The 101,197-nt window shown below is 71.8% G+C and carries 82 protein-coding genes and 2 pseudogenes (1 of these 84 cut by a window edge); 47 read left to right on the top strand and 37 right to left on the bottom strand.

Features of this window, described 5'->3' with window-relative positions; all coding sequences use genetic code 11:
• From ABT057_RS10690 to ABT057_RS10665, 6 genes are all read right to left on the bottom strand, one after another.
• A partial coding sequence (locus ABT057_RS10690; protein ID WP_352342150.1) for a glycoside hydrolase family 2 TIM barrel-domain containing protein occupies positions 1 to 2,086 on the bottom strand: 2,086 nt, incomplete at its 3' end.
• Between the two features lie 44 nt (positions 2,087 to 2,130).
• Positions 2,131 to 3,003, bottom strand: a complete 873-nt coding sequence (locus ABT057_RS10685; protein ID WP_352342148.1) for a carbohydrate ABC transporter permease — start codon at positions 3,001 to 3,003, stop codon at positions 2,131 to 2,133.
• A complete protein-coding gene (locus tag ABT057_RS10680; protein WP_352342147.1) occupies positions 3,000 to 3,965 on the bottom strand; it encodes a carbohydrate ABC transporter permease in 966 nt (321 codons plus the stop codon). Before ABT057_RS10680 ends, ABT057_RS10685 begins: the two co-directional genes overlap by 4 nt.
• Before the next feature lie 20 nt (positions 3,966 to 3,985).
• Entirely contained in the window at positions 3,986 to 5,248 is a 1,263-nt protein-coding gene (locus ABT057_RS10675; RefSeq protein ID WP_352342145.1) for an ABC transporter substrate-binding protein, read from the bottom strand.
• A gap of 543 nt (positions 5,249 to 5,791) precedes the next feature.
• Positions 5,792 to 7,039 (bottom strand): ROK family protein, encoded by a 1,248-nt coding sequence (locus ABT057_RS10670; protein WP_352342143.1) that lies wholly within the window; start codon positions 7,037 to 7,039, stop codon positions 5,792 to 5,794.
• Positions 7,040 to 7,179: 140 nt separating this feature from the next.
• Positions 7,180 to 8,496 carry an FAD-binding protein gene (locus tag ABT057_RS10665; protein WP_352342142.1) on the bottom strand — a complete coding sequence of 439 codons (1,317 nt, stop codon included), beginning with the start codon at positions 8,494 to 8,496 and terminating at the stop codon, positions 7,180 to 7,182.
• Positions 8,497 to 8,648: 152 nt separating this feature from the next.
• On the opposite strand from ABT057_RS10665, the gene ABT057_RS10660 reads away from it, so the two are divergent.
• From ABT057_RS10660 to ABT057_RS10630, 7 genes are all read left to right on the top strand, one after another.
• Positions 8,649 to 9,968 (top strand): radical SAM protein, encoded by a 1,320-nt coding sequence (locus tag ABT057_RS10660; RefSeq protein ID WP_352342140.1) that lies wholly within the window; start codon positions 8,649 to 8,651, stop codon positions 9,966 to 9,968.
• A 277-nt stretch (positions 9,969 to 10,245) separates the two neighbouring features.
• The gene (locus tag ABT057_RS10655) at positions 10,246 to 11,736 is read left to right on the top strand and encodes a cellulose binding domain-containing protein (protein WP_352342139.1); all 1,491 of its coding nucleotides are present in this window, start codon (positions 10,246 to 10,248) and stop codon (positions 11,734 to 11,736) included.
• Positions 11,737 to 11,793: 57 nt separating this feature from the next.
• A complete protein-coding gene (locus ABT057_RS10650) occupies positions 11,794 to 12,168 on the top strand; it encodes a hypothetical protein (protein ID WP_352342137.1) in 375 nt (124 codons plus the stop codon).
• Positions 12,169 to 12,419: 251 nt separating this feature from the next.
• Positions 12,420 to 13,544, top strand: coding sequence for a ribosome small subunit-dependent GTPase A (gene rsgA, locus ABT057_RS10645; RefSeq protein WP_352342135.1), 1,125 nt, complete (start codon positions 12,420 to 12,422; stop codon positions 13,542 to 13,544).
• Between the two features lie 58 nt (positions 13,545 to 13,602).
• Positions 13,603 to 15,015 carry a bifunctional transcriptional activator/DNA repair enzyme AdaA gene (locus tag ABT057_RS10640; protein WP_352342134.1) on the top strand — a complete coding sequence of 471 codons (1,413 nt, stop codon included), beginning with the start codon at positions 13,603 to 13,605 and terminating at the stop codon, positions 15,013 to 15,015.
• On the top strand, positions 15,002 to 15,484 hold the full coding sequence (locus ABT057_RS10635; RefSeq protein ID WP_352342133.1) for a methylated-DNA--[protein]-cysteine S-methyltransferase: 483 nt from the start codon (positions 15,002 to 15,004) through the stop codon (positions 15,482 to 15,484). Before ABT057_RS10640 ends, ABT057_RS10635 begins: the two co-directional genes overlap by 14 nt.
• Before the next feature lie 216 nt (positions 15,485 to 15,700).
• Complete coding sequence (locus ABT057_RS10630; RefSeq protein ID WP_352342131.1) at positions 15,701 to 16,432, top strand: class I SAM-dependent methyltransferase; 732 nt, start codon at positions 15,701 to 15,703, stop codon at positions 16,430 to 16,432.
• Between the two features lie 15 nt (positions 16,433 to 16,447).
• Here the strand turns inward: ABT057_RS10630 and ABT057_RS10625 are convergent, their stop codons facing one another.
• Positions 16,448 to 16,930, bottom strand: coding sequence for a DUF456 domain-containing protein (locus ABT057_RS10625; RefSeq protein ID WP_352342130.1), 483 nt, complete (start codon positions 16,928 to 16,930; stop codon positions 16,448 to 16,450).
• Between the two features lie 197 nt (positions 16,931 to 17,127).
• Here ABT057_RS10625 and ABT057_RS10620 point away from each other — a divergent pair, with 197 nt between their 5' ends.
• From ABT057_RS10620 to ABT057_RS10610, 3 genes are all read left to right on the top strand, one after another.
• Positions 17,128 to 18,807, top strand: coding sequence for a protein phosphatase 2C domain-containing protein (locus ABT057_RS10620; protein ID WP_352342128.1), 1,680 nt, complete (start codon positions 17,128 to 17,130; stop codon positions 18,805 to 18,807).
• A 200-nt stretch (positions 18,808 to 19,007) separates the two neighbouring features.
• Positions 19,008 to 19,733 (top strand): dienelactone hydrolase family protein, encoded by a 726-nt coding sequence (locus tag ABT057_RS10615; protein ID WP_352342126.1) that lies wholly within the window; start codon positions 19,008 to 19,010, stop codon positions 19,731 to 19,733.
• 431 nt (positions 19,734 to 20,164) lie between these two features.
• Positions 20,165 to 20,644: an ATP-binding protein gene (locus ABT057_RS10610; protein WP_352342124.1), complete on the top strand. Its 480-nt coding sequence runs from the start codon at positions 20,165 to 20,167 to the stop codon at positions 20,642 to 20,644.
• 119 nt (positions 20,645 to 20,763) lie between these two features.
• Here ABT057_RS10610 and ABT057_RS10605 read toward each other — a convergent pair whose 3' ends face one another.
• Positions 20,764 to 21,834 carry a DUF2637 domain-containing protein gene (locus ABT057_RS10605; protein ID WP_352342123.1) on the bottom strand — a complete coding sequence of 357 codons (1,071 nt, stop codon included), beginning with the start codon at positions 21,832 to 21,834 and terminating at the stop codon, positions 20,764 to 20,766.
• A 323-nt stretch (positions 21,835 to 22,157) separates the two neighbouring features.
• Entirely contained in the window at positions 22,158 to 23,006 is an 849-nt protein-coding gene (locus tag ABT057_RS10600) for a (2Fe-2S)-binding protein (protein ID WP_352342122.1), read from the bottom strand.
• Between the two features lie 171 nt (positions 23,007 to 23,177).
• Between ABT057_RS10600 and ABT057_RS10595 the strand changes: the two genes are divergently transcribed.
• Positions 23,178 to 23,999, top strand: a complete 822-nt coding sequence (locus tag ABT057_RS10595) for a GntR family transcriptional regulator (RefSeq protein WP_352342121.1) — start codon at positions 23,178 to 23,180, stop codon at positions 23,997 to 23,999.
• Positions 24,000 to 24,030: 31 nt separating this feature from the next.
• On the opposite strand, the gene ABT057_RS10590 is transcribed toward ABT057_RS10595, so the two are convergent.
• Together ABT057_RS10590 and ABT057_RS10585 are read right to left on the bottom strand one after the other, a co-directional pair.
• A complete protein-coding gene (locus ABT057_RS10590; protein WP_352342119.1) occupies positions 24,031 to 24,813 on the bottom strand; it encodes a hypothetical protein in 783 nt (260 codons plus the stop codon).
• Positions 24,814 to 24,964: 151 nt separating this feature from the next.
• Positions 24,965 to 26,644, bottom strand: a complete 1,680-nt coding sequence (locus tag ABT057_RS10585; protein WP_352342118.1) for a PucR family transcriptional regulator — start codon at positions 26,642 to 26,644, stop codon at positions 24,965 to 24,967.
• Between the two features lie 296 nt (positions 26,645 to 26,940).
• On the opposite strand from ABT057_RS10585, the gene ABT057_RS10580 reads away from it, so the two are divergent.
• The 4 genes from ABT057_RS10580 to ABT057_RS10565 all read left to right on the top strand — a co-directional run bounded on the left by ABT057_RS10580 (position 26,941) and on the right by ABT057_RS10565 (position 32,071).
• Positions 26,941 to 27,831, top strand: coding sequence for an FAD binding domain-containing protein (locus ABT057_RS10580; protein ID WP_352342117.1), 891 nt, complete (start codon positions 26,941 to 26,943; stop codon positions 27,829 to 27,831).
• Positions 27,831 to 28,337, top strand: a complete 507-nt coding sequence (locus ABT057_RS10575) for a (2Fe-2S)-binding protein (protein ID WP_352342116.1) — start codon at positions 27,831 to 27,833, stop codon at positions 28,335 to 28,337. The genes ABT057_RS10580 and ABT057_RS10575 overlap by 1 nt, the downstream gene beginning before the upstream one ends.
• 5 nt (positions 28,338 to 28,342) lie before the next feature.
• Positions 28,343 to 30,730 carry a xanthine dehydrogenase family protein molybdopterin-binding subunit gene (locus ABT057_RS10570; protein WP_352342115.1) on the top strand — a complete coding sequence of 796 codons (2,388 nt, stop codon included), beginning with the start codon at positions 28,343 to 28,345 and terminating at the stop codon, positions 30,728 to 30,730.
• A gap of 177 nt (positions 30,731 to 30,907) precedes the next feature.
• Positions 30,908 to 32,071 carry an XdhC family protein gene (locus ABT057_RS10565; protein WP_352342114.1) on the top strand — a complete coding sequence of 388 codons (1,164 nt, stop codon included), beginning with the start codon at positions 30,908 to 30,910 and terminating at the stop codon, positions 32,069 to 32,071.
• Positions 32,072 to 32,184: 113 nt separating this feature from the next.
• On the opposite strand, the gene ABT057_RS10560 is transcribed toward ABT057_RS10565, so the two are convergent.
• Complete coding sequence (locus ABT057_RS10560) at positions 32,185 to 32,625, bottom strand: SRPBCC family protein (RefSeq protein ID WP_352342113.1); 441 nt, start codon at positions 32,623 to 32,625, stop codon at positions 32,185 to 32,187.
• 153 nt (positions 32,626 to 32,778) lie between these two features.
• Between ABT057_RS10560 and ABT057_RS10555 the strand changes: the two genes are divergently transcribed.
• A complete protein-coding gene (locus tag ABT057_RS10555) occupies positions 32,779 to 33,999 on the top strand; it encodes a cytochrome P450 (RefSeq protein WP_352342111.1) in 1,221 nt (406 codons plus the stop codon).
• Positions 34,000 to 34,023: 24 nt separating this feature from the next.
• Here the strand turns inward: ABT057_RS10555 and ABT057_RS10550 are convergent, their stop codons facing one another.
• From ABT057_RS10550 to ABT057_RS10540, 3 genes are all read right to left on the bottom strand, one after another.
• Positions 34,024 to 34,791 (bottom strand): polysaccharide deacetylase family protein, encoded by a 768-nt coding sequence (locus ABT057_RS10550; protein WP_352342169.1) that lies wholly within the window; start codon positions 34,789 to 34,791, stop codon positions 34,024 to 34,026.
• Between the two features lie 84 nt (positions 34,792 to 34,875).
• On the bottom strand, positions 34,876 to 36,324 hold the full coding sequence (locus ABT057_RS10545) for a family 43 glycosylhydrolase (protein WP_352342110.1): 1,449 nt from the start codon (positions 36,322 to 36,324) through the stop codon (positions 34,876 to 34,878).
• Between the two features lie 40 nt (positions 36,325 to 36,364).
• Positions 36,365 to 37,855 carry a family 43 glycosylhydrolase gene (locus ABT057_RS10540; RefSeq protein ID WP_352342108.1) on the bottom strand — a complete coding sequence of 497 codons (1,491 nt, stop codon included), beginning with the start codon at positions 37,853 to 37,855 and terminating at the stop codon, positions 36,365 to 36,367.
• 260 nt (positions 37,856 to 38,115) lie between these two features.
• On the opposite strand from ABT057_RS10540, the gene ABT057_RS10535 reads away from it, so the two are divergent.
• From ABT057_RS10535 to ABT057_RS10525, 3 genes are read left to right on the top strand one after another with little or no spacing between them, the layout of a single operon-like run.
• Positions 38,116 to 38,238, top strand: a complete 123-nt coding sequence (locus tag ABT057_RS10535) for a hypothetical protein (protein WP_352342107.1) — start codon at positions 38,116 to 38,118, stop codon at positions 38,236 to 38,238.
• Positions 38,239 to 38,262: 24 nt separating this feature from the next.
• Positions 38,263 to 38,505: a DUF5995 family protein gene (locus ABT057_RS10530; RefSeq protein ID WP_352342106.1), complete on the top strand. Its 243-nt coding sequence runs from the start codon at positions 38,263 to 38,265 to the stop codon at positions 38,503 to 38,505.
• Positions 38,400 to 38,639, top strand: coding sequence for a hypothetical protein (locus ABT057_RS10525; RefSeq protein WP_352342172.1), 240 nt, complete (start codon positions 38,400 to 38,402; stop codon positions 38,637 to 38,639). The genes ABT057_RS10530 and ABT057_RS10525 overlap by 106 nt, the downstream gene beginning before the upstream one ends.
• Before the next feature lie 44 nt (positions 38,640 to 38,683).
• On the opposite strand, the gene ABT057_RS10520 is transcribed toward ABT057_RS10525, so the two are convergent.
• Positions 38,684 to 39,553 carry an HTD2 family dehydratase gene (locus ABT057_RS10520; protein WP_352342105.1) on the bottom strand — a complete coding sequence of 290 codons (870 nt, stop codon included), beginning with the start codon at positions 39,551 to 39,553 and terminating at the stop codon, positions 38,684 to 38,686.
• A 91-nt stretch (positions 39,554 to 39,644) separates the two neighbouring features.
• Positions 39,645 to 40,052, bottom strand: a complete 408-nt coding sequence (locus ABT057_RS10515; RefSeq protein WP_352342104.1) for a winged helix-turn-helix transcriptional regulator — start codon at positions 40,050 to 40,052, stop codon at positions 39,645 to 39,647.
• Positions 40,053 to 40,288: 236 nt separating this feature from the next.
• On the opposite strand from ABT057_RS10515, the gene ABT057_RS10510 reads away from it, so the two are divergent.
• The 4 genes from ABT057_RS10510 to ABT057_RS10495 all read left to right on the top strand — a co-directional run bounded on the left by ABT057_RS10510 (position 40,289) and on the right by ABT057_RS10495 (position 44,415).
• A complete protein-coding gene (locus tag ABT057_RS10510; RefSeq protein ID WP_352342168.1) occupies positions 40,289 to 42,361 on the top strand; it encodes a xanthine dehydrogenase family protein molybdopterin-binding subunit in 2,073 nt (690 codons plus the stop codon).
• Positions 42,362 to 42,387: 26 nt separating this feature from the next.
• Entirely contained in the window at positions 42,388 to 42,846 is a 459-nt protein-coding gene (locus ABT057_RS10505; RefSeq protein ID WP_352342102.1) for a (2Fe-2S)-binding protein, read from the top strand.
• Between the two features lie 158 nt (positions 42,847 to 43,004).
• Positions 43,005 to 43,592 carry a hypothetical protein gene (locus ABT057_RS10500; protein ID WP_352342101.1) on the top strand — a complete coding sequence of 196 codons (588 nt, stop codon included), beginning with the start codon at positions 43,005 to 43,007 and terminating at the stop codon, positions 43,590 to 43,592.
• Positions 43,593 to 43,632: 40 nt separating this feature from the next.
• Entirely contained in the window at positions 43,633 to 44,415 is a 783-nt protein-coding gene (locus ABT057_RS10495) for a YcnI family protein (RefSeq protein ID WP_352342099.1), read from the top strand.
• Between the two features lie 107 nt (positions 44,416 to 44,522).
• Here the strand turns inward: ABT057_RS10495 and ABT057_RS10490 are convergent, their stop codons facing one another.
• On the bottom strand, positions 44,523 to 45,620 hold the full coding sequence (locus tag ABT057_RS10490) for a YihY/virulence factor BrkB family protein (protein WP_352342098.1): 1,098 nt from the start codon (positions 45,618 to 45,620) through the stop codon (positions 44,523 to 44,525).
• A gap of 43 nt (positions 45,621 to 45,663) precedes the next feature.
• Positions 45,664 to 46,548 carry an NAD(P)-dependent oxidoreductase gene (locus tag ABT057_RS10485; RefSeq protein ID WP_352342097.1) on the bottom strand — a complete coding sequence of 295 codons (885 nt, stop codon included), beginning with the start codon at positions 46,546 to 46,548 and terminating at the stop codon, positions 45,664 to 45,666.
• A gap of 119 nt (positions 46,549 to 46,667) precedes the next feature.
• Between ABT057_RS10485 and ABT057_RS10480 the strand changes: the two genes are divergently transcribed.
• A complete protein-coding gene (locus ABT057_RS10480; protein WP_352342096.1) occupies positions 46,668 to 47,258 on the top strand; it encodes a TetR/AcrR family transcriptional regulator in 591 nt (196 codons plus the stop codon).
• An 81-nt stretch (positions 47,259 to 47,339) separates the two neighbouring features.
• Here ABT057_RS10480 and ABT057_RS10475 read toward each other — a convergent pair whose 3' ends face one another.
• From ABT057_RS10475 to ABT057_RS10450, 6 genes are all read right to left on the bottom strand, one after another.
• Positions 47,340 to 47,795: a tellurite resistance TerB family protein gene (locus tag ABT057_RS10475; protein WP_352342094.1), complete on the bottom strand. Its 456-nt coding sequence runs from the start codon at positions 47,793 to 47,795 to the stop codon at positions 47,340 to 47,342.
• Between the two features lie 241 nt (positions 47,796 to 48,036).
• Positions 48,037 to 48,534, bottom strand: coding sequence for a hypothetical protein (locus ABT057_RS10470; RefSeq protein WP_352342093.1), 498 nt, complete (start codon positions 48,532 to 48,534; stop codon positions 48,037 to 48,039).
• A gap of 59 nt (positions 48,535 to 48,593) precedes the next feature.
• Positions 48,594 to 49,436, bottom strand: coding sequence for an SCO2400 family protein (locus ABT057_RS49155; protein WP_502973845.1), 843 nt, complete (start codon positions 49,434 to 49,436; stop codon positions 48,594 to 48,596).
• 153 nt (positions 49,437 to 49,589) lie between these two features.
• Entirely contained in the window at positions 49,590 to 50,219 is a 630-nt protein-coding gene (locus ABT057_RS10460; RefSeq protein ID WP_352342090.1) for a 3-oxoacid CoA-transferase subunit B, read from the bottom strand.
• Positions 50,219 to 50,914 carry a 3-oxoacid CoA-transferase subunit A gene (locus ABT057_RS10455; RefSeq protein ID WP_352342088.1) on the bottom strand — a complete coding sequence of 232 codons (696 nt, stop codon included), beginning with the start codon at positions 50,912 to 50,914 and terminating at the stop codon, positions 50,219 to 50,221. Before ABT057_RS10455 ends, ABT057_RS10460 begins: the two co-directional genes overlap by 1 nt.
• Entirely contained in the window at positions 50,911 to 52,134 is a 1,224-nt protein-coding gene (locus tag ABT057_RS10450) for a thiolase family protein (protein WP_352342087.1), read from the bottom strand. The genes ABT057_RS10455 and ABT057_RS10450 overlap by 4 nt, the downstream gene beginning before the upstream one ends.
• Positions 52,135 to 52,212: 78 nt before the next feature.
• Here ABT057_RS10450 and ABT057_RS10445 point away from each other — a divergent pair, with 78 nt between their 5' ends.
• The 11 genes from ABT057_RS10445 to ABT057_RS10395 all read left to right on the top strand — a co-directional run bounded on the left by ABT057_RS10445 (position 52,213) and on the right by ABT057_RS10395 (position 65,005).
• Entirely contained in the window at positions 52,213 to 53,094 is an 882-nt protein-coding gene (locus tag ABT057_RS10445; RefSeq protein ID WP_352342086.1) for a LysR substrate-binding domain-containing protein, read from the top strand.
• Positions 53,095 to 53,181: 87 nt separating this feature from the next.
• Complete coding sequence (locus tag ABT057_RS10440; RefSeq protein ID WP_352342085.1) at positions 53,182 to 54,126, top strand: helix-turn-helix domain-containing protein; 945 nt, start codon at positions 53,182 to 53,184, stop codon at positions 54,124 to 54,126.
• A 151-nt stretch (positions 54,127 to 54,277) separates the two neighbouring features.
• Positions 54,278 to 56,068, top strand: coding sequence for an FAD-dependent oxidoreductase (locus ABT057_RS10435; protein WP_352342084.1), 1,791 nt, complete (start codon positions 54,278 to 54,280; stop codon positions 56,066 to 56,068).
• 2 nt (positions 56,069 to 56,070) lie between these two features.
• Entirely contained in the window at positions 56,071 to 57,126 is a 1,056-nt protein-coding gene (locus tag ABT057_RS10430) for a maleylacetate reductase (RefSeq protein WP_352342083.1), read from the top strand.
• On the top strand, positions 57,123 to 58,028 hold the full coding sequence (locus ABT057_RS10425; protein WP_352342082.1) for a hydroxyquinol 1,2-dioxygenase: 906 nt from the start codon (positions 57,123 to 57,125) through the stop codon (positions 58,026 to 58,028). The genes ABT057_RS10430 and ABT057_RS10425 overlap by 4 nt, the downstream gene beginning before the upstream one ends.
• A gap of 203 nt (positions 58,029 to 58,231) precedes the next feature.
• Complete coding sequence (locus ABT057_RS10420; protein ID WP_352342080.1) at positions 58,232 to 59,398, top strand: MFS transporter; 1,167 nt, start codon at positions 58,232 to 58,234, stop codon at positions 59,396 to 59,398.
• A 310-nt stretch (positions 59,399 to 59,708) separates the two neighbouring features.
• Positions 59,709 to 59,798 (top strand): K(+)-transporting ATPase subunit F, encoded by a 90-nt coding sequence (kdpF, locus tag ABT057_RS10415; RefSeq protein WP_009326374.1) that lies wholly within the window; start codon positions 59,709 to 59,711, stop codon positions 59,796 to 59,798.
• Positions 59,799 to 59,805: 7 nt separating this feature from the next.
• A complete protein-coding gene (gene kdpA / locus ABT057_RS10410) occupies positions 59,806 to 61,470 on the top strand; it encodes a potassium-transporting ATPase subunit KdpA (RefSeq protein WP_352342079.1) in 1,665 nt (554 codons plus the stop codon).
• Between the two features lie 29 nt (positions 61,471 to 61,499).
• A complete protein-coding gene (gene kdpB / locus ABT057_RS10405; RefSeq protein WP_502973850.1) occupies positions 61,500 to 63,593 on the top strand; it encodes a potassium-transporting ATPase subunit KdpB in 2,094 nt (697 codons plus the stop codon).
• 5 nt (positions 63,594 to 63,598) lie between these two features.
• Positions 63,599 to 64,231 (top strand): potassium-transporting ATPase subunit C, encoded by a 633-nt coding sequence (locus tag ABT057_RS10400; protein WP_352342076.1) that lies wholly within the window; start codon positions 63,599 to 63,601, stop codon positions 64,229 to 64,231.
• Between the two features lie 90 nt (positions 64,232 to 64,321).
• Positions 64,322 to 65,005, top strand: coding sequence for a response regulator (locus ABT057_RS10395; RefSeq protein WP_352342075.1), 684 nt, complete (start codon positions 64,322 to 64,324; stop codon positions 65,003 to 65,005).
• A gap of 73 nt (positions 65,006 to 65,078) precedes the next feature.
• Here the strand turns inward: ABT057_RS10395 and ABT057_RS10390 are convergent.
• The 5 genes and pseudogenes from ABT057_RS10390 to ABT057_RS10365 form a co-directional block, all read right to left on the bottom strand.
• A pseudogene (locus tag ABT057_RS10390) lies at positions 65,079 to 65,264 on the bottom strand (CorA family divalent cation transporter); the annotation flags it as partial.
• A 177-nt stretch (positions 65,265 to 65,441) separates the two neighbouring features.
• Positions 65,442 to 68,597 (bottom strand): ATP-binding protein, encoded by a 3,156-nt coding sequence (locus ABT057_RS10385; protein ID WP_352342074.1) that lies wholly within the window; start codon positions 68,595 to 68,597, stop codon positions 65,442 to 65,444.
• 818 nt (positions 68,598 to 69,415) lie between these two features.
• Entirely contained in the window at positions 69,416 to 69,907 is a 492-nt protein-coding gene (locus ABT057_RS10375) for a DUF4188 domain-containing protein (protein ID WP_352342073.1), read from the bottom strand.
• A gap of 34 nt (positions 69,908 to 69,941) precedes the next feature.
• Positions 69,942 to 70,151 carry a 2TM domain-containing protein gene (locus ABT057_RS10370; protein WP_352342072.1) on the bottom strand — a complete coding sequence of 70 codons (210 nt, stop codon included), beginning with the start codon at positions 70,149 to 70,151 and terminating at the stop codon, positions 69,942 to 69,944.
• 50 nt (positions 70,152 to 70,201) lie between these two features.
• Entirely contained in the window at positions 70,202 to 70,924 is a 723-nt protein-coding gene (locus ABT057_RS10365) for an alpha/beta fold hydrolase (RefSeq protein WP_352342071.1), read from the bottom strand.
• A 387-nt stretch (positions 70,925 to 71,311) separates the two neighbouring features.
• Between ABT057_RS10365 and ABT057_RS10360 the strand changes: the two genes are divergently transcribed.
• Both ABT057_RS10360 and ABT057_RS10355 read left to right on the top strand, forming a co-directional pair.
• Positions 71,312 to 73,888: an FAD-dependent oxidoreductase gene (locus tag ABT057_RS10360; RefSeq protein WP_352342069.1), complete on the top strand. Its 2,577-nt coding sequence runs from the start codon at positions 71,312 to 71,314 to the stop codon at positions 73,886 to 73,888.
• Between the two features lie 462 nt (positions 73,889 to 74,350).
• On the top strand, positions 74,351 to 77,533 hold the full coding sequence (locus ABT057_RS10355) for an ATP-binding protein (RefSeq protein WP_352342067.1): 3,183 nt from the start codon (positions 74,351 to 74,353) through the stop codon (positions 77,531 to 77,533).
• A 139-nt stretch (positions 77,534 to 77,672) separates the two neighbouring features.
• Here ABT057_RS10355 and ABT057_RS10350 read toward each other — a convergent pair whose 3' ends face one another.
• Together ABT057_RS10350 and ABT057_RS10345 are read right to left on the bottom strand one after the other, a co-directional pair.
• Complete coding sequence (locus tag ABT057_RS10350) at positions 77,673 to 78,257, bottom strand: carboxymuconolactone decarboxylase family protein (protein ID WP_352342066.1); 585 nt, start codon at positions 78,255 to 78,257, stop codon at positions 77,673 to 77,675.
• 13 nt (positions 78,258 to 78,270) lie between these two features.
• Positions 78,271 to 78,702, bottom strand: a complete 432-nt coding sequence (locus ABT057_RS10345) for a cupin domain-containing protein (protein WP_352342065.1) — start codon at positions 78,700 to 78,702, stop codon at positions 78,271 to 78,273.
• Between the two features lie 649 nt (positions 78,703 to 79,351).
• Here ABT057_RS10345 and ABT057_RS10340 point away from each other — a divergent pair.
• Genes ABT057_RS10340 through ABT057_RS10330 form a run of 3 tightly spaced genes read left to right on the top strand, consistent with a single transcriptional unit; the run spans position 79,352 to position 85,157 of the window.
• Positions 79,352 to 82,555, top strand: a complete 3,204-nt coding sequence (locus ABT057_RS10340; RefSeq protein ID WP_352342064.1) for an ATP-binding protein — start codon at positions 79,352 to 79,354, stop codon at positions 82,553 to 82,555.
• Positions 82,552 to 83,748 (top strand): aminotransferase-like domain-containing protein, encoded by a 1,197-nt coding sequence (locus tag ABT057_RS10335; RefSeq protein WP_352342063.1) that lies wholly within the window; start codon positions 82,552 to 82,554, stop codon positions 83,746 to 83,748. Before ABT057_RS10340 ends, ABT057_RS10335 begins: the two co-directional genes overlap by 4 nt.
• Positions 83,749 to 83,801: 53 nt before the next feature.
• Positions 83,802 to 85,157 (top strand): MFS transporter, encoded by a 1,356-nt coding sequence (locus ABT057_RS10330; RefSeq protein ID WP_352342062.1) that lies wholly within the window; start codon positions 83,802 to 83,804, stop codon positions 85,155 to 85,157.
• 308 nt (positions 85,158 to 85,465) lie between these two features.
• Here ABT057_RS10330 and ABT057_RS10325 read toward each other — a convergent pair whose 3' ends face one another.
• Positions 85,466 to 85,843, bottom strand: a complete 378-nt coding sequence (locus tag ABT057_RS10325; RefSeq protein ID WP_352342061.1) for a transposase — start codon at positions 85,841 to 85,843, stop codon at positions 85,466 to 85,468.
• A gap of 2 nt (positions 85,844 to 85,845) precedes the next feature.
• On the opposite strand from ABT057_RS10325, the gene ABT057_RS10320 reads away from it, so the two are divergent.
• From ABT057_RS10320 to ABT057_RS10305, 4 genes are all read left to right on the top strand, one after another.
• Complete coding sequence (locus ABT057_RS10320; RefSeq protein ID WP_352342060.1) at positions 85,846 to 86,649, top strand: alpha/beta fold hydrolase; 804 nt, start codon at positions 85,846 to 85,848, stop codon at positions 86,647 to 86,649.
• 53 nt (positions 86,650 to 86,702) lie between these two features.
• Positions 86,703 to 88,886, top strand: coding sequence for an MMPL family transporter (locus ABT057_RS10315; RefSeq protein ID WP_352342059.1), 2,184 nt, complete (start codon positions 86,703 to 86,705; stop codon positions 88,884 to 88,886).
• A gap of 38 nt (positions 88,887 to 88,924) precedes the next feature.
• Entirely contained in the window at positions 88,925 to 90,166 is a 1,242-nt protein-coding gene (locus ABT057_RS10310; RefSeq protein WP_352342057.1) for an MFS transporter, read from the top strand.
• Positions 90,167 to 90,230: 64 nt separating this feature from the next.
• Positions 90,231 to 91,853, top strand: a complete 1,623-nt coding sequence (locus tag ABT057_RS10305; protein WP_352342056.1) for an FAD-dependent oxidoreductase — start codon at positions 90,231 to 90,233, stop codon at positions 91,851 to 91,853.
• Between the two features lie 318 nt (positions 91,854 to 92,171).
• Here the strand turns inward: ABT057_RS10305 and ABT057_RS10300 are convergent, their stop codons facing one another.
• Positions 92,172 to 93,311, bottom strand: coding sequence for a magnesium and cobalt transport protein CorA (locus tag ABT057_RS10300; protein WP_352342055.1), 1,140 nt, complete (start codon positions 93,309 to 93,311; stop codon positions 92,172 to 92,174).
• A 117-nt stretch (positions 93,312 to 93,428) separates the two neighbouring features.
• Between ABT057_RS10300 and ABT057_RS10295 the strand changes: the two genes are divergently transcribed.
• On the top strand, positions 93,429 to 94,541 hold the full coding sequence (locus ABT057_RS10295) for a winged helix DNA-binding domain-containing protein (RefSeq protein ID WP_352342054.1): 1,113 nt from the start codon (positions 93,429 to 93,431) through the stop codon (positions 94,539 to 94,541).
• Positions 94,542 to 94,654: 113 nt separating this feature from the next.
• Here the strand turns inward: ABT057_RS10295 and ABT057_RS10290 are convergent, their stop codons facing one another.
• From ABT057_RS10290 to ABT057_RS10280, 3 genes and pseudogenes are all read right to left on the bottom strand, one after another.
• Positions 94,655 to 95,446 (bottom strand): S1 family peptidase, encoded by a 792-nt coding sequence (locus ABT057_RS10290; RefSeq protein ID WP_352342053.1) that lies wholly within the window; start codon positions 95,444 to 95,446, stop codon positions 94,655 to 94,657.
• A gap of 235 nt (positions 95,447 to 95,681) precedes the next feature.
• Positions 95,682 to 98,498 carry an ATP-binding protein gene (locus ABT057_RS10285; RefSeq protein ID WP_352342052.1) on the bottom strand — a complete coding sequence of 939 codons (2,817 nt, stop codon included), beginning with the start codon at positions 98,496 to 98,498 and terminating at the stop codon, positions 95,682 to 95,684.
• Positions 98,499 to 98,872: 374 nt separating this feature from the next.
• Positions 98,873 to 99,096, bottom strand: a pseudogene (locus tag ABT057_RS10280) (helix-turn-helix transcriptional regulator); the annotation flags it as partial.
• 253 nt (positions 99,097 to 99,349) lie between these two features.
• Between ABT057_RS10280 and ABT057_RS10275 the strand changes: the two are divergent.
• Entirely contained in the window at positions 99,350 to 101,026 is a 1,677-nt protein-coding gene (locus ABT057_RS10275; protein WP_352342050.1) for an AMP-binding protein, read from the top strand.
• Positions 101,023 to 101,197 carry the 5' portion of an AMP-binding protein gene (locus ABT057_RS10270; RefSeq protein WP_352342048.1) on the top strand. 1,409 nt of this gene lie beyond the right edge of the window, so only the first 175 of its 1,584 coding nucleotides appear in the window; it begins with the start codon at positions 101,023 to 101,025; its stop codon lies beyond the right edge, outside the window. The genes ABT057_RS10275 and ABT057_RS10270 overlap by 4 nt, the downstream gene beginning before the upstream one ends.

Here is a 101,197-nt window from a genome sequence, read left to right as displayed (position 1 = left end):
CGTCGGACTCGGGTCGGGCGGCGGCGGCCCGGCCCGGCCGGGGCCGCGGCGCGACCGGCACCTGCCCCCAGGCCACCACATGACCGGCGGGCGCCCACAGGGTGTCCTCGGCGAGCACGGCCCGCACCGTCCAGCCCGTCTCCACGCCGGCCGGCAGGTCCGCCGGGGGCGGCGGCAGCTTCACCTCCGCCGACCCGCCCGCCCCGAGCGCGGGCACCGCGAGGCCTCCCGAGGCGACCGTCTCGCCGTCGGCCTCGAACGTCCAGGCGAACGCCAGTGCAGACAGGTCCGCGAAGTCCTGCTTGTTGGTGACGCGGACGGTGCCGCCGCCGGAGCCCTCGATGCCGACCGGCTCGATCACCTTCTTGAACTCGACCAGGCCGGGGGAGGGGGTGCGGTCGGGGAGAACCAGGCCGTCGCAGACGAAGTTCCCGTCGTGCAGTTCCTCGCCGAAGTCCCCGCCGTAGGCGTAGCCGAGCTCCGGGTGGCGGACGCCGTGGTCGATCCACTCCCAGACGAAGCCGCCCTGCACCCTGTCGTGCGCTTCGAAGATCCGCTGGTAGTCGGCGAGTCCGCCGGGCCCGTTGCCCATGGCGTGTGCGTACTCGCAGAGGATGAAGGGGAGTTCGCGACGGCGCAGGGTGCCGCCGTCCAGCCGGCGGCCGATCCGGTCGACCTCCGCGTGGTCGGCGTACATCCGTGAATAGAGGTCCGTGTCACGGCAGTTCCAGTCGCCCTCGTAGTGCACGAGGCGGGAGGAGTCGCGGGCGTGGATCCACTCCGCCATCGCGGTCAGGCCGCGTCCGGTACCGGCCTCGTTGCCGAGGGACCAGATCACCACCGAGGGGTGGTTCTTGTCCCGCTCGACCATGCGGGCGGCCCGGTCGAGCAGGGCCGGGGTCCAGCGGTCGTCGTCGACGGGGTTGTCCCGCCAGTCCTGCTCGACGAAGCCGTGGGTCTCCAGGTCGCATTCGTCGATCACCCACAGGCCGTACTCGTCGCACAGGTCGAGGAAGGCCGGGTGCGGCGGGTAGTGCGAGGTGCGGACGGCGTTGACGTTGTGCCGCTTCATCAGCAGCACGTCCTCGCGCATCGTCTCCAGGTCCAGGGCGCGGCCCCGCTCCGGATGCCACTCGTGCCGGTTGACGCCCTTGAAGAGCACCGGTCGGCCGTTCACCTTGATCAGCCCGTCGGCCAGCTCCACCGTGCGGAAGCCGATGCGCAACGGCACCCGCTCACCCTCGGTCGTGAGGACACCGTCGTACAGCTCCGGGGTCTCCGCGGTCCACGGCCGGACGGGGACCGTGACGGTCTCCCCGGTCGCGACATCGATGTCGAGCGCGGGCACGGACACCCGCCCGTCGACGTCGGAGTCGACGCGCAGGGTGCCCTCGCCCGTGACATGGTCGTAGGAGGCGTGCACGAAGAAGTCGCCCACGGCGTTCGCCGGCCGGTGCAGCAGGGTCACGTCACGGAAGATGCCCGGCAGCCACCACTGGTCCTGGTCCTCCAGGTAGGAGCCCGCCGACCACTGGTGGACACGGACCGCCAGTACATTGCCCACGGTCTTCAGCAGATCGCCGACCGCGAACTCGTGCGCCAGCCGCGAGCCCTTGAACTCGCCGAGCTCCGTGCCGTTCAGCCACACCCGGGCGCAGGACTCGACACCGTCGAAGCGCAGTACGGCGCCGCCCTCCGACCGGCCGGGCCAGTCCGCGGGCAGGTCGAAGACCCGCAGATGGTCACCGGTCGGGTTCTCGGTCGGGACGCGGGGCGGGTCGACCGGGAAGGGGTAGAGGTGGTTGGTGTAGACCGGCGAGCCGAAGGCGCCGTCGCCCTGCAGGACCCAGTGGCCGGGGACGGTGACCTCGGCCCAGTCACCGGCGTCGTACGCCTCCGCGGCGAACGAGTCGTCCTCGGCGTCCGCGGTCGGTGACAGACGCAGCCGCCACATGCCGTTCAGCGAAAGCGACTTCGCGTCCGAGGACGGGTACCAGGCGCGGGGCGCAAGCGCCCCGACGCCCGGTGAGACGTCCTCGACGTAGCCGATGTCCGTGGAGGTGGTACCGGTGGTGCGGAAGGACATCTGTCTCCAGGTGGTGAGAGGAAGTGGGCAGGAAGAGGAAGAGGTCAGCCCTTGATTCCGGTCTGGGCGATCCCCTGCACCAGCCAGCGCTGGAGGAAGAGGAACACGAACAGCAGGGGCAGGATGGAGATGGCGGTCGCCATGAAGATCTGGTGGAACACGACGGTCTGCGCGGTGGTGTAGTTGGAGAGCGCCACCTGTACGGTCCACGCGTTCGGGTCCTGTCCGATGACCAGTGGCCACAGGAAGGAGTTCCAGCCGTTGATGAAGGTGATGGTCGCGATCGCCGCGAAGAAGTTCAGCGAGTTGGGCACCACGACGCGCCAGTACGCGCCCCAGTAGCCGAGCCCGTCCACGCGTGCCGCCTCCTCCAGCTCCTTGGGGAACCCCAGGAAGTACTGCCGGAAGAGGAAGCAGGTGAAACCACTGAACAGGCCCGGAATGATGAGACCTCGGTAACTGTCCACCCAGCCGAGCGACGAGACCAGCACGAAGCTGGGCACGAAGGTGACGGCGGTCGGGACCATCAGGGTCCCCAGGACGGCATAGAAGATCTTGTTCGCGTGCCGGTACGGGATGCGGGCCAGGGCGTACCCCGCGAGGGAGCACACCAGCAGGACGCCGGTGGTGTGCAGGACGGCGACGACCGCGGAGTTCCACATCGACCGCGCGAACGGCACCGACGTGTCGTTCCAGACGTCGCCGACGTTGCCCCATTCCAGGTGCGTCGGGAAGAACTTCCAGTGCTCCCCGGTGATGTCGGCGTCGGTGGAGAGGGCGTTGCGGACCAGCAGGTAGAACGGGATCAGGAAGAGGAGGGCGGCGACACCGGTGGCGAGGTAGAGGCCGGTGCTGCTCATCACGCCGCGGCCGCGGCGGGACCTGGTCTCGGGTATCTCGGGCGTTGTGGTGGTCACTTGGACTCCTCCCCCCTTCCGAAGCCCATGATCTTGCCCTGGAACAGGGTGACGACACAGATGAGGACGGTCAGGATGACGGCGCCCGCGCTGCCGGCGCCGTAGTCCTGGTTCTCACCCAGGGCGGTGTAGTAGAGCTCGACGAGGGGCGGGCGGCCCCAGGTCGTCTTGGACAGCAGGTTGTAGAACTCGTCGAACGCCTGGTAGGCGGCGATGAGCAGCAGCAGGATCACCGCGGTCGAGGTGGCCCGCAGCTGGGGCAGCGTGATGTACCGGAAGGTCTGCCAGCCCGGCTTGGCGCCGTCGATGGCGGCGGCCTCGTACAGCTCCCCGGGGATGTTCTGCAGCGCCGCCAGGAAGAGGATCATGTAGAAGCCGGACTGCAGCCACAGCCGTGCGGTGACGATGACCAGCCAGTACCAGGGCGGGTCCGGGGTGATCAGCCAGGCGATGTTGTCGATCCCGAACCAGGCGAGGACCGTGTTCGCGAGGCCGAAGCGGACCCCGTTGAAGATGGACATCTTCCAGATCAGCGCGGCAGCGACGTAGGAGCAGGCGGTCGGCAGGAAGAAGACCGAGCGGAAGAACGCCCGCATGAACCGCAGCCGGTTCACCAGCAGGGCGAGGCCCAGCGACACCGCCCAGGTGGTGGGGACGATGAAGGCGGCGAACACGGTGAAGGTGCCGAGTGAACCGACGAAGTCGTCGTTCGTCAGCATGTACGAGTAGTTGTCGAAGCCGATGAACTTGTCCGGCGTGACGGTGAAGCGGGCGTCGAAGAAGCTGAGCCAGATGCTCCAGCCGATGGGCACGTAGATGAAGATCAGCAGTCCGACGAGGAACGGTCCGCAGAAGAGCCAGAAGTTGAAGGTGCTGCTGCCCCGCAGCCCCCGCCGCGACTTGGCCGGGGAGGCCTTCGCCGGGGCGGGGCTCGCGAGGTCGAGCTTGGTGGTCGTCGACATGTCGTGGTCCGCCCGCCGGCCTATCCGAAGAGCTTCTTGAGCTCACGGTTCACGGCCGTGTCCGCCTTGTCGAGGGAGGCCTCCGGGTCACCGCCCTTGCGGACGCTGTTGGCGAAGACGTCCTCCAGCGCGGTGATCATGGCCTGGGTCCAGCCGATGTTGTCGAAGTGCCCGAACTCGTTGAAGAGCTTGACACCTTCGGCGGGCAGACCCGACTTCAGCTTGGTGGCGGACTGGGCGATGGAGGTGCGGGGCGGGATGTGGAAGCCGTAGGAGGTGGCCCAGTCCTCCTGGTACTTCTTCTGCTCGATCCACAGCCACTTGACGTACTCCTTGGCCGCGTCGACGTTCTTGCCCTTGGCGTTGACGAACATCGACCAACCGCCGTTGTAGACGGACTGCTTGCCGGAGCCGGTCGTCTTCGGGAAGGGGAAGATCCCGATGTCGTCGCCGAGCGTCTTCTGGAACTGGGGCATCGCCCACATCCCGCAGAACTGGATCGCGCACAGGCCCTGGTTGAGCGCGGAGGGGTCCCAGTAGTCGGTCGGGGCGCCGAGGAGAAGGTCGCCGCTGGTGAACAGCTTGCGCATCTTCTTGATTCCGTCGACGACGCCGTCCGTGTGGTAGGCGATCTGGTTCTTGTCGTCGAGGGTGTCCGCGCCGGCCGACCAGATCATCGGGTTGATGACCGCGTGCAGGTCGTTGCCGAGGTACAGGCCCTTGACCTTGCCGGTGGTGAGCTTGGCGGCGGCCTCGATCAGCTCGTCGAGGGTCTCCGGAACCTTCACTCCGGCCTTCTCCAGCAGCGACGGCCGGTAGAAGAAGAACTGCGGGTCGTCGATCATGCGGACGCCGTAGATCTTCCCGTCGACCGTGTGCGAGGCGATGTCGGCCGGGTTGAAGTCGTCCTTGACCGGGTCGATGATGTCGGTCAGGTCCGCCACCTGCCCGCTCTTGACCATCTGGATCTGCGGGTGGAACTCGAACAGGTCGGGCGCGTTGTCGGTGAGCAGTGTCGCGAACAGCTTGTTCTCGAAGTCGGCGGCGGTGATCCACTGCGTGGTCACGTTCGCGTCGTCGTACGCCTTCGCATAGCGCTTGATGGCCTGCTCGGTTCCTTCCTCGCCGTAGGCGTGGAAGTACTGGGCGAGGTGCGTGCCGGAACCGCCGCTTCCTCTGCCGTTGTTGCCGCCGCAGGCGGCGAGTGTGCCGGCCGCCGCCATGCCCGCGGCGGCCCGGAAGAGAGAGCGGCGGGAGAAGTTGCTGTTGCTCATTGCCGACATGGATGACGTCCTTGTCTCGAAGTGCGGCTACGGCTCGGTGGATCGGCGTCAGGTGGCTCGATTCCTGTCGCGGAGCGGGACGTTAACCTTCGGCTAAGGCTTCGGCAAGGGGTTGGACGAAGCCTGTTCGAAGCGTTGTGATCCGTTCGGGATGGCGAACGGAAGCGGTTGCGGGGGCGGGTGTAGAGCGGCTGTGGCTGGGTAACGCGGGCGCACAGAAGGCGAGTTGCGCGGGGGCCCGCGGGGGAGCCGGGAGACGTCGGCGGAGTGCGCCCGGGATGGCCGCGGGCAGGGTGAAGAGGGCCGCCGGGTCAGGATCCGGCGGCCCTCGCTCAGGGGGCGGTCACCCGCCCGTACCGAACGGCCTCGCTGACGAACCGTCCGCCGGCTCACCGGCGAACGGCGGCCGGCGCCCCCGTAAGGGCGCGGGGCGCCGTAACGGCACCCCCGTGAGGGTGATGGCGGCCGCCGAGGGGGCGGGCCGGTCGGTGCGCGTCACCAGTGCGTCCCTTCCATCGCCGTGAGGCGATGCGGTTCGCCGGTTCACGACTGCGGTGCGGTACGGCTCCTCGCTGCGATCGTGCGTTTGGTGCTCCGCTGCCCGACGGACTGCAGCGCCCCTTCCAGCGCGAACGTCGCCGCACCCAGACACGCCGGGTCGGTGGGGATCGGGGAGAGGACGATCCGGTTGGCGGCCAGCGGCCGTTTCAGCGCGTGCCGGGCGATGGCCACCCGCACCTCCTCGAGAAGGGGTTCGCCGAGCCGGGCGGCGACCCAGCTGCTCAGGACGACCACCTCCGGGTTGAGCACGTTGACCAGGTTGGCGATGCCGGCGCCGAGGTAACGGGCGGTGTCCTGCAGTACCTTGACCGCCACCGGGTCCTTCGCGGCGATCGCGGCCGCCAGCGCGTCGATGGTCGAGGTCTGGTCCTCGGCGTGCAACAGAGGACTTTCCGCGCTGAGTTCACGCAGGTTCTGCATGATGCCGGGCGCGCCGACATAGGCTTCCACGCAGCCGTGGTTGCCGCAGCGGCACAGCCGCCCGTCGAGCACGAGCGTCGTGTGCCCCCACTCGCCGGCGCTGTTGCTGACCCCCCGGTGCAGTCCGCCGCCGAGGACGAGTCCGGCGCCGACGCCCGTCCCGAGGTTGACCACGACCGCGTCCCCGTGCCCGCGCGCCGCCCCGAACCACAGCTCGGCGACCGCGCCGGCCCGCAGCGGATTGTCCAAGTACAGGGGATACGCGATGTGTTCGGAGAGCAGGTCGAGCAACGGCACGTCGTGCCAGTCCCAGTTGGGCGCGTACTCGGAGATGCCCGTGTCCCGGTCCACCTGCCCCGGCACGCTCACCCCGACGCCGAGGACCCGGGCGCCCTCCACCCCGGCCTGCGCGACCGCGGAGCCGACGGCCGCGGTGACATGGCCCACCACCTGCTCCGGGCGGTTCTCGCCGGGACGCATGTCCTCCTCGGCGCGGGCCAGCACGTTCAGCGCCAGGTCGAACAGCTCGACATGGACGTACGTCTCCGCGATGTCGACGCCGATCAACGCGCCCCCCGACGCGTTGACGGCCACGAGGCCCCGGGGGCGGCCGCCCGCCGAGTCCTCGAACCCGACCTCCGTGATCATGCGGAGGTCGAGCAGCTCGCCGACGAGGGTGGCGACGGTCGCGAGGGAGAGTCCGGTGGCGGCCGCCAGCTCCTGCCGGGAGGTGGGCGAGGCAGCGATGATCTGGCGCAGCACCTCGTAACGGTTCGCGGTGCGGATGTCACGTGATGTGCCGCGCTTCATCGGACTCCCTTCGCCACCCGGCACCGGTGACGGCGACGGCACCGGCGCGGCGACAGGCTATGGCGTGGCACGACGTTCGACAAGGGGTTAGGAAAGGGGCTTTATTAAGTCGGGTGACACTCCGGCCGGGCGTGGCCCGTTCAGGTGCCCAGGACGTCCCGGACGAAGGCGTTGGAGAACTTCCCGGCGGGGTCCAGCTCCCGTGCCAGCTCCGCGAAGTCGTCCATGCGGGGATACCGGCCACGGATCACGCCGGCCGGCGTCTCGAACACCTTCCCCCAGTGCGGCCGCGGCGAGAACGGCTCCAGTGCGGCCTCCACCGCCCGCACCACCGGCAGCACGGCCTCGGTGTCCGCGATCCAGGTGAAATGCACCGCCACCGTGTCCCGGCCGTGGGCCGGGCTCAGCCACTGCTCGTCGGCGGCGACGGTCCGCACCTCGCAGGTCTGCAGGACACGGGCGACCGTCTCCCGGATCCCGTCGATCGCATACAGCATGTCGACTGCCGTCGACCGAGGCAGCAGGTACTCGCTCTGCAGCTCCTCCCCGCTGCTCGGCGTGAACTCCGCGCGGAAGTGCGGCAGCCGCTCGTGCCACGGTCCCGGCACCCCGAACTGCTCGGTGCAGTTGACGGCCGGCATCCCCGGGACCGGATGCAGCGCCTCGGTGGCGGGCGCCGCCCACGGGAAGCCGGCGAGCGGCTGGTCGGTGCGCCGCTTCAGCCATACCTGCCGGAATCCGGGCGCACCCCAGTCCGTGAACAGGCTCACGCTGTACGCGGCCCCCGCCACCGATTCGAAGTCCAGCCCCTCCAGGGGGAGTTCGGTGAACAGGTGCTGTTCGACCTCGTAGCCAGGCTCCAGGTCCAGGGTGAGCGAGGTGACCACGCCGAGCGCGCCCAGCGAGGTCACGGCCCCGCCGAACCGGGGATCGTCCCGCCCGATGACGACGGTCGAACCGTCCGCGGTGACGAGTTCGACCTCGCGCACGGCCGAGGCGAGCGAGCCGTTGCCCACCCCCGACCCGTGGGTGCCGGTGGCCACCGAGCCGGCCACGGAGATGTGCGGCAGGGACGCCATGTTCGGCAGCGCGAGCCCGTGCGCGTGCACCCGCCGGGCCAGCTCCGCGTACCGGACCCCGCCGCCGACCCGCACGGTCCGGGCCGCCGAGTCCACCTCCACCTCGGCGGGCAGCGCGTCCAGCGACAGCAGCACGCCGTCCGCGCCCGGCTCGGCGATCCGGTTGAAGGAGTGCCCGCTGCCCAGCACCCGTACCCGCCCGGCGCCCGCGACCAGCGCGCGCAGCGCGTCCGGCGAGGCCGGGCGGCGCCGCTCGCCGGCGGCGAAGACGATGTTGCCCGCCCAATTGCGCCACGCCCCGCCCGCCGCCCCGGCCGCCACATCCCCGCCTGCCGCATACCCGCCCGGCTCCACCCCGTCCGTCACTGCCTCGCCCATACGCCCGCCACCCCATCCCGAAGAGATCGAGAACCCGGAATTCCCTGGTCGAACCTACCCTGCCCGCAACACGAGGCCCCCCGCCCCCACCCCCGTGCCCGCGGGGGCATACCGTGAGGAGTCGTACGTCTGAGCCGGGAGGAGAGATCGGGATGGGCAGCCGTACCGCGCTGGTCGAGGATCTGATGGAGCGGTTTCCGCATGTTCCGCGGGAGGCCGTCTTCAAGGAGGACCTGCTGCGCGGGGGAGTGGCCTTCGACCCCTCCGCCCTCAGCGACAACGAGTCGGGCGAGGTCAAGCCGAAGTCGTACTTCATCTTCTCCTTCGACCACGGCACCCTGCCCGAGCTCGGCGAGGCCGCGCTGCGCCGCCCACCGGAGGAGATCATCCTCACCGGCGGGCCCTACGGCCTGCGGCGCACGGTCGTGTCCGTGCGGGTGAATCCCGCCTCGCCCTACCGGGTGGCGGCCGACGACGAGGGGCTCCTCGGGCTCTACCTCGACGGCACGCGCATCGCGGACGTCGGCGTGCCGCCGATGCCCGAGTACTACCGGCACACGCTGTCCAACGGGAAGTCCGTGATGGAGGTGGCCCCGACCATCCAGTGGGGCTACCTGATCTACCTGACCGTCTTCCGGGTCTGCCAGTACTTCGGCGCCAAGGAGGAGTGCCAGTACTGCGACATCAACCACAACTGGCGTCAGCACAAGGCCGCCGGTCGACCGTACACAGGAGTCAAGGACGTCGAGGAGGTCCTCGAAGCCCTGGAGATCATCGACCGGTACGACACCGCGAAGGTGTCCACCGCCTACACCCTGACCGGCGGAGCGATCACCAAGACCGTCGCCGGGCGCGACGAGGCCGACTTCTACGGCCATTACGCCAAGGCGATCGAGGAGCGCTTCCCGGGCCGCTGGATCGGCAAGGTCGTGGCCCAGGCGCTGCCGCGCGACGACGTGCAGCGGTTCAAGGACTACGGCGTGCAGATCTACCACCCCAACTACGAGGTGTGGGACCGGCGGCTGTTCGAGCTGTACTGCCCGGGCAAGGAGCGCTACGTCGGCCGCGACGAGTGGCACAGGCGGATCCTGGACTCCGCCGAGGTCTTCGGCGCGCGCAACGTCATCCCCAACTTCGTGGCGGGAGTGGAGATGGCCGAGCCGTTCGGCTTCACCACCGTCGACGAGGCGATCGCCTCGACCACCGAGGGACTGCGCTTCTTCATGTCCCAGGGCATCACGCCCCGCTTCACCACCTGGTGCCCGGAGCCCACCACCCCGCTCGGCAAGGCCAACCCGCAGGGCGCGCCGCTGGAGTACCACATCCGTCTGCTCGAGGCCTACCGGGCCACGATGGACGAGTTCGGCCTCTCCTCGCCCCCCGGCTACGGCCCGCCCGGTCCCGGCCGTGCGGTGTTCTCCGTGAGTTCGTTCATGGACAGTCTTCCGGCACAGGAGACGGCGGCCGTATAGTCCCCGCACGGTGCCCGCGTCGGCGACCGGCTCGGAAGGGTTCCCGGAAGGTTTTTCTCACTCTCCGGGCCGGAGTTGAGTGAAAACGCGCTCCGCGTCCGTACCACAGGGCACAGGAGTGGGTGCGGCAATCTGTCCGGACGTCCTTACATGACATCTGAACAGGGCGCTTGTCAGTTGTGTGAGAAACGTGAAATCCTCGGTGCCTGCCGCGAGGTTCCCCCCAACTCCTTTGCCCTCATGGTGAGTTGACCTCGCATTTGGATGCAGGAGACCCATGCCCGACCTGCCGACACCGAAGGACGCCGCGGAGGCCGCACTGTTCTCCGAGTGCTGGGACGCCGTCCTTTCGTACGCGGATCTGTGCACCTCCGGCTCGACCGCGGCCAACCAGCTGGCCCGCGAGGCGTTCGCGCTCGGCATATACGAGGCCCGCGCCGCCGAGGACGGTACCGCTCGCGGCGCGGGCCGCCGCTCGTCGCGGCTGCCCCGGATCCCCCTGCTGCTGACCGCGGTACGCAACACGGCGGCCGCCTGGGAGGCCGAGGGACAGGGCCACAAACTCGACCCCGACCTGCGCCTGTGGCTCAACTCGGACAAGGCCTGGCGCTACACCGGCCCGCCGCTGAGCCGCCCCATCGCCCTGCGCGGCCTGCGCGACATGGGCGAGGCGGACGCCACCCTGCTGTGGCTCGCGGAGGTGGAGGCACTGCCGCTGCGCTCCGTCGTGCGCCGCCAGGGACTGGACCCGGACACCTCAGTCGAGGAACTCAACCAGGTCCGCGGCCTGTTCCGGGACCGGTGCCACCGCAACCACCTCGACACGCCGATGAGCGCCGAGTGCCGCTCCTACGTCCGGCTGCTCGACGCCGTCACCCGCTCACCCGGCGCCGAGACCCCCGACGACCTCTCCCGGCACCTGGCCACCTGCGTGGAGTGCGCCGAGGCCGCGGCCTGTCTCAGGCTGCACGGCGGCGGACTGCCGGCCGCCCTCGCGGGCGGGGTCGTCGGCTGGGGCGGGCTCGCCTACCTGGAGCGCCGCCGCCGGGCCGCCGAGGTCCGCCTCGGCGCCGGGCGTCCGGACGCGCCGGACCCGGAGCGCGAGGCGGAACGGGCCGCAGCGAGCAGCGCCCGGCTGCGGCGCGGCGGGCTGCTCCTCGCCGCCGTGCTGGTCTCCGGGGCGGCGCTAGCCGCGTCGCTGATGCCGTTCGGCGACGGTGACATGGACACCGGCGCGCAGGGCGGCCCCACGGACAGCAGCCCGGTCGCGGGCCCCGGCTCGTTCCCGGCGTCCGGTACGCCCTCGGCCTCCGCCCGGCCGTCCGCCGGCTCCCCGGCACCGTCGGACAGCGGTACGACGGGCACCGGCGGCTCCACCGGCGACGAGAAGTCCGACCCCGAACCGCAGGGCACCTCCTCGTCCACCGCCGCCGCGGGCGAGCCGGGCGGCGGGGCCGCCTGCACGGTCGCGTACGACCTCGTCAACCAGTGGCCCGACGGCTTCCAGGCCACCGTGACGGTCACCAGCGCCACCGCCCTGGACTCCTGGCGGGTCGCCTGGTCCTTCCAGGACGGGCAGCACGTCGACCAGATGTGGGACGCGAGCGTCGCCCAGCAGGGCACCCGGGTCACCGCGACCGCCGCCGACTACAACCGCTCCGTCGCCGCGAACGGCACCCTCACCTTCGGCTTCCTCGCCTCGTGGGACGACAAGAACCCGGCACCCGCCGGATTCACCCTCAACGGGCGGACGTGCGAGGGCCCCTGACAGCCCGACAGCCCTGACACCCCGCGCCGCGGGGCTCGTCAGGGCCGGCGTGCCGTCGTGCGCCTCGACCCGCCGACGGATGTTCGCAAGCCCCGATCCGGTGTCCTCGCCCGCCCCGACGCCGGCCGCGTCGGCGAGCGCGGCACCCACGGCGACCTCTCCCGCGCCGCGATCCGGGTCGAGAGCACGCCCACCCGTTTCGGCCGCGTCAGCCTCGACGTGCGGGCGCGGGAGAACGCTCTGGACATCCGGGTCCTGAGGGAGGGGCGGGGCACCGGGGACCTCGTGCCGGCGCGGCTGCGGCTGCCCGGACGCTTCGCGCACTCCCGTGACATACGGGTCGACGGAGCGCCGGCCACGGCCGGGGAGCACGCCGAGGTCCACCTCGATCTTCCGGACGGCACGCCGCTGCTGGTGGCCGTGCAGGGCTGACGGAGAACGGGAAGACCGGGGTCGCCGTAATTCGATGGCGCCGCGGGCCGGGGTACCTCTAGGGTCCATTCCGTCGACCTGGATCCGGGTCCCGATGAGGAGGTGTGACCGATGACTGTCGCCGAGACCGGTGCTGCTCGCCGCAGCCAGACGATCGTCCACTCCACCTCCGTGGCCACCGGCTGACACCTCGACACCTTTCCGCGCGCCCGCGAGCGCGCCGCCGGGGCCACCCCTGTGAAGGGTTCCCCTTGTCTTTCTCCTCCTCTCCTCTTCCCGCCCGTCCGTTCGCCGACTACGGCTGGGACGACGGCTGGGAAGCCGAGTTCGCACCCCACGCCGAGCGGGGGCTGCTGCCCGGCCGCGTCGTCCGGGTCGACCGCGGCCTGTGCGATGTCGTCACCCCGGCGGGCACCGTGCGCGCCGACACCGAGTTCGTCGTCCCCCGCGACCCGATGAAGGTCGTCTGCACCGGGGACTTCGTCGCCCTCGACCCCGACGGCGCCGACCCGCGGTACGTGCGGACCCTGCTGCCGCGCCGTACCGCCTTCGTCCGCTCCACCTCCTCCAAGCGGTCCGAGGGGCAGATCCTCGCCGCCAACGTCGACCACGCCGTGGTCGCGGTCTCGCTGGCCGTCGAACTCGACCTCGGCCGCGTCGAACGCTTCCTCGCCCTGGCCTGGGAGTCCGGCGCCCAGCCCGTGGTCGTGCTCACCAAGGCCGACCTCGTGCCCGACCCGGTGACGCTCGCGCACCTCGTCGAGGACGTGGAGACGACCGCGCCCGGCGTCCCGGTCCGCACCGTCTGCGCCCGCGACGGCGTGGGCGTCGAGGAGCTCGCCGGGCTCCTCGGGCGGGGCACGTCCGTGCTGCTCGGCGCGTCCGGCGCGGGCAAGTCCACACTCGCCAACGCGCTGGTCGGCGCGGACGTGATGGACGTCCGGGCCACCCGCGACATGGACGGCAAGGGGCGGCACACGACCACCACCCGCAACCTGCTGCCGAGGCCCGGCGGGGGCGTCCTCATCGACACCCCCGGGCTGCGCGGGGTCGGCCTGTGGGACGCGGGCGGCGGCGTCGGACAGGTCTTCTCCGAGATCGAGGAGATCGCCCGGGACTGCCGGTTCCACGACTGCGCGCACGAGTCCGAACCGGGGTGCGCGGTGCTCGCCGCCGTCGACGACGGGGACCTGCCCGTGCGCCGGCTGGAGAGCTACCGCAAGCTCGTCCGGGAGAACCAGTGGATCGTCGCCAAGTCCGACGCCCGGGCCCGGGCCGACATCCGCCGGGACTGGAAACGCAAGGGGGCCGAGGGCCGGGCGGCCCACGAGGCCAAGCGGGGCCGGGGGCCGTGGCGGCCCGCGCCTCCCCGGTAGCAGCGCCATGTCCGATTTCCGCTAGCAGGACCCCCGTCGCGGGCGAACACTGGAACCCATGACGGACCAGGAAACCCGCTACGACACGGCGTACGACACGCGCTACGAGGCGGTGCGCAGCCGGGACGCCCGTTTCGACGGCGCGTTCTTCTTCGCCGTCGAGACGACCGGCATCTACTGCCGGCCCAGCTGCCCCGCCGTCACACCGAAACGGCACAACGTGCGGTTCTTCCCGACGGCCGCCGCCGCGCAGGGCTCCGGGTTCCGGGCCTGCCGGCGGTGCCGCCCGGACGCCGTGCCCGGCTCCGCCGACTGGAACGCCCGCGCCGACGTCGTGGGCCGCGCCATGCGGCTGATCGGCGACGGGGTCGTCGACCGGGAGGGCGTCGCAGGCCTCGCCGAACGGCTCGGCTACAGCGCCCGCCAGGTGCAGCGCCAGCTGACCGCGGAGCTCGGCGCGGGGCCGGTCGCCCTCGCCCGCGCGCAGCGCGCCCACACCGCCCGGGTCCTCCTCCTGACCACCGGCCTGCCGGTCACCGACATCGCGTTCGCGGCCGGCTTCGCCAGCGTGCGCCAGTTCAACGACACGATCCGCGCCGTGTACGCGGCCACCCCGACCGGGCTGCGGGCGGCCGCCGCGCGCACCTCCCGCCGCGTCGGCACCCCGGTCGCCGGGATCCCGCTGCGACTCGCCCACCGCGGCCCCTACCACGCGGCCTACGTCTTCGACCTGCTGGAACGCGAGGCCGTGGCCGGGGTGGAGGAGGTGAGCGGCCCGGCGGGCGCACGGACGTACCGCCGTACGCTCCGCCTCCCCCACGGCACCGGGATCGTCGCCGTCGGCGAACGGCCCGGCGACCTGGGCCGCGCCCGCGCCCTCCACCCCGGCGGCTGGCTCGACGCCCGGCTGCGCCTGACCGACCCGCGCGACCTCACCACCGCGGTGCAGCGGCTGCGCAGACTGTTCGACCTCGACTCCGACCCGTACGCCGTGGACGAGCGGCTCGGCGCCGACCCGAGGCTCGCCCCGCTGGTGGCCGCCCGGCCCGGACTGCGCGCGCCGGGCGCCGCCGACCCCGAGGAGTACGCCGTACGGGCCCTGGTCGGCCGGGCGGAGGCCGCACGTCTGGTGCAGGCCCACGGCAAGGCCCTGGACGCGCCCTCCGGCACCCTCACCCACCTCTTCCCGGAACCGGCCGCCCTGGCGGAGGCCGTCGGCCCGCTCGCCGTCGCCCTCGCGGACGGCACCGTACGGCTCGACCCGGGCGCCGACCGCGAGGAGGCGCGGGCCGCCCTGCTCGCCGTCCCCGGTCTGTCCGCCCGCACGGTCGCCGCGATCCGGGCGCGCGCCCTCGGCGACCCCGACGTCGCGCTCCCCGGCACCCCTTCCGTCCCCGAGACCTGGCGTCCCTGGCGGACGTACGCCCATCACCACCTGTGCGCAGCGGAGGAAACCCATGTACTGGACTAGCGTCGACAGCCCGCTCGGCCCCCTGTTCCTGACCGCCGACCCCGACGGCGCGCTGACCTCCCTCACCGTGCCCGGGCAGAAGGGCGGGCACATCGTCCAGGACGGCCGCCGGCCCGATCCGGGGCCCTTCCGGGAGACCGAGGAGCAGCTCGCCGCGTACTTCGCCGCCGAACTGAAGGAGTTCCGCCTTCCGCTGCGTGCCGAGGGCACGGAGTTCCGGGAGCGGGTCTGGGCGGCCCTCGACACCGTCCCCTACGGCTCGACCACGACGTACGGCGAGATCGCCGCCCGCGTCGGGGCCTCCCGCGCGGCCGTACGGGCCGTCGGCGGGGCGATCGGCGCCAACCCGCTGCTGATCGTGCGCCCCTGCCACCGTGTGATCGGCGCCGACGGCACCCTGACGGGGTACGCGGGCGGCCTGGACCGCAAGATCCGCCTCCTGGAACTGGAGGGGGTGGCGCGATGGTGAGAAAAGTGCCGTCGGCGCCGCGGGAGACGCCCTCCTGACGGCCGTACGGGGGGCCTTCGGGACCGGTGGGGGACAGGGCCGGAGAAGACCGGCAGGGCCCCCTCCCGGCGTCCGTCAGACGGTCGCCGGTGACCTCCCCGCACCTGCCCTGAACTGGCCTTTCGAGCCGTCCGCCCCTAGGTTCTCCCCATCGCCGGAGGGAGCAGGGGGAAAGCGATGGATCGTCACATACGCACGGTGGACGACGTGTTGACACTGCTGGACGGGCTGTTCGCGCCGGACGCCGACCGGTGGACCGCCGGCGGGGCCGCCTGGTGGGACGGCTTCTACGCGGACCGCTCGAGACCGGTGCCGTTCTTCGTGGCCAAGCCGGACGAGAACCTGGTGTCGTATCTCGACCGCGGCCTGATCGCGCCGGGCCGTGCGCTCGACCTGGGCTGCGGACCGGGCCGCAACGCCCTCCACCTCGCCTCCCGGGGGTTCGAGGTGGACGCCGTCGACCTCTCCCCGACGGCCGTCGCCTGGGCCGAGGACCGGGCCCGCGAGGCGGGTGCGGAGATCCGCTTCCACTGCGGCGACGCCTTCGCCCCCACTGCCGCGGCACCGGGCGGCCCGTACGACCTGATCTACGACTCCGGCTGCTTCCACCACCTGCCCCCGCACCGCCGCATCAGCCACCTCGCCCTGCTCGACCGGGCCCTGGCTCCCGGCGGGCACTTCGCCCTCACCTGCTTCGCGTCCGGGCGGACGGGTTCCGACCTCCCCGACGAGGCCTTCTACCGCCACTCGCGCCTCCAGGGCGGCCTCGCCTACACCCCCGAGTCCCTGCGCCGGATCTTCTCCGGCCTGACCGAGATCGAACTGCGCGCCATGCGCGAGCAGGGCCCCGAGTCCCCGCACTTCGGCGAGTCCTTCCTCTGGACGGCCCTGTTCCGCCGCGCCGCCTAGCACGGGGGTCCGCGGTCAGCCCCACAGGACGGCGCCCAGCCACGCTCCCGTGATCAGCAGGCAGGTGAACAGCTCCGCCAGGACGCTCGAGCCGCCCGAGCGCATGGCCGTGCGCAGGGCCGCGCGGGCCTCGCCGTGGCGGCCCAGCCGCAGCCGCTCGGAGAGGTAGACGCCGGCCATGAAGCCGGGGATCGCGCCGAGCACGGGCAGCAGGAAGAAGCCGATCAGCGCGCCGCTCCCCGCGTACACCGCCATGCGGGGGGTCGCGCCGCTCTCGCGCAGCCGACGGGGCGGCAGGGCCCAGCGCACCACCTGGCTCAGGAACAGCGCGAGCGTGGCACCCACCAGCACCCACCAGGCGACCGGCTGCGGATCCTTCAGCGCCCACCACAGGACCGCGGCCCACACCAGCCACGAGCCCGGCACCCCGGGCACCAGCACTCCGCACAGGCCGAGCAGGATCACCAGTCCGACCAGCAGGAGTTCCCACGCTCCCATCTGCCCAGCCTGCCCGAGTCAGGAGGAAAGCGCAGGTCAGCGCGGGCGAGGGACGAGTCGCGGGGTAAACCCGCCGCGGCACGCCATCGTGATCGCCCCGGCGATCGTCGCCGTATGGTTGTCGTATATGAGTTCGGCGATGGCGCATTTCCGGATGCGCCGTTTTCATCCGGCCCGTGCGGTGGACAATTAGGGGCATGAGCCAGCAGGGGGGAACGCCCACCGGTCCCGAGGACGACTGGTGGGGGCAGTTGTACGACGACTCCACCACCGACACGGGCCCCGCACCCACCGCGGACTCCCTCGACGACCGCTTCGCCTCGGCGTCCGGCGCGGTGCGCTCCGCGGGGGCCGGAGCGGGGGACACCGTGCCCGCGCCGCGGGCGGAACGAGCCGCCGTGCAGGAGGAACCGGCCGACTGGTGGATACGGGAGGACCCGCCGGCCCCCCGCCCCGGCTCAGGCCCGGCCCCCGCACCGTCCCCGGCACCGGAACTCTCACCGCCCCCCGACCGTCCGGCCGTCCCTGACCGTCCGGCCGTCCCCGACCGTCCGGCCGTCCCCGACCGTCCGCCCGCGCCCGTCCACCCGCCTGTTCCCGGCCGCCCGCCGGTCCCCAGCCACCCGCCGGTCCCCGCGCGGCCGCCGGGCGCCGACCCGGGAACGCCGGCCGTCCCGCGCTCCCCGGCGCCTCCCCGCGCGCCCTGGGAACCCCCGCCCGCCACACCGTCCGCGCCCACCACCTTTCCGCCGGGCCCCCTCCCGCCGGGCTTCGCGCACCAGGCCACCCCTCCCGGCCCCGCCCCGAAACCCAGGAGGCCGGCCGCCTCCCCGGCGCCGGGCCGCCCCGCTGCCGCCGGCCCGGCCGCTCCCACCCCCACCGCCCTCGACCTTCCCGCCCTGCGCGACGCAACCTCCCGGGACTACGTCGGGTCGCGGCCGCCCACCTACGACGCCGAGCCCACCGCGCTCCCCGCCGCCGATCCGGACGGGCTGGACGATCTGGTGGCCGACACGGTGCTGGACGGGGCCCGCTACGGGGCCTGTGCGCTGCGGGCCGTGTCCGTGCGGGGGGACTCCGCGCGGTACCGGGGCGAACCACGCCGCGACTCCCTGCTCACCGCCCGCTTCGGCACCGGCGAACAGGCGCTCGTGCTGGTGGCCATGGCGACCGGCGCGCGCGCCACGCCGGGTGCGCACCGGGCCGCCGCCGAGGCGTGCCGGTGGATCGGCCGGGCCGTGGGCCGCAGTCACGTCCGGCTCGCCGAGGACATGAAGGCCGGCCGGCGCGGCGATCTGAAGTCCGGTCTGCACCGCCTCACCGACCGCACCCTCGGCCGTCTGCGGGCCGGCGCCGCCGAACAGGGCCTGGACCCCGACGAGTACACGGCCACCCTGCGCTGCCTCCTGCTGCCCGCCGACCCCGACTGCCGTACCCGCGTGTTCTTCGGCGTCGGCCCCGGCGGGCTGTTCCGGCTGCGGGGCGGGGAGTGGCAGGACATCGAGCCGCGGGCGGCGGATGTCACCGGGGAGCCGGTGGTCGGCTTCGGGTCGCTGCCCGCCGAGACCCCCGAGGGGGACCGGCTCACCATGGACTTCGGCATCCCCACCCCGCCGAGCCCCTACGACCCGCCCCCCGAGCCGCCCCGCGAGCCCTTCCGCTTCCGGGCCTCCGTGGCCCGCCCGGGTGACACCCTCCTGATGTGCACGGGCGGCTTCGCCGACCCCCTGCGCGGCGAACCGGAACTCGCCGCCCACCTCACCACCCGCTGGTCGGACCCCGCCCCGCCCGGTCTCGCCGCGTTCCTCGCCGACACCCAGGTGAGGGTCAAGGGCTACAGCGACGACCGTACGGCGGCGGCCGTCTGGGAGGCGTGAGCGGCGACACCACGAGGCCTGCGCGAAAAACCGTTGGCGGACCACGGCGAACCACTGCTAGCTTCCGGCAGGCCGTGCGAGAGAACGAGGAGGTGGTACCCGTGAACGCAGTATCGACATGGGTGCTCCCCTCCGGGGTCACGGTCGGGCGATAGGTCGTCCGGGAGCGCCGTTCACGAGCCCTCCCGAAAGGCACGACCATGCGATTCACTTCCGAGCAGCGCCTCGACGACGGCGTCCTCGAACGCGAATTCACCCTCGGCGAGATCCCCGGCACCCTGTGGACACCTGAATCCGCCGCACCGGCCCCGCTGGTCCTGATGGCCCACAACAACGGCCTGCCCAAGGCGGAACCCCGGCTGGTGGCCCGGGCCCGGTACACCGCGGCGCGCGGCTACGCGGTGGCCTCCATCGACGCCCCCGGGTGCGGTGACCGGCCCCGTTCCGCCGCCGACGAGCAGGCCCGAGCCGACCTCCGGCGGGCCATGCAGGCGGGTGAGCCGGTCGACGAGATCTTCGAGTCCCTCGTCGGCCCGCTGGTAGAGAACGCGGTCCCGGAATGGCGGACCACTCTGGACGCCCTCCTCTCACTGCCCGGGATCGGCGGCCCGGTCGGGTACTCCGGGGGGTGGACCGCTCTCGGCATCCGGCTGGCGGTGGTCGAGCCGCGCATCGTGGCCGCCGGCTTCTTCGCCGGGGGGTACGTGCCCCGTGCCCAGCGCGAGGAGGCCCGGCAGGTCACCATTCCGCTGCTGTTCCTGCTGCAGTGGGACGACGAGGGGAACCCCCGGCAACGGGCCCTGGACCTGTTCGACGCCTTCGGCAGCAAGGAGAAGACACTGCACGCCAATCCGGGCGGGCACACCGGCACCCCGTGGTTCGAGCTGGAGGACGGGTGCCGCTTCCTGGACCGGCACCTGAAGTGAGACCGGGCCGGTTCCCGATCGGTGACACGGGGGCCGAAGGGAGCTGAGAGACCGTCAGGGCGGTGCATTCCGGCCAACTTCGCCGGTTGTTGCGGTTGCGCGGGCGCACGCCCCTCCCGTGGGCCTCACGCCGCCGTACCGCACCGTTCTCGGCCGCGAACGGGGCCCGTCACCGGTGGCCCGGGCGCCTCGTACGGCCCGGTGCCACCCGTGGTGGGCACCGGGCGGCGGACGCGGCGCCGCCCGGGCGGGCCGCCGGGCGCCGCCCGGGCGGGATGCGCCCCCGGGAGCGCCCCGCACGTCCCGTCGAACATGGCCGAACACCCGGGCGTCGGCGATTCGACATGACTGGCGCGGTGCCCACCGGGCAAGGATCCCCGTGAACGTGTTCGAGCAGGAGGGGAACCGACATCGGCACGCGGGCGGGGGTCATGAAGAGGCAGGCACGAGGCGGCGGTCCGACGGCGATCGCGAGCACCTCGGTTGCACAGCGGCACACGGACACCGCGGAAGGGGACGACACCGTCGACGCCCAGCTCAGCCGCAGACTAGGGAGGGCGGACCTGCGGGCGGTGCCCGAGGCACGCCGGGCGCTGCGCGAACTGCTGCGGGGCTGGGGCAGGCCCGGCCGCTCGGAGACGGCGGAACTGCTCACCAGCGAACTCGTCACCAACGCGCTCGTGCACACCGACGACGACGCGGTCCTGACGGCGACGGTGTCGTCGTCCGGACTCAGGGTGGAGGTGCGGGACTCGGTGCCCCGCCGTCCGCGGCCGTGTGCGCCGGCCGCCGACGACAGCACGAACGGCCGGGGCCTGGTCCTGGTGCAGTCCCTGGCGGACGCGTGGGGGGTGCGGGTGCTGGGCGCCGGGAAGGTCGTCTGGTTCGAACTGGACGCCGAAGCCGCCTGACCGGGGCGCCGGCGACACGGGAAACAGCAAACGGGAAGGGGGCGCGACCCGTCGAGGTCGCGCCCCCTTCCCGTGATGTTCCTCGGTGTTCCCGTGGTGCTGCGGCTGCTGACCGGCCGTCAGCCGAACTGCTGCTCCAGGTCCTTGAGCTTGCGCTCCAGGGAGTCCAGGCGCGGCAGGGCCATGGTGTCGTCCTCGGCGGTGAGGTCGACCGTCATCGACGCGTCGGAACCCTGGCGCACGGGCTGCAGGGAGGGCCGCTGGCGCACGGGGAGCTGTTCCGCCGCGCTGGCTATGGCAGGCTCCGCGGAGACCGCGGCACCGGCGGGCTCCAGCGCCGCCGTCTGGCCCGGCTCCAGCTGACGCCCGCCGCCACCGCCGCCACCGCGGCCCGGCCAGCGGCCGTGGCCCCGGCTGATCGCCTTCAGCTGGGCCCGCTCCAGACGCTGCTCCTCGCGGCGGCGCAGCTTGGCCTCTTCCTTGCGGACCTTGTCGTCGCGGACCTCCTCGACGGCCTCGTCCAGGCTGCGCACGTTCTCCAGCAGCATCAGCGACCAGGCCTTGTAGGTCTCACGCGGAGCCCGCATCCAGCGCACCACGCGGATCTGCGGCAGCGGACGGGGCACCAGGCCCTGCTCGCGCAGCGCGGCGCGGCGGGTCTGCTTCAGGGCCCGGTCGAACAGCACCGCCGCGGAGAGCGACATGCCGGAGAAGAACTGCGGGGCGCCGTCGTGGCCGAGGCCCCTGGGCGCGTGCACCCAGTTGAACCAGGCGGCGGCGCCGGCGAACGTCCACACGAGTATCCGGGAGCCGAGCGCCGCGTCACCGTGGCTGGCCTCGCGCACGGCGAGGACGGAGCAGAACATCGCCGCGCCGTCCAGACCGAACGGCACCAGGTACTCCCAGCCGCCGGTCAGGCCGAGGTTCTGTTCGCCGAAGCCGACCAGGCCGTGGAAGGAGAGCGCGGCGGCGACGGCCGCGCAGCAGAACAGCAGAACATAGGAGGCGGTGCCGTATATGGCCTCCTTGCGCCTGCGGCGCTCCTCGCTGCGCTCCCACGAGTCGTCGCCGCTCGTGTCCTTCCCCGAGGGGCGCTTGCCGCGCGCCAGCACCGCAACCGCCGCCAGCATGCCCAGGAGGAGTACGCCGCCCGGAAGCAGCCAGTTCAGCGATATGTCGGTCAATCTCATCTGGGGTCCCTTGCATTGGGATAGGGCGTAACGCCCGCCATAGTGGCCCAATCCCATCGTCCCTCAGGGGGTTTCGGGGCAAGAGGCCGCCAAGGAAGTGCAAGGGAATGCCCAGGGCGACGTTCTGCTCGAACTGCCGCTTGAGGGGCGGGAGTTGAGTTCGAATAAGACTACCCGTACGGGTGGTTCCACGGAAAGTTCCCGCGACGAGTGAGGAATTTGTGAAGTAACCGTAACCATGGGCGAGCGTAACGGCGGTCTCGTGCGGGTGATCCTACGGGACGCCCGTCGACCCCCGGTCACCGGGGGTGCCTGAGGGGGCCTCAACCGGCCGCGGCCGCCGTGAGCTTGCCGATCCGGTCGGCGTCGCAGGTGCGCGGGCAGGTGGCGCAGGTGTCCTCGGGGCGCACGGTGTAGAACATGCAGCAGCTCGCCCGGTCCCGGGTGGGCAGCGACTCGCCGCCGGGGCCGGTCAGTTCGCGGAAGGCGGCCGAGCCGACGTACGGCTTCGTCGCGCCGGGCAGCAGCAACTCCAGCTCGTGCCGCGCGCGCTCCTGCTCGCCGTCGCCGAACAGGTGGGCGACGTACCAGAGTCCCTCCACGATCTCGTCCGTCACCATGCCCCACAGTGCCCGTCCGCGGCGCCGCGCCCGCGGTCCGAAGCCGGCGAGCACCGGCTCGTGGTGCTCGGCCACCGCCGCCCGCACCTCGGCGCGCAGCGCCTCCTCGTCCGGCACCACCCGCGCTCCGGGCAGCTCCGCCGCGGGGTCCCCCGGCAGACACGCGAACGAGACCGGGGGCCGTACGGCCATCCGCATGCGGCCACCCGTGCGGTCGTACGAGACATGGGTCACGGGGTAGCGCGGCACCCTGCGGTGCAGGAACCAGGGCACGGTGATCAGCAGGCAGGCCGGCCAGGCGTACCGGTGCAGTCCGAAGCTCGCCGTGACGTCCGGGCGCGCCCGCTGCCCGTAGTCCTGGACGACCTGGGCATCGTCCCAGGCCAGGAAGGTGTCCAGGGCGGCTCCGCCGGCCGCGAGCCCGGCCGCCGTGACCCAGCCGCCGCCGGCGGGCGGCGGACTGCCGGGCGCCAGCTCTGTGACGGTCAGGTCCGGGAACACCTCGGTGAGGCGGGCGTAGGCGGCCGCTGTGACCGACGGGGCAGAGGGCATACCGGGACCACCGTTCCGGGAGTGAGAAAAGGGGCGTGATCAAAGGTAAGCCTAACCTTACTGATTATGGCCGGGATTTGAACTGACGGCCAGTACGCCTAAGGTGCTTGACGGGCGAGTAACAACCCGCCGTAATCTCCCCAAGTACCGACACGTCCGCCAGGAGGACCCGTGAAGCAGGGCACGCAGGGCTCCGCCGGGACCGGGACTCCGCTGGAGGACCCCGCCCGGGCGCGGGTGCCGGCCCAGCAGCGGGCGCCCGCCGCCGAGCCCGCCGCCGCCCCGGACCGGGTGCGGTGCGGGCCGCAGGGTGCGGCGCGCGGGGAACACACGCACAGCGAGACCCCGATCCCGCACCCTCGTCCCGTCGTTCAGCGGGCCTCCGTGCGCGGTCAGATCCTCGACGCGCTGCGCACCGCGCTGGTCTCCGGCGAACTGCGGCCGGGCGAGGTCTACTCGGCGCCGGTCCTCGGAGACCGGTTCGGGGTGTCGGCGACACCGGTGCGCGAGGCGATGCAGCAGCTCGCCCTGGAGGGCGCCGTCGAGGTCGTGCCCAACCGGGGCTTCCGGGTCGTCGTGCGGGGCGCGCGCGAACTCGCCGAACTCTCCGAGGTGCGCGCGCTGATCGAGGTCCCGGTCATGATGCGGCTCGCCCGCACGGTCCCGGCCGACCGCTGGGCGGACCTGTGGCCGCTCGCGGAGGCGACGGTCCGGGCCGCCGACGCCGGCTGCCGGGCGACGTACGCCGAGGCCGACCGCGTCTTCCACCGCGCCGTACTGGCGCTCTCCGGCAACGACCAGCTGCTCGGCATAGCCGAGGACCTGCACCGGCGCGCCCAGTGGCCGCTGGTCGGCGGCCCCGCCTCCGCCCGGGGACGCGCCGACCTCGTCGCCGACGCGAGGCAGCACATGGCCCTGCTGGAAGCCCTGACCACGGGCGAGCCGGACGTCGTACAGGCCCTGGTGCGCGAGCACCTCACCCGCACCGGCTGACCCGCCCGGCCGCCCGGCCGCCCGGCCGGTGCTACGCCGTCGCGGCCGGCGGGGCCGGCGGGGCCAACTGGCGGGCCAGCCAGGTCGGTACGCCGCCGAGGAGCCGGAACAGCCGCCGGGCCTCCTCCCGCAGCCTGGAGGCCTCCGGATCGACCTCGGCGTCCGCCAGCGAGGCCAGCGCCGGGGCCGTCCCCACCAGGTAGCCCAACTCCTCCCGGATCCGCAGGGATTCGGCGAAGCCGTGCCGCGCCTCCGCCATCTCCCCGTCGCGCAGCGCCAGTCCGGCGAGATGCCGCCAGGTGAACGACAGCAGCAACGCGTCCGAGTGGTCCGCCGCGGCCGTGTGGGCGCGCCGGTACGCGGCCCGCGCGGCCTGCGGGGAGCGGGCGATGTTCTCCGCGAGCAGCCCGCGGCGGAAGTCCAGCAGCGCCCGCCCCGCCGCGTCCGGCGGAATCAGCGCCGCCGCCCGGCCGAGCGCGGCCCGCGCCTCGTCGACCCGGTCGCGCACCGCGTGCACGGTCGCCGCGTACGCGAGATATCCCCGTTCACAGGCGGCCGCGCCCCGTTCCTCGTCGCTGTGGGCCAGCGCCTCCGCCGTGCGCAGCGCGTCCTCGGCGTCCTGCCAGCCCTGCTCCGTGTACAGACACCGCTCCACGAGCAGCGCGGCCCGCTGGATCGTGCCCGCCGCGGTGTCCGCCGGCAGCAGGGCCGCGGCGTCGACCCAGCAGGCCCGCGAGCGCAGCCGCCACACCGCGGTCTGGAGGGGATCGTCGTCCGCGGTCGTTCCGGTACCAGACATGGCGGTGTACGCCACGTTGCCCTCCCCGAGCGCGCCATCGAGCTTTGAGTGAGTCGTGGCCGCATCTCAGCATGAATCGCGGCGCCGGGCCAAGGGGGCGGGTGAAGGATTTCACAAAGTCGTGGGACTGTCCGCTCCCGGAGGTTTCGCCGGACGGCGTCCCGGGTCAGCTCATGCGCAGTGCCAGGAAGAAATCCAGCTTGTCCTCGAGGCGCGACAGATCACGGCTCGTCAACTGCTCGATCCGGCCGACGCGGTAGCGCAGCGTGTTGACGTGCAGATGCAGCCGGGAGGCGCAGCGCGTCCACGAGCCGTCGCAGTCGAGGAACGCCTCCAGGGTGGGGATCAGCTCCGCGCGGTGCCGGCGGTCGTAGTCCCGCAGCGGGTCGAGGAGCCGGGCCGTGAACGCCCGGCGCACGTCGTCCGGCACGAACGGCAGCAGCAGCACGTGCGAGGCCAGCTCCTGGTGGCCCGCCGCGCACACCCGCCCCGGTCGCGCCGCGGCCACCCGCCGTGCGTGCCGCGCCTCCTCCAGTGCCCCGCGCAGCCCCTCGGCCGAGTGCACCGGCGCGCTCACCCCCAGAGTGAGCCGCCCGTCGCCGTCGAGACCGGCCGAGAGCGGCTCCCGTACGGCCGCGAGGAGCGCGTCGGCGACCAGGCCCGCCTCGGACCCGTCGTGCTCGCTGGACACCGCCGGCAGCGGGACCAGCGCGACGGCCTCGTCGTCGCTGTGGGCGACGGCTATCCGGTCGGCGGCCTCGGGGCCGGGCGCCGACGGATCGGCCAGGATCTCCTCCAGCAGCGCCTGGGCGGCCGGGCCGGACGACACCTCGCCGTCCGCCCACTCGACGCGCGCCACCACCACCTGCCAGTGCGGGGCCGCGCCGAGGCCGGGCAGCAGCACCGGCGCGGCCACCCGCAGCCGCGCCGCGATCTCCGCCGGGGCCGCGCCCGTCTGCACGAGCTCCAGCACCTCCTGCGCGAGCCGTCTGCGCACCGTGCGCGCCGCGTTCCGCCGGTCCCGCTCTACCGCGATCAGCTGGGTGACGCCCTGGAGCAGATCCAGCCGCTCGTCCGCCCAGTCCCCGGCGTCCGCCTCCACCACCAGCAGCCATTCCGACAGCACGCCCGCCCGCGCGTCCCCGGCCCCCTCCGGCGGGCGCCCGCCGCCGCGGACCGGGAACAGCGAGTACGTGGGGCCGAGCCCGCCCACCGCCACCCGGTACGGCCCCCGGCGGCCGCCGCGGACGGCCGCCAGGTGCTCCCCGGCGAGCCGCGCGCACACCTCGGCCGAGGGCGCCGGACCCGCCGCCTTCGGCCCGGCGACGAGCCGCCCGGTGGGGGAGAGGACCCAGGCCCGCAGGTCCAGGTCGGAGCCGAGCAGGTCCAGGACCACGTCCGGGCCGCCGCCCGCCGGGCCCGAGGTCATCATCCGCCGGTGCCGGTCGACCACGGCCGCCAGGTCCCCGGCCCGCTCGCCGCTGACCTGCCGCACGACGTGCTCGGTGATCGTCGCGAACGCCACCGACTCGTGCACCGCGAACAGCGGCAGCCGGTGCCGGGCACAGGCCACCACCAGATCCTCCGGGACGTCCCCCAGCTCCGCCTCGCCGGCCGCCAGCGCGGCCACCCCCGCCTGCACCAGGATCCGTACGAACGGCTCGGAGTCGGCGGCGCCGCGGCGCCACGCCAGGCCCGTCAGCACCAGCTCACCGCCGGAGAGGTAGCGGCTGGGGTCGCGCAGGTCGGTGGTCATCACCCCGCGCACCGGGCGGTCGAGCTCGTCCTCGCCGCCGAGCAGCCGCAGCCCCAGCGCATCGGTGTCCAGCAGTGCGCGCAGCCGCATTCTCGTCGCCGCCGTTCTTTGTCTCGAAAACTACGATGGATCCTGGCGGGCCGGTGGCGCGCGGGTCCGCTGGTGTTTCCAGGGGGAAACGCAGAGGTTACCGATGGCCTCCGTTCATACGAATCTACAAGATGCCCATGCTGGCCAGCCAACTCCTTCATGGTTTCGGTGACTGACACGCTCGGAGTACAGCGCGGTGTACTGGACCGGTTCAGCGTGAACAGCACATGAACGAGCCGGTCCCGCCGCACCGATCTGGCTCATTCCGGACCCGAGACGAACGAAGAGAGCCGGTCATGGACTTCCTTCGCCCCGCCAGCTGGGAGGAGGCGCTCGCCGCGAAGGCCGAGCATCCCACCGCTGTGCCGATCGCGGGTGGCACCGACGTCATGGTGGAGATCAACTTCGACCACCGGCGGCCCGAGTACCTCCTCGACCTGAACCGCGTCCGAGACCTCCACGAGTGGGAGGTCGGCGAGGAGAGCGTGCGGCTGGGCGCCTCCGTGCCCTACACGAAGATCATGGAGAACCTGCGGACCGAGCTCCCCGGTCTCGCCCTCGCCTCGCACACCGTGGCCTCCCCGCAGATCCGCAACCGCGGCGGCGTCGGCGGCAACCTCGGCACCGCCTCCCCGGCCGGCGACGCCCACCCCGCCCTCCTCGCGGCCGGCGCCGAGGTCGAGGCAGAGTCGGTGCGCGGCAGCCGCCGTATCCCCATCGACGAGTTCTACACCGGCGTGAAGCGCAACGCGCTCGCCCCCGACGAGCTGATCCGCGCCGTCCACATCGAGAAGGCCGACGGCCCCCAGCAGTTCTCCAAGGTCGGCACCCGCAACGCCATGGTCATCGCCGTCTGCGCCTTCGGTCTGGCCCTGCACCCGGAGACCCGCACCGTCCGCACCGGCATCGGATCCGCCGCCCCGACCCCGGTCCGGGCGAGGACCGCCGAGGAGTTCCTGAACGCGGCGCTCGACGAGGGCGGGTTCTGGGACAACGGGAAGATCGTCACCCCGTCGGTCGCCAAGCAGTTCGCCGACCTGTGCGCCGCGGCCTGCAACCCGATCGACGACGTCCGCGGCACCGCGAGCTACCGCCGCCACGCGGTCGGCGTCATGGCCCGCCGCACGCTGACCTGGACCTGGGAGTCGTACCGCGGTGCCCGCCGCCACACCGAGGGAGCTGCGTGATGCGCGTCAACTTCACCGTCAACGGACGTCCGCAGGAAGCCGACGACGTCTGGGAGGGCGAGTCCCTGCTGTACGTGCTGCGCGAGCGGCTCGGGCTGCCCGGTTCGAAGAACGCCTGCGAGCAGGGCGAGTGCGGCTCGTGCACGGTCCGCCTGGACGGCGTGCCGGTGTGCTCGTGCCTGGTCGCGGCCGGCCAGGCGGAGGGCCGGGAGGTCGTCACCGTCGAGGGGCTCGCGGAGTACGCGCGGCAGCGGTCCGGCCAGGACGCCGCCGCCCCGGAGCTCTCCCCGGTCCAGCAGGCGTTCGTCGACGCCGGCGCCGTGCAGTGCGGTTTCTGCACGCCCGGCCTGCTGGTCGCCGCCGACGAGATGCTGGAGCGCAACCCGAACCCGACGGACGAGGACATCCGCGAGGCCCTCTCGGGCAACCTGTGCCGCTGCACCGGCTACGAGAAGATCATGGACGCGGTCCGCCTCGCGGCCGCCCGGCAGGGAGAGGCGGTCTGACCTCGATGCCCCCCACCAGCGGCGCCCCCACCAAGATCACCCAAGGCTCGCCGGCCAAGGGCGGGGTCGGCGAGTCGACCCTCCGGCCGGACGGCACCCTCAAGGTCACCGGCGAGTTCGCGTACTCGTCCGACCTGTGGCACGAGGACATGCTGTGGGGCCAGATCCTGCGCTCCACGGTCGCCCACGCCGAGATCGTCTCCATCGACACGGGCGAGGCCCTCGCGACCCCCGGCGTGTACGCCGTCATGACGTACGACGACCTCCCGACCGATGTGAGGAACTACGGCCTGGAGATCCAGGACACCCCCGTCCTCGCCCACGGCAAGGTCCGCCACCACGGCGAGCCGGTCGCGATCGTCGCCGCCGACCACCCGGAGACCGCCCGCCGCGCCGCCGCGAAGATCAGGGTCGAGTACCGCGAGCTGCCGGTCGTCACCGACGAGGCCTCCGCCACCGCCCCGGACGCGGTCCTCGTCCACGAGCACCGCAACGACCACCACGCCGGCCACGTCCCGCACCCGAACATCGTCCACCGCCAGCCGATCGTCCGGGGCGACGCCGCCGCGGCCGCCGGGCGGGCCGACGTGATCGTCAGGGGCGAGTACACCTTCGGCATGCAGGACCAGGCCTTCCTGGGCCCCGAGTCCGGTCTCGCCGTGCCGGAGGAGGACGGCGGCGTCCATCTCTACGTCGCCACGCAGTGGCTGCACGCGGACCTCCGCCAGATCGCGCCCGTCCTGGGCCTGCCCGAGGACAAGGTCCGGATGACCCTGGCGGGCGTCGGCGGAGCCTTCGGCGGCCGCGAGGACCTGTCGATGCAGATTCACGCGTGCCTGCTCGCGCTGCGCACCGGAAAGCCCGTCAAGATCGTCTTCAACCGCTTCGAGTCCTTCTTCGGACACGTCCACCGCCATCCCGCCAAGCTGTCCTACGAGCACGGCGCGACCCGCGACGGCAGGCTGACCCACGTCAGGTGCCGGATCGTCCTGGACGGCGGCGCGTACGCCTCCTCCTCCCCGGCCGTCGTCGGCAACGCCTCCTCGCTCGGCGTCGGCCCGTACGCCGTCGACGACGTCGACATCGAGGCCGTCGCCCTCTACACCAACAACCCGCCCTGCGGCGCGATGCGCGGCTTCGGCGCGGTCCAGGCGTGCTTCGCCTACGAGGCGCAGATGGACAAGGTGGCGAACGAACTCGGCCTGGACCCGGTGGAGTTCCGGCAGCTCAACGCCATGGAACAGGGCACGGTCATGCCGACCGGCCAGCCGGTGGACTCGCCCGCCCCGGTCGCCGAACTCCTGCGCCGCGTCAAGGCGTTGCCGCTGCCGCCGGAGCGACAGTGGGAGAGCAGCGAGGGCGCCGACGTACGGCAGCTGCCCGGCGGTCTGTCCAACACCACCCACGGCGAGGGCGTCGTCCGCGGCGTCGGCTACGCCGTCGGCATCAAGAACGTCGGCTTCTCGGAGGGCTTCGACGACTACTCCACCGCCCGCGTCCGCATGGAGGTCGTCGGCGGCGAGCCGGTCGCCACCGTGCACACGGCGATGGCGGAGGTCGGCCAGGGCGGGGTCACCGTCCACGCGCAGATCGCCCGCACCGAGCTGGGCGTCGGCCAGGTCACCATCCACCCGGCCGACACCGGGGTGGGATCGGCAGGGTCGACCTCGGCCTCGCGGCAGACGTACGTCACCGGCGGCGCCGTGAAGAACGCCTGCGAGCTGGTCCGCGAGAGGGTTCTGGAGATCGGCCGCCGCAGGTTCGGCACCTACCACCCCGCCTGGGCCACCGCCGAACTCCTCCTGGAGGGCGGCAAGGTCGTCACCGACGCCGGCGAGGTGCTCGCCGACCTGACGGACGTGCTCGGCGAGGAGGCCGTGGAGGTCGAGGCGGAGTGGCGGCACCGGCCGACCGAGCCCTTCGACCTGCGCACCGGGCAGGGCAACGGCCATGTGCAGTACAGCTTCGCCGCGCACCGGGCGGTCGTCGAGGTCGACACCGAGCTCGGCCTGGTCAAGGTGATCGAGCTGGCCTGCGCCCAGGACGTCGGCAAGGCGCTCAACCCGCTGTCCGTGCTCGGCCAGATCCACGGCGGCACCACCCAGGGCCTGGGAGTGGCGGTGATGGAGGAGATCATCGTCGACCCGAAGACCGCGAAGGTGAAGAACCCCTCCTTCACGGACTACCTCATCCCCACCATCCTCGACACACCGACCATGCCCGTCGACGTGCTCGAACTCGCCGACGAACACGCGCCGTACGGGCTGCGCGGCGTCGGCGAGGCACCCACCCTGTCCTCGACCCCGGCCGTCCTCGCGGCGATCCGCGCCGCGACGGGCCTGGAGCTGAACAGGACGCCGGTCCGTCCCGAACACCTCACCGGCACGGCGTAGCACCTCCGCACACGCGCCGTGGCACCCACCGTCGAGGCGGCTCGGGGCAGGGCGCGGGAAATCGGCGCCTTCATGTGGGCACTGGCAGGCATCTTCCCGGTCCGTTTCTCCCTCCATCCCATAGAGAGCTGGCTGGGCGTGCACCGAACCGCCCCCGACCGTCGAGGAGACCGAGACATGCTGGACATCGCCGAGGAACTCAGCCGGTGGGTCGAGCAGGGCCGTGACTTCGCCGTCGCCACCGTGGTGGCCGTCGGCGGCAGCGCGCCCCGCCGGCCGGGCGCCGCCCTCGCGGTGGACACCGACGGCACGGCCGTCGGCTCGGTCTCCGGCGGCTGCGTGGAGGGCGCGGTCTACGACCTGTGCCAACAGGTCCTGCGAGACGGCGAGCCGGTCCTCGAACGCTTCGGCTACAGCGACGACGACGCCTTCGCCGTCGGCCTCACCTGCGGTGGCGTCATCGACATCCTGGTCACACCGGTACGCACCGGGGACCCGGTCCGCCCGGTGGCCGCGGCCGCGGTGAAGGCCGCCGCGAGCGGCGCGGCCTCGGCGCTGGCCCGGATCGTGACCGGCCCGGCGGACCTCGTCGGCCACGCCCTCCTGGTCCGCCCCGACGGCTCCCACGACGGCTCCCACGACGGTGGCCTCGGCGCGCATCCCGAACTGGACCGCACCGTCGCCGCCGAGGCCGCCGCCCTCCTCGACGCGGGCCGCACCGGCACCCTGGAGATCGGTGAGCGGGGTGCACGCTGCGGAGCCCCGCTGACGGTCCTCGTCGAGTCCGCGGTCCCGCCGCCCCGGATGATCGTGTTCGGCGCGATCGACTTCGCGTCCGCGCTGGTCCGCGTCGGCAAGTTCCTGGGCCACCACGTGACGGTGTGCGACGCGCGTCCCGTCTTCGCGACCAGGGCCCGCTTCCCGGAGGCCGACGAGATCGTCGTCGAGTGGCCGCACAGGTACCTGGAGCGCGCCCAGGTGGACGCCAGGACCGTCCTGTGCGTCCTCACCCACGACGCCAAGTTCGACGTGCCGCTGCTTCAGCTGGCGCTGCGCCTGCCGGTGGCGTACGTCGGCGCGATGGGCTCCCGCCGCACCCACCTGGACCGCAACGCCCGCCTGCGCGAAGTGGGCGTCACCGAAATGGAGTTGGCCCGGCTGCGCTCACCCATCGGCCTGGACCTGGGTGCCCGTACCCCGGAGGAGACGGCGCTGTCGATCGCCGCGGAGATCGTCGCGAACCGCCGCGGCGGCACCGGCGTCCCCCTGACGGGCGCCCACACCCCCATCCACCACGACGTGACCTCGGTGCCCGCGGGGCGGATCGGGTCGGTGGCCTGAGAGCCCGGGGCACCTCTCCGGCCGCGGCGCCGGTGCCTCGGTCTCGCCCGTATTCGTCATGCTCGCATCCTGTCGGACGGCGGTCGTGGCCGCGGTGTACGGGCGGGACCTTGTCACGGGCTGCGCAGCAGCCGGTCGACGGCGCGGCCGAACACCGAGCGGGCCGTGGCGCCCAGCGGGGGGTCGAAGAGGGAGGGCAGCAGACGCACGCGCAGCTCCTCGCGCCACAGCACGCGCGTCCGGCCGCCCGGCCCGGGCCGCACCTCGATCTCCGCCCAGCCCCGGACGATCCGGCCGCGTTTCTCCAGACGGCACATTCCCGGCTCGTCGTCGGCCGGAGGGTGCCACAGGGCGACCTCCATCCGGTCGTCGAAGGCGAACGGGCCGACGCCCGAGCGCGCCACGAACACCGTGCCCTCACGGGTCGGCGGGGGAGTGATCACGGTGACGCGGGTCAACGGGACCACGTCACCGTGCCGTTGCCACTCGGTGAGCCGGCGCCACGTCTCCTCGGGCGGGAGCGGGGCCGTGCGTTCGAGCCTGAAGATGACCACGGGACGATCGTAGGGAGTCCGGGCGGCCCGGACGCCGGTTCCTCGGCGGGTCACACACTCGGCCCAGTGCCGTACGCCCCCTGTCGGACCGTGTGCCCGGTAGGGCACCATGAGGCCGACCCCGCGCACCCCCATCGGCCGGGAGGACCTCACGTGGACCTCGCAGGACTCGGCAGCCTGGACGACCTGCAGCGCGACCCGTATCCGAGTTACGTGCGGGCGCACCGCGCCGAGGGCCTGCTCCGGGTACCCGAACTGGACGCCTGGCTCGTCGCCCGCGACGCCGATGTACGCGAAGTGCTGCGCAGGCCGGAGGACTTCTCGTCGGCGGGTGCGCTGCGGCCCGACGTGCTGCCGTCGCCCGCCGCCCTCGCGACGCTCGGCAAGGGCTTCGGCGGACGGCCCGTGGTCGTCGGCACCGACGGCGATACGCACCAGCGGCTGCGCGCCCCGCTCGTGCGCGGCCTCTCACCCGCCCGTGTCGCCGCCGTCCTGCCGTACGCCGCCGAGCGCGCCGCCGCCCTGGTCGAGGAGTTCGCCGGGGACGGCCGGGTGGAGCTGATGGCGGCCTACGCGCGACGGCTGCCCGGCGAGGTCATCGGCCGGATCGTCGGCATCGACCCCGACGACGTGCCGGTCGTGGTGCACGGCGGGCACCGCGCGGAGGAACTCCTGTTCCGGCCCTTGGCGGAGGAGGAGCAGATCGCCGCCGCCGAGGACGCCGTCGCCGCGCAGCACGTCCTCGACCGGTACGCCCGGGAGCGGGCGGCGGAGCCCCGGGCGGACCTCTGCTCGGAGATCGTCGCGTCGGTGGCCGAGGTCCCCGGCGAACTCAGCCTGGAGCAGCGGCACGAGGCCGTCTCACATCTGCAGAACCTGCTGATCGCGGGGCACTTGACCACCACCGCCCTGATCGGAACCACCGTGCTGCATCTGCTGCGGCATCCCCGCCAGTGGGAACTGCTGTGCGCGGAACCCGAGTCGAGGATCCCGGCGGCGATCGAGGAGGCCGCACGGTACGACACCGCGCTGCAGGGCTTCCGCCGGGTCACCACCCGCCCGCTCACCCTCGCCGGTACCGAACTCCCGGCCGGGGCCTCGCTGTTCGTCGCCTTCGGCGGGGCGAACCGGGACGGCGTACGGCATCCGCGGCCGGACGAGTTCGACATCACCCGCCCGCCCGGCCGGCACCTCGCGTTCGGCCATGGCCCGCACGCCTGCCCGGGCGCCCAGCTGGCCCGCGAGCAACTCCGCCTGACGCTCATCGAGTTGACGAGACGCCTGCCGGGCCTGCGGCCGGCCGCGGACCGGCCCGTCGTCATGCGCCCGACGATGATCCACCGCTCGCCGCAGGAGCTGCACCTGACCTGGTGACCGGGGCGCCTGTCGAAACACGCCCTAGCGGTAGACCTTCCCCGGCTCGGCCTTCCCCGGTGCCAGCAGCTGTGGCACGGTCACGAACACGTAGCCCCGCTCCTTCAGCGCGTCGATGATCCCGGGCACGGCCGGCACGGTGCCGTCGTAGATGTCGTGCAGCAGGATGATGCCGTCCCGGCCGGCCTGGGCCAGGACGCGCTTCCGGATCAGGGCGGAGTCGTTCGTCGTGTAGTCCTTGGCGGTCACCGTCCACAGCACCTCCGCGAGGCCCAGCTCACGGCATATCCCGTGCACGGTGTCGTCGGTACGGCCCTGCGGCGGGCGCATCAGGGTGGGTCTGCGGCCGGTGAGGCGCTCTATCTCGTCGTCGGGGCGCTGCAGTTCCTCGCGTATCTCGTCCGGCTCGATCTGCGTGAGGATCTTGTGGTCCCAGGTGTGGCTGGCCACCTCGTGGCCTTCGTCGGCCATGCGTCTGACGAGGTCCGGGTACTTCTCGATGTGCCGTTTCCCCAGCAGGAAGAAGGTCGCCGGGACCTGTTTCTCCTTGAGGATGTCCAGCAGCCGGGCGGAGTTCTCGCTCGGCCCGGCGTCGAAGGTGAGCGCGATGCACTTCACCTCTCGGCAGTCGGCGGTACCGAAGCGGGCGGCCTGGGTGGTCGCCGCGGGGTGGGCGCGCGCGGCGCTCGGGGCGGTGGTCTCGAGGCCGCCGCAACCAGTCAGGGTCATCGCCAGTGAGGCGGCCGCCGCGGTCGTCGCGACGGGACGCAACCAGGCCCCCGTGTTCTTCATCTTCCTGGTCGGAGAAGGCATGGCGAGACTATACATAGGGCGTATACATACCATGTATAGTCTCCGTGCCGTGTCCTCGGGCCCTCACTGGGCGTAGAAAGTGGCGTCCCCCTTGTCGGTCGCAGTGCTCGGAGTCTGCACGTAGAGCAGGTAGTTGTAGTGCCGGACGTAGCGGCCGGGGTAGTTGTACGACTCGTACGAGATCCCCGCCGAGTCGGCGAGTCCCGCGCGCTGGTAGAAGCTGGCGTCCGAGGCGAAGGCCGACGTGCCGTCGTTCTTCTCCAGCCACACCTCGAAGTTCTTGTGCCGCAGGTAGTAGCCGGGGAAGTTGGCCGACTCCAGGGACACCGTGCCGCTGCCCGTCAGCCCGGTGACCGCCCGGAACTGCGAGTCGGCCAGCGGGCTGACGTTCGCCTCGATGCGGCCGCGGTAGTCCCAGTGCCGGACGAATCGGTCCGGGTAGTTGTACGAGGAGAACCGCTGCGGGGTGACCCCGTCGGCCACCGGGATGCCGAAGTCGGGCGTGCCGTCGGCCTTCCAGTACACCTTCTGCACCCGGGTGCGGCGGTTGGGGTCGTTCAGCGGGTCGCCGGTGATGTCCTTGTAGCTGCGGTCGTGGTAGACGAGGATGTCCGACTTGCCGTCCTCGGAGACCGTGAACGAGTTGTGGCCCGGCCCGTACTGCGAGGTCGCGTCATTCGACTTGAAGACGGGCTGCGTCCCCTTCGTCCAGGACGCAGGGTCCGTCAGGTCGGCCGTCGCGGACGCGGTCAGCATGCCCAGGCAGTAGTTGGCGTCGGTGGCGCTCGCCGAGTACGTCATGAAGACCTTGCCGCCGTGCTGGATCAGCGCGGGCCCCTCGTTGACCTTGTACCCGACGGTCTCCCACGAGAGCGTCGGCTGCGAGATCTCCGCCGGGGTCCCGGAGATCGTCCAGGGGTTGGTCATCTTCGCGATGAACAGGCTGGTGTTGTTGTCCTCGGACGGGTTGCGCTGCGCCCAGGCGAGATAGCGGACCCCGTTCACCACGAAGGTGGTGGAGTCCAGCGAGAAGCTCTCCCACGTGGTCTTGATCTGGCCCTTCTCGGTCCAGGTCGCGGTCAGCGGGTTCGCCCCGGTGCCCTCCAGGACGTACATCCGGATCGCCCACACGTCGGACGTCGAACCGGCCGCGAAGTACACGTACCACTTGCCGTCGATGAAGTGGATCTCCGGGGCCCAGATGTGCGCGCCCATGATCCCGCTGGTGTGCTTGGTCCAGATGGTGACCTCCGGGGCCGTCGAGAGGCCCTGGATGGTCGTCGCCCGGCGCAGCACGATCCGGTCGTACTCGGGGACGGTGGCGGTGAAGTAGTAGTAGCCGTCGGTGTGTTTGAAGATGTGCGGGTCCGCGCGCTGCGCGGCGATCGGGTTGGTGTAGGTCACGGCGGGGGACTCCGGCACGGCGGCCTGGGCGGGGGCGGCCGTGCCGGTGAGGACGGCCGCGAGGGCGACGAGGACGGCCAGCAGCAGCCGTACGGCGTTGCGTCTCAAGGGGGTTCTCCAAAAGGGGGGATTTGTACGGGAGTCGAGGTCAGGTGGTCGGCACGAGGCGCCACTGCTGGCAGTTGTTGTTCAGCCAGGTCCACTGCCGTACGTCGGTGCCGTTCGCCGTACCGCAGTCGGCGACGTCGGCGACCTTGCCGCTGTTCTCGTTCACGATCCGGACGTAGTCGCCGGTGGCGGTGAAGACGAGCCGGAAGCGCTGGCACTTGTTGTTCAGCCACGACCACTGCCTCAGGTCGGCGCCGTCCGCGGCGGAGCAGTCGGCGGTGTCCAGCACCCCGCCGGAGGCCACGTTCACCAGCCGGCTGGTGTCGTCACCGAGATCCTCCACCTTCCACTTCTGGTTGGCGCCGCCGTTGCAGGTCCACTGGAGGATGTTCGTGCCGTTGGCGCCGGAACCGCCGTCCAGGTCCAGGCACTTGCCGCTGTTGCGGTTGACGAGGGTGTACGCGGCCGGAGTGGCCGCCGTCTCGCCGGACGGGCCGGGCAGCGTCGTGCCGAGCGCGACCGGGGTCCCGAAGTTCGGGGTGCCGTCGGCGTTCCAGGTGAACTTCTGCGCCCGCGTCGTACGGCCGTTGCCGCAGCCCCCGCTCGAGGAGGAGTTGGCGTGGTAGACGATCCAGTTCTCCGTGCCGTCCGGTGAGGTGAAGAAGCCGTTGTGGCCGGGGCCGTAGACGCCGTTCGCGTCGCTGCGCTGGAAGACGGGCGTCTGTTTCTTCGTCCAGGAGGACGGGCTGAGAGGGTCGGAGCCGGTCAGTTCGAGCAGACCGAGTTTGTAGTCGGCGGTCTGGCAGTAGCTCGCGGAGAAGGTGAGGAACGTACGGCCGTCGTGGTACAGCGGCTCGGGGCCCTCGTTGACCGGCGCACCCGAGGTCTCCCAGCTCAGGGTGGGGCTGGAGATGACCGTGAAGGTGCTGCTGGACAGGGTGTAGGGGTTGCTCATCGGCGCGATGACCAGGCTCTGCCTGCTGCCGTTCACGGAGCCGCTGCCGACGAGATACAGCTTGCCGTTCGCCTGCAGCACGCTCGCGTCGATCAGCCAGCCGCCCGGATCGAGGTTGGAGCCGGTGAGCGAGCCCTTGTAGGTGTACGGGCCCAGCGGGTCGGTGCCGGCGCTCTCCAGGACATGGGTGCGCTGGGAGTCGCAGCAGGCGGCACCGCTCGGGGCGGCCGAGTAGTACAGGTACCAGTGCCCGTCGAACCGGTGGATCTCCGGCGCCCAGATGTTGTTGTTGCGGGTCGAGGTGGTGTCCGACCACACCTGCACGCTGGGTGCGGTGGCGAGGCCCGCCAGGGTCGGCGCCTTGCGCATGGCGAGCACACCGGTGAACGTCGTGGTGATCAGGTAGTAGTTGCCGTCGTAGTACTCCAGCCAGGGGTCGGCGCCCTTGGCCGACTTCAGCGGGTTGGTGTACGGGCGACCGTCCGCCGCGGACACCGGCTGCGTCGCCGCGACCAGGGCCAGGAGCAGCGTGAACACGCAGACGAGCAGGGATCTGCTGCGGTACATCCGAGGCATACAGGACCGTCCCTTGTCCGTAATTTCGAACGTAGTTCGTAACTTCGGCCAGAACATAGGGGGTGCGCATGTCCCCGTCAATGGTTACGGCGTTCGCGTCCGCGATTGCGCGGGCGGCGGCCCGGCTTGCCGTTCGCCCCCCGGGGCGGTACAGGCAGTCCTCTTTCCCGGTGTGCCGTGGTAGGACGGGGCTGTCATCGGCACTGCGGACGGCAGCCGGAGTGCGGGCCTGACGCGGGGGATACGAGGGGGAGTTGGGCATGGCGGCAGAGAACGCCGAGAACGCAGAGAACGCCGAGAACGCAGAGAACATCGACGATGTCGTGGACGGGCTTGCCGGGATCGTGCGGGAGGCCGGCCGCGCCGGTGACCGGGTCGGGTAGTACTTCGCGGCGCTGTACCGCCAGGTGACCGTCGAGGTCCGCACCGCCATTCACGGGGGGCTGTTCGACGACGGCGCCCGGATGGACCGATTCGACACGTTGTTCGGCAACCGCTACTTCGACGCGTACGACGCCTGGCGCCGTGACCGGAGCGGGCCGCGTTGGAGGCGTGGTACAACGCCGTCCTGCTCGCCGGCCAGAACGAGGAGGAGCGCGCGGCCACCATCGAGCGGCTCGACGTCCGGGCCGCCGTGCTCGCCCGGTTGATAGCGCGGCCGGGCGTCGTCGTCCGGCCTGCCCTGAAGCTGATCCGCAGCACCGAGAGCGATGACGTGCCGGCCGTCATCACGCATCTGGACAAGGCCATGGAGCGACCCTCCGCCCGGCAGGGCACGGGGTGAGGCGCAGCGTCCCGGAGGCTTCCCCGGCGTCGGCGTGACACGTCCTAGGCGAAGGCGACCTCCGCCGTGGCGTGCCGTTCCTCGCGGTGGCTTGCGATGTGCAGGGCGGCGCCGTCCGCCGCGGGGGTGCCGCAGGCCGCGAGGCGCTCGCCGGCGAACAGCGGCCGCCGCAGCCGGTAGGAGAGCGAGCGCACCTGCCGCCGCGGGGCGCCCCGGCGGGGGAGTTCGAGCATCAGCAGAGCCAGCAGGGGGCCGTGGACCACCAGGCCGGGGTAGCCCTCCTCGTCCCGGCAGTACGGGGCGTCGTAGTGGATGCGGTGGGCGTTCGCGGTCAGGGCGCTGAAGCGGAAGAGCAGCGGCGGGTCCGGGCGCAGCTCCAGCCGCCACGGGGCCTCGGTCCGGGGGGCGGCGGACTCGTCGAGTGCGCGGGGGTGCGAGCCGGCCGCGCGTCCCGACCGGTAGACGATGTCCTGCTCCTCGACCAGCCGGAGGCGGCCGTCCTGCCGGAACTCCCGGCGCTCGGTGACGAACAGCAGCTCCCCGGTGCGGCCCTGTTTCGCGGTGACCGAGGCGAGGCTGCTGACGCGGTGCGCGGGTTCGCCGAGGCGGAGCGGTTCGCGGATCTCGCAGCGGCCGCCGGCCCACATGCGCTGCCGGTGGGGGAGGGGCGGCAGGAAGTGGCCGTCCCGGGGGTGGCCGTCGGCGCCCAGGGCGTGCCGCGGGGGCCAGGCGAGGAAGTGCAGCCAGTGCCACAGCGGGGGGACCGGGTCCCCGGCCCCGGCGGCGGTGCCGGGCAGGTCCAGCGCCGCCGAGAGCGCCGCCGCCGGACCGGGGTGGAGGGGGTCCTCGTCGGTGAGCGGGCCGGGTGACCACGACTCGACGTAGGAGGCGAGCGGGGGCGGGGTGGCGGGCATCGCGGCTCCTTGTGCCTGGCTCCTGCCGTTCATCGTGGCCATCGACGCGCCGGGTCGGACAGGAGAAAGCCGTGACCCGCATGCGGGGCCGTCATGGCGCGGCGGTGTCCGGAGCGGAGGCGTCCGGGGGCGCGGTCGCGCGCTGGTGGGCGACGATGCCCGGGAGTTGCTCGTAGATCGCGTCGATCAGGTCGCAGATGCGCTCGGCGATGGGCCGGCCGAGAGCGGTCAGTTCGTAGTCCACCCGGCGGGCGACCGTCGGATGCGGGGTGCGGGCCACCAGGCCGTCGTCCTCCAGCCGCTGGAGGGTCTGCCACAGCATCCGGTCGGAGACCCCGGCCACCTGGCGGCGGACCTCGGCGAACCGCAGCGGGCCGTCGGTGAGCGCGGCGAGGGTCAGGCCGCCCCAGCGGCCCGTGGCGTGCTCCAGCACCTCGCGTGAGACGCACGTCGGGTCGTACACGCTCATCCCGGCCACGTGCTCGGTCCCTCGGCTCATGCCGCCATGGTAGAGGGGGCCGGCAAGGTGGACCGGCGGCGCGATCGCCCGCGTCCTCCGCCCGCCGGCTGTCCGGCCTCCCGACCGGTCTACCGCCCGGTGGTCGTCCGGCGGCCGTGCGGCTGCCGGCGCGGCCCAGGCAACCTCGCGGGGCGGCGGGCCCTCCTACGGGACGAGAACCCCACGGATCCGAAGAGGAGCGCCCGTTGGCCCGTCAGCTGTCCCGCCGAAGATTCATGGTCTACTCGCTCGCGGCGTCCACCCTGACCGTCGCGGCCCCCCTCGCCTGCGACTCCTCGCCCGCGCAGGGCGCCGAGCCCGCCCGCCGCGGCTCCGACGTCCTGGTGACCGGCACCGACGAGGAGATGCTGGTCCTCGAGGTCACCGAGGCCAACAAGGTCGTCGTCCGGCTGCCGCGGGTCGAGGTCGGCCAGGGCGTCACCACCGCGGTCGCCATGATGATCGCCGAGGAGCTGGACGCCCGCCTCGCCGACGTCGACATCCCCCTGGCCGACGCCCGCACCCGCGGCAACCAGTACACCGGTGGCTCCAGTTCGGTCCGCTCGCTGTACGGCCCGGCCCGCCTGCTGGCCGCCACCGCGCGCGCCAGACTGGTGACCGCCGCGGCCCGCCGCTGGCACCTGCCCGCCCGCTCCCTGCACACCAGGGACACGAAGGTGTTCGCGCCGGACGGACGCTCGGCCACCTTCGGGTCGCTGACCGCGAGCGCCGCGACGATCCGCCGGCCCGCCGTGTCGGCCAAGCCCAAGCCGCCCGCCCGGCACCGGGTGATCGGGCGCCCCACCTCCCGCATCGACGCCCTGGACATCGTCACGGGCAGAGCGCGGTACGCCGGGGACCTCACGGAGGCCGGGGCGAAGCCGACCGTGGTGGCCCGGCCTCCGACGCTCGGCGGCAAGGCGGTGTCCGTCGACGACAGCGCCGCGCGGGCGCTGCCGGGCGTGCACGCCGTCGTGCGGATCGCCGGCGGGGTCGCCGTCGTCGCGGACACCTTCCACCACGGCTTCCGGGCCCGGGACGCCCTGAAGATCACCTGGTCGCCGGGCCCCCTCGTCGCGCTGTCCGACGTGGCGATCCGCCGCCGGCTGCGGGCCGCCGTACCCCCTCTCGGTACCCCGCCGAGCGGATCGGCGCAGGTGACGGGCGAGTTCGAGTTCGCCTTCGTCAGCCACGCCCCTATGGAGGTGCTGACCGCGGTCGCCGACGTCCGGTCGACGCGGGCCGAGATCTGGTTCTCCTCCCAGACCCCCATGGACGCCCGCGACGCCATCGCCTCGGCGGTCGGGCTGCCCGCGTCCAAGGTGAAGGTCCATGTCATGCGGGGCGGCGGCTCCTTCGGCCGGCGACTCGACTCCGACGCCGCCCTCGAGGCCGCCCTCATCTCGAAGGCGGCAAAGCTGCCGGTCAAACTGATGTGGAGCCGCGCCGACGACATCCGGCACGGCCGGATGCGCCCCGCCACCCACCACCGCGTCCGCGCCAGCCACGCAGGCGGCCGCGTGGTGGCCTTCACCCACTCCATGGCCTCGGTCAGCGAGGCGTACGAAGACGCGGGAGCCGTACGCCGGGCGTCCTTCGCCGCTGCCGCCGGACCACTGCCCAGCGACAGCGGCCTGTACAACTTCGGCCGGATCTCCGGGGATTCGGGCTCCGTCGAACTGGCGATACCGCTCGGCGCCTGGCGGTCGGTGGACTCCGGGACGATGCGCACCGCAGAGGAGATCCTCGTCGACGAGGTGGCGAGGGCCCTCGGCCGGGACCCGGTCGCGTTCCGCCGCACGACACTGCGCGACAAGGCCGTCAAAGCCGTCCTCGACAAGGCCGCGGCCGCCGGGCACTGGGGCCGCGTCCTGCCCGCCGGCCACGCACAGGGCGTCGCCGTCCACGAGGAGTACGGCTCCCGCGTGGCCTGCCTCGCCGAGATCGACGCCACCGACCCGAAGAACCCCCGGGTGACCAAGGTGGTGATGGCCGCCGACGTCGGCACTGCCGTCAACCCGCGCGGCCTCGAGGCCCAGCTCATGGGCACCGCGATCGACGGCATCTCCACCGTCCTGACCGCCGGCCTGCACATCGACAAGGGCGCCGTCCGCGAGAGCAGTTACGCCGACTTCCACTACGCCCGTCAGCGAAACGCCCCCCTCCGGTTCGAGGCGCACATCATGCCCTCGCGCGCCGAGCCGGGCGGCGCGGGCGAACTCGGGGTGCCGGCCGCGGCGGGCGCCGTCGCCAACGCGTACGCCCGGGCCACGGGTACGGCGCCCCGCCGCTTCCCCCTGAACTTCTGATCCCGCCCGCGTCCTGGAAGGTACCGATGCCGTCCTACTCCTTCGTCCTCAACGGGAAACCGGTCACCGTGGAGGCGCCCGCCGACATGCCGCTGCTGTGGGTGCTGCGCGACCTGCTGCACGTCACCGGCCCCAAGTACGGCTGCGGGGTGGGCGTCTGCCGCGCCTGCACCAGCCATCTCGACGGCGGGGAGATCCAGCCCTGTGTCGTGCCGGTCGAGGACTGCGCGGGCCGGGAGGTCACCACCATCGAGGGCCTGGCCGACGGCGACCGGCTGCATCCCGTGCAGCGGGCCTGGCTCGACTGCGACGTGGCGCAGTGCGGGTTCTGCCAGCCGGGCCAGATCATGGCCGCGGCAGCCCTGCTGAAGCGGACCGCCCGGCCCACCGACGCCGACATCGACCGCATCGAGAACGTGTGCCGCTGCGGGACGTACTCCCGTATCCGCGAGGCGATCGAAAAGGCGTCGGCGGACAACGGCTGACGGCCGCGGCGAAGAAACTCCGCCGCGGCCGGGAACTGAACACCGCCCGCGTCCGACTCGTAAGGAGGAGGCAGAACCAGCCGGGAGGGACGCGGGCCATGGCGCTCATGCGGGGGCAGCGGGGGAGATCCGCGCGCCGCGTGGCAGCATCGGGCGGCGTGAGTGTGTCCCTGGCCGTGCGGAGCCTGCGCGCGGCGGTGTTCGCCGTGCTGTGCGTCCTGCTCGCCGCCGGTGGACACGTGCTGGCCACGGGCATGGCGCCGCCGGTGTGGGTGCAGGTCGCGGGGGGCCTGCCGGTCTTCCTGGCGGGCTGTCTGCTCGGCGGGCGGGAACGGTCGCTGGCCGGAATAGGGGTCGGCACGTTCGCCGCCCAGGGCTGTCTGCACTTCGTGTTCGCCGCGGCCCGGCCGCACTCCGCGACGGTCATGGACGGCATGGGGATGGCCCCTTCCTCCGTCCACGCGCTGACCCCGCACGCCACGGCCGCCCATGTCGCGGCGGCCCTGGCGCTGACCTGGTGGCTGCGGCGCGGCGAGGCCGCGCTGTGGTCGCTGTCGCGGTGGGCGGTCATGTTCGTACCGGGGCTCGCCGCCTGGTGGCAGGTGACGCGGGGCGCACGCGGCCTGCCGGTCGCGCCGCGGCCCGTACGCCGGTCCGCCGGTTCGGGACGGCCGCCGTGGCAGCTGCGACTGCGGTACGCCGTACACCGGCGGGGACCGCCCACGGGGATGTCGTACGCGAACTGACCCCCGACATCCCTTCCTCGGTACGGAGAGCACCTCACCCATGTCCACGACTCGCACCACCAGCATGCGCCGGGCCGGCGCCGTCCTCGCCCTCGCCGCCGCCGGAGTCCTCGCCGCGGCCGGCGCCGCTTCCGCGCATGTCACCGTGCACCCCGACAGCTACGCCAAGGGCGCCACGGACGGCCTGCTGTCCTTCCGCGTCCCCAACGAGGAGGACACGGCCGACACCACCAAGGTCCAGGTGTTCCTGCCGACCGATCATCCCCTCCTCGGCGTGCTGGTCTCACCCCGCGACGGCTGGACCGCGAAGGTGACGACCACCAAGCTCAAGACGCCCGTCAAGACCGACGACGGCACCATCACCGAGGCGGTCTCCGAGATCACCTGGACCGGCGGGAAGATCGGCGCCGGCCAGTACGAGGACTTCGACGTCGCCTTCGGTCAGCTGCCCGAGGACACCGACCAGCTGACCTTCAAGACGCTGCAGACGTATTCCGACGGCAAGACCGTCCGCTGGATCGAGGAGGCCGCCGCCGGCGACGACGAGCCGGAGGACCCGGCGCCCGTCGTCAAGCTGACTGCCAAGGGCGCCGCGGACTCCGCGGACTCCGGAGACTCCGAGGACTCCGAGGACTCCGACACCACGGCCGCCACCGCCAAGAGCGGCGACGACCCGGCCGAGGCCGCGACGGCGGCCGCGGACGACAGCGACTCGACCGCCCGCGGGCTCGGCATCGCCGGGCTGATCGTGGGCGTGCTCGGCCTGGCCGCGGCGGCGTTCGCCGTCGTCCGCACCCGCGCCACCGCTTCCGGGGCCGAGTAGCCGCGCGGAGACCGGCCGGGACGGCACCCGACCCCGGACAGGGGCTGTCCCGGCCGGTCTTCGCGACGCCGCCCTGGCGCGGGCGCCGGGAGGGCGGGCGGTGATCCTCAGGCGCCGAGGCGGCGGTGGTCCTCCTCGTCCCAGGCCCGGGTGTCGCGCGGCTGGACGTACGGCTCCTCGTCGGCCGGGTGGCCGCCGGCGACGGCGCGCTGGCGGGCCAGCTCGGCGTCGAACTCCAGGCCGAGCAGGATCGCCAGGTTGGTGATCCACAGCCACACCAGGAAGATGATCACGCCGGCGAGGGCGCCGTAGGTCTTGTTGTACGAGCCGAAGTTCGCCACGTACAGCGCGAACCCGGCCGAGGCGGCCATCCAGATCAGCAGAGCCAGGAAGCTGCCGAGGGTGGTCCAGCGGAAGCCGCGGACCTTCGCGTTCGGCGCCGCCCAGTACAGCAGGGCGATCATGATCGTCACCAGGACCACCAACACCGGCCACTTCGCGATCGACCACGCCGTCAGCCCCGCGTCGCCGACCCCGAGCGCCGTGCCCGCCTGCCGGGCGAGGCCGCCGGTGAACACCACGATCAGCGCGCTGATCACGGCCATCACCATCAGCGCCACGGTGACGCCGAGCCGTACCGGCAGCACCTTCCACACCGGACGGCCCTCGGGGACGTCGTAGACCGCGTTGGCGCTGCGGATGAACGCGGCGACATAACCGGAGGCCGACCACACCGCGAGCACCAGACCCACGACCGCCATGACGGAGCCGACCCCGCCCCTGCCCTGCATCTCCCGCACCGTGTTGCGCAGGATGTCCTGTGCGGGCCCCGGGGCGAGTTTCCGGATGTTGTCCAGCACCGTCTGCGTCGCCGACCGGCCGACGACCCCCAGCAGCGACACCAGCGCGAGCAGCGCGGGGAACACGGCCAGGATCGAGTAGTAGGTCAGAGCCGCGGCCCGGTCGGCCAGCTCGTCCTTCTTGAACTCCTTCACGGTGCCTTTCAGCACCGCCCCCCAGGAGCGCCTGGGCAGGTCCGCCGGGCTGTCCGGCGCCTGCCGCTCCACCCGCGGGTCCGGCCCGGCGTCCGGAGCCCGCCCGGCCCCCGTCCCGCGGTCGTCCGAGCTGTGCTCGCCGTCCGAGGTGTGTTCGCCGTCCGAGCCGTCCGAGCCGTGCCGTCCATGCCGCTTCACTGTCCGCACCATTCCGCACGTGTATCCGCCCCGGCGCCGCCCAAGCACGCCTCGCCTACACCTCCCCACCACCATCGGTCCGGGTCTCGAACGCGTGCAGCACGGCCACCATGTCCTCGCCGCCGTGGCCCTGCTCGACGGTTTCGCCGTAGAGGGCGTGACAGACGTCCAGGAGCGGCGAGGCCAGGCCGGCCTCGCGGGCGGCCTGTGCGATCAGCCGGTTGTTCTTGAGGACGTCCGCGGCCGCCGCCTGGACGGTGAAGTCGCGGGCCGGCAGCTTGGATCCCTTCACCCGGGAGACGGCGCTGGCCATCGGGCCGGCGTCCAGGACGTCCCGGAGCAGGCGCTGGTCGAGTCCGTGCCGGCCGGCGAAGTGGAACGCCTCGGTCAGGCCGGTGACCATCGTGATCAGGAACAGGTTCACCGAGAACTTCATCAGCAGCGCGCCCGGGACCGAGCCGCACGCGAACGTCTCGCGGCAGACCGGGGCGAGCAGGGGCCGTACGGCCGCCACGGCGTCGTCGTCGCCCGCCAGCATCCCCACCAGTTCGCCCTGCTCGGCCGGTACGCGGGATCCGGAGACGGGGGCCTCGACGTAACTCCCGCCCGCGGCCCGGATGTCGTCGTGCAGGCCGGCCGAGTACCCGGGCGAGGTCGTGCCCATGTGGACGACGGTGTGCCCGGTGACGCGCGCGGCGAAGTCCGGGGTGCCGCGCCCCAGCACCGCGTCGACGGCGGCCTCGTCCGCCAGCATGAGGATCACGGTCCCGGCCCTCTCGAAGACCTCGGCGGCACGTGCCGCCACTGCGGCTCCGGCGTCGCGCAGGGGTGCGCACCGGGCGGGGGTGCGGTTCCACACGACGAGAGGCGTCCCGGCGCGGGCGAGGTTGAGGGCCATGGGCTGCCCCATGATCCCCAGGCCGACGAAACCGACGTACACGATGCACCACCGCCCGGGCCGACTATGACAGCGGTCATAGTAGCCGAGCTCTATGACGGCGGTCATAGGATGGGCGGGGCGGAGGGGGCGCCAGAGGATCGACGATGGGGAGACCGGGGATGTCGGAACGCGGGCCGCGCGAGCGGATGGTCTTCAGCGCGGCGCAGCTCATCCGGCGCGACGGCGTCGCCTCCACCGGGATGCGCGAGGTCGCCGCCCACGCAGGCGCACCGCGCGGGTCGCTCCAGCACTACTTCCCCGGCGGCAAGGAACAGCTGGTCAACGAGGCGGTGGGCTGGGCGGGCCGGTACGCGGGCCGCCGGGTCACCCGTTTCCTCGCCGCGCTGGACGAGCCGACGCCGGGCGGGCTGTTCGCCCAGATGGTGCGTCAGTGGACGGACGAGTACGAGACGGCCGGCTTCGCGGGCGGCTGCCCGGTGGCGGCCGCCACGGTGGACTGCGCGGAGTCCGCCGAGTCCACGCGCCGGGCCGCGGCCGCCGCGTTCGCCACCTGGACCGGGCCGGTGGCGCGAGCCCTCGCGGACATGGGCGTGCCCGGGGAACGGGCCGACCCGCTGGCCACGCTCATGATCAGCACCCTGGAGGGGGCGCTCCTCGTCGCGCGGGCCGAACGGGACGTCCGTGCCCTGACGACCGCGGCCCGGGAACTCGGCCCCCTCCTCGACGCCGCGGTGAGCCGGGACGGCTGAGCGGTCGCGGCGCCCCTGCCGCCGGCGCCCGTCCCGGTGCTTCCCCCGTGACCGTCCGGTGTCGCCGTCGTCGGCCGTCGCTCAGAGGTCGAACTCGTGCGGCGGCAGGTCGAGGGTGAAGCACGCCTCCCGTACGACGGCCTGCTCGGTCTTGTCGAAGTCCCCGTCGGCGCCGCCGATGACGATGCCGATCTGGATGACGGCACGGGCCTCGGCGGGCTTCTTCTTCGCCTTGGCCACCTCCTGCAGCACGCTCACCTTGCCGAAGGCGAAGTCGGCGGTCAGCTTGTCGAGGTTGGCGTCGAAGCGCCGCTGGAGATCCGTGGCGTCGAAGTTCTGCAGCACCTCGTTGGTGGAGATCAGCTGTGCCACGCGCTGCCGCTCGGAGGGGTCGACGGTGCCGTCGGCGGCGGCGACCAGGGCGCACATCGCCATGCTCGCGTCGCGGAAGGCGCCGCTCTTGAGGTCGTTCTTCTTCGCCACGAGCTGGGTCTGCATCTGCGACGCGGACTCCTTGAAGCGGTCCCACAGGGCCATGAGCACTCCATACGGTCGAGTCGACGGCGGGGTCCGCCCCGTCGGCGGCCCGATGCACCATCGCGATCTACAACGCCGTAGAAACTAGCGGCCCTGCGGATAAGTTCCACCGATTTCCCGGAGGTTCGGCCGGCCGGCGCGACCGCCTCGTCCGCGTCCGGTTCCCGGCCGCGGACGTCGCCCCGGCTCCGCGCGGTGGGCCCGGCCGTGAGGGACCGCGGCCCACCGCGCGTACGGGGTGTCAGATCCGGCCGCCGGTGAGCCGGGTGATCGGGCCGTGGGTGTGGCGGCCGGAGCGGCGGCCGACCGCGTACGACGCGGCCGTCAGCGCGGTCACCCCGGCGCCCACACCGGCGGCGATCAGCTTCCGGTGGGCGATCACCGTCCAAGCGGTCTTCGCCGTGGCTGCCACCTGCCCGGTGGCCACCCTGGCCTTGGCCGCGACCTGGCCGGTCGTCGCGACGAGTGCCTGGCGGCCCGCCTCGACGCCGCGGGCCGCGCCGTGCGCGGCCTCGTCGACCGTGTCGGCGGAACGCGCGGCCGCGGACCTGGCCGCCGACGTGGCGTCATCCGTCTTGTCCGCGGCACCCTTTGCGGCCCGTGCGGCGGGGGCGGTCGCCTTGTCCGCCGTGCGCCGGGCCTTGGACGCGGCCGCAGCCTTGGCGGCGTGCCCTTCGTTCGTGTCCGTGTTCGGTTCAGTCATGGACTTCGCGTTGCCCCTCGCTCGGGCCGCAAACATGTTCGGTCACACGACGTGTACGCCCATGCCGGAAGAACTCGTGGGCCGCCCGACCGGTTTCACGGCACGCTGATGCACACCAGCCCGAGCAGGCAGGACGACGAGGACGACGACGAAGACGAGGACGACGATGGAGACGACGACTCGGACGACGAGGTGTCCGCGCTCGAGGTGCCGGTGCCGGTGCCGGTGCCGGCGGTGGCCGAGGGCGTGGGCGAGGCCGTCGTCTGCGTGGCGGTGTCCGTGGCGTCGGACACCGTGGAGGCGGCCCGCGACCCGGCGGCCGATGTCGCCTTCGTCAGCGGAGTCCTGACGCCGGCCCGCTGGACCGCCCGGGTCGTCGGCGTGGCCCGGGGTGCGGTGGCGGCCTGCTCGCGCGGTGCGTTCGTCGTGCCGGAGCGGGCGGCGGACGACGTGTTCCGGGACCGGTGCGTCCCGGGCGTCGTCGACGAGGCCGGAGTGGGCTCGGTGGCCTGCTCCTCCGCGAGACCCATGACCTCTCTGTCGGGCGCGGACGCCGCCTGCGTCCGGTCCGTGGACTGCCGGTCCATCGAGGAGACCGTCAGACCGCCGCCGACCAGGGCGACCGCGGTGGCCACCAGAGCCCTGCGCTGGGTCTTCCTCCAGCGTTCCCGCTGGTGACGACGTGCCGCCCGGCCCGTCGACGAGGGGGAGGGGGAGGAGGAGTGCGGGCCGGTGTACGGCTGCTCCTGCGGTGTCTCGCTCCGTTCCCCGGCACCGGGATCCGCGTCGTGCCACCCGCGGGACGGGGCTTGCCGCGCGGCTGCGCCCGTCGCCGGCGTCCCGTCGGCGCGGGGAGCGATGTCCGGGGCGTAGGCGCCGCAACCGGGGCACACCAGGGCGCCGTTGAGATGCCGACGGCATGTGGAGCAGTAGTCCATCTGCGGTCTTCCTGTGTTCATTTCGCACGGGGGAGCGAGCCGCGAGCAACGGTAGCGAGGCTTCCGAAGGGGCGTGTGCAGCCTGTGTGACACTCCTGCGCAGATGTGCCCGGGGTGTGACCACGGGACACGGCGCGCCCCCGCGCCGTCACGTCACGTCACACGCTCGAGCCCGAGGCGGGCCGACAGGTCCTCGGCGGTGGAGCCGTACGTCTCCAGGATCCGCACCTCGCCGCCCGCGAGGTCGAAGACCCCGTGGTCGGTGTAGACCCGGCTCACACAGGCCCGCCCGGTGAGCGGGTAGGTGCAGGCCGGCACCAGCTTGGGGGCGCCGCTCTTGGTGAAGAGCGTCATCATCACGTAGACGTCCTTGGCGCCGATGGCCAGGTCCATCGCACCGCCGACGGCCGGGATGTCGTCGGGGCGGCCGGTGTGCCAGTTGGCCAGGTCCCCGTTGAAGGCGACCTGGTAGGCGCCGAGCACACAGACGTCGAGATGGCCGCCGCGCATCATCGCGAAGGAGTCGGCGTGATGGAAGTACGACGCGCCCGGCAGCTCGGTCACCGGCACCTTGCCGGCGTTCGTCAGGTCCGGATCGATCTCGTCGCCGACGGCGGCCCGGCCCATGTTGAGCATGCCGTTCTCGGTGTGGAGGACGATGCCGGAGCCCTCGGGCAGGTGGTCGGCGACCTTGGTCGGGTGGCCGATGCCCAGGTTGACGTAGGAACCGGCCGGGATGTCGCGGGCGACGACGGCGGCGAGCTCGTCGGGGGTGAGTGCCATCAGCGGGCTCCTCGGGAGGTGTACCGGCGGGGCTGGGCCGCCACGATCCGGTCGACGTAGATGCCCGGTGTCACGACGGCCTCGGGGTCGAGGGAGCCGACGGGCACGACCTCGGCGACCTGGACGATCGTCAGGGCGGCCGCGGTGGCCATGACGGGGCCGAAGTTGCGGGCGGTCCTGCGGTAGACGAGGTTGCCCATCTCGTCGGCACGGTGGGCGCCGATGAGGGCGACGTCACCCTTGATCGGGTGTTCCAGCACGTGGTCGCGCCCGTCGATGGTGCGGACCTCCTTGCCCTCGGCCAGCGGCGTGCCCACCGCGGTCGGGCAGTAGAACGCTCCGATGCCCGCACCGGCCGCGCGCAGCCGCTCGGCCAGGTTGCCCTGCGGAACGACTTCCAGCTCGACCTTGCCGGCCCGGTACAGCTCGTCGAAGACGTAGGAGTCGCTCTGCCGGGGGAAGGAGCAGACCACCTTCCGCACCCGCCCGGCCTTGAGCAGCGCCGCGAGCCCGACCTCCCCGTTGCCGGCGTTGTTGCTGACGACCGTCAGATCCTTCGCGCCCTGCCGGATGAGCCCGCCGACGAGGTCGAAGGGCATACCGGCCAGACCGAAGCCGCCCACCAGGACGGTGCTGCCGTCCTCGATCCCGGCCACCGCCGCGTCGACGGTCTCCAGCACCTCGGCCCGGCTCATCGACCGGCCTCCGTGTTCTTGAGATTCCCGAGGTTCTGGAGGTTCTGGAGGTTCTCGAGCACGACGGCGAGCGCCTGCCCGACGCCGATGCAGATCGCCGCCACGCCGTACCGTTCGCCGCGTTCGGCCAGCACCTTCGCGAGCGTCCCGAGGATGCGGGCGCCGGAAGCGCCGAGCGGGTGGCCGATCGCGATGGCGCCGCCCTTGACGTTCACGATGTCCGGATCGACGCCCCAGGCGTCCACGCAGGCGAGGGACTGCACCGCGAACGCCTCGTTGAGCTCCACCGCGCCCACCTGGTCCCAGCCGATGCCGGCCCGGGCGAGCGCACGCTCGGCGGCCTCGACCGGCGCGAAGCCGAACGCCTGCGGCTCGAGCGCGCAGGCGCCCCGGCCGGCGATCCTGGCGACCGGCGCCAGGCCGATGACGTCCGCCGCCGCCTCGGAGCCCAGCAGCACGGCGGACGCGCCGTCGTTGAGGGGCGACGCGTTGCCCGCGGTGATCGTGCCGCCCTCGCGGAACGACGGCTTCAGCGCGGCCAGCTTCTCCACCGTGGAGTCGGCCCGGACGCCCTCGTCACGGACGAGTCCGGCACCGTCGACGGGCACGACCAGGTCGTCGTAGAACCCCTCGTCCCAGGCCGCGGCGGCCAGCCGGTGGGAGCGGACCGCGAACTCGTCCTGCCGCTCCCGCGGGATGCCGAACCGCTCCTGCAGCTGCTCGTTGCACTCGCCGAGCGAGACCGTCCACTCGGCCGGCATCCGGGGGTTCACCAGCCGCCACCCCAGCGTGGTGGAGACCGCGGTGACATGGCCGGCGGGGAACGCGCGGTCCGGCTTGGGCAGCACCCACGGCGCCCGCGTCATCGACTCCACCCCACCGACGAGTACGACGTCGGCTTCTCCCACGTCGATGGCCCGCGATCCGATGATGGCGGCGTCCAGCGACGAGCCGCACAGCCGGTTGACCGTCGTGGCGGGCACGGAGACCGGGACCCCGGCCAGCAGGGCGGCCATCCGGCCGACGTTCCGGTTGTCCTCGCCCGCCTGGTTTGCGTTGCCCCACACGATCTCCCCGATCGCGGCGGGGTCGAGACCCGGCGCCTTCGCGAGCACGCCGCTGATCGCGGACGCCGCGAGATCGTCGGGGCGGACACCCGCGAGGGAGCCGTTGAAACGCCCGAACGGCGTGCGGGCGGCGGTATAGACGAAAGCTGTCATGCCGACCACGCTAAGCGGCGGGCTTGATACGGTGAAGGACCAATATCCGACCAAATTGAGATGCGGAAAGTCTCAACCGTGAACCTGCGTCACCTCAGGTACTTCGTCGCCGTCGCCGAGGAGCGCCACTTCGGCCGCGCCGCCGACCGGCTCCACATGGCGCAGTCACCGCTCTCCCAGGCGATCCGTCAGCTCGAGGCCGATCTCGGGGCCGAGCTGCTGCACCGCACCACGCGGCGGGTAGACCTCACCGACGCCGGCCGCGCCTACCTCGCCCGGGCACGCGCGATCCTCGCCGACGTGGACGACGCCGCCCACGAGGCCCGTCGGGTCGCGGCCGGAGCGGTCGGCCACCTCGCGATCGGCTGTGTCGGCTCGGCGACCTACAGCCTGCTCCCGGCGCTGTCCCGGCACCTCGCGGCCGAACTGCCCGGCGTGGACTTCGCCTTCCGCGGCGAGCTGCTCGTGCCCGACCAGGTCGAGGCCCTGCGGACGGGCGAGATCGACATCGCCCTGCTGAGACCGCCGGTCGCCGACCCGTCCCTCACGGTCACCCCGCTGCGGCGCGACCGGCTGGTGGTCGCACTGCCCGCCGACCACCCGCTCGCCCGGCGGAAACAGGTCCGGGTGGCGGACCTGGGAAGCAGCGATCTCATCGTCCACTCCGCCGACCGGCGCTCGGTGATGTACGGCGTGGTGCTCGGGCTGCTCCGGGACGCCGGCATCGATCCGCACATCCGGCACGAGGTCGGCGAGACCTCCACCCTGGTCACCCTGGTGGCCGGCGGGCTCGGCCTCGCGGTCGTGCCCGAGCCGGTGACCGCGCTCGCCCTCGCGGGCGTCGCCTACCGGCCGCTGGTCCGCCCGGCCGCCACCGTCGACCTCGCCGTCGCGTACCGGTCCGGCCGGACCGAGCCGCACCTGAGCCGGACGATCGACGTCGTCCGCCGGATGTTCTAGAGCGGCACGGTCACCGCACGCACGGTTGTCCATCGGCCGCCCCCGGGGGGTTTCACTCCTCGACCCCGCGGTCCTACCCTCACCACCATGCACCCAGCTCGGACAGCCGCCGCGTTCTCGACGGCACAGGTGCCGTCGGCGGAACGACTGCGGGCCTGGGAGGCGCACAACGCCGCCGCCCTGATCGCTCTGCGGTGCCGCACGCCGAGGGGCGAGGAGTTCCGGGCGCGAGAGGACAACCTTCCCCTCGGGCGGGTTCACCTGGCTCGCGTGCGCACCACGGCCCATGTGGTCGAGCGCCCCGCCGAGCTCATCGAACGGCAGCCCACGGGTTCCGTCGCCCTCTACGTCTCCCTCCGCGGGGACGCCCTGTTCCAGCAGGCGGGCAGGCGGCAGACCATCCGTCCCGGCGACCTTCTGGTCTGTGACGCGGACGGGCACTTCGTCCGTGGCTTCGGCCACGGACTGGACGAACTGGCCGTGCGGGTCGAGCGCCGCGCGCTGGCGGGCGTGGTCCGCGGCCCCACTCCTGAGGAACCGCTCATCGTCCGGAAGAGCGAGCGGAACCCTTACGGTCGCGCGCTCGCCCGCCTCGTCGGACGTGCCGTCGGTGTCGAGGACGCGGCGCGGCCCGACGAGCGGACGATCGTGGACCTCGTGTCCGTGCTCGTGAGCGACGGCGCCACCCGGCCGCACATCGTCCACCGCGCGCTCGCCTGCGCCCGCATCGAGGACAGACTGCGCGATCCGCGCCTGTCGGCGCCCGAGGTGGCCGACGCGGTCGGCATCAGTGTCCGCCAGCTCACCCGTGTCTTCGCGGAGACGGGAACGACGTTTCCGCGCTACGTGCTCGGACGGCGGCTCGAGCTCGCCTACGGCCTGCTGACCGGACCGGGCGCCGCGGTGACGAGTACGGCGGCGGTGGCGACCAGCTGCGGATTCAGTTCGGCCCCGCACTTCTCGCAGACCTTCCACGCCCGGTTCGGCATCACCGCCGGCGAGTTGCGCCGTACGGCCGCGAAACGCGACTGAACGGACGCCGAGCGCAACCGGACCGGCCGTGTCATACGGATTTCGGCCGTCCTCCCCACCATCGGGCGTGGTGGGCACCGGGCCGGGGGCACGCTGCCTTCAGAACACCGCGAGAGACCGCGAGACACCGCGAGAAGAAGGTGAGCCCCCCGTGCCCGACTTCAACGACGGTCGGCGAGAGACCGAACTGCCGGCATCGTCGCAGGTGGAGACCGATGTACTGATCGTAGGCTCCGGTCCGGCCGGCGCCTCGGCGGCGCTGTTCCTGTCGACCCTGGGGATCGACAACATCGTGATCACCAAGTACCGGTGGACCGCGAACACCCCACGGGCGCACATCACCAACCAGCGGGCGATGGAGATCTTCCGCGACATGGGGATCGAGGACCAGGTGCTGGCCGACGCCACCGGGCACGACCTCGTCGGTGACACCGTCTTCTGCACCTCCATCGCGGGCGAGGAGATCGGCCGCATCCACACCTGGGGCACCAGACCCGACCGGGAGGCGGACTACCAGCTGGCGTCCCCCTGCCTCACCGTCGACATCCCGCAGACCTACCTCGAACCGATCCTCGTCCGGAACGCCACCGAACGCGGGACCCACACCCGCTTCTCCACCGAGTACCTCGCGCACACCCAGGACGACACGGGCGTCACGGTCCGGGTGCGCGACCGGCTCACCGGCCAGGAGTACGACATCCGGGCGAAGTACCTGATCGGCGCGGACGGCGCCCGGTCGCGGGTCGCCGAGGACATCGGCCTGCCCTACGAGGGCGCGATGGACATCGCCGGTTCGATGAACATCACGTTCAAGGCCGACATCGAGTCCTACGTCGGACACCGGCCCTCCGTCCTGTACTGGGTGATCCAGCCGGGCGCCGACGTCGGCGGCATCGGCGCCGGCCTGGTCCGGATGGTCCGCCCCTGGAACGAGTGGCTCATCGTGTGGGGCTACGACATCGGCTCCGAGCCCCCGGTGGTCGACGAGGCCGAGGCCGTCCGCATCGTGCGGCAGCTGCTGGGGATACCGGATCTCGAGGTGGAGATCACCGGCACCAGCCTCTGGGGCAACAACGAGATGTACGCCACCCACCTGCAGAAGGGCCGTGTGTTCTGCGCGGGCGACGCGATCCACCGCCACCCGCCGAGCAACGGCCTGGGGTCGAACACGAGCGTCCAGGACTCCTACAACCTGGCATGGAAGATCGCGGCCGTGCTGCGCGGGCAGGCCGGCCCGTCGTTGCTGGAGACGTACTCGGCGGAGCGGGCGCCCGTGGCCGAGCGGATCGTCAAGCGGGCCAACAGGTCCAGCCGCGAGTTCGCCGACATCTTCCGGGCCCTCGGCCTTCTCGACGCGAAGGACGAGGCCGAGATGCAGGCCCGGATCGAGGAGCGGAAGGCGAACACCCCCGAGGGCGCGGCCAAGCGGGCCGCCCTCGTGACGGCGATGGAGACCAAGAACTACGAGTTCAACGCCCACGGCGTCGAGCTCGGCCAGTTCTACGAGTCCAGCGCCGTCGTCTCCGACGGCACCCGTCCCGCGCCGAGCAGGGACGAGGACCTCTACCACGTCATGTCGACCAGCCCGGGGGCGCATGTTCCGCACGCCTGGGTGGGCGACAGCGCCACCAAGCTCGCCATGATGGACCTGACGCCGTACACCCGCTGGACCCTGATCACGGGCGTCGCCGGTGAGGACTGGGCCGGCGCGTCCGAGAAGGTCGCGCAGGACCTCGGGATCCCGCTCGAAACCGTGGTGATCGGCCCGGGCCGTGAGGTGACGGACCTCTACCACGACTGGGCCAGGCTCCGGGAGGTCGAGGAGTCCGGAGCGATCCTGGTGCGGCCCGACAAACACGTCGCCTGGCGCTCCACGACCCTCGCCGGCGATCCCGAAGCGGCGCTTCGCGGCGCCCTCGCCCAGATCCTCGGAAAGGTGTGACCATGCGGTTCGTCCACGAGACGCTGCCACAACGGGTCGTCTTCGCCCCCGGTGGGGCGCCGGCCGCGGTGGCGGCCGAAGTGGCGGGGCTGAAGGCGACGAGGGTGATGCTCATCGCCGGGCCCGGGGAGGCGGCCCTCGCCGGTCGTGTCGGCGCCGACCTGCCGGTCGCGGTGCGCCACGGCGAGGTCGTCATGCACGTTCCGGCCGATGTCGCCGACCGCGCCCGGAAGGCCGCGACGGAGGGTGCCGTGGACGCGCTGGTGTGTGTCGGCGGCGGCTCCACGACCGGCCTGGCCAAGGCGGTGGCGCTGACGACCGGCCTGCCGATCGTGGCGGTCCCCACCACGTACGCCGGTTCGGAGGCGACGAACGTCTGGGGTCTCACCGAGGGCGAGGTGAAGACCACCGGCGTCGACCCGCGTGTCCTGCCGCGCTCCGTCGTCTACGACGCCACGCTGATGCTGGGCCTGCCGGTGGAGATGTCGGTGGCCAGCGGTCTCAACGCCCTGGCCCACTGCGTCGACGCCATGTGGGGTCCCCGCGCCGACCCGATCGACCGCGCCCTGGCGCAGGAGGGCGTCCGGGGCCTGGCCCTCGGCCTGCCCGCCGTGGCCGCCGACCCGACCGGGCTGGAAGGACGCGAACAGACGCTCTACGGCGCTTACCTGGCCGCCGTCGCCTTCGCCTCGGCCGGCTCGGGGATGCACCACAAGATCTGTCACGTGCTGGGCGGGATGTTCAACCTGCCGCACGCCCAGACCCATGCGGTGGTGCTGCCGCACGTGCTCGCCTTCAACGCCCCGGCCGCGCCCGAGGCCGAGCGGCGCATCGCCGAGGGCTTCGGGAGCCGGACCGCGGTGGAGGGGCTCGCGGCGTTGCGCGAGGCGCTCGCCGCTCCGCGCGCGCTGCGCGACTACGGCATGCCCGAGGACGGCATCCTCCGGGCGGTGGCGCCCGTCCTCGACGCCGTCCCGGCAGACAACCCCACTCCCGTGACCGAGGAGAACCTCACCGCGCTGCTGCGTGCAGCCTGGGAAGGAAGTGACCCCGCATGACCCTCCCGTCCACCCACGGTGTCTCCCCGGAGCAGACGGCCCGCGAGGAAGAACTGATCGCGCGGGTACGGCGTTCCTTCGACTCCTGCCGGGACCCCCGCCTGAAGGAGCTGATGCAGGCGGTCGTCAAGCACCTCCACGGGTTCCTGCGCGAGGTCCGCCTCACCGAGGAGGAGTGGAGCAAGGGCATCGAGTTCCTCACCGCCGTCGGACACCTCACCGACGACAAGCGTCAGGAGTTCATCCTGCTCTCCGACACCCTCGGGGCCTCGATGCAGACCATCGCGATCAACAACGAGGCCTGCGGCGATGCCACCGAGGCCACGGTCTTCGGCCCGTTCTTCGTCGAGGGATCTCCGAGGATCGAGCCGGGCGGCGACATGTCCTTCGGGGCCGCCGGCGAGCCGTGCTGGGTCGAGGGGACCGTCCAGGACGCCGACGGCACCCCGATCCCCGGGGCGAAGATCGAGGTCTGGGAGGCGGACGAGGACGGCTTCTACGACGTGCAGTACGACGACGACCGGGTGGCGGCGCGGGCGCACCTGTTCACGGACGCCGACGGGAGCTACCGCTTCTGGGGCGTCACGCCGACGCCTTACCCGATTCCGTACGACGGCCCGGTGGGGAAGATGCTGGAAGCGACCGGCCGCTCGCCGATGCGGGCCTCGCACCTCCACTTCCTGGTCGAGGCGCCGGGGTGCCGGACCCTGGTGACGCACATCTTCGTCAGGGGCGACGAGCTGCTCGACTCCGACACCGTCTTCGGCGTCAAGGAGTCCCTGGTCAAGACCTTCGAGCAGCGGCCGGCCGGCACGCCGACACCGGACGGGCGCGTCATCGACGGCACCTGGAGGCGGGTCCGCTTCGACATCGTCCTGGCCCCCGCCGAGGGCCGGGGGTAGCGCGAGGAGCGCGACACAGCCGACGCAGGGACCGGTCACGGGCGGAAGAACGGGCGTTCCGCACGGGGACGGAACATCGGCTCGTGGACGCGACGGTCTTCCCCCGGGGCCACCTCGACCGTCAACATCGTGGGGAGCTTCGTGCTCGACGTTCCCGTGCGAGACGCTGCGGACGGCCGAGGACGCCGGAGGAGGTGGCCGGGATGCGGCCGTGGCGGTTCGTGGTGTGGTTCGGCACGGTCAGCCTGCTCGCGGACTTCGTGTACGAGGGCGCCCGCTCGATCACCGGCCCGCTGCTGGCCTCCCTGGGCGCGTCGGCGCTGGTGGTGGGTGTGGTGACGGGCGCCGGCGAGGCGGCGGCACTGGGGCTGCGACTGGTGTCCGGCCCGCTCGCGGACCGCACCCGGCGCTTCTGGGGCCTGGCGACGGCCGGATACGCCCTGACGGTGATCTCCGTGCCCCTGCTGGGCGTCGTGGGAGTCCTGTGGGCGGCCTGCGCGCTCGTGATCGCCGAACGGGTGGGCAAGGCGGTGCGCTCGCCGGCGAAGGACACCCTGTTGTCCCATGCCACCGCGGCGACCGGACGGGGGCGCGGCTTCGCCGTGCACGAGGCGATGGACCAGGTCGGCGCGCTTGTCGGGCCGCTGGTCGTGGCCGGCATGCTCGTGCTCACCGGCGGCGACTACGGCCCCGCACTCGCCGTGCTCGCCGTCCCCGGTGTCGCGGTGCTGGGCCTGCTGGTGTGGCTGCGGGCGCGGGTGCCCGACCCGGAGGTGTACGAGCGTGAGGCGGTGGCCGCCGCCGGGGGCGAGCCGGTGCGGGACGGCCGTCTGCCGGCCGCGTTCTGGACGTACGCGGCGTTCACCGCCGTCACCACGACCGGGTTCGCCACCTTCGGGGTGCTGTCGTACCACCTCGTCGAGCGGCATCTGGTGGCAGCGGCCTGGGTGCCGGTGCTCTACGCCGCGGCCATGGCGGTCGACGCCCTCGCCGCGCTGGCGACCGGCTGGCTGTACGACCGCCACGGAACCCGTGTACTGATCGCGCTGCCCGTGCTCACGGCGGCCGTCGCCGTGCTGGCGTTCACCGACACGGTCACGATCGCGGTGGCCGGGTCCCTGGTGTGGGGCGCGGCCATGGGCATCCAGGAGTCCACCCTGCGCGCCACGGTCGCCGACCTGGTGCCCGGTGGACGGCGGGCGACCGCCTACGGCCTGTTCGCCGGGGTCGTCGGTGTGGGGAGCCTGGCCGGTGGCGCGCTGACCGGCGGACTGTACGGCTACTCGATCCCCGTGCTGATCACGGTGGTCGTCGCCGTCCAGGTCCTCGCCGTGGTGCTGCTGGCCGCCACGCGGGCCGCGCGGCGCTGAGCCCGCGAACGTCGCGGGCCGGAAGCCGCCACCCACCGGTCGCGTGTACGCGGCGGTCGCGCAGGGATCCGTTGCCGGCGACTGCGCTCGCCGTAAGAGTCCCGTCAAGGGTGTGGGGCCTGCCGTATGGGAGTCGTCAACGGGCGGCCGATCCAGGCCGGGTGCGGGTTTCCTCTGACTGTCCGCTTCTCTTCCGATCCTTCCTCTTCTTCCAGTCCTAGGAGTTCGCGATGGCCGATCTGGCCTTCGTCGTCATCACGATCGCGGTGTTCGCGCTGGTGGCCTTCGCCGCCAAGGGGGTGACGAAGCTGTGACCGCCGAGAACGTCGTCGGCCTGGTCGTGGCCGTCGCCCTGCTGGGCTATCTCGTCCTCGCCCTGATCTTCCCGGAGAGGTTCTGAGACCGGCATGGGTCCCGTACTCGCCGGTGTGCTCCAGCTGCTCGCGCTCATGGCGGCGCTGGCGCTCGCCTACGTCCCCCTCGGCACCTACATGGCCGGGGTCTACTCCTCCGACCGGCACTGGCGTGTGGAGAGGTGGATCTACCGCGGCATCGGTGCCGACCCCGACACCGAGATGCGCTGGCCGGCGTATCTGCGCGGTGTGCTCGCCTTCTCGGCCGTGTCGGTCCTCTTCCTCTATCTGCTTCAGCGGCTGCAGGGCGTCCTGCCCGGCTCGCTCGGCTTCAGGGCCATCGACCCGGACCAGGCGTTCAACACGGCCGTGTCCTTCGTCACGAACACCAACTGGCAGTCGTACTACGGCGAGCAGGCCATGGGCCACGTCGTGCAGACCGCCGGTCTCGCCGTGCAGAACTTCGTCTCCGCGGCCGTCGGCATCGCGGTGGCGGTGGCGCTGGTACGGGGCTTCGCCCGGTCCCGGACCGGTGAACTCGGCAACTTCTGGGCGGACATGGTCCGCGGGGTGACCCGCATCCTGCTGCCGGGCGCCTTCCTCGCCGCGATCGTCCTGGTCGCCTGCGGCGCGATCCAGAACTTCTCAGGCATCCACGAGGTCGGGCAGTTCATGGGCGGCTCGCAGCAGTGGAACGGCGGCGCGGTCGCCTCGCAGGAGGCCATCAAGGAGCTGGGCACCAACGGCGGCGGCTACTTCAACGCCAACTCCGCCCACCCGTTCGAGAACCCGACGCCTTTCACCAACCTCTTCGAGATCTTCCTGCTGCTGGTCATCCCGTTCGCGCTGACCCGGACGTTCGGTGTGATGGTCGGGAGCGTGAAGCAGGGCTACGCCCTTCTCGCGACGATGGCCTCCATCTGGGTCGGGTTCACCGCGTTGATGATGTGGACCGAGTTCGCCCACCACGGGCCGGCGCTCCAGCTCGCGGGTGGTGCGATGGAGGGCAAGGAGGTCCGTTTCGGCGTCGGCTCGTCGTCGATCTTCGCGGTGTCCACCACACTCACCTCGACCGGCGCGGTCGATTCCTTCCACTCCTCCTTCACCGGTCTCGGCGGCGGGATCGCCATGCTCGGCATGATGCTGGGCGAGATCGCGCCCGGCGGCACCGGATCCGGCCTCTACGGCATGCTGATCATGGCGGTCATCGCGGTGTTCATCGCCGGCCTGATGGTGGGCCGTACGCCGGAGTACCTGGGCAAGAAGATCGGCACCCGTGAGATCAAGCTCGCCGCCTGCTACATCCTGATCACCCCGGCGCTGGTCCTGGTCTTCACCGCCGCCGCGATGGCCCTGCCCACGCCGGGCCACTCGATGACGAATTCCGGCGCGCACGGCTTCTCCGAGATCCTGTACGCCTATACGTCCGCGTCGAACAACAACGGCTCGGCGTTCGCGGGTCTGAACGCGGACACCCAGTGGTTCAACAGCACGCTGGGGCTGGCCATGGTGCTGGGCCGTTTCCTGCCGATGGTGTTCGTGCTGGCGCTGGCCGGCTCGCTCGCCGAGCAGAAGCCGGTACCGGCGACCGCGGGCACCCTGCGCACCGAGAAGCCGCTGTTCACCGGCCTGCTGGTGGGCGCGATCCTGATCATCACCGGCCTGACGTACTTCCCGGCTCTCGCGCTGGGCCCGCTCGCCGAAGGGCTGGCGTCATGACGACCGACGTAACGAAGCACGAGGACACCATGTCCACAGCCACTCCCACCCGGGCACCCCACCAGGACGTCCCGACCGGTCACAGGGAGAGCCGGGTCGGCGCGGGTCTGTTCGACCCGAAGCAGCTGCTCAAGTCGCTGCCGGACGCGTTCCGCAAGCTCGACCCGCGGGTGATGGTCAAGTCCCCGGTGATGTTCGTGGTGTGGATCGGCTCGGTGCTGACCACCGTGTTCTCCTTCAAGGACCCGGGCGACTGGTTCGGCTGGACCATCAGCGTCTGGCTGTGGCTGACCGTCGTCTTCGCCAACCTGGCGGAGGCGGTCGCCGAGGGCCGCGGCAAGGCGCAGGCCGACACCCTGCGCAAGGCCAAGACCGACACCGTCGCCCGGCGGCTCGTCGGGGACCGCGAGGAACAGGTGCCCGGCACCGGGCTCCGCATCGGCGACCTGGTGGTCTGCGAGGCGGGCGACGTCATTCCCGGCGACGGTGACGTCGTCGAGGGCGTCGCGAGCGTGGACGAGTCCGCGATCACCGGAGAGTCGGCACCGGTCATCCGGGAGTCCGGCGGCGACCGCAGCGCGGTCACCGGCGGCACGAAGGTCCTCTCCGACCGCATCGTCGTCAAGATCACGACGAAGCCGGGGGAGACCTTCATCGACCGGATGATCGCCCTGGTCGAGGGCGCGGCCCGGCAGAAGACGCCGAACGAGATCGCGCTGAACATCCTGCTCGCCTCGCTCACGATCGTCTTCCTGCTCGCGGTGGCGACCCTGCCGCCGTTCGCCGACTACGCCGGCACGCACCTCACGATGGTCGTGCTGGTGGCGCTGCTGGTCTGCCTGATCCCGACCACCATCGGCGCTCTTCTCTCCGCGATCGGCATCGCGGGCATGGACCGGCTGGTGCAGCGCAACGTGCTGGCCATGTCCGGCCGGGCGGTCGAGGCCGCCGGTGACGTGTCGACCCTGCTGCTGGACAAGACGGGCACGATCACCCTCGGCAACCGGCAGGCGTCCGAGTTCGTGCCGGTGAGCGGGACCACGGAGGCGGAGGTCGCGGACGCCGCCCAGCTGTCGTCGCTGGCCGACGAGACCCCCGAGGGCCGCTCCGTCGTCGTCCTGGCGAAGGAGAGGTACGGACTGCGCGAGCGCCACCAGGGCGAGCTGGCCGGTGCCGAGTGGATCGCGTTCACCGCGCAGACCCGGATGTCGGGCGTGGACGTCGGCGGGCGCAGGATCCGCAAGGGCGCGGCCGGGTCGGTCGTCGCCTGGGTCCGGGAGCGGGGCGGCGAGGTGTCCGAGGACGCCGGCGCGCTCACCGACCGGATCTCCGAGGCGGGCGGCACGCCGCTGCTCGTGGCCGTCGAGGACACCGAAGGCGCACGGGCGCTGGGTGTCATCCACCTCAAGGACGTGGTCAAGGACGGCATGCGGGAGCGGTTCGACGAGCTGCGCCGCATGGGCATCAGGACCGTCATGATCACGGGCGACAACCCGCTGACCGCCAAGGCCATCGCGGAGGAGGCCGGTGTCGACGACTTCCTCGCGGAGGCCACCCCCGAGGACAAGATGGCCCTCATCAAGCGGGAGCAGGCGGGCGGCAAGCTCGTCGCGATGACCGGTGACGGCACCAACGACGCGCCCGCGCTGGCCCAGGCGGACGTCGGTGTCGCGATGAACACGGGCACGTCGGCCGCCAAGGAGGCCGGCAACATGGTCGACCTCGACTCCAACCCGACCAAGCTCATCGAGATCGTCGAGATCGGCAAGCAACTCCTCATCACCCGGGGCGCGTTGACGACGTTCTCCATCGCCAACGACGTCGCGAAGTACTTCGCGATCATCCCGGCGCTGTTCGCGGCCGTCCACCCGGGCCTGGACAAGCTCAACATCATGGGGTTGTCCTCGCCCGACTCCGCGATCCTCTCCGCGGTGATCTTCAACGCGCTGATCATCATCGCGCTGGTCCCGCTGTCCCTGAAGGGCGTGCAGTACCGGCCGGTCAGCGCGGACCGGATGCTGCGCCGCAACCTCACGATCTACGGCCTCGGCGGCCTGATCGCCCCCTTCGTCGGCATCAAGCTCGTCGACCTGGTCATCTCCCTCATCCCCGGAATCGGCTGATCCCCATGAACAACTCGGTATCGAACACCGCCCGGTTGCTGGGGGCGGGCCTGCGAGCCCTGCTCGTGCTGACCCTGGTGACGGGCGTCATCTACCCGCTGGCCGTCACCGGCGTCGCCCAGGCCCTGTTCCACGACAAGGCGAACGGCTCGGAGGTCAGGGCGGACGGCAAGGTCGTCGGCTCCGCCCTCATCGGGCAACAGGGCTACAGCCTGGACTACTTCCAGCCGCGCCCCGCGAACGGGCTCGGCGAGAACTCGGTCAACACCCGGTACAAGCTGCTGCTTTCCGGCGCCACCAACCTCTCCGCCGACAACAAGAACCTCGTCAGGTCGGTGGAGGAGGCCAAGGCGGCCGTCGTCAAGGACAACTCGACGGCCGGCTACCGGGTCAGCCCCTCCCAGGTCCCCGCCGACGCCGTCACCTCCTCCGGCTCCGGCCTCGACCCGGACATCTCCCCGGCCTACGCCGACCTCCAGGTCCACCGCGTCGCCGAGCGCAACGGACTGACCGTCGCCCAGGTCCAGAAGCTCGTCGACGCCCACACCGACGGCCGCACCCTCGGCTTCATCGGCGAACCCCGCGTCGACGTCCTCGAACTCAACATCGCGCTCAAGGAACTCGCGGCCAGGAGCTGAGGGCGTGACCCGACCCGAGCGGGAGCCGGCGGCCGGTGACGGCCACCGGTGCCGCCGACTCCCGCCGCGTACGACAGGAAGGCGCCGCCCATGGCAAGGGTGCTGGTGGTGGAGGACGACCCGCAGCTCGTACGGGCCCTCGTCATCAATCTCCGGGCACGCGGGTACGGAGTCGACGCGGCCCCCGACGGCGCCACCGCGCTCCGCCTCGCGGCCGCCCGCCGGCCCGACGTGGTGATGCTCGACCTCGGGCTGCCCGACATGGACGGCGTCGACGTCATCACGGGGCTGCGCGGCTGGACCCGCGTCCCGATCCTGGTGCTGTCCGCCCGGCAGGCGTCCGACGAGAAGGTCGCCGCCCTCGACGCGGGCGCCGACGACTACATCACCAAGCCGTTCAGCATGGACGAGCTGCTCGCCCGGCTGCGGGCCGCCGTCCGCCGCACCGAGGAGGCACTGCTCGACCCCGGCACGTCGCTCGTCGAGACGGGTGACCTCACCATCGACCTGCTGGCCAAGAAGGTGCACAGGGACGGGGGCGACGTCCGGCTCACGCCAACCGAGTGGCAGCTGCTGGAGATCCTGGTCACCAACCCGGGACGGCTGGTCTCCCAGAGGCAGCTGCTGCAGGAGGTCTGGGGCGCCGCCCGGAGCACCAAGACCAACTACCTGCGGGTCTACATGGCCCAGCTGAGGCGAAAACTGGAAACGGATCCCGCCCACCCCCGCCATCTCATCACCGAGCCCGGCATGGGCTACCGCTTCGAAGAGTGAACACGGCACGCGGCAGGCGCACCGCGCCCACGACCTCGGCCCGGCCCGCCCCGACGCGGACCGAACCGACTGCTCAGAGCCAGTCCCGCCGCTTGAAGATGATGTACAGACTGGCGCAGACAACCCCCATCAGCACGATCGCGAAGGGGTATCCGAACACCCAGTGCAACTCCGGCATGTGCACGAAGTTCATCCCGTAGATCGTCCCGACCAGCGTCGGCGCGAACAGGATCGCCGCCCATGACGAGATCTTCTTGAGCCCGGAGGAGGCCGCTCGGGTTTTGGATGCGGCCTTTCGAAGCGCGGGCAGGGAGCGGCGGTCGACCGTCAATGATGCGGGGGCACCCTGGAACGAGAGCGGGTCGTCCCATTTCTCGGCGCGCTGAACGATGCCGGGGTGCCCGTCGGCGGCGCATCCAGGAACAGTTCGGTTCCGTCAAGTCAGCAGTTCTTTCGCGCGGTGGGCGAAGAGGTGGGCTTCGCGTTCGGTGGACAGTGCCAGGGCTCGTTCGGCGGTGGCCCGGACGATGGCGGCGGGTTCACCGCGGGCCTGTAGCACCCGCGCCCGTATCAGGAGCAGCAGGCCCTCGGCGTAGCGCTGGCCGTGTGTGTCCAGGGCCGAGTCCGCCCGGTCGAGGGCTGCGGCGGCTTCGTCCAACTTGCCGGCCATCAGCCACATTTCGCCGAGGAGGCCGTACCAGGTGGCGAGGCCGGAGCGTGGTGGGTCGGCCAGCGCCACGGTGATCAGTCGTTGCGCCTCCGCCGCGGCGCCGGCCGGGTCCTCGCCGGTCACGGCGTGCGCCCAGCACAGAGCCAGCCGCTGGTAGCTGCCGAGGAAGACGAACGAGAACTCGGGGTCCAGGGCACTCCCTCGCTCGGCCGTGCGCAGCGCCTGCGTGGCGTCGCCGGCCAGTGCTGCGGCCGTGCAGGCGAATGCGGCCCAGACGGTGATCACGTAGGGGTCGTCGTCAGCGGTGGTCTCGATCGTGTCGAACAGTGCCTGTGCTGTGGGGAGGTCGCCGTGCAGCGCGGTCATCAGTGCGAGCATGGCAGGCCCGAGCAGCCGCAGGTCGCGCCGGAGCGGGTCCTCCCGGCCCTGCGTCAGGGCGTCGAGCATGGTCGAACTGGTCTGGCTCAGGTACCGGTACGCCTCGCCGATGTTGCCGACGTCCCATTGGTGGATGCCCCACGCGTACTGGCCGTACGTGCGGACGACCGGGTCGGCGGATGCCTCGCCCTGTTCCAGCAGCCGCCGTGCCAGTCGTCCGGCGCGGTCGAGTTGGATGCCCTGGGAGTGGGCGGCCCAGCGGGAGAAGAGGAAGTCGGCGGCCTCCCGTTCCCGGCCCAGGCCACGTGCCAGGTACTCGGCCCGTTCCAGCAGTTCGAGCGCCGAGCCGACGTACCCCGCCCGCATCCCGTCCACCGCGGTGAAGAGGGAGAGGGCGGACAGTTCCAGCTCCGCCAGGCCCGCTGCGCGCGCCACCTGCGCGGCGGACTGCAGCTGTCGTGCGGCGGCATCGAGTGCTGACTTTCCCGCCGCGCAGCGGCCCGCGCGTATCAGTGCGGTGGCGGTGCGGGCCGGGTCCGCGAGTGGGCCGGCGGCCCACAGGTGATGGGCGAGGCGCTCGTCGTCCGTGGTCGTGTTGTGCTCCAGTGCGTCCGCGACGAGCAGGTGCAGCTGGATCGCCCGAGGCGGCGGTGTGGCATCGGCGACGGACTCGCGGACCAGGTCGTGTGCGAAGCGGAACGAATGCGGGTCTCCGGGGGAGGGTTCGAGGAGGCCGAGTTCCTGTAGGTGTTCAAGGCGGTCGAGGCAGGTCGGCATGTCGAGTCCGGCGGCGCGCGCGAGCAGCGCGAGGTCGACGTCCCGGCCGATCAGCGCGGCGATCTGTAACAGGTGTCTGGTGTCGGTGTCCAGTCCGGCCATCCGGTCGCGAACGACGTCCCGGACGGTGGCGGGCACTCCGGTGCGTGCGGTGGCGGCCTCGGTGAGGACGCTGCGGTCGGCGAGGAGGCGGGACAGTTCCCGGACGAAGAAGGGGTTGCCCGCGGTGCGGGCGTGGATGTTGCGGGTGGCGCCGGGGCCGGGGTCCTGGCCGGTCTCCTGGCGGACGAGTTCGGCCACTTCGGCCGGGTCGAGCGGGTCGAGCCGGATCCGGCGGTGGCGGGGCAGCCGGCTCGCCGCGGCGAGCAGCCGTTCCAATTCCGTGCCGGGTGTGGGCGCACGGTCGCGGAGCGCCCCGATCACGGCAGTGCCGCGCGGCAGGTGAGCCGTCAGGTGGCTGAACAGATCGAGTGAGGCGGCGTCGGCCCACTGGAGGTCGTCGACGACGAGCACCACCGGCCGGCCCACCGACACCCGGCCCACGAGCGCGACGGTCTGCTCGAACAGGCGGAACTGGGTGCCGCTGTCCGGCAGTACCGGCGTTGTGGGAACGCGCCCCTGCGGCCCCAAGAGGCGGCCGAGTTCGCCGACGTGCCACTCCTCGCGCGTTGTGGCAGGCAGACTGCCGAGGATCGCGCCGACGGCCTGCACCCAGGGCCACATCGAGGGCGTGCCGTCTCCCTCCAGACAGCGACCCCAGACGACGAGTGCGCCGCTCCGGCGGGCTTCGGCGTCGGCCTCCTCAAGCAGGCGGGTCTTGCCCACCCCGGGTTCTCCCTCGACCAGGACGAACCCGGTGCCCGCGGCCAGTGCCGACTCCACGGCCTGCCGCAGCACCGCGAGCTCCTGGTCCCGGCCCACCAGGCAGCCGCCGGACGGGGTTTCGCCGGCAGCGATCGGCGGCCGTCCGTAAGGCGTTTCCTCGGCCGGTGCCGGTGTCTGTTCCAGTACGCGCCGTTGTGCGGCCACCAGCGCCGGGCCAGGATCGATGCCCAACTCCTCGGCCAGCTGGGCGCGAACGGTCCGGAACACCGCCAGCGCTTCTGCCTGTCGGCCGGCGGCGGCCAGGGCCATGACGAGACTCGCCTGCACCGTTTCGTGCAGCGGCGTCATCCGGGCGGCGAGATACAGCGAGGGGAGTACGCGCTCGGGCTGCCCCAGCGACACTGCGAGCTCGGCCGCCGCGACGCAGGCGTCGAAGAATTCGCCATCCAGAGCGGTGAACACTGCCATCGCGGTCGATCCGTGGGCGATTCCGTCACCGGCCGGACCGTGCCAGAGCTCCAGCGCCTGCACGTAGGAGTCGAGTGCGACATGCGGCTGCTGCTCCGTGACGCCGGTTCTGGCTGTCTGGACGAGTTCCCGGAAGGCGACGACATCGAGCATGCCGGGGGCGGCGGCGAAGAGGTATCCGTTGCCGCGGCGTTGCAGATACCTGCCGGTTCCGCGTGGGGGCAGGGCAGGTTCCAGCAACCGCCGTAGCGCACCGACGTACTTCTGGAGGATGTTGACGGCCGAGGCCGGGACGTCCTCGGCCCAGACCAGGCCGATCAACTCGCTCACGCTGACCGGCCTGCCCGCCTCGGCGAGCAGAACCGCCAGCAGATACGCCTGCTGCGGAGGCCCCGCATCCAGTTCGACACCGTCCCGCCAGATCCGCAACGGACCGAGAATCTGCAGACGCACAGGCGCGCCGGGGGCAACCATGCCTGTTCCCAATCCTCCTCATGCCCACCGGTCGACCGCGACCGGCTGCCGGGCCAAGTACTCCAGGGTGTAGTCCGCGGCCTGCGGCCATCCGCTGCCAAGAGTGAGCGCCCGCGACCGGGGAACTGCTCGGCACGAAGCCTGTCAGGTGCGTCCTTCTCGCAGGGCAACCGAGCCGAGGCAACACGGGTCTTCCCGTCCCAGCCATGGCGGTGGAGGGGCTGATTCTGATGGGCTCACAGTCCGAGGAGTTGGAGGCCCACGCCACCGTGCTCCTGCACGCAGAGGAGAGTATCAAGGCGTTCTTCGAGTCTCTCGGTCACGTGGACCCGGGCTTCACCCTGCAGACGTACAGGCATCAAGTGCCGTCCAAATGCGCCGCAGCCGTGAAGTCTGCTGGGAAGGGCCTCTGCCAAGCCGAGCGCATGGTTGGGCCGTCCTGCCAGAGGCTTCACTTCTGCTCACGGTCGATCGTGCCGCGTACGTGAACTTCGCCGCTCAGTAGTCAGTGCGGTTTGCCCCCTGGCAAGTGGTCAGGGAGCAAACACTGCACGGCCGTCACATCGATTCAGCTGCCCGAAGCGAAATGCGGAGGTTAATGGCGCCGGGGTGGCTCATCCCGGCGCCGGCTGCTTTCTCGTACGCTTTTATATCCATTCGAAGCACATCGGCGCGCCTGGAACCTCGGTGTTCGCCTCCTCCACGCCGGGCAAGCCTGGCCGACTCCCTGGCACTCGGGTGTGCTGCGATGCGGAGACCACGTGGTCTCCGTGCGAGCCAGGGCGGTTCAGCGTGAGCGATTCTCGCGGAACGGATGCCTACATCTCTGCCGCCCTCAGACGCTGGGCCGCCGTGTCGCCGCGTCGGCCGACCGGTACGACACCTGTCGCGGCGCCGAGGCCGTACGCGGGCATGTCGACGTACACCGATTCGTAGGAGCCTGCCGGGACGATGAACGTCTCGTGCCAGATACCCACATGACCCTTCCCGGCACGTGCTCGTCGGTTGAACGCTGCCCAAGCGGGCCGGTGCTCCTTGTCCTGCTGGTGGGCGTAGGCGAGGAGCCGTTCCTTGTCGGACCAGTACTGGACGACGTAGAAGTCTCGGGGGCTGCCGTAGAGCACCTTGTAGCCGAGGAGCCCGCTGCTCTTTTCCTGTGACAGCTCGCGCAGCATTCGCGGCATCGACATGAATGCCGGCAACCAGCTGGAGAGTGCTCGCAGCCGGTTGATCCGTAGCCCGATGTGGAAGACGACGACGTCGCCTTCGGCGGCGGCGGTGTTCCGACCCGGAACCACTTTCTCGGACATGATCCTCCTTTGGCCCTCGTTGCGATGGTTCAGGTCATGGCCGGACGAGTGATCGGGATTTCGAACGAACCGCCCAGAGGTGGATCACCAACCCGATACCCCAGCCCAGAATCGACCACAAGGGCCAGAAGAAGTGGTCGGGTGTGAAAATCGCCCACAGCACCACCTGGGCCACATTGGCGATGATGTACCAGAAAAGGTGGACCCGCAGGCCCCATCTCATGGCCTTTTCGCTCTTATGCATTTTCTCTCCCGCGGATCATCGGATCGATTCACTTGCGGTGATCGGCGGTGCTATCGCGGGAGACCCTGTTCCTGCACGGCTGTCTCGATGAGGGCCACCGTCGCACCCGGCCGGGAGACGAACACCATGTGTGAAGCACCCTCGACCACCTGGGTCTTCGCGCCGGAACGCTGGGCCATGAACTCCTGCGTCGCCGGTGGGATGATCCTGTCGGCGCCGCTGATGAGGTTGTAGTTCGGGATCGTGTGCCAGGCTTGCGGACCGGTGGCGGGCTCGCCGAGGGCGGCGCCGGTGGCCGGGCGTTGCGTGATCGAATAGAGGGCGGCTTCCTCCGCCGACACGTCGGCCGCGAAATGGGGATGAAAGACCTTCGGGTCGATGTACAGGTCCACCTGTCCGTCGGGCAGTGGCACAGGCTTCAAGGACTCGCCCACAGTGCTGCCCGGGAACCGCTCGACCAGTGCTTGCGCGCTCTCGCCCGTCTCCGGCACGAACGCCGCCAGGTAGACCAGTGCCTTCACGTTCGCGTTTCCCGCGGCGGCAGCGGAGATGACCGCACCGCCGTACGAGTGCCCGACCAGCACGATCGGTCCCTCGATGCTGTCCAGCAGCGCCTTGACGTTGGCCGCGTCAAAGGTGAGCCCTCGAAGTGGATTCGGCGCCGCGACCACCGGATGACCGTCGGCGACAAGCCGCTTGGCGACGGCGTTGAAGCCGCTGCTGTCGGCAAAGGCTCCGTGCACGAGCACGATCGTCGGATTCCCGCTCACCATGGACCAACCTCTCCTTCGGATGACGGCCGGCAAGGACCGGAGCGGGTATCGGGTTCTCCCGCACCGTCCGGCTGACGGCCACTTCTTCGAACCGCGCTCGCGGGACACGTCCGCCGGCGCGACATCGACCGCCGGAAGCGTCCGGACACGTCGGTCGGCGAACCGGACGCACGACCGCGGCGACCGTGGTGGGTGTGCGGATGAAATTCAGCGAAGAACGACACGGCTGCGCACCCTCGGGCTCGGCGCAAAGCTAGGACGTGGCAGTGGACGGGAATTGAATAAGTCCGGGACCTGGTTCCGGATGGCCTCCCCTGATCATTCAGTCGACGTCAAGCCGGTTCGGTCAATCTGAGCCCGCGGGGGACGGATGACTGGGGGTTGCAGATGGTGTCGGACGAGGAAGCCGACGTGGTGGTGATCGGGTCGGGCATGGGCGGTCTCGCGGCGGCGCGCACGATCGCGCAGTTCGGCGGGAAGCGTGTTCTCGTCCTCGAACAGCACTACACGCTCGGCGGGATGACGCACGAGTTCTCCCGCGCCGGGCGATACCGGTTCGGCACCGGGCTGCATTACATGAGCGCAAACGCCGGCCCGTTCCTCGGGTTCATGACGGATGGACGGGCGCAGCTTTCGCCGCTGCCGGACGAGTACGACGCACTGCACTTCCCGGGGTTCGATTTCGCCGTCCCCGCCACGAAGGAGGGGTTCCGCACGCGTCTGAAGGAACGGTTCCCCGCCGAGGCCGACGCCATCGACGGCTTCTTCCGCATCACTCGCTGGGCCATGGCCGGGCTGGCCGCGCGCAATTTCTTCGCATCGTTCCCCGCCGGGCTGCGCAAAGCGGGCGCGCCCGTCGTCGAGCGGCTGTTCCCGTCGACGTTCCGATCGTTGCGGGACCAGGTTGCCCGCAGTTTCCGCGATCCGCGTCTGCGGGCCGTTCTGGCCGCGCGGTGGGGGCTGTACGGCACTCCGCCGGCATCGAGCGCGTTCGGCTATCACGCGGCGGTCCCGCTGACCTTCTTCATGGAAGGCACCGCACATCCCGTGGGCGGCCCGCAGGAGCTCAACCGGGTCGTTCTGGAGATCCTGCAGCGGTATGACGTGGTGCTGCGCTCCCGGCAGAGGGTTCACGAGGTCGTCGTCGAGAGTGGCAAGGTGGCCGGTGTCGACGTCGAGGACACCGCCACCGGCCGCCGCTACCGTGTGCGGACGGACACCGTTGTCTCGGCGGCCGGAGTGCGCAACACGTACGCCCTGATCGGGAAAAGCCACGAACTGGCGGAGCTGCCCGAGGAACGGTCGGCGGTCATGTTGTTTCTCGGGCTGAACCGGTCGCCGGCCGAGTTCGGGCTGCGCGGCGAGAACCACTGGTTCATGCCGGGTCTCGACGAGCACGACAGCATTCATCGCCCTCCGGGAGAAGGCACGCTGTACGTGTCGTTCGCCTCGCTCAACAACCCGGCCGCCCGGTTCCACACGGTGGAGCTGCTCGAACTCGTCGATCCGAAGGTGGTCGACGAGTGGCGCGGGACGCCCGAGAACGAGCGGCCGGACAGCTACCGGAAGTTCAAGGACGAGCTGACCGGACGGCTGATCGCCCGCCTGGAGGAACGCTGGCCCGGCTTCCGGGAGACGATCGCGTTCGCCGAACTGGCGACGCCGCTGTCGTTCGAGACCTATCAGCACAGCGTGCGGGGATCCTTCTACGGACTCGCGGCGACTCCCCAGCGGTTGCGCTCGGCGCGGGCGGGATGCCGTACACCGGTCAAGGGCCTCTTCGTGGCCGGGCAGGACGCCTGGGGGTCCGGCGTGGTGGGGGCTCTGGCGGGCGGGCTGATGGCGGCGAACGCTGTCCTGAAACCACGGCAGCTCGGGACGATGTGGAGGTCCATCCGTTCCGGCGGGACGACCCGCGGTTCGGCCACGCCCTGGGAGGGCTATCTGCGTGTGGCCGGCATCGAGGTGCTGACCCCGACGGTCCGAAGGATCCGCTTCGAACCCCTGGACGGGCACACGATGCCGTTCTCGTTCGCCGCCGGGCAGTACGTGAAGGTCGACCTGCCCGTCGCCATCGATCCGATCGAACGGTCGTACTCGATCTGCAGCAGTCCCGGGGAGAGCGGCTTCATCGAGATCGCTGTGAAGCACGAGCCGGACGGGCTGGGCTCGGGATTCCTGCATGAGGAACTGGAGCTCGGGCTGGCGTTGCGGGTGAGCGGCCCGCACGGCGAGTTCACCTGGGAGCCGGGCTCCGAGGAAGGCACGGCGGACACACTCCTGCTCATCGCGGGGGGCGTCGGGATCACCCCGCTGATGAGTGTCCTGCTCGCGGCCGCCGACGCCGGTCACACGGGGCGGATCGTCCTGCTGGCGAGCTACCGGACCGAGGGCGAGGTGGTGTTCGGGCCGGAGATCGAAGCGCTGCGGTCCCGGCTGCCGGGGCTGGAGGTCTCGGTCTTCGCGACCGACCGAACAGGGCGGATCGGTCTCGACGAGTTGCTGCCCCATGCCGGCCCGACGACCCGCGTGCACCTGTGCGGGCCGGCGCCCATGATGCAGGCCCTGATCGGCCGCCTGACGGAACTGGGGGTGCCGCGAGAGGCCATCCGCACCGAGGCGTTCGTGTCGGGCCGGAGCAAGGAGACCCGCCGGGAGAAGGCGCACGCCATCGCCGTCGCCGCCGCGGCGGCGGGTGTCACCGAGTTCATGATCGGTACGGTGGGCGGCGCCCCGGCGTTCCCGTGCAGCCCCGGACAGTCGGTCCTCGACGCCGCCAACGCCGTCGGCGTCGCGTTGCCCCAGTCGTGCGGCGAGGGCGCTTGCGGTACCTGTCGGGTGCGGGTGCTCTCCGGCGCCTACGAGACCGACGACCGGGGGATGTTCTCCGCCGACGAGTTGGCGGCGGGCTGGCGGCTGGCCTGCCAGACACTGCCCACCGAGGACTTGGTGATCGGTCACTAGTGCCGCGGCAGGCAACATTTGCCCGTCGAGGAGCGGCGTCCGGCGCGTGCTCTCGGCGTGCCGGGTGCACGCCCTCGTACTGGATGTACTTGGGCTTGTGCCCGGTGCGGCGGTGGGGGCCCCTCCCGCTCGAGCGAAGTCGAGAGTGGGGGAGCGTGCCGGGCGTCGCGACAGGGCGAACGTTGCCTGCCGAGCACTAGGACGGGCCGACCGCGGTTACTGTCCGCGCGTCCCGTCGACAGCACGACGGACAACGGCTTGCGACTCCAGCATGTCCAGTTCAGTGGCACTCGGCACGTTGCCCGGCTGAAGAACCTGCCGCGATCACCTGTCGCCCCTGGTCGTTTTGCCTTGCCCTTCTGACCAGCAATCAGCAGTAGTCGCTTTCCCCGCCGCGTGACTTCGTCACCACGGGCAATGGACGGCAGCGAGGGCGACCCGGGACTGGGAATGGAAAAAGGAATGGCCTCCTCCGACGCGTCCCTGCGTCTGCAGGTTCTCGGTCCGCTACGGGTCTGGCGAGACGGCGTGGAATTGGACGCCGGTCCTCCGCAGCAGGCGTATCTGCTCGCCGTGCTCCTCGCCCGTGCGGGCGAGCCGGTCAGCATCAGCGAGTTGGTCGACCTGATCTGGGCCGAGGACGTCCCGGCCTCGGCGGTCAACATTCTCCAGAAGTATGTCGGCGCGCTGCGGCGGCTGCTGGAGCCGGCGTTGCCCGCGCGTGAACCCGGCTCGTACCTGCAGCGTCGCGGCAGCGCGTACTTGTTCGTGGTTGCTCCCGGGACACTGGACGTCGTCAGGTTCCGTGAGCTGGTCGACGCGGCCGAGGGCGCCATCGCAGAGCAGCGGCCCGTTGCGGCACTCGACGGGTACCTGGAAGCGGTGGGGCTCTGGCAGGGCTCGGCCGGCGACGGGGTCGCCTACGGCTCGACCGGTATGGCGATCTTCGCCGGGCTGGACGGCGAGTTCCACCACGCCTGCGTGGCGGCGGCCGAGTTGGCGATAGGGCTCGGCCGGCCCGAACGGGTGCTCCAGTCCTTGCACATGGCCGCCCGGATGGCGCCGTTGCACGAGAGAGTGCAGGCGAGTCTCATCGCCGCCCTGGCTGCCGCCGGTCAGCCGGCCGAGGCGCTGTCGGTGTTCCGGACCGTCCGCGCCCGGCTGGCCGAGGAGTTGGGCGTCGACCCCGGCCCGGCACTGGTGGCCGCTCATCTGCGTGTGTTGGAACGGGCACCGGCTGAGGAAATGCCCTATGAACGGCCTGCGGCACCCACCACCGGGGCGTCGACCGCCGACTGCCTGGTCGGCCGGGCCGAGGAACTGGCGGTGGTGCGGCATGCGGTGGAATCGGCACTCGCCGGAGCGACGGGGCTCGTGCTCGTCGAAGGAGAACCCGGAGTGGGTAAGACCCGCCTGCTTGAGGAGGTCGGCGCCGAGGCGAACCGGCGTGGCGCGCTCGTTGTCCGGGGCCATTGCCTGCCGGGGGACGGCACGCCGTCGATGTGGCCGTGGGCGCAGATCATCAACGTGCTCCTGGACGACGTGCCGGCCGCAGCGCGGGGGAACTGGCAGGCGGGCGAACTCGGTCGTCTCGTGACGCCGCGCGGCAACGGCCACACGACGTCGGCCCTGCCGGACAGCGGCGTCCAGTTCCGCTTCTTCGAGCAGGCTGTCGCGCTCGTCCGCCAGGTTTCCGCGCGGCGACCTGTGGTGCTCGTCGTCGACGACCTTCAGTGGGCCGATGCCGCCTCGCTGGATCTGCTCGGTCACCTGATGGCTCGGCTGCCGGGCGGCACCGCCGTGATCGGGGCGCTCCGCGACCGTGCGCCCGCGCCGAGCCCGGAACTGGGGCGGATGCTCGCCGCGGCGAGTCGGCTGCCCGGTCACCGCCGGATCCCGCTCGGCCCGCTCGGCCCGGCCGAGGTGGCCGAACTCGTCCGCCGTGAGACGGGGCAGGACCCGGGCCCGGGTGCCACCCGCCTCATCCACACCCGCACCGCAGGCAACCCCTTCTTCGTCCGCGAGCTGTCCCGGTTGCTTGCCGACGGCCGTGTCCTCACGGAGGCCACTGCGGCCCGGACCGCGGTACCGGCCACTGTCCGGGATGTCGTTCGCGACCGGATGACCGGACTGGGGGCTGACGCCAGAAGCCTGTTGCAGATCGCCTCGCTCATCGGCCGTACCGTCGACCTCGCTCTCCTTGCCCGCACCGCCGGCCTGGACCACCAGACGTGTCTGGACCGCCTGGAGTCGTGCGAAGGGCTCGGCCTGCTCCGACCCTCGCCCGGGGACCCCTACTCCTTCGGCTTTCCGCACGACCTGGTCCGCGAATCGGTGGCCGAGGACATACCGCCACCGCGCGCGGCCCGACTGCATCTGCTGATTGCCGACGCTCTGGAGCACAGGGCCGCGGACATCGAACTGGTGGCCGAGCGCCTCGCCCACCACCTGTGGTCTGCCGGCCCCCTCGCGGATCCGGCCCGAACCGCGACCGCGCTCGTCCGCGCAGGCCGCTGCGCGGCGGCCAAACTGGCTCTTGAGGCAGCCGCGCGCCAGCTTCACACGGCCGCGCAGGTGGCACGGACGGCGGGCCTGGCGGAGCTGGAGCTGGCTGCCCTGTCACTGTTCACCGCGGTGGACGGCATGCGGGCGGGATACGTGGGTTCAGCGGTCGGCCTGCTGGAGCGGGCTGAACACCTTTCCCGTGTACTCGACCGGGAACGGGAGGCCGCCGACTTCCTCTACTCCCGCTGGGCCGCGTACGCCCAAGGCATGAAACTGGACCGCGCCGGCCGACTGGCCCGACGGCTGCTGGAGCAGGGCGAGGTGTCCGACGACCCGGTGGTGCGCACCTACGGCTGGTGCGCCTGGGGCATCCACCAGTGGGGTCTCGGCAACATCGGCGAGGCGTTCCGGTACCTGAGCCGGACCGACTGGTCCGTGCGGGACGACCCGGCCCATCAGGAGGAAGACCCGCTCCGGCGCGATCTACGGCTGATAGGGGGCGGGATGCTCGCGATGATGACCGCGCTGCACGGTGACACCGAGGCTGCGCTGGCCCTGCTCGACACGATGGAGGCCGCCGCAGGAGACGATCCCTACGTGATCACGGTGTGGGCGACCTACTCCGCACGGGTCGCCGCGTTGATCGGCGACCCCGTGCGGGCACTGCGCGCGGCTGAGCGCGGGATTGCCGTCGACCCAGCGTTCGCGTTCGGCTTCCTCGGCAGCTACCAACGGCTGGCCCGGTGCTGGGCGCGCGCCGTGACCGGCGAGGATCCGGCCGGCGCAGCCGCAGAGGCACAGGACCTGATCGTCGCGTCGCTCTCCGACCCGCCGCGCTCGGGCCAGGCCACCTGGTACGGGCTCCTCGGCGAGATGTGGCTGGCAGCCGGAAAGCTGGACGAGGCCGACGCAGCGCTCGACCGAGCGGACTCGGCCATCGAAACGTACGGCCAGTGCTACGCCGAAAGCCTGCTGCTTCTGCTCCGGGCGCGGGTGCTGCAGGCACGCGGCGAGCCGGTCGCCCCCCTCCGGGCCGTTGCCGAGCGGGCGCACGCACTGTCCGTCGAGCGCGAGGCCCACCTGTTCGCCCGCCGCGCCGAGGAACTGATGGCCGAGCTTGCGGACAGCGCAGCCCGCTGACATCCGCGGTCAGGCCGCCCACCGCCGGTGGGCGGCCTGACCGCGTGCTCCGGCGGCCGCCGGCCGGCCGCCCGCATGCCCGAGCACTACGAAGCGACGACCCGCAACGCCGCACTCGTCGGCAGGCACCTTGTCGTCGTCATGACTGGGCAGTTGACGGATCCCGACCGGGGACCGGCACGTCGAAGCAGTTCAGCACCATCGCGATGAGGCAGTAGCTGCCGATGAGAAACACGAGCTCGCCGACCCCGTCATGGCCCAGCAACTGCGTGGCCCGGTCGTATGTGGAGTCCGGCAGTACGCGCCCGGAGGTCAACGCCATCGCGACGTCGTGGGCGACGGCCTGTTCGTCACTCAGCCCGGAGGGCCGTCCGCCCGCCGCCAAGGTCGCGGTCTGTGCCGCCGGCAGGCCGACCTCATCTGCCGTCTGCTCGTGTGCGTACAGCAGGTACCGGGCGCCGTAGGCGCCGCCGACGGTGAGGATCGCCACCTCGCGAACAATGGGGTCGAGGCGAGCCTCGGCCGCGACCGCCCGCTGCAGGAACAGAGCCGGAACCCCGAACGTGGGGAAGTGCAGCATCGCCGCGAACGGCCCGACGAGCGCGCCGTCGTCGTCGAGGATGACGACGCGGTCCTGCTCCTCGCTGACGAGGCCGGCGATGCCGTCATGCACCTCGCGGAGTTGAGGGTTGAGCTCATCGGGTGGGATGGGTCGAATACGCATACGATGCTCCTCCTCAGAGTCCGTCGGTGTACTGGCCGTCGATGAGTACGAAGGCGACCCGGCAGTTCGCAGCCGACCGGTTTGCCCATGCGTGGTTGGTGCCGCGCTGAATCACGATGTCTCCGGTGCGGATGATGGTCTCGTCATCGTCGAGGACCAGCGTGAGCTCGCCCTCGACGACGATCCCGTAGTCGATCGTCTGCGTGCGGTGCATCAACGGATGAGGGGCGCCGGCAGCGGACCGTGCGGCGTCGGCACCGCCCATCTCCCCGAACTTCTCGGCCGCCTCGACCCCCGTCAGGTTCCGGATCCGGTCGTCCTCCGGAGGGAAGTCGATCACCCGGATGCGAGTGCCACGTTCGGGAGGTCCGAGCACCAGACCGTCCTCCGCCGGCTCACCCGACTGCCGGTCGATGACGGCCGGCGTCTGGCGTGTGTTCCACACCTCATAGAAGGTCGGGCCACCAGGTCCGCCGACCGCCACCACTCGAGTCGGCGGTGCGTCCTGCGTGATCACCGCACGGTCGGACGCGTCATGGCCCGTCACGATTCTCCGGAACGGTTGCACTGGGCTCATATGAAGTCCTGCCCCTTTCGGCTTATTTGGGCATTCAAGGTCGTCGCGTCAGTGCGGTAAGCCGCCCGGCAGGCAGTGGCGCCGCCGCACACCGCAAGACTGGCGCCCTCCACTTGACGCGGAGTGAACCGTCTGCGGACGGTGCTCCAGCGCCCGTAAAGTCCGTGTCGCCACGCCCGCCCAGCGAGAAGGGCGCCGACCGACGTCGCCCTCGCCCGAATGAGAAGTCGGCACTCGCAACGGAGGATCCGACGATGGTGCCGGTGCGCCGAGCGGTAGGAGATCTTGGCCAATGCGTCAAGTGCCGGCGCTGAGGTGGCCGACGCCCCGCACCGGCCCCCTCCGCCGACGCTGCACCGCAGGCTGCGGCGTGTCGACGGCCGCCGGCGCACCTGCGAAGGCGCGATCGAGCCTTGCCGCACCCAGCGGTGGAATTCGGCCCGTCCACGTACACTCGCACGAAGTCGGCACTAGCGAAGACCGGATCGTCTCCGTCCCGGGATCGAGGAGGGTAGTGGTGCCAGTCCTTGCGGCCCGGTCCGGCGGTGAAGATCAGCAAGCCGGGAGCGGATCGCCGTATCTGCAGGTCCTGGGCCCGTTACGGATCTGGCGTGACGGTGTCGAACTGGGTGCCGGGCCACGGCAACAGGCATACCTCCTGGCCCTGCTGCTGGCCCGCACCGGCAGGCCGACCAGCACGAGGGAGCTGATCGACCTGATCTGGGGCGAAAGCGCCCCCTCCACTGCCTTGAACGTACTTCAGAAGTACATCGGCGCGTTGCGACGGCTGCTCGAACCCCTACTGCCCGTCCGAGAAGCCGGCTCGTTCCTCCATCGTCGCGGCAATTCCTACCTTTTCACCGCCGGCCCCGCCACGCTGGACCTCGTCGCCTTCCGAGAACTCGTCGATGCCGCCAGAACCGCGCTGACGCAGCACGATCGCCAGGTGGCCCTCGATCACTACGTCGGAGCGCTCGGGCTCTGGCGCGGCCCGGCGGGCGACGGCATCGCCGACGGGACCATCGCCACGACGGTCTTCGCCGCACTCGACAACGAGTTCTACGACGCGTGCACGGCGGCGGCGGAGCTTGCGGTGTCGATGGGCCAACCGGAGCGGGTGCTCGCGGCTCTGCAACTGGCCGCATCGATGGCGCCGTTCAACGAACTCGTGCTGGCCGGTCTCATCGGCGTTCTCGGCGCTGCCGGACGCCAGGCGGAAGCGCTGTCGGTGTTTCGTCAGACCCGCGACCGGCTCGCCGAGGAGCTCGGCATCGACCCGGGTCCGGCGCTGGAGGACGCGCAGCGGCGGATTCTCGCCCAGCCCCTGGCGTCGCCGCCTGTGCGGGAGGCGGACGAGGAGGCCGGGCGGACCACGGCGGCCACCTTGATCGGCCGGACCGAGGAACTCGCCACGCTGCGGCGCATCGTGGAGCGCGCACTCGCCGGCGGCACCGCGATCGGCATCATCGAAGGCGAACCGGGCGCAGGCAAGACCCGGCTGCTGGAGGAGGCCGCCGCCTTGGCGGGTCGACTGGGTGCACTCACCGTCTGGGGCTCCTGCCTGGAGGGCGACGGGACACCGGCGATGTGGCCATGGGAGCAGGCACTGAGCCAGGTCGTCCGCAGTCTGCCCGCTCCGGCGAGCGAGCAGTGGCTCACCGGCGGGCTGGGCAGCCTCCTTGCGGCGCGGGACGACGCGGCCCGGGAACTCCCCAACGGCAACGCCCAGTTCCGGCTGTTCGAACAGGTCGTCGCCCTCGTCGGACAAGCCTCGGCGCGGCGGCCGACACTCCTGATACTTGATGACCTCCAATGGGCCGACGCCACCTCCCTGCAGTTGTTGCAGCACCTGGCGGGGCGGCTTCCCCACGGCACCGCGATCATCGGCGCGCTACGTGACCGCGCACCCACACCCAGCTCGGACCTCTCCCGGGTGCTGGCCGCTGCCAGCCGGCGGCCCGGTCACCGGAGGTTCCGGCTCGGCCCGCTCGGTCCGGCCGACGTGGCCGAACTCATCCGCCACGAGGCCGGCCAGGATCCCGGCGACGCCGTCGCCCGCGCCATCCACGCCCGTACCTCCGGCAATCCGTTCTTCGTCCGCGAACTTTCCCGGCTCCTCAGCGGGGTCGGCGCGATCGGCGACGGCGGCACATCCGCGTCGGCCGGGGTCCCCTCCACCGTCCATGACGTCGTCCGCGATCGGATGGCCGGGCTCGACGACCGCGCCCGCGACCTGCTGCGGGTGGCCGCGCTCATCGGCCGCGACGTCGACCTCAGGCTGCTGTCCCGCGCCACCGGTGTGGACATCGCGGAGTGTCTCGATCGCCTGGAACCGCTGCATACGCTCGGGCTGCTCGAACCCGGGCCGCAGGGCCCGTCCTCGCTACGCTTCGCGCACGACCTGGTGCGCGAGTCGGTCTCCGAGACCGCGACGACACAGCAGGTCACCCAGCTGCATCTGCGTGTCGCGGACGCGCTCGAACAGATCCATGCCGACGACGAGGACGTCGCCGAACGCCTCGCCTACCACCTGTGGGCCGCAGGTCCCCTCGCCGAGCCCGATCGCACCGCGGAGGCGCTCATCCGCGCCGGGCGCCGCGCGGCGGCCAAGCTCGCCTTCGAGTCCGCCAATCGGCAGCTGCGCTACGCCATACAGGTCACCCGCGCTTCCGGACTGATGGAACTGGAGTTCTCCGCCCTCACGCTGCTCGCCATCGTCGTCAGACGACAGTCGGGATACGACGCCTCGACCTTCGACCTGCTGGAGCGGGCCGAATACCTGGCCCGCACCCTCGGCCGGGAGGCGGAGGCCGCCGACTTCCTCTTCATCCGTCTGATGGGTGCCTACACCTCCATCGAGAAGGGCCGCGGGCAGTTGGCCCGCCGCATGCACGAGCTCGGTCAGGTGTCCTCCGATCCGGCCGTCCGACGCTACGGCCGGCAGGCCTGGGGCCTGCATCAATGGGACATCGGCAACATCGGCGAGGCGTACCGGTCCTTCACCAAGGAGGATGTCGCCGCCGCCGGCGGCGCCCTCGCCCCGGACGAAGAGACACCGCTCCGGCGGGACGGCAGCATTCCCGGGGAAGGGCCCGGCTGGCGGGCGGTCATGACCGCGCTGCACGGTGATGTCGACGCGGCGCTGGCTTTCGTCGACACCTGGGACACCCCGGGGGACCCGTACGCGGCCTCGGTCTGGGTCTACTACACGACCATGATCGCTTCCATGGCCGGGGACGCCCGAGCCGCACGGCGAGCCGGCGAGCGGTGGGCCGCCGCCGGCCTCGCCCGTCTCCGCGCCCAGATCGACCACTACATCCGGCAGAGCTGGTGCTGGGCACGGGCCCTCACCGGCGAGGATCCGGTCGGCGCCGCGGCCGAGGCCGAGGAACTCCTGGTCGCCCACCTGCTCGATCCGCCGCAATGGGGCATCGCCTACCACTACGCACTGATCGCCGAGATGTGGCTGGCAGCCGGATCGCTCGATCGGGCCGACGCCGCTCTCGACCGAGCCGACCAGGCAATGTGGGACTACGGCCAGCGATACGCCGAAGGGCTGCTCCTGCTGCTGAGGGCCCGCCTGTTGCAGGCCCGCGGTGCACCCCCCACCGCTGTCCGGGCCGCCGCCGAACGGGCCTACACGCAATCCACCGCATGTGAGGCGCACCTGTTCGCGCGACGCGCCGAAAGACTCCTCTCAGGACCTGGAGGCAACGCATGACCGCAGGCCCTGAGGAACAGAGCGGGCTGACGGCCCTGGCCCGTGGGCTCTCGGCGCCGAAGGGCTTCGTCGACGCCAGCCTGGCCGCCCCTGCCCCCGGAGCGATTCGCCTGCTGGGTGGCATCCCCGCGCCCGAGGCTTTGCCGGTCGAGGCGATCGGCCAGGCAGCGGCGCAGCTGTGGCAGGCTCCCGACGCCGCGGTCGCGTCCCTGCAGTATGCGCCGGCGCGCGGAAACGCCGCGCTGTGCGACTGGATCGCGAAACGGGAGGGCGTCGACCCGAGCCGGATCGTGGTGACGAACGGTGGCATGCACGGCCTCGCACTGGCGGTGCTGACCGTCGTCGAGCGCGGTGCCACCGTCGCGGTGGACGATCCGGTGTTCCCGGGTTTCCTGTGGGCCCTGGAGGTATCGACGACGCGGATCCTGCCGGTACCGGTCGTGGCCGACGGCTTCGATGTCGAACACCTCGCCCGGCGGCTCGCCACCGGCGCCCGGATCGCCGCGGCCTACACCGTGCCCGACTTCCACAACCCCGCCCAGGTCAGTCTCTCGGCGCCGAAGCGGCAGGCACTGATCGAGCTCGCCGAGCGGTACGGCTTCTACGTGATCGTCGACAATCCGTACCGCGAACTGCGCTTCGGCGGCCAGGACCAGGGTGTCGCGGCCTTCAACCAGTCGGATCGGGCGATCCACGTCAACACCTTCACCAAGACCCTCGGCCCCGGCTGGCGCGTGGGCTGGCTGGTGCTGCCGGACCACCTCGTGGACCCGGTGATCCGGCTGCGCAACCGCCTCGACGTACACACATCCTCGGTGACTCAGGCGATAGTCGAACGGCTGCTCACCGACGACGCCCAATGGTTCGACCGGATCGTGCGCAGCGCCACCGCGCTGTACCAGGAACGCGCCGGCGTGCTGATCGACGCCCTGCAGGAACAACTCCCGGGCGCCCTCGACATCGTGGCCCCCGAAGGTGGGCTGTTCCTCTGGCCGCGGCTCACCGACGACGCCGTGGACCCCGCAGCGCTGTTGCAGCGGGCGGCGGCCCACGGCGTGATCTACCAGCCGGGCGAGTTCTTCGCGGCGGACCCCCGGCGGCGGTCTTCGGCCCGGCACCTGCGGTTGTCCTACAGCGACCGTACCCCGGAAGAACTGCGGGAGGCCGTACGCCGACTGGCCCTGGCCTTCTGAGGACGCAAGCGAGCAACGACAGTCCCCTACGGCGGATTCCCGGAAGGCTGCTCATGACCAACGTTCGGCTCCCCCTCCGCGCACTCGTCCCGTTCGCCGCCGGTTCGGTCGGCATGGGCATCTGGGTCACCGTGCCGGGCATCTTCCTGCTGTACTTCCTGACCGACGTCCTGGCCGTGCCGCCGCAGGTGGCCGGCCTCGCACTGCTGCTGCCCAATGTCGCCAATATCGTGCTGCACCCGTGGGTGGGCCGGATCTCCGATGCCGGCCTGGCCCGCGGCGGCCACCGCCGGCAACTGATGTCGGCCGGCTGCGTCGTGGTGCTCGCCTTCGTGGCCATGTTCGCCGTGCCGTCGGACCTGCACGGGCCAACCGCCGCGACATGGGTCTCGGTGGCGCTGGTCGCGGGCAACCTGCTCTACTCGTGCTACCAGGTTTCCTACCTCGCCACACCGGCCGACCTGGGCATCGGCTACCACGAGCGGACCCGCCTCATGGGCTACCGCAATGTCGTGATCACCGTGAGCGTCCTGCTCGCCGGCGTGGCCGCGCCGGTGGTCGCCGGCGACGATCCGGGCGTCGGCGACTACATGAGAATGGCCCTGCTGCTCGGCGCGGTCATGCTTGCGGCGATGCTGGTAGGCATCACCGGCGTCGCCCGCCTCAACCGGGCTGCGCCGGGCACCCCGGCCGAGCCGGGGCACCGAGGCGGGCTGCTGGTGGCGCTGCGCGACCGGCAGTTCCGTGCGCTGACCGCTTCATATCTGACCGTCGCGATCACGATGCACCTGGTACTGGCAGCCATGCCGTACTTCGCCGAGTACGAGCTGGGCCGCTCCGCGCTCACGACCGTGCTCATCGCGGCGCTCATGGCGCCGGCGGTCCTGACCACGCCCCTGTGGGTACTGGTGGCCCGGCGTCTCGGCAAACAGCGCAGCCTGCTCGCCGCCCAGGCCGCGTTCGTGGCCGGCTCGCTGGTGCTGGCCCTGGGCGCCGCGGCCGGCCTGCCCCTGCTGATCGCAGCCGTGGCGATGCTGGGTTTCGCGTTCGCCGCGATGCAACTGATGCCGCTGTCGATGGTGCCCGACGTCATCGCCGCCGCCGGACCGGCCGGTACCGCCAGTGCGGGCAGTTACACCGGTGTGTGGACCGCCGCCGAGGCCACCGGCGGCGCATTGGGGCCGTACGTGTATTCGGCCTGCCTGGCTGCGGGCGGGTTCGTGGCCAGTAACGCGGGCGAGCACACCACGCAGTCTCCCGGCGCGCTGGCGGCCGTTCGCTATGGCTTCACCTTGGTACCGGCCGTGCTCATGACGATCGCCATCGCGCTGCAACGCCGGTACACCTTGGACAAGCGCGCCCACACTGTGGCGCCGCGTGTCGGCGCCCAGGAAAAGGCAGTGGGGTGACGTTTCCCCACGATCTCTTGCGGAGGCGGCGGCGGTTGTAGAAGGTCTCGCAGGGCCCAGAAGCGCGCCGCGCCTGCTTGTCGAGACATGATCCGACGCGCCCGCAACTCTGCCGTGGCCCAAGCTCACTTGTTCGGTGCCGGAACCGGGCCGACGTATTTTCGCTGCCGCGATAGCCGTGGATAACGCAGCCGGGCTCCAGGGGGTTGCCGGCCATGGCGTCGCGGCCGATCAAGTCCGGGGTCGGCTTTGCCATTGCATCCGGCCGGGTCGGCGAACGCCTCTTGCGTCGGGTGACGCCGTGGATGTCAGGCTGCTGTTCGCGGACTTCCTTCCGCAGCCGCCTGAGCTCCTCGCGCTCGGCGGTACCAGCCGCGCGGGGTCTCGGAGCTGATACCGGGTTCCCGGGCGACGGCGGTGACCGTCTTGCCCGCGGAATCGACGAGCGCGATCGCGTCCCGCTTGAACTCCTCGGGGGAAGCTTCACTCAATTTCGCCGACGAGTATTTCGCCGACGCGTTTCCGGCTTTGTGCGAAGGCAGCTTCGCCCTGCTTGACAACAACGGAACTGATGGTGAGGCGACTCCCGGAGGGCGCCCGGATTTCTGTTCAGTGCTCGTCAAGTAGCCGGTTCTACGCTGACCCGCGATCACCACTGAGCACACCGGATACCGAAGGGTATACATCGATGACGACAACTCGCCGGGGACTGCTGGCCGGATCCGCCGCGGTCGTGGTGGGCGCCGCACTCGACGCGCCCGCCGCGCAGGCACACACCGGAAGCGGCAGCGGCAGCGGCCAGAAGCCCACCGTGGTACTCGTGCACGGCGCGTTCGCCGACGCCTCCGGCTGGAACGGGGTCGCCTCCCGGCTCATCCGCGACGGCTATCCGGTCATCGCACCGCCCAACCCACTGCGCGGCGTTGCCTCCGACTCCGCCTACCTGGCCGGCATCCTCGCGACCCTCAGTGGCCCGCTCGTCCTCGTCGCGCACTCCTACGGCGGGATCGTCGTCACGAACGCCGCGACCGGCAACCCGAACGTGAAGGCGCTGGTCTACGTGGCCGCGTTCGTGCCCGACCAGGGTGAGACGCTGCTGGGCCTGCAGACGAAGTACCCGGGAAGCAGGCTCGGCGAGGAGGCGCTGGACTTCCGTCCCTACGGTGAGGGCCTCGTCGACGGCTACATCAAGAAGGAGCTCTTCCACGACGTGTTTGCCGGGGACCTGCCGAAGGCGACCGCCGAGCTGATGTGGGCCGGCCAGCGGCCGGCGGACGTGCGCACCCTCGGGGAGCCGTCCGGCGCCCCGGCCTGGAAGACCATTCCGTCCTGGTACCTCGTGGGCCGCGACGACCAGGTGCTGCCCCCGGCGGCGCAGCGGTTCATGGCGCGCCGGGCCGGCGCGCACACCTTCGAGGCCGACACCTCGCATGTCGCGATGATCGCGCAGCCCGCGGCGACGGCCGCTCTCGTCAAGCGCGCCGCGCGCTGACACCACCAAGCCGACGAAGCCGACGAAGCCGACGAAGCCAGGAGGGGACGGCGATGTTCGAAAGGTGGGGGCGGACGATGGTCGGCCGACGGTGGTGGGTGATCGGCCTGGCCGTGACCTTCCTGGCGTTCGGCGGCATCTGGGGCACGCGGGTCTTCGGCTCGCTGACCACCGGAGGGTTCGACGATCCGGCCGGCCAGAGCTCGCGCGCGGCCGCACGTGCCGAGGCGACGCTGGGCCGGACCGGCAACGACGCGGTGGTCCTGTACACCAGCCCCAGCACGACAGTCGACGACCCGGGGTTCGGGCAAGCCGTCACACAGACGCTCCAAGCGCTTCCCCACGACGTGGTGACCCGGACCGTCACCTACTGGAGCACCGGCAGCCCGGCCCTGGTCAGCCACGACCGGCACGCCACCTACGCGGTGCTGACCCTGGCCGGCGACGACGAGGCGCAGCGCGGCGAGGCACTGGACGAGATCGAGGACGAACTGGCCGCGCCCGGCCTGCGGACCCAGGTCGGCGGCGCCACCACGGTCGACCGCGACATCCGCGAGCGGGTCGCGGCGGACATCGCCTTCGCCGAGACGATCTCCATACCGGTGCTGCTCGTGCTCCTGGTCGTCGTCTTCGGCAGTGTGGCCGCGGCGAGCCTGCCGCTCGCGGTCGGCGCTCTGGCCATCCTCGGAGCGTTCGCAGCGCTGCGCGTGATGACCTACCTGACCGACGTCTCGGTCTTCTCGGTCAACGTGGTGACGATTCTCGGGCTGGGCCTGGCGATCGACTACGGCCTGTTCATGGTCGGGCGGTTCCGGGAGGAGATCGCCCGCGGGCTCGATGTCGAGGACGCCGTCGCCCGCACGATGGCCACCGCCGGTCGTACGGTCGCGGTCTCCGGCGTCACCGTCGCCGTCTCGTTGGCCGGACTGCTGATCTTCCCGATGTCCTTCCTCCGCTCGATGGGCCTCGGCGGTCTGTCCGCGGTCGCGGTGGCGATGGTGGCGGCACTGACCGTGCTGCCCGCCCTGCTCGCCGTCCTCGGCCCCCGGGTCGAGGCACTTTCGGTGCGGCGGCTGTTCCGTCGCCCACCGCCGGCTCTCCCGCAGGACGAGGTCGCGCACGGGTTCTGGTACCGCCTCGCGCACAGCATCATGCGCCGCCCGGTCGTCTACGCGTCCGGGGTGCTCGCGGTCCTGCTGCTGGCCGCCGCGCCGTTCCTGCGGGTCGAGTTCGGCGGTATCGACCCGAGGGTGCTGCCGACGGGCACCGAGAGCCGTGTGGTCTCGGAAACCGTCGACCGGGACTTCGTCCGGAACGGTCAGGCGCCGATCGAGGCGATCGTGACCTCGTCGGGCCGGGCCGGTCTGGAGCGCTACGTCAACATCGTCCGAACTGTCGACGGGGTGTCCGGAGCCGAGGTCACGGGCCGGTCCGGCGATGTCGCCCGGGTCACGATCATGTACTCGGGCGACCCCATATCGCCCGATTCGCGGGATCTCGTGAGCCGGATCCGGGCGGTACCGGCGCCACCGGGTGGTGAGGCGCTGGTGGGGGGCCAGACCGCGCAGCTGGCCGACCAACTCGACGCCGTGGGGCGTCTGTTGCCCTGGATGGCGCTGATCATCAGCGGCGCCGGCTTCGTCCTGCTGTTCTTCGCCTTCGGCTCCGTCGTGCTGCCGGTCAAGGCGATCGTGATGAACGTCCTTTCGCTCGGCGCCTCGTTCGGCGCACTGGTCCTGATCTTCCAGGACGGCCATCTGTCCGGCCTGTTGGACTTCACCTCCACCGGGACGCTGGAGGCGACCCAGCCGATCCTGGTCCTCGCGGTCGTGTTCGGGCTGTCGATGGACTACGAGGTCTTCCTGATGTCCCGGATCCGCGAAGAGTACGACCGGACCGGCGACAACACCGCGGCGGTCGCGGTCGGGCTGCAGCGCAGCGGCCGGATCATCACCAGCGCCGCGCTGCTCATCCTGGTCGTGATCGGGCTGTTCTCCGTCTCCGGAATCACGTTCATCAAGCTGATCGGGGTGGCGATGCTCATCGCCGTCCTGGTGGACGCGACCATCGTCCGGGCGCTGCTGGTACCGGCCACGATGCGCCTGCTCGGAAACGCGAACTGGTGGGCGCCGGCGCTCCTGCGGCGCTTCTACGTCCGCCACGGCCTCCGGGAAGGCGACGACCCGCCCCCCACGCCAGATCTCCGTCCCGAACCGGCCCGTACGCCGTCCAACTGACCCTCCTGCCGAGGACGAGACGAGACCGAGGCGAGACCATGCATCAGCGCGCATACGACAGCCAGTGCACTGCCGAGGAGAAGCGGCACACGACCGCGAAGCCGCCCATCACGAATCCGAACCTGACGTTGTTCGCACTGGCGTTGGGCACCTTCGCGATCGGCGCCGGCGAGTTCGGCAGCAACGGCATCATCCAGCTGTTCGCGTCCGATCTGGATGTGTCCCTTCCGGTCGCGACCTACGCGATCACCGCGTATGCCCTCGGGGTGATGATCGGCTCTCCGGCGATCACCCTGTTCGCCGCCCGGATCAACCGGCGCACTCTGCTGCTCGGCCTGATCGGGCTGTTCCTGGTCGGCAACGGGCTCTCCGCCCTGGCGCCGGACATCACACTGTTCGTCGTCTTCCGGTTCGTCGCGGGCAGCGTGCAGGGTGCGTTCTTCGGCGCCGGGGCGGTCGTCGCCGCGTACGTGTACGGGCCGGGCAAGGGCGGCAAGGCGTTCGCCACCGTGATGGGTGGACTCACCGTCGCCACCATCGCCGGGTCGCCGCTCGGCACCTTCATCGGTCAGCACGCCGGCTGGCGCGTCATGTACGGGACCGTGGCCGCCGTCGGCCTGCTCGCCGGAGCCGCCCTGATGGCCTGGCTGCCGCGCACCGACGACCTGCGCGGCAGCTCCCTCCGCGGCGAGCTGGGCGCCCTCCGGCGGCGGGGCGTCTGGCTGATGGTCACCGTCGCGGCGCTCGGCATCTCCAGCATCTTCGCCGTCTACACGTTCATCGGCCCGTTCGTCACCGACGCGGCACTGCGGGACGCCTCGCTCATCCCGATCGCGCTCGCCGTCTTCGGCCTGGGCATGGCGGTCGGCAACCACATCGGCGGACGTGTCGCAGACCGGTATGAGAACCGCGGTCTGATCTCGGGCTACGGCGGTGCTCTGGCGTTCCTGGTGCTGATCGGTGTGGCAGGCGACAACCTGGTGATTCTGCTGCCCTGCCTGTTCGGCGTCGGCGCGACCATGATGTTCGCCATCCCCACCATCCAGGTCCGGTTGACCGGCTTCGCACCGGACGCCCCGACCCTGATGGGAACGCTCAACCTGGCCGCCCTCAACCTGGCCAACTGTCTCGGCGCGATCGGCGGCGCGGTCGCCCTCGACGCCGGCTGGGGGACCCTGTCCACCGTGTGGGCCGGCTTCGTCCTCACCACCGCGGGTCTGCTCCTGTACGTCACGACCGTCGCCCGGGTGAAGCCTGCGCCCGTTCCGGCTCGCGCCTGAACCGCCCGACTCGACCAGCACTCCAGCAAGAGACCCTTGTGGTCCGGTGTGACGGAGGAATCACGTGAACGACGGTGCGGCACCGCGCGGGCCGGTCCTGGACGACGAACAGTTCCGCCGGCTCGCCGAGTACGGTGAGGCGGAGCACGCCGAACCCGGCCGGGACCTGTACACGTCCGGCGACGACACCTACGACTTCTTCCTGCTCGGGTCGGCGACCGTGGACATCGTCCGGGACGCGACGGCGATCGAGCCGGAGCGTCTGATCTACCGGGGCGGCCCCGGAGACTTCCTCGGCGAGCTCAACCTGCTGACCGGTCAGCACGTCTACCTGACCGCCCGGGTGGTGTCCGCCGGGACTGTCGTCCGGATCCGGGCGGCGATGTTGCGCCGGGCCCTCGCCGAGCAGGTCGACATCGCCGACACGCTGATCGAGGCGTTCAGGGAACGGCGCGAGGTGATCCGCGGGGCGGCAGGCAACGCCCTGGAGCTCGTCGGCCTGTCGTACGCCGCGGAGACACTGGAACTGCGCACCTATGTGGCGCAGATGCTCCTGCCGCATTCCTGGCTCGACGCGACCTCGCACCCCGGACGCTCGCTGATGAGACTGGCGGGGCTCGGCGAGGACGACCTCCCGGCCGCGATGGTCAACGGTTCGCTGCTGCGGCGCGCGACGCCCGGAGCTCTTGCCGAGGTGCTCGGTCTCACCTATCGAGCCGACGGGCGTCCGGTCGATCTCGTCGTGGTGGGCGCCGGCCCGGCGGGCCTGGCCGCCGCCGTGTACGGGGCGTCCGAGGGTCTCGTCACCGTACTGCTGGACCGGGCCGGGCTCGGCGGCCAGGCCGCCAAGAGCGCCCGCATCGAGAACTACCTGGGCTTCCCGCACGGAGTCAGCGGTGAAAGCCTGACCCGTCTGGCGATGGTCCAGGCGCTCAAGTTCGGTGTACGGATCCACTCGCCCTGCGAGGTGGCCGGCCTGGACCTCTCCGAGGAGCGACGGCCGGCCGTCCTGCTGGAGGACGGCACACGCATTCAGTGCCGCGCGGTGATCGCCGCGACCGGGGCGCAGTACCGGCACCTCGACCTGCCGCAATGGACGACTTTCGAGAAGTCCGGTTGCGTCCGGTACGCCGCGACCGAGCTGGACGTCCGAGGCTACGAAGACCAGCCGGTGACGGTCGTCGGCGGCGCCAACTCGGCGGGGCAAGCGGCCCTGTCCCTCGCCGCCCGTGGTGCGACGGTGGATCTGATCGTCCGCGGCGCCGATCTCGGAGCCCGGATGTCGTCCTACCTGACCGACCGGATCCGAGCGCATGCGCGGATCCAGGTCCACACCAGCAGCACGATCCGCGAACTCGGCGGCGACGACACCCTCGCGTCGATCGTGGCCGAGAGGTCCGACGGGCGGCAGGACCGGCTGGCTTGCCGCGCCCTGTTCTGTTTCATCGGCGCCGACCCGGTGTCGGGCTGGCTGGACGGCGTGGCCAAGGACCACAACGGCTTCGTCCTCACGGACAGCCGCCTGCCTGCCGAACCGCTCGGTACGGCCCTGCCGTTCCAGACCAGCGCACCCCGGGTCTTCGCGGTCGGCGACCTCCGTGCGGGCTCGACGAAAAGAGTGGCCACCGCCGTCGGCGATGGCGCCGGCGCAGTCTCCTCCGTCCACGAGGCACTCGCCGGCGACTGACACGTCCCTCGGCCGCCGCCGGGGATTTCACCTCTGTCGATACCCAAGAGCCGAGTCGGCAACTGGACGGACACCTCGTACCGGGCGCCTGCCACCGTTGCCGCCAAAGGTCATCTCTGAGCGTCCGTCTCACGTAAGCCGGGGAACGGGGAGACCTGGCGGGTTCGTTGCGCCTGCCAGAAGGTGGGGAGTGGCATTCGATTCTCCCCGGGTTCTCCCCGGATTCTCCCCAGAGGCTCCCCAGAGCCGGTCGGGGCCCCGCTTTGGGGAGGTGCGAGAGTGAACAGCGGAAACTTCGCGTGGGCGAGGGCTCGACCTCTAGAGCCAGTCCCGTCGCTTGAAAATCACGTACAAACTGGCGCATACAACCCCCATCAAGCCGATCGCGAAGGGGTATCCGAACCCCCAGTGCAGCTCGGGCATGTGGGAGAAGTTCATGCCGTAGATGGTGCCGACGAGTGTGGGAGCAAACAGAATCGCGGCCCAGCTGGAGATCTTCTTGATCTCCTCGTTCTGCTCGAACCCCGCCTCCGCCAACGCCCGCATCTCCGCGTTCTGCTGCTGGCTGACCAGCGTCGCGTTCACGGTGAGGATCTCGGTCAGGGCCTGGCGGAAGCCGTCGACGCGTTCGCTGGTGTGGGTGACGTGGTCGGCGACGTCGCGCAGATAGCGCTGGAGTTCGTCGTCGGTGCCGTACTTGGAGAAACCGGCCATCAGACCGTGCAGCATGCCGACCAGAGGGCGGGTGGCGCGCTGGAACTCGACCATCTCGCGGGAGAGTTCGTAGATACGGCGGGAGACCGCGGGATCGCCGCGGAAGACCTCCGTCTCGATCTCGTCGATGTCGTTCTGGACGCCGGCGACGACCGGCAGGTAGCCGTCGACGACCGCGTCCAGTATCGCGTAGAGGACCGCTTCCGGGCCGAGCGCCAACAGTTCCGGGGTCTCCTCCATACGGCGCCGCACCGCCGACAGATCGGGCGCGGCGCCGTGGCGGACCGTGATGACGAAGTCGGGGCCGACGAACACGTGCAGCTCGCCGAAGTCGATCTCCTCGGGGGCGTCGAGATAGCGCGCGGCGCGCAGGACGACGAAGAGGGTCTCGCCGTAGCGCTCCAGCTTGGGCCGCTGATGCGCCTCCTTCGCGTCCTCGACGGCGAGCGGGTGGAGGTCGAACTCGGCGGCGAGGGAGTGCAGTTCGGCCTCGGTCGGGCGGGCGAGCCCGATCCACGCCATGCCGGCCGGCCGCTCCCGCAGCGCCCGGTAGGTCTCCGCGAGCGTGTCGGGGGCGTAGACGCGGACGCCGTCGCGGTACAGCACGGCCTGGACGACACTCGCGACCTCGGCCGTCTTCGGGGGATCCCCGGGAGTCCCCGGCGGGTGCGACCCGTCCGGATCCGGCGGAGGCGGCAGGGCGCGGCGCCAGACGGACTTCCGGGTGCTGCGGCGATCGGGCATCGTGGCTGCCTCTCGGTCGCGTCGGTGGAGCCTACGTCCGCATGATCACGGGGCAGGATATACCGGGCATACGACGTCCCGGGGCTGCCCCCTCCCCGGGGCGCTAGCTTGCGGTACATGACGAAGACGACGACGCCCGCGGCCGGCCCCGTGCTCTCCGACCGGGCCCTGGGCCGCGCCACCCTCGACCGGCAGTTGCTCCTGCGGCCCGCCGCGCTGTCGGCGAAGGCGGCGGTGGAGCATCTGGTGGGTTTGCAGGCGCAGAACGTCAACCCGCCCTACTGCGCGCTCGCCGCCCGCCTCGACCGCTTCGTCCCCGAGGAACTGTCGACGCTGATGGCGGACCGCGAGGTCGTCCGGATCGTCACCATGCGGTCCACGATCCACACCCACACCGCCGACGACTGCCTCACCCTGCGGCCGTTCGTCCAGCCCGCCCGGGACCGCGAGCTGACCGGCTTCCGCACGGGACTCGCCGGCGTCGACCTCGACCGGCTCGCCGCCCTCGCCCGGGACCTCGTGCAGGCCGAGCCGCGCACCATGAAGCAGCTGCGCGAGGCACTCTCCGCCGAGTGGCCGGACGCCGATCCGCAGTCCCTCGCCGTCGCCGCCCGCTGCAGGCTGCCGCTCGTCCAGGTCACGCCGCGCGGGCTGTGGGGGAGGAGCGGGCAGGTCGCCCTCACCACCGCCGAGCACTGGCTCGGCCGGCCCGCCGGACCCGCCCCCGCCCCGGACGACGTCGTGCTGCGCTACCTCGCCGCGTTCGGTCCGGCCTCCGTCAAGGACATGCAGACCTGGGCCGGACTCACCCGGCTGCGCCCGGCCTTCGAGCGCCTGCGCCCCCGTCTGCTCACCTTCCGCGACGAGCGGGGAGCCGAACTCTTCGACCTGCCCGGCGCCCCGCGCCCCGACCCCGCCGCCCCGGCCCCGCCCCGCTTCCTCCCCGAGTTCGACAACCTGCTTCTCTCCCACGCCGACCGCACCCGGGTCGTGCCCGCGGAGTACCGGGGCCGCAGCCGGCAGGGCAACCAGGCCCACCGCACCCTCCTCGTCGACGGGTTCCTGGCGGGGGTGTGGAAGCTGACGGAGGACGCGCTCGTCGTCGAGCCGTTCGGCCGGCTGACCGGGACGCAGCGGGAGGAGGTGACGGGGGAGGGGGAGCGGATGCTGCGGGCGCTGTGTCCGGCGGCGGCGTACGACATCCGGTTCGGGACCGTCGTAGGGCGGTGAACAGGTCACGGACACGGGGAGTGCGCATGGAGAGGGGGCGCTGCGGGCCGCTCGTGGAGGCTCGCAGCGCCCCCTGGTCTTTCACCTGAGGGGTGCTCAGGAAAACTGCTCGGTCACGAGTTGACCTGAGTGGTCACCAGGCTGGAGAAGGTGGTCAGCCGGGTGTACACACCCGGGTAACCGGCCTCCGCGCAGCCCTCGCCCCAAGAAGTGATCCCTGCCAGGACGCCCCCGATGAGCAGGGGACCGCCGCTGTCGCCCTGGCAGGTGTCTACGCCACCGGATGTGTATCCGGCGCAAACCATGTCGGTCGCGACGAAGTCGGAACCGTAGGAGCTCTTGCAGCTGGAGTCGGACACGATCGGCACGGTCGCGGTCCGCAGCTGGTTGGAGGAGCTGCCGTTCTCCGAGGTGGTCCCCCAGCCGAGGATGCGGGCCGTGGTGCCGGCCGCGTACACGCTGGTCTGGGACGAGGAGACGTACGACGCCGTGGTGTACGGCATCGAGGTCGAAAGGGTCAGGACGGCCACGTCGTCGCCGTTGGTGGCGTCCGTGTAGTCCGGGTTGATCCAGATCTTGCTCACTCGGCTGACCGTGCCGTTCGTACCGTTCAGGTACGTCCGGCCGCCGACGACCCGCACGCTGCTGGTGGTCTCGCCGACCATGCAGTGCGCGGCCGTGACCACCTTGGTCGCAGAGACGAGGGTGCCGCCGCAGAACTGGTTCTGCGAGGCGTCCGTGATCTGCATCATGAACGGGTAGGTGGTCGTGGTCGTGGTGGTTCCGCCGACGATCGGCTGGGGGGCTGCGACAGCGGTGGGGGCGCTGAGCAGTGCGGTCGCCGCGGCAGCCGCGGTGGCCGCGACGACGGCTGCGGCCTTCTTGGCGCGGTTGAGCCCGAACATGCGTCTCCTCGTGGGGGATTGCCGGTGGGGGTCGCGCGGGTGTGGGGGTTTTGCACGGGGGCCGCGGGACCGACCCCCGTGTGCCCGGGCGAGCGGCACAGCCCAAACGCTAGGGGCCTCGGCCCCCTCCTCCCAATGAGGGAACCCCCTAGGGGCGTCGGGGCAGGGAAAACCCTCGGTCAACCCGAGTGGGGTCCCCGGTCAACCCGCGTACGGCAGTTAACCCCCGTGCGCGTCACTTCGCGTGGCGCCCCGCCGCCAGCCGGACGATGTCCACCCGGGAGCGGATCCCCAGCTTGCGGTAGACCCGGGTCAGGGTCGCCTCGACCGTCTTGACGCTGATGAACAGCCGCGCGGCGATCTCCCGGTTGGTCGCGCCCTCCATGACCAGCGCGGCGACCTGACGCTCCATCGCCGCGAGGCCGTCGAGGGCGTCGGCCGCGGGCGTCCGCGGGGGTGCGGCGACCTGCTCGGCCGCGCCCTGCGCGGCCGCCTCCTCCACCTGGCGCAGCCAGGGCAGCGCCCGGCACCGCCGGAACAGCCGCGCCGCCTCCTCGTACGAGGTCGGACCGGGCCGCCCGGTGCGCAGCCGGGCGAGCGCGAACGCGGCCCTGGCCTCTTCCAGCCCGTAGCCCAGTTTGGCGAGCCGGTCCTGAACGGACGTCAGCCGGGCGAGGGCCGCCTCGTGGTCGCCGCGTGCCGCCCGGACGAGGGCCTCCGCCCGGTCCAGTACGGCGAGCACGCTCTCCCGGCCGAGCCGCAGCGCGTGCTCGCGGGCCTGGTCTATGACGTCCTGCGCCTCGCCGGGTTCGTCCATCCGGACCAGTGCCTCGGCGAGGTCGCCGTGCCAGCGGCCGCGCGCCGGGTCGGTGATGCGCAGACCCGCCTCCAGTTCCCGCACCCGGCGCAGCGAGCCGACCGCGCCCGCCGCGTCCCCTGCCACCAACTGGGCGTGGCCCAGCGCGGCCAGCGCGCGCGAGAGGTACATGTGGTCGCCGTCCTCCTCGGCGCGCACCGCCGCCTCCCGGGCCAGGGCCAGCGCCCGGTCCAGGTCGCCGCCGGAGGCCTCGGCGAGGGAGGCGAGCATCGCGGACGCACCGAGGCCGATGCCGGAGTCGCGGGCGAGCCGCAGGCTCTCGCGGGACAGGTCCAGGGCGCGCCCGCAGTGTCCGGAGCGCAGTTCGGTCTCGGCCAGGAAGCGCTGGAAGTGCACCTCGCTCTCGACCATGCCCCGCCTGCGGACCTCGCGCAGCAGCGCGGTGATGGTCGTACGGGCCTCGGCCAGCTGGTCGCTCATCAGCAGCCAGCGGAACCGGGCCGCGCCGACGCCGTTGTGATGGCACGCCACATACGGGTCCTGAGGCTCCTTCAGGGCCCGCTTGATGGTCGCGGGCGCGTTCGGATGGCCCATCAGGGTCTCGGTGGAGGACTGGAAGGACAGCGCCATCAGCTCGGTGCGCCGGTCGCCGCCGCGCGCGGCGAGCTCCGCCGCGTGCGCGGCCTCCTGGCGGGCCTCGGAGAAGTCGCCCTCGACGATCAGCTTGCGCCAGGCGAGGTGGTAGTGGACGAGGGCGAGCAGCCGCGGGTCGTCGCCGGCGTCGGCGAGGGCCTGCGGGAAGACGGCGTCGACGTCGCCGAGGGCCTGTCCGGCGGCCTCGATGACCACCTCCCAGGCGCGGATCCGGTCGGCGGGCACGGTGGCCCGGGTCAGCACCTCGCGTGCGATGTCCCGGGCGAGGTCCACCTCACCGGCGATGATCGCGTCCTCGGCGGCCTGGAGACGGTGCTCGTCCGGGGCGGGGGCGCCGTCCGGCGGGGCGTGCCGGGCGGCGAGCAGCCCCAGCGAGGCGGCGACCGACGGGGCACCGCGGTCGCGGGCGAGGGCGGCGGCCTCGGCGAGCCGGGCGGCCACCTCCGGGTCGGTGCCGGTGGTGGCCAGGGCGAGGTTGCGGGCCCGCTCGATCGGGTCGGAGGCGGCGGTGGACAGCGCGGCGTGCGCGGCCCGGCGCTCCTGCGCGGGCGCCTCCGCGTACAGCGCCGCCGAGATCAGCGGGTGCGCGAAGCGTACGGCGGGGCCCTCGGGTTCGGTCGCCAGCAGGCCGAGCTCGGCGGCCCGGGCGGTCTCGGCCTCGGCGTTCTCCCGGCCGGCCGCGTGCAGCAGGGCCAGCGTGGGGCGGGCGCCCGCGCTGGCCACCAGCAGGGTGCGGCGGGCCTCGGCGGAGAGCATGTCGAGGCGGCTGAGCACCAGGGCGCGCAGCGAGGTCGGCACCGGCAGCGGTTCGCCGGGGCGCGGCGGGGCCGGGTTCTCGCCGAGGGCGCGGCCGATCTCGAGGGCGAACAGCGGGTTGCCGCCGCTGGTGCGGTGGATCTCGCGGACCGTGGAGCGGGGCAGGTCGGTGTAGCCGCGGTGGTCGAGCAGGGCGGAGACCTGGGCGCGGGAGAGCGGGTTCAGCCGGACGGCGAGGGTGTCGGGTGGGGACGCGCGTAGATGGCGGTCATACTCCTGGCCCTCCGTCCGTACCGCGCACAGCAGCTGGACGGGGGTGTCGCCGAGGCGTCGGGCGGCGAAGCCGAGGAGTTCGGCACTGGCCGAATCCAGCCACTGCATGTCGTCGGCGACGAGCAGGACGGGGCCGGCGGTGGCGAGGGCGCGCAGGGCGGACAGCACGGCGAGGCGCAGGGCGAGGCCGTCGCGTTGCAGGGTCGATTCGCCGCGGCCGGTGAGCGCCGACTCCAGGGCCGTGCGCTGGGCCGTCGGCAGCTTGTCCGAGATCTCGTCCACGACCAGACCGAAGAGGTCGGCCAGGGCCAGGAAGGGGAGGTGGGATTCGGACTCGGTCGCGGAGCAGCGCAACACGGTGTGCGCCGCGTCGCCGTAATCCGCGGCCAATGCCCGCAGCACGGTCGACTTTCCTATTCCGGCGGGGCCGTGCAGCAGCACGCTGCCGCCGCGCGTCAACTGGTCACGGGCGGAGCCGAACAGCTCCTCCCTGCCGATGACCAGGTCGGGGCGGCCTCTGGCAGGCTCTTTGATGTCCCGTCGCACGGTCACCGCTCCCCTCCGAGTGTCGTGTCCGGGCCAAATTCTAGGCAATGTCGCTTTGAATTTCGGAGGGACGGCGTGGTGAGGGATATAACAACGTGACGCATAGGGAAATTCACTGCGGCGGCGGGTGAATGGATAGTGGTCGTCGCGGTTCCTTCCTGGCTTGATCCGAGCGGTCCGTCCGCCCCGCGCGCGGGGCGTGGGAGCACTCTTCCACGGCCGTGTTACCGACAGGAACAGTCTCGCGCCGGCTCACGGAAGTCACGGCCTCCCCGGCCAGGCAGGCCGGCACGCCCAGTTCACGCGGGGCGGGCGTGACCCGCGGCTCGCCGTGGCCCGGTGTCAGATCCCGCAGGCGTCCGGCAGTTCCGCGCGCGGGGCCGCGTGCGCCTCACCGGGACCGCCGGCACCGGGCGCAGGCCCTCCTCGGCGACAGCCGCGTCGTCCTCGTGGCTGATCTGCCGGGACAGGGAGTGGTCGCTCACCGCGCACGGGCCGCCCGACCGCCTTTGCCGCCGAGGCCGTTGCCGGAGGGCACCGCGAGGCCCTGCGGCGCGAGCGTGGCCGCGCCGCCGAACTCGCCGATCCGCATCCGTGTCCGCCCCGCCCAGGTCTGCCGCCACGTCCTCGCCCTTTCCGAGTGACCGGGGAGTGTCCTGGTGCCGCACACTCCGTTCAGGGGTAGTGAGACCTGCATCACGGATTACACGATGTCGGAGAGCCGCCCGGCAATGGTCCGGCACCGCGGGAGTGAGCCGGAGGGGCGCGCCGATGCCGAGCGTGCGAGCACGGACGGGATCCCGGCACCGGCCGGGGGCGCCCCGCAGGCGATCGACCGAAGAGCGAGGAGGACACAGATGACGACGGCGACGGCGACGGAGCTGTTCCGCAGGGCACGGGACTTCCTGCTGGCACATCGCGAGGACTACGCGGCCGCCTACGAGGGCTTCCGGTGGCCCCGCCCGCGGCAGTTCAACTGGGCCCTCGACTGGTTCGACGTCATCGCGGACGGCAACGACCGCACCGCGCTGCACATCGTGGAGGAGGACGGCTCCGAGACCCGGCTGACCTTCGCCGAGCTCTCCGACCGCTCCGACCGGGTCGCGAACCGGCTGCGCGAGCGCGGGGTCGCCGCCGAGGACCGCATCCTCGTCATGCTCGGCAACCAGGCCGAACTGTGGGAGACCGCCCTCGCCGCGATGAAGCTGCGCGCCGTCGTCATCCCCGCCACCCCGCTCCTCGGCGCCGCCGACCTGCGCGACCGCGTGGAGCGCGGCCGGGTGCGGCACGTCCTGGTGCGGGCCGAGGACACCGGCAAGTTCGACGAGGTGCCCGGGGACTACACCCGCACCGCCGTCGGCGGCGCCCCCGAGGGCTGGCAGCCGTACGAGGACGCGTACGACGCCCCCGCCGGCTTCACCCCCGACGGACCCACCCACGCCGACGACCCCCTGATGCTGTACTTCACCTCCGGCACCACCGCCCGCCCCAAACTGGTCGAGCACACCCACACCTCGTACCCGATCGGCCATCTGGCGACGATGTACTGGATCGGTCTGAAGCCGGGCGACGTGCACCTCAACATCTCCTCGCCCGGCTGGGCGAAGCACGCCTGGTCCAACCTCTTCGCGCCCTGGAACGCCGAGGCGACCGTCTTCATCCACAACTACACGCGCTTCGACGCGGGCCGGCTGATGGCGGAGATGGACCGGGCCGGCGTCACCACCTTCTGCGCCCCGCCCACCGTCTGGCGGATGCTGATCCAGGCCGACCTCACCCAGCTGCGCACCCCGCCGAGGGAGATCGTCGCGGCCGGTGAGCCGCTGAACCCCGAGGTGATCGAGCAGGTCCGCCGCGCCTGGGGGGTGACCGTCCGGGACGGCTTCGGGCAGACCGAGACCGCCGTCCAGGTCTCCAACAGCCCCGGCCAGGAACTCAAGACCGGCTCCATGGGCCGCCCGAGCCCCGGCTACCGCGTCGAACTCCTCGATCCGGTCTCGGGCGCGCCCGGCGCGGACGAGGGCGAGATCGCGCTCGACCTCGCGGACCGGCCGGTGGGCCTGATGACCGGCTACCACGGCGACGCCGACCGCACGGCGGAGGCGATGGCCGGCGGCTACTACCGCACCGGCGACATCGGCGCCCGCGACGCGGACGGCTACATCACCTACGTCGGGCGCGCCGACGACGTCTTCAAGGCCTCCGACTACAAGATCAGCCCGTTCGAGCTGGAGAGCGCGCTGCTGGAGCACGAGGCGGTGGCCGAGGCGGCCGTCGTGCCCGCTCCCGACGCGCTGCGCCTCGCCGTGCCCAAGGCCTACGTCGTGCTCGCCGAGGGCTGGCAGCCGGGCCCCGACACCGCGAAGGTGCTGTTCGAGCACTCCCGGGAGGTCCTCGCGCCCTACAAGCGCGTCCGCCGCCTGGAGTTCGCGCCGCTGCCCAAGACCGTCAGCGGCAAGATCCGCCGGATCGAGCTGCGGGAGGCGACGGCGGCGGGTTCGGCGGACGAGTACCGCGAGGAGGACTTCCGGTGAACTCGTACACGCACGGCGTCGGCGGCGCCCCGCTCCTCGGCGACACCATCGGCGCGAACCTGGACCGGGCGGTGGCCGCCTGGCCGGACCGCGACGCGCTCGTCGACGTACCGTCCGGCCGGCGCTGGACGTACGCCGCGTTCGGCGCGGACGTCGACCGGCTGGCCTCCG

This window comes from Streptomyces sp. NPDC002588 (assembly GCF_040295925.1).
Taxonomy (GTDB): domain Bacteria; phylum Actinomycetota; class Actinomycetes; order Streptomycetales; family Streptomycetaceae; genus Streptomyces.
The sequence above is the reverse complement of the archived record's forward strand: the minus strand, read 5'-3'. Positions and strand labels throughout refer to the sequence as shown.

Bases quoted from the DNA above. Each gene is read 5' to 3' on its own strand.
- ABT057_RS10400 (WP_352342076.1), top strand. From the start codon at position 63,599: ATGAACAACTCGGTATCGAACACCGCCCGGTTGCTGGGGGCGGGCCTG.
- ABT057_RS10320 (WP_352342060.1), top strand. From the start codon at position 85,846: ATGACGACAACTCGCCGGGGACTGCTGGCCGGATCCGCCGCGGTCGTG.
- ABT057_RS10625 (WP_352342130.1), bottom strand. From the start codon at position 16,930: ATGGGAGCGTGGGAACTCCTGCTGGTCGGACTGGTGATCCTGCTCGGC.
- ABT057_RS10680 (WP_352342147.1), bottom strand. From the start codon at position 3,965: ATGTCGACGACCACCAAGCTCGACCTCGCGAGCCCCGCCCCGGCGAAG.
- ABT057_RS10310 (WP_352342057.1), top strand. From the start codon at position 88,925: ATGCATCAGCGCGCATACGACAGCCAGTGCACTGCCGAGGAGAAGCGG.
- ABT057_RS10655 (WP_352342139.1), top strand. From the start codon at position 10,246: ATGCCCGACCTGCCGACACCGAAGGACGCCGCGGAGGCCGCACTGTTC.
- ABT057_RS10440 (WP_352342085.1), top strand. From the start codon at position 53,182: ATGCACCCAGCTCGGACAGCCGCCGCGTTCTCGACGGCACAGGTGCCG.
- ABT057_RS10635 (WP_352342133.1), top strand. From the start codon at position 15,002: ATGTACTGGACTAGCGTCGACAGCCCGCTCGGCCCCCTGTTCCTGACC.
- ABT057_RS10490 (WP_352342098.1), bottom strand. From the start codon at position 45,620: ATGGTGCGGACAGTGAAGCGGCATGGACGGCACGGCTCGGACGGCTCG.
- ABT057_RS10455 (WP_352342088.1), bottom strand. From the start codon at position 50,914: ATGAGCCGGGCCGAGGTGCTGGAGACCGTCGACGCGGCGGTGGCCGGG.
- ABT057_RS10295 (WP_352342054.1), top strand. From the start codon at position 93,429: ATGACGAAGACGACGACGCCCGCGGCCGGCCCCGTGCTCTCCGACCGG.
- ABT057_RS10470 (WP_352342093.1), bottom strand. From the start codon at position 48,534: ATGTTTGCGGCCCGAGCGAGGGGCAACGCGAAGTCCATGACTGAACCG.
- ABT057_RS10370 (WP_352342072.1), bottom strand. From the start codon at position 70,151: ATGCATAAGAGCGAAAAGGCCATGAGATGGGGCCTGCGGGTCCACCTT.
- ABT057_RS10540 (WP_352342108.1), bottom strand. From the start codon at position 37,855: ATGCCTCGGATGTACCGCAGCAGATCCCTGCTCGTCTGCGTGTTCACG.
- ABT057_RS10275 (WP_352342050.1), top strand. From the start codon at position 99,350: ATGACGACGGCGACGGCGACGGAGCTGTTCCGCAGGGCACGGGACTTC.
- ABT057_RS10450 (WP_352342087.1), bottom strand. From the start codon at position 52,134: ATGACAGCTTTCGTCTATACCGCCGCCCGCACGCCGTTCGGGCGTTTC.
- ABT057_RS10570 (WP_352342115.1), top strand. From the start codon at position 28,343: ATGCCCCCCACCAGCGGCGCCCCCACCAAGATCACCCAAGGCTCGCCG.
- ABT057_RS10385 (WP_352342074.1), bottom strand. From the start codon at position 68,597: ATGGTTGCCCCCGGCGCGCCTGTGCGTCTGCAGATTCTCGGTCCGTTG.
- ABT057_RS10365 (WP_352342071.1), bottom strand. From the start codon at position 70,924: ATGGTGAGCGGGAATCCGACGATCGTGCTCGTGCACGGAGCCTTTGCC.
- ABT057_RS10505 (WP_352342102.1), top strand. From the start codon at position 42,388: ATGCCGTCCTACTCCTTCGTCCTCAACGGGAAACCGGTCACCGTGGAG.
- ABT057_RS10350 (WP_352342066.1), bottom strand. From the start codon at position 78,257: ATGCGTATTCGACCCATCCCACCCGATGAGCTCAACCCTCAACTCCGC.
- ABT057_RS10290 (WP_352342053.1), bottom strand. From the start codon at position 95,446: ATGTTCGGGCTCAACCGCGCCAAGAAGGCCGCAGCCGTCGTCGCGGCC.
- ABT057_RS10665 (WP_352342142.1), bottom strand. From the start codon at position 8,496: ATGGGCGAGGCAGTGACGGACGGGGTGGAGCCGGGCGGGTATGCGGCA.
- ABT057_RS10325 (WP_352342061.1), bottom strand. From the start codon at position 85,843: ATGTATACCCTTCGGTATCCGGTGTGCTCAGTGGTGATCGCGGGTCAG.
- ABT057_RS10630 (WP_352342131.1), top strand. From the start codon at position 15,701: ATGGATCGTCACATACGCACGGTGGACGACGTGTTGACACTGCTGGAC.
- ABT057_RS10360 (WP_352342069.1), top strand. From the start codon at position 71,312: ATGGTGTCGGACGAGGAAGCCGACGTGGTGGTGATCGGGTCGGGCATG.
- ABT057_RS10460 (WP_352342090.1), bottom strand. From the start codon at position 50,219: ATGGCACTCACCCCCGACGAGCTCGCCGCCGTCGTCGCCCGCGACATC.
- ABT057_RS10475 (WP_352342094.1), bottom strand. From the start codon at position 47,795: ATGGCCCTGTGGGACCGCTTCAAGGAGTCCGCGTCGCAGATGCAGACC.
- ABT057_RS10600 (WP_352342122.1), bottom strand. From the start codon at position 23,006: ATGCCCTCTGCCCCGTCGGTCACAGCGGCCGCCTACGCCCGCCTCACC.
- ABT057_RS10480 (WP_352342096.1), top strand. From the start codon at position 46,668: ATGTCGGAACGCGGGCCGCGCGAGCGGATGGTCTTCAGCGCGGCGCAG.
- ABT057_RS10620 (WP_352342128.1), top strand. From the start codon at position 17,128: ATGAGCCAGCAGGGGGGAACGCCCACCGGTCCCGAGGACGACTGGTGG.
- ABT057_RS10605 (WP_352342123.1), bottom strand. From the start codon at position 21,834: ATGAGATTGACCGACATATCGCTGAACTGGCTGCTTCCGGGCGGCGTA.
- ABT057_RS10675 (WP_352342145.1), bottom strand. From the start codon at position 5,248: ATGTCGGCAATGAGCAACAGCAACTTCTCCCGCCGCTCTCTCTTCCGG.
- ABT057_RS10375 (WP_352342073.1), bottom strand. From the start codon at position 69,907: ATGTCCGAGAAAGTGGTTCCGGGTCGGAACACCGCCGCCGCCGAAGGC.
- ABT057_RS10575 (WP_352342116.1), top strand. From the start codon at position 27,831: ATGCGCGTCAACTTCACCGTCAACGGACGTCCGCAGGAAGCCGACGAC.
- ABT057_RS10660 (WP_352342140.1), top strand. From the start codon at position 8,649: ATGGGCAGCCGTACCGCGCTGGTCGAGGATCTGATGGAGCGGTTTCCG.
- ABT057_RS49155 (WP_502973845.1), bottom strand. From the start codon at position 49,436: ATGGACTACTGCTCCACATGCCGTCGGCATCTCAACGGCGCCCTGGTG.
- ABT057_RS10565 (WP_352342114.1), top strand. From the start codon at position 30,908: ATGCTGGACATCGCCGAGGAACTCAGCCGGTGGGTCGAGCAGGGCCGT.
- ABT057_RS10535 (WP_352342107.1), top strand. From the start codon at position 38,116: ATGGCGGCAGAGAACGCCGAGAACGCAGAGAACGCCGAGAACGCAGAG.
- ABT057_RS10425 (WP_352342082.1), top strand. From the start codon at position 57,123: ATGACCCTCCCGTCCACCCACGGTGTCTCCCCGGAGCAGACGGCCCGC.
- kdpA (WP_352342079.1), top strand. From the start codon at position 59,806: ATGGGTCCCGTACTCGCCGGTGTGCTCCAGCTGCTCGCGCTCATGGCG.
- ABT057_RS10550 (WP_352342169.1), bottom strand. From the start codon at position 34,791: ATGAAGAACACGGGGGCCTGGTTGCGTCCCGTCGCGACGACCGCGGCG.
- ABT057_RS10515 (WP_352342104.1), bottom strand. From the start codon at position 40,052: ATGAGCCGAGGGACCGAGCACGTGGCCGGGATGAGCGTGTACGACCCG.
- ABT057_RS10355 (WP_352342067.1), top strand. From the start codon at position 74,351: ATGGCCTCCTCCGACGCGTCCCTGCGTCTGCAGGTTCTCGGTCCGCTA.
- ABT057_RS10330 (WP_352342062.1), top strand. From the start codon at position 83,802: ATGACCAACGTTCGGCTCCCCCTCCGCGCACTCGTCCCGTTCGCCGCC.
- ABT057_RS10610 (WP_352342124.1), top strand. From the start codon at position 20,165: ATGAAGAGGCAGGCACGAGGCGGCGGTCCGACGGCGATCGCGAGCACC.
- ABT057_RS10510 (WP_352342168.1), top strand. From the start codon at position 40,289: ATGGTCTACTCGCTCGCGGCGTCCACCCTGACCGTCGCGGCCCCCCTC.
- ABT057_RS10615 (WP_352342126.1), top strand. From the start codon at position 19,008: ATGCGATTCACTTCCGAGCAGCGCCTCGACGACGGCGTCCTCGAACGC.
- ABT057_RS10300 (WP_352342055.1), bottom strand. From the start codon at position 93,311: ATGCCCGATCGCCGCAGCACCCGGAAGTCCGTCTGGCGCCGCGCCCTG.
- ABT057_RS10315 (WP_352342059.1), top strand. From the start codon at position 86,703: ATGTTCGAAAGGTGGGGGCGGACGATGGTCGGCCGACGGTGGTGGGTG.
- ABT057_RS10670 (WP_352342143.1), bottom strand. From the start codon at position 7,039: ATGAAGCGCGGCACATCACGTGACATCCGCACCGCGAACCGTTACGAG.
- ABT057_RS10420 (WP_352342080.1), top strand. From the start codon at position 58,232: ATGCGGCCGTGGCGGTTCGTGGTGTGGTTCGGCACGGTCAGCCTGCTC.
- ABT057_RS10335 (WP_352342063.1), top strand. From the start codon at position 82,552: ATGACCGCAGGCCCTGAGGAACAGAGCGGGCTGACGGCCCTGGCCCGT.
- ABT057_RS10395 (WP_352342075.1), top strand. From the start codon at position 64,322: ATGGCAAGGGTGCTGGTGGTGGAGGACGACCCGCAGCTCGTACGGGCC.
- ABT057_RS10430 (WP_352342083.1), top strand. From the start codon at position 56,071: ATGCGGTTCGTCCACGAGACGCTGCCACAACGGGTCGTCTTCGCCCCC.
- ABT057_RS10495 (WP_352342099.1), top strand. From the start codon at position 43,633: ATGTCCACGACTCGCACCACCAGCATGCGCCGGGCCGGCGCCGTCCTC.
- ABT057_RS10580 (WP_352342117.1), top strand. From the start codon at position 26,941: ATGGACTTCCTTCGCCCCGCCAGCTGGGAGGAGGCGCTCGCCGCGAAG.
- ABT057_RS10585 (WP_352342118.1), bottom strand. From the start codon at position 26,644: ATGCGGCTGCGCGCACTGCTGGACACCGATGCGCTGGGGCTGCGGCTG.
- kdpB (WP_502973850.1), top strand. From the start codon at position 61,500: ATGTCCACAGCCACTCCCACCCGGGCACCCCACCAGGACGTCCCGACC.
- ABT057_RS10520 (WP_352342105.1), bottom strand. From the start codon at position 39,553: ATGCCCGCCACCCCGCCCCCGCTCGCCTCCTACGTCGAGTCGTGGTCA.
- ABT057_RS10640 (WP_352342134.1), top strand. From the start codon at position 13,603: ATGACGGACCAGGAAACCCGCTACGACACGGCGTACGACACGCGCTAC.